This window comes from Allobosea sp. BK604 (assembly GCF_004341515.1).
In the GTDB taxonomy this organism is placed as follows: Bacteria; Pseudomonadota; Alphaproteobacteria; order Rhizobiales; family Beijerinckiaceae; genus Allobosea.
Map to the genome: position 1 here is coordinate 680,536 of NZ_SLZF01000003.1, position 110,232 is coordinate 790,767.

General features: G+C 67.0%; 100 protein-coding genes (1 of these 100 only partly in view). 45 read left to right on the forward strand and 55 right to left on the reverse strand.

Going from position 1 to position 110,232, the window contains the following annotated elements; genetic code table 11:
* Positions 1-1,823: the 5' portion of a transketolase-like TK C-terminal-containing protein gene (locus EV560_RS12665; protein ID WP_131856086.1), read on the reverse strand. The gene continues 571 nt to the left of window position 1, outside the view; 1,823 of the gene's 2,394 nt are visible here — the first part of the coding sequence; it begins with the start codon at positions 1,821-1,823; the stop codon falls past the left edge of the window.
* 177 nt (positions 1,824-2,000) lie between these two features.
* Here EV560_RS12665 and EV560_RS12670 point away from each other — a divergent pair, with 177 nt between their 5' ends.
* Entirely contained in the window at positions 2,001-2,480 is a 480-nt protein-coding gene (locus EV560_RS12670; RefSeq protein ID WP_131856087.1) for an Lrp/AsnC family transcriptional regulator, read from the forward strand.
* Between the two features lie 124 nt (positions 2,481-2,604).
* Here the strand turns inward: EV560_RS12670 and EV560_RS12675 are convergent, their stop codons facing one another.
* Entirely contained in the window at positions 2,605-2,952 is a 348-nt protein-coding gene (locus tag EV560_RS12675) for a hypothetical protein (RefSeq protein ID WP_165923436.1), read from the reverse strand.
* A gap of 9 nt (positions 2,953-2,961) precedes the next feature.
* The gene (locus EV560_RS12680; protein ID WP_131856089.1) at positions 2,962-4,548 is read right to left on the reverse strand and encodes a serine hydrolase; all 1,587 of its coding nucleotides are present in this window, start codon (positions 4,546-4,548) and stop codon (positions 2,962-2,964) included.
* Between the two features lie 308 nt (positions 4,549-4,856).
* Here EV560_RS12680 and EV560_RS12685 point away from each other — a divergent pair, with 308 nt between their 5' ends.
* The 3 genes from EV560_RS12685 to EV560_RS12695 are packed head-to-tail and all read left to right on the forward strand — an operon-like array spanning position 4,857 to position 6,593.
* A complete protein-coding gene (locus EV560_RS12685) occupies positions 4,857-5,465 on the forward strand; it encodes a hypothetical protein (RefSeq protein ID WP_131856090.1) in 609 nt (202 codons plus the stop codon).
* The gene (locus EV560_RS12690; RefSeq protein WP_131856091.1) at positions 5,462-6,028 is read left to right on the forward strand and encodes a hypothetical protein; all 567 of its coding nucleotides are present in this window, start codon (positions 5,462-5,464) and stop codon (positions 6,026-6,028) included. Before EV560_RS12685 ends, EV560_RS12690 begins: the two co-directional genes overlap by 4 nt.
* A complete protein-coding gene (locus tag EV560_RS12695) occupies positions 6,021-6,593 on the forward strand; it encodes a hypothetical protein (RefSeq protein ID WP_131856092.1) in 573 nt (190 codons plus the stop codon). The genes EV560_RS12690 and EV560_RS12695 overlap by 8 nt, the downstream gene beginning before the upstream one ends.
* Here EV560_RS12695 and EV560_RS12700 read toward each other — a convergent pair.
* From EV560_RS12700 to EV560_RS12735, 9 genes are all read right to left on the reverse strand, one after another.
* Positions 6,541-7,854, reverse strand: coding sequence for a hypothetical protein (locus EV560_RS12700; RefSeq protein ID WP_131856093.1), 1,314 nt, complete (start codon positions 7,852-7,854; stop codon positions 6,541-6,543). The two genes, EV560_RS12695 and EV560_RS12700, sit on opposite strands and share 53 nt — an antisense overlap.
* A gap of 61 nt (positions 7,855-7,915) precedes the next feature.
* Complete coding sequence (locus EV560_RS12705; protein WP_131856094.1) at positions 7,916-8,683, reverse strand: ABC transporter ATP-binding protein; 768 nt, start codon at positions 8,681-8,683, stop codon at positions 7,916-7,918.
* Positions 8,680-9,693 (reverse strand): FecCD family ABC transporter permease, encoded by a 1,014-nt coding sequence (locus EV560_RS36030; protein WP_207908006.1) that lies wholly within the window; start codon positions 9,691-9,693, stop codon positions 8,680-8,682. Before EV560_RS36030 ends, EV560_RS12705 begins: the two co-directional genes overlap by 4 nt.
* A gap of 3 nt (positions 9,694-9,696) precedes the next feature.
* Positions 9,697-10,728, reverse strand: coding sequence for an iron ABC transporter substrate-binding protein (locus EV560_RS36035; protein ID WP_207908007.1), 1,032 nt, complete (start codon positions 10,726-10,728; stop codon positions 9,697-9,699).
* Entirely contained in the window at positions 10,715-11,200 is a 486-nt protein-coding gene (locus EV560_RS12715) for an SAM-dependent methyltransferase (protein ID WP_131856095.1), read from the reverse strand. Before EV560_RS12715 ends, EV560_RS36035 begins: the two co-directional genes overlap by 14 nt.
* Before the next feature lie 15 nt (positions 11,201-11,215).
* Positions 11,216-12,016 (reverse strand): molybdate ABC transporter substrate-binding protein, encoded by an 801-nt coding sequence (locus tag EV560_RS12720; RefSeq protein ID WP_207908008.1) that lies wholly within the window; start codon positions 12,014-12,016, stop codon positions 11,216-11,218.
* 4 nt (positions 12,017-12,020) lie between these two features.
* Positions 12,021-12,899 (reverse strand): ABC transporter substrate-binding protein, encoded by an 879-nt coding sequence (locus EV560_RS12725; protein WP_131856096.1) that lies wholly within the window; start codon positions 12,897-12,899, stop codon positions 12,021-12,023.
* Between the two features lie 32 nt (positions 12,900-12,931).
* Complete coding sequence (locus EV560_RS12730; protein WP_131856097.1) at positions 12,932-13,654, reverse strand: ATP-binding cassette domain-containing protein; 723 nt, start codon at positions 13,652-13,654, stop codon at positions 12,932-12,934.
* A gap of 5 nt (positions 13,655-13,659) precedes the next feature.
* The gene (locus EV560_RS12735) at positions 13,660-14,322 is read right to left on the reverse strand and encodes an ABC transporter permease (protein WP_131856236.1); all 663 of its coding nucleotides are present in this window, start codon (positions 14,320-14,322) and stop codon (positions 13,660-13,662) included.
* Between the two features lie 138 nt (positions 14,323-14,460).
* On the opposite strand from EV560_RS12735, the gene EV560_RS12740 reads away from it, so the two are divergent.
* On the forward strand, positions 14,461-15,351 hold the full coding sequence (locus tag EV560_RS12740) for a helix-turn-helix transcriptional regulator (protein WP_248312015.1): 891 nt from the start codon (positions 14,461-14,463) through the stop codon (positions 15,349-15,351).
* A 268-nt stretch (positions 15,352-15,619) separates the two neighbouring features.
* Here EV560_RS12740 and EV560_RS12745 read toward each other — a convergent pair whose 3' ends face one another.
* Entirely contained in the window at positions 15,620-16,753 is a 1,134-nt protein-coding gene (locus EV560_RS12745) for a DSD1 family PLP-dependent enzyme (RefSeq protein WP_131856099.1), read from the reverse strand.
* A gap of 135 nt (positions 16,754-16,888) precedes the next feature.
* Here EV560_RS12745 and EV560_RS12750 point away from each other — a divergent pair, with 135 nt between their 5' ends.
* Positions 16,889-18,730, forward strand: coding sequence for an ABC transporter ATP-binding protein (locus tag EV560_RS12750; RefSeq protein WP_131856100.1), 1,842 nt, complete (start codon positions 16,889-16,891; stop codon positions 18,728-18,730).
* A 27-nt stretch (positions 18,731-18,757) separates the two neighbouring features.
* On the opposite strand, the gene EV560_RS12755 is transcribed toward EV560_RS12750, so the two are convergent.
* Together EV560_RS12755 and obgE are read right to left on the reverse strand one after the other, a co-directional pair.
* Positions 18,758-19,333, reverse strand: coding sequence for an invasion associated locus B family protein (locus EV560_RS12755; protein WP_165923437.1), 576 nt, complete (start codon positions 19,331-19,333; stop codon positions 18,758-18,760).
* A gap of 217 nt (positions 19,334-19,550) precedes the next feature.
* Positions 19,551-20,600 carry a GTPase ObgE gene (gene obgE, locus EV560_RS12760; RefSeq protein ID WP_131856102.1) on the reverse strand — a complete coding sequence of 350 codons (1,050 nt, stop codon included), beginning with the start codon at positions 20,598-20,600 and terminating at the stop codon, positions 19,551-19,553.
* A gap of 175 nt (positions 20,601-20,775) precedes the next feature.
* Between obgE and EV560_RS12765 the strand changes: the two genes are divergently transcribed.
* The 6 genes from EV560_RS12765 (at position 20,776) to EV560_RS12790 (ending at position 26,330) form a co-directional block, all read left to right on the forward strand.
* Positions 20,776-21,837, forward strand: a complete 1,062-nt coding sequence (locus EV560_RS12765; RefSeq protein ID WP_131856103.1) for a MaoC family dehydratase — start codon at positions 20,776-20,778, stop codon at positions 21,835-21,837.
* Positions 21,838-22,042: 205 nt separating this feature from the next.
* Positions 22,043-22,438 (forward strand): succinate dehydrogenase, cytochrome b556 subunit, encoded by a 396-nt coding sequence (gene sdhC / locus EV560_RS12770; protein WP_248312016.1) that lies wholly within the window; start codon positions 22,043-22,045, stop codon positions 22,436-22,438.
* 12 nt (positions 22,439-22,450) lie between these two features.
* Entirely contained in the window at positions 22,451-22,843 is a 393-nt protein-coding gene (gene sdhD, locus EV560_RS12775; protein ID WP_248312017.1) for a succinate dehydrogenase, hydrophobic membrane anchor protein, read from the forward strand.
* A gap of 4 nt (positions 22,844-22,847) precedes the next feature.
* Positions 22,848-24,680 carry a succinate dehydrogenase flavoprotein subunit gene (gene sdhA / locus EV560_RS12780; protein ID WP_131856105.1) on the forward strand — a complete coding sequence of 611 codons (1,833 nt, stop codon included), beginning with the start codon at positions 22,848-22,850 and terminating at the stop codon, positions 24,678-24,680.
* Between the two features lie 259 nt (positions 24,681-24,939).
* Positions 24,940-25,737 carry a succinate dehydrogenase iron-sulfur subunit gene (locus EV560_RS12785; RefSeq protein WP_131856106.1) on the forward strand — a complete coding sequence of 266 codons (798 nt, stop codon included), beginning with the start codon at positions 24,940-24,942 and terminating at the stop codon, positions 25,735-25,737.
* 110 nt (positions 25,738-25,847) lie between these two features.
* Entirely contained in the window at positions 25,848-26,330 is a 483-nt protein-coding gene (locus EV560_RS12790; protein WP_131856107.1) for a macro domain-containing protein, read from the forward strand.
* A 7-nt stretch (positions 26,331-26,337) separates the two neighbouring features.
* Here EV560_RS12790 and EV560_RS12795 read toward each other — a convergent pair whose 3' ends face one another.
* A complete protein-coding gene (locus EV560_RS12795) occupies positions 26,338-27,585 on the reverse strand; it encodes an NAD(P)/FAD-dependent oxidoreductase (RefSeq protein WP_248312018.1) in 1,248 nt (415 codons plus the stop codon).
* On the reverse strand, positions 27,582-28,400 hold the full coding sequence (locus EV560_RS12800) for a glutamine amidotransferase (RefSeq protein ID WP_131856108.1): 819 nt from the start codon (positions 28,398-28,400) through the stop codon (positions 27,582-27,584). The genes EV560_RS12795 and EV560_RS12800 overlap by 4 nt, the downstream gene beginning before the upstream one ends.
* Before the next feature lie 261 nt (positions 28,401-28,661).
* Here EV560_RS12800 and EV560_RS12805 point away from each other — a divergent pair, with 261 nt between their 5' ends.
* Genes EV560_RS12805 through EV560_RS12815 form a run of 3 tightly spaced genes read left to right on the forward strand, consistent with a single transcriptional unit; the run spans position 28,662 to position 33,776 of the window.
* Positions 28,662-29,306: a TetR/AcrR family transcriptional regulator gene (locus tag EV560_RS12805; protein WP_131856109.1), complete on the forward strand. Its 645-nt coding sequence runs from the start codon at positions 28,662-28,664 to the stop codon at positions 29,304-29,306.
* 35 nt (positions 29,307-29,341) lie between these two features.
* A complete protein-coding gene (locus tag EV560_RS12810) occupies positions 29,342-30,538 on the forward strand; it encodes an efflux RND transporter periplasmic adaptor subunit (protein ID WP_131856110.1) in 1,197 nt (398 codons plus the stop codon).
* Between the two features lie 13 nt (positions 30,539-30,551).
* The gene (locus tag EV560_RS12815) at positions 30,552-33,776 is read left to right on the forward strand and encodes an efflux RND transporter permease subunit (RefSeq protein ID WP_131856111.1); all 3,225 of its coding nucleotides are present in this window, start codon (positions 30,552-30,554) and stop codon (positions 33,774-33,776) included.
* Between the two features lie 99 nt (positions 33,777-33,875).
* Here the strand turns inward: EV560_RS12815 and EV560_RS12820 are convergent, their stop codons facing one another.
* Positions 33,876-34,388: a winged helix-turn-helix transcriptional regulator gene (locus tag EV560_RS12820; RefSeq protein WP_131856112.1), complete on the reverse strand. Its 513-nt coding sequence runs from the start codon at positions 34,386-34,388 to the stop codon at positions 33,876-33,878.
* A 112-nt stretch (positions 34,389-34,500) separates the two neighbouring features.
* Between EV560_RS12820 and EV560_RS12825 the strand changes: the two genes are divergently transcribed.
* Both EV560_RS12825 and EV560_RS12830 read left to right on the forward strand, forming a co-directional pair.
* Positions 34,501-35,055 carry a dihydrofolate reductase family protein gene (locus EV560_RS12825; RefSeq protein WP_131856113.1) on the forward strand — a complete coding sequence of 185 codons (555 nt, stop codon included), beginning with the start codon at positions 34,501-34,503 and terminating at the stop codon, positions 35,053-35,055.
* 30 nt (positions 35,056-35,085) lie between these two features.
* Positions 35,086-35,418, forward strand: a complete 333-nt coding sequence (locus EV560_RS12830) for a YciI family protein (protein ID WP_131856114.1) — start codon at positions 35,086-35,088, stop codon at positions 35,416-35,418.
* Between the two features lie 36 nt (positions 35,419-35,454).
* Here EV560_RS12830 and EV560_RS12835 read toward each other — a convergent pair whose 3' ends face one another.
* On the reverse strand, positions 35,455-36,369 hold the full coding sequence (locus EV560_RS12835; RefSeq protein WP_165923438.1) for a DMT family transporter: 915 nt from the start codon (positions 36,367-36,369) through the stop codon (positions 35,455-35,457).
* A gap of 103 nt (positions 36,370-36,472) precedes the next feature.
* On the opposite strand from EV560_RS12835, the gene EV560_RS12840 reads away from it, so the two are divergent.
* The gene (locus EV560_RS12840) at positions 36,473-37,339 is read left to right on the forward strand and encodes a LysR family transcriptional regulator (protein ID WP_131856116.1); all 867 of its coding nucleotides are present in this window, start codon (positions 36,473-36,475) and stop codon (positions 37,337-37,339) included.
* 32 nt (positions 37,340-37,371) lie between these two features.
* Here EV560_RS12840 and EV560_RS12845 read toward each other — a convergent pair whose 3' ends face one another.
* Complete coding sequence (locus EV560_RS12845) at positions 37,372-38,157, reverse strand: phosphate/phosphite/phosphonate ABC transporter substrate-binding protein (RefSeq protein ID WP_131856117.1); 786 nt, start codon at positions 38,155-38,157, stop codon at positions 37,372-37,374.
* 26 nt (positions 38,158-38,183) lie between these two features.
* Positions 38,184-39,191, reverse strand: coding sequence for an ornithine cyclodeaminase family protein (locus EV560_RS12850; protein WP_207908009.1), 1,008 nt, complete (start codon positions 39,189-39,191; stop codon positions 38,184-38,186).
* A gap of 323 nt (positions 39,192-39,514) precedes the next feature.
* On the opposite strand from EV560_RS12850, the gene EV560_RS12855 reads away from it, so the two are divergent.
* Complete coding sequence (locus EV560_RS12855) at positions 39,515-40,840, forward strand: polysaccharide biosynthesis protein (protein ID WP_131856119.1); 1,326 nt, start codon at positions 39,515-39,517, stop codon at positions 40,838-40,840.
* 35 nt (positions 40,841-40,875) lie between these two features.
* On the opposite strand, the gene EV560_RS12860 is transcribed toward EV560_RS12855, so the two are convergent.
* The gene (locus EV560_RS12860) at positions 40,876-41,598 is read right to left on the reverse strand and encodes a fused DSP-PTPase phosphatase/NAD kinase-like protein (RefSeq protein WP_465247002.1); all 723 of its coding nucleotides are present in this window, start codon (positions 41,596-41,598) and stop codon (positions 40,876-40,878) included.
* Positions 41,599-41,768: 170 nt separating this feature from the next.
* Here EV560_RS12860 and ppa point away from each other — a divergent pair, with 170 nt between their 5' ends.
* A complete protein-coding gene (gene ppa, locus EV560_RS12865; protein ID WP_131856120.1) occupies positions 41,769-42,305 on the forward strand; it encodes an inorganic diphosphatase in 537 nt (178 codons plus the stop codon).
* Positions 42,306-42,467: 162 nt separating this feature from the next.
* On the opposite strand, the gene EV560_RS12870 is transcribed toward ppa, so the two are convergent.
* A complete protein-coding gene (locus tag EV560_RS12870) occupies positions 42,468-43,343 on the reverse strand; it encodes an HpcH/HpaI aldolase/citrate lyase family protein (protein ID WP_131856121.1) in 876 nt (291 codons plus the stop codon).
* A 104-nt stretch (positions 43,344-43,447) separates the two neighbouring features.
* Between EV560_RS12870 and EV560_RS36780 the strand changes: the two genes are divergently transcribed.
* A complete protein-coding gene (locus EV560_RS36780) occupies positions 43,448-45,160 on the forward strand; it encodes a serine/threonine dehydratase (RefSeq protein ID WP_131856122.1) in 1,713 nt (570 codons plus the stop codon).
* A gap of 188 nt (positions 45,161-45,348) precedes the next feature.
* Here EV560_RS36780 and EV560_RS12880 read toward each other — a convergent pair whose 3' ends face one another.
* The 8 genes from EV560_RS12880 to hmuQ form a co-directional block, all read right to left on the reverse strand.
* The gene (locus EV560_RS12880; RefSeq protein ID WP_131856123.1) at positions 45,349-46,305 is read right to left on the reverse strand and encodes an ABC transporter ATP-binding protein; all 957 of its coding nucleotides are present in this window, start codon (positions 46,303-46,305) and stop codon (positions 45,349-45,351) included.
* Entirely contained in the window at positions 46,302-46,937 is a 636-nt protein-coding gene (locus EV560_RS12885) for an ABC transporter permease (protein WP_131856124.1), read from the reverse strand. Before EV560_RS12885 ends, EV560_RS12880 begins: the two co-directional genes overlap by 4 nt.
* On the reverse strand, positions 46,937-47,566 hold the full coding sequence (locus tag EV560_RS12890; RefSeq protein WP_131856125.1) for an ABC transporter permease: 630 nt from the start codon (positions 47,564-47,566) through the stop codon (positions 46,937-46,939). The genes EV560_RS12885 and EV560_RS12890 overlap by 1 nt, the downstream gene beginning before the upstream one ends.
* Positions 47,563-49,086: an aromatic amino acid lyase gene (locus EV560_RS12895; RefSeq protein ID WP_207908010.1), complete on the reverse strand. Its 1,524-nt coding sequence runs from the start codon at positions 49,084-49,086 to the stop codon at positions 47,563-47,565. Before EV560_RS12895 ends, EV560_RS12890 begins: the two co-directional genes overlap by 4 nt.
* Before the next feature lie 25 nt (positions 49,087-49,111).
* A complete protein-coding gene (locus tag EV560_RS12900) occupies positions 49,112-50,008 on the reverse strand; it encodes a glycine betaine ABC transporter substrate-binding protein (RefSeq protein WP_131856126.1) in 897 nt (298 codons plus the stop codon).
* Between the two features lie 133 nt (positions 50,009-50,141).
* Positions 50,142-50,813, reverse strand: a complete 672-nt coding sequence (locus EV560_RS12905) for a DUF1684 domain-containing protein (protein ID WP_131856127.1) — start codon at positions 50,811-50,813, stop codon at positions 50,142-50,144.
* A 331-nt stretch (positions 50,814-51,144) separates the two neighbouring features.
* Complete coding sequence (hutX, locus tag EV560_RS12910; RefSeq protein WP_131856128.1) at positions 51,145-51,687, reverse strand: heme utilization cystosolic carrier protein HutX; 543 nt, start codon at positions 51,685-51,687, stop codon at positions 51,145-51,147.
* A gap of 10 nt (positions 51,688-51,697) precedes the next feature.
* A complete protein-coding gene (hmuQ, locus tag EV560_RS12915; RefSeq protein WP_131856129.1) occupies positions 51,698-52,045 on the reverse strand; it encodes a heme-degrading protein HmuQ in 348 nt (115 codons plus the stop codon).
* 337 nt (positions 52,046-52,382) lie between these two features.
* Between hmuQ and EV560_RS12920 the strand changes: the two genes are divergently transcribed.
* The 6 genes from EV560_RS12920 to EV560_RS12945 all read left to right on the forward strand — a co-directional run bounded on the left by EV560_RS12920 (position 52,383) and on the right by EV560_RS12945 (position 58,213).
* A complete protein-coding gene (locus EV560_RS12920) occupies positions 52,383-53,342 on the forward strand; it encodes a heme/hemin ABC transporter substrate-binding protein (protein ID WP_131856130.1) in 960 nt (319 codons plus the stop codon).
* A gap of 26 nt (positions 53,343-53,368) precedes the next feature.
* On the forward strand, positions 53,369-54,448 hold the full coding sequence (locus tag EV560_RS12925) for an iron ABC transporter permease (RefSeq protein WP_131856241.1): 1,080 nt from the start codon (positions 53,369-53,371) through the stop codon (positions 54,446-54,448).
* The gene (locus tag EV560_RS12930) at positions 54,441-55,262 is read left to right on the forward strand and encodes a heme ABC transporter ATP-binding protein (protein WP_131856131.1); all 822 of its coding nucleotides are present in this window, start codon (positions 54,441-54,443) and stop codon (positions 55,260-55,262) included. The genes EV560_RS12925 and EV560_RS12930 overlap by 8 nt, the downstream gene beginning before the upstream one ends.
* A gap of 54 nt (positions 55,263-55,316) precedes the next feature.
* Positions 55,317-56,390, forward strand: a complete 1,074-nt coding sequence (locus tag EV560_RS12935; protein ID WP_131856132.1) for a tryptophan 2,3-dioxygenase family protein — start codon at positions 55,317-55,319, stop codon at positions 56,388-56,390.
* Positions 56,390-57,574 carry an aminotransferase class V-fold PLP-dependent enzyme gene (locus EV560_RS12940; RefSeq protein ID WP_131856133.1) on the forward strand — a complete coding sequence of 395 codons (1,185 nt, stop codon included), beginning with the start codon at positions 56,390-56,392 and terminating at the stop codon, positions 57,572-57,574. Before EV560_RS12935 ends, EV560_RS12940 begins: the two co-directional genes overlap by 1 nt.
* A gap of 111 nt (positions 57,575-57,685) precedes the next feature.
* Complete coding sequence (locus tag EV560_RS12945; protein ID WP_131856134.1) at positions 57,686-58,213, forward strand: L,D-transpeptidase; 528 nt, start codon at positions 57,686-57,688, stop codon at positions 58,211-58,213.
* A 73-nt stretch (positions 58,214-58,286) separates the two neighbouring features.
* On the opposite strand, the gene EV560_RS12950 is transcribed toward EV560_RS12945, so the two are convergent.
* On the reverse strand, positions 58,287-59,234 hold the full coding sequence (locus EV560_RS12950; RefSeq protein ID WP_131856135.1) for a 2-hydroxyacid dehydrogenase: 948 nt from the start codon (positions 59,232-59,234) through the stop codon (positions 58,287-58,289).
* A 242-nt stretch (positions 59,235-59,476) separates the two neighbouring features.
* Between EV560_RS12950 and EV560_RS12955 the strand changes: the two genes are divergently transcribed.
* Positions 59,477-59,794: a DUF2853 family protein gene (locus EV560_RS12955; RefSeq protein ID WP_131856136.1), complete on the forward strand. Its 318-nt coding sequence runs from the start codon at positions 59,477-59,479 to the stop codon at positions 59,792-59,794.
* 151 nt (positions 59,795-59,945) lie between these two features.
* On the opposite strand, the gene EV560_RS12960 is transcribed toward EV560_RS12955, so the two are convergent.
* Complete coding sequence (locus EV560_RS12960) at positions 59,946-61,247, reverse strand: class I SAM-dependent methyltransferase (protein WP_131856137.1); 1,302 nt, start codon at positions 61,245-61,247, stop codon at positions 59,946-59,948.
* A 66-nt stretch (positions 61,248-61,313) separates the two neighbouring features.
* Positions 61,314-61,553, reverse strand: a complete 240-nt coding sequence (locus tag EV560_RS12965) for a DUF1674 domain-containing protein (protein WP_131856138.1) — start codon at positions 61,551-61,553, stop codon at positions 61,314-61,316.
* A 112-nt stretch (positions 61,554-61,665) separates the two neighbouring features.
* Between EV560_RS12965 and htpX the strand changes: the two genes are divergently transcribed.
* The 7 genes from htpX to EV560_RS13000 all read left to right on the forward strand — a co-directional run bounded on the left by htpX (position 61,666) and on the right by EV560_RS13000 (position 69,623).
* A complete protein-coding gene (htpX, locus tag EV560_RS12970) occupies positions 61,666-62,616 on the forward strand; it encodes a zinc metalloprotease HtpX (protein ID WP_131856139.1) in 951 nt (316 codons plus the stop codon).
* Between the two features lies 1 nt (position 62,617).
* Entirely contained in the window at positions 62,618-63,973 is a 1,356-nt protein-coding gene (locus EV560_RS12975) for an RsmB/NOP family class I SAM-dependent RNA methyltransferase (RefSeq protein ID WP_131856140.1), read from the forward strand.
* 56 nt (positions 63,974-64,029) lie between these two features.
* Complete coding sequence (locus EV560_RS12980) at positions 64,030-65,757, forward strand: heparinase II/III family protein (RefSeq protein WP_131856141.1); 1,728 nt, start codon at positions 64,030-64,032, stop codon at positions 65,755-65,757.
* Positions 65,758-65,860: 103 nt separating this feature from the next.
* On the forward strand, positions 65,861-67,453 hold the full coding sequence (purH, locus tag EV560_RS12985; protein ID WP_131856142.1) for a bifunctional phosphoribosylaminoimidazolecarboxamide formyltransferase/IMP cyclohydrolase: 1,593 nt from the start codon (positions 65,861-65,863) through the stop codon (positions 67,451-67,453).
* 189 nt (positions 67,454-67,642) lie between these two features.
* Complete coding sequence (locus EV560_RS12990; RefSeq protein WP_131856143.1) at positions 67,643-68,824, forward strand: low temperature requirement protein A; 1,182 nt, start codon at positions 67,643-67,645, stop codon at positions 68,822-68,824.
* Positions 68,825-68,880: 56 nt separating this feature from the next.
* Positions 68,881-69,159 carry a hypothetical protein gene (locus tag EV560_RS12995; protein WP_131856144.1) on the forward strand — a complete coding sequence of 93 codons (279 nt, stop codon included), beginning with the start codon at positions 68,881-68,883 and terminating at the stop codon, positions 69,157-69,159.
* Complete coding sequence (locus tag EV560_RS13000; protein ID WP_131856145.1) at positions 69,156-69,623, forward strand: YbaK/EbsC family protein; 468 nt, start codon at positions 69,156-69,158, stop codon at positions 69,621-69,623. Before EV560_RS12995 ends, EV560_RS13000 begins: the two co-directional genes overlap by 4 nt.
* A gap of 113 nt (positions 69,624-69,736) precedes the next feature.
* On the opposite strand, the gene EV560_RS13005 is transcribed toward EV560_RS13000, so the two are convergent.
* The 9 genes from EV560_RS13005 to EV560_RS13045 all read right to left on the reverse strand — a co-directional run bounded on the left by EV560_RS13005 (position 69,737) and on the right by EV560_RS13045 (position 79,678).
* Complete coding sequence (locus EV560_RS13005; RefSeq protein WP_131856146.1) at positions 69,737-70,540, reverse strand: DUF72 domain-containing protein; 804 nt, start codon at positions 70,538-70,540, stop codon at positions 69,737-69,739.
* Positions 70,541-70,782: 242 nt separating this feature from the next.
* The gene (locus EV560_RS13010) at positions 70,783-71,724 is read right to left on the reverse strand and encodes a dihydrodipicolinate synthase family protein (protein ID WP_165923439.1); all 942 of its coding nucleotides are present in this window, start codon (positions 71,722-71,724) and stop codon (positions 70,783-70,785) included.
* Between the two features lie 13 nt (positions 71,725-71,737).
* On the reverse strand, positions 71,738-72,913 hold the full coding sequence (locus tag EV560_RS13015; RefSeq protein WP_131856148.1) for a mandelate racemase/muconate lactonizing enzyme family protein: 1,176 nt from the start codon (positions 72,911-72,913) through the stop codon (positions 71,738-71,740).
* Entirely contained in the window at positions 72,900-73,835 is a 936-nt protein-coding gene (locus EV560_RS13020) for a dihydrodipicolinate synthase family protein (protein WP_131856149.1), read from the reverse strand. The genes EV560_RS13015 and EV560_RS13020 overlap by 14 nt, the downstream gene beginning before the upstream one ends.
* Positions 73,836-73,869: 34 nt before the next feature.
* Complete coding sequence (locus EV560_RS13025; RefSeq protein WP_248312020.1) at positions 73,870-75,606, reverse strand: SMP-30/gluconolactonase/LRE family protein; 1,737 nt, start codon at positions 75,604-75,606, stop codon at positions 73,870-73,872.
* A gap of 37 nt (positions 75,607-75,643) precedes the next feature.
* A complete protein-coding gene (locus EV560_RS13030) occupies positions 75,644-76,609 on the reverse strand; it encodes an NAD-dependent epimerase/dehydratase family protein (protein ID WP_131856150.1) in 966 nt (321 codons plus the stop codon).
* 36 nt (positions 76,610-76,645) lie between these two features.
* The gene (locus tag EV560_RS13035) at positions 76,646-77,482 is read right to left on the reverse strand and encodes a carbohydrate ABC transporter permease (RefSeq protein WP_131856151.1); all 837 of its coding nucleotides are present in this window, start codon (positions 77,480-77,482) and stop codon (positions 76,646-76,648) included.
* Complete coding sequence (locus EV560_RS13040; RefSeq protein WP_131856152.1) at positions 77,482-78,360, reverse strand: carbohydrate ABC transporter permease; 879 nt, start codon at positions 78,358-78,360, stop codon at positions 77,482-77,484. Before EV560_RS13040 ends, EV560_RS13035 begins: the two co-directional genes overlap by 1 nt.
* An 85-nt stretch (positions 78,361-78,445) precedes the next feature.
* Entirely contained in the window at positions 78,446-79,678 is a 1,233-nt protein-coding gene (locus tag EV560_RS13045) for an ABC transporter substrate-binding protein (protein ID WP_131856153.1), read from the reverse strand.
* 537 nt (positions 79,679-80,215) lie between these two features.
* On the opposite strand from EV560_RS13045, the gene EV560_RS13050 reads away from it, so the two are divergent.
* From EV560_RS13050 to apnL, 7 genes are read left to right on the forward strand one after another with little or no spacing between them, the layout of a single operon-like run.
* Complete coding sequence (locus EV560_RS13050; RefSeq protein WP_165923440.1) at positions 80,216-81,478, forward strand: ABC transporter substrate-binding protein; 1,263 nt, start codon at positions 80,216-80,218, stop codon at positions 81,476-81,478.
* Positions 81,479-81,531: 53 nt separating this feature from the next.
* On the forward strand, positions 81,532-82,416 hold the full coding sequence (locus EV560_RS13055) for a carbohydrate ABC transporter permease (RefSeq protein WP_131856155.1): 885 nt from the start codon (positions 81,532-81,534) through the stop codon (positions 82,414-82,416).
* A 38-nt stretch (positions 82,417-82,454) separates the two neighbouring features.
* A complete protein-coding gene (locus EV560_RS13060; RefSeq protein WP_248312021.1) occupies positions 82,455-83,285 on the forward strand; it encodes a carbohydrate ABC transporter permease in 831 nt (276 codons plus the stop codon).
* A gap of 31 nt (positions 83,286-83,316) precedes the next feature.
* Positions 83,317-84,219, forward strand: a complete 903-nt coding sequence (locus tag EV560_RS13065; protein ID WP_131856157.1) for a nucleoside hydrolase — start codon at positions 83,317-83,319, stop codon at positions 84,217-84,219.
* Positions 84,220-84,260: 41 nt separating this feature from the next.
* Positions 84,261-85,088, forward strand: a complete 828-nt coding sequence (locus tag EV560_RS13070; RefSeq protein WP_131856158.1) for a phosphogluconate dehydrogenase C-terminal domain-containing protein — start codon at positions 84,261-84,263, stop codon at positions 85,086-85,088.
* 31 nt (positions 85,089-85,119) lie between these two features.
* Complete coding sequence (locus EV560_RS13075) at positions 85,120-86,151, forward strand: Gfo/Idh/MocA family protein (protein WP_131856159.1); 1,032 nt, start codon at positions 85,120-85,122, stop codon at positions 86,149-86,151.
* The gene (apnL, locus tag EV560_RS13080; protein ID WP_131856160.1) at positions 86,148-88,037 is read left to right on the forward strand and encodes a D-apionate lactonase; all 1,890 of its coding nucleotides are present in this window, start codon (positions 86,148-86,150) and stop codon (positions 88,035-88,037) included. Before EV560_RS13075 ends, apnL begins: the two co-directional genes overlap by 4 nt.
* On the opposite strand, the gene EV560_RS13085 is transcribed toward apnL, so the two are convergent.
* The 10 genes from EV560_RS13085 to EV560_RS13130 form a co-directional block, all read right to left on the reverse strand.
* Positions 87,998-88,744, reverse strand: a complete 747-nt coding sequence (locus tag EV560_RS13085) for a transcriptional regulator NanR (RefSeq protein WP_131856161.1) — start codon at positions 88,742-88,744, stop codon at positions 87,998-88,000. The genes apnL and EV560_RS13085 overlap by 40 nt on opposite strands.
* A gap of 89 nt (positions 88,745-88,833) precedes the next feature.
* On the reverse strand, positions 88,834-90,204 hold the full coding sequence (locus EV560_RS13090; protein WP_131856162.1) for a four-carbon acid sugar kinase family protein: 1,371 nt from the start codon (positions 90,202-90,204) through the stop codon (positions 88,834-88,836).
* Complete coding sequence (locus tag EV560_RS13095) at positions 90,201-91,454, reverse strand: ribulose-bisphosphate carboxylase large subunit family protein (protein ID WP_131856163.1); 1,254 nt, start codon at positions 91,452-91,454, stop codon at positions 90,201-90,203. Before EV560_RS13095 ends, EV560_RS13090 begins: the two co-directional genes overlap by 4 nt.
* 391 nt (positions 91,455-91,845) lie before the next feature.
* Positions 91,846-93,684: a GH39 family glycosyl hydrolase gene (locus EV560_RS13100; RefSeq protein WP_131856164.1), complete on the reverse strand. Its 1,839-nt coding sequence runs from the start codon at positions 93,682-93,684 to the stop codon at positions 91,846-91,848.
* 62 nt (positions 93,685-93,746) lie between these two features.
* A complete protein-coding gene (locus EV560_RS13105) occupies positions 93,747-94,577 on the reverse strand; it encodes a 5-deoxy-glucuronate isomerase (RefSeq protein ID WP_131856165.1) in 831 nt (276 codons plus the stop codon).
* Entirely contained in the window at positions 94,570-95,634 is a 1,065-nt protein-coding gene (locus tag EV560_RS13110; RefSeq protein ID WP_207908011.1) for an ABC transporter ATP-binding protein, read from the reverse strand. Before EV560_RS13110 ends, EV560_RS13105 begins: the two co-directional genes overlap by 8 nt.
* Entirely contained in the window at positions 95,627-96,697 is a 1,071-nt protein-coding gene (locus EV560_RS13115; RefSeq protein ID WP_131856167.1) for an ABC transporter ATP-binding protein, read from the reverse strand. The genes EV560_RS13110 and EV560_RS13115 overlap by 8 nt, the downstream gene beginning before the upstream one ends.
* Positions 96,675-97,817, reverse strand: a complete 1,143-nt coding sequence (locus EV560_RS13120; protein WP_131856168.1) for an ABC transporter permease — start codon at positions 97,815-97,817, stop codon at positions 96,675-96,677. Before EV560_RS13120 ends, EV560_RS13115 begins: the two co-directional genes overlap by 23 nt.
* Positions 97,818-97,827: 10 nt before the next feature.
* Positions 97,828-98,814, reverse strand: coding sequence for an ABC transporter permease (locus tag EV560_RS13125; RefSeq protein WP_131856169.1), 987 nt, complete (start codon positions 98,812-98,814; stop codon positions 97,828-97,830).
* Between the two features lie 84 nt (positions 98,815-98,898).
* The gene (locus EV560_RS13130) at positions 98,899-100,812 is read right to left on the reverse strand and encodes an ABC transporter substrate-binding protein (RefSeq protein ID WP_131856170.1); all 1,914 of its coding nucleotides are present in this window, start codon (positions 100,810-100,812) and stop codon (positions 98,899-98,901) included.
* A 228-nt stretch (positions 100,813-101,040) separates the two neighbouring features.
* On the opposite strand from EV560_RS13130, the gene EV560_RS13135 reads away from it, so the two are divergent.
* On the forward strand, positions 101,041-102,105 hold the full coding sequence (locus EV560_RS13135; RefSeq protein WP_131856171.1) for a LacI family DNA-binding transcriptional regulator: 1,065 nt from the start codon (positions 101,041-101,043) through the stop codon (positions 102,103-102,105).
* Between the two features lie 100 nt (positions 102,106-102,205).
* Here the strand turns inward: EV560_RS13135 and EV560_RS13140 are convergent, their stop codons facing one another.
* Positions 102,206-105,862, reverse strand: coding sequence for a beta strand repeat-containing protein (locus EV560_RS13140; protein ID WP_131856172.1), 3,657 nt, complete (start codon positions 105,860-105,862; stop codon positions 102,206-102,208).
* Positions 105,863-106,269: 407 nt separating this feature from the next.
* Between EV560_RS13140 and EV560_RS13145 the strand changes: the two genes are divergently transcribed.
* Both EV560_RS13145 and EV560_RS13150 read left to right on the forward strand, forming a co-directional pair.
* Positions 106,270-108,009: a type I secretion system permease/ATPase gene (locus EV560_RS13145; RefSeq protein ID WP_131856173.1), complete on the forward strand. Its 1,740-nt coding sequence runs from the start codon at positions 106,270-106,272 to the stop codon at positions 108,007-108,009.
* Positions 107,996-109,369 (forward strand): HlyD family type I secretion periplasmic adaptor subunit, encoded by a 1,374-nt coding sequence (locus tag EV560_RS13150; protein WP_131856174.1) that lies wholly within the window; start codon positions 107,996-107,998, stop codon positions 109,367-109,369. Before EV560_RS13145 ends, EV560_RS13150 begins: the two co-directional genes overlap by 14 nt.
* Before the next feature lie 659 nt (positions 109,370-110,028).
* Here EV560_RS13150 and EV560_RS36040 read toward each other — a convergent pair.
* The coding region (locus EV560_RS36040) for a hypothetical protein (RefSeq protein WP_207908012.1) at positions 110,029-110,232 on the reverse strand (204 nt) is incomplete at its 5' end.

The following is a 110,232-nucleotide window of genomic DNA, read 5'->3' on the forward strand; positions in this document are numbered from 1 at the left end:
CGCAGCCAGGTGCGCTCGTCCGGATCGCCCTCGCCGTCCTTCTGCATGTATTCGAAGGACCAGCGCATCATCACGGCGAGCTCGTCGACGAAACCCGGCTCGAAGGCGCACAGGCCATCCTGGCTCATGCCGATCAGCGGCGTCGCGATCGACTGGTGCGCGCCGCCCTCAGGCGCCAGCGTCACGCCCGACGGCGTCGCCACCAGCATGAAGCGGGCATCCTGGTAGCAGGCATAGTTCAGCGCATCGAGACCGCGCGAGATGAATGGGTCGTAGAGCGTGCCGATCGGGATCAGCCGCTCGCCGAAGATCGAATGCGACAGGCCGAGCGCCGAGAGGTTGATGAACAGGTTCATTTCGGCGATGCCGAGCTCGATATGCTGGCCCTTCGGCGAGAACTCCCATTTCTGCATCGAGGGAATGCGCTCGTCCTTGAAGGTATCGGCCATCGAGGCATGCGCGAACAGGCCGCGCCGATTCACCCAGGGCCCGAGATTGGTCGAGACTGTGACGTCGGGCGCCGTGGTGACGATGCGGTCTGCGAGCGGCCCGCCGCTGCGCGCCAGTTCGTCCAGCACCTTGCCGAAGCCCATCTGCGTCGACATCACCGCCTGGATGCCGGCTTCGAGCTTGGCCGGGACCGGCAGGGTCGGGGCGCTCAGCCTGCGACGGCCTTCCGAGAAGAACGGCACCCTGTCGAGGAACGCGCGGATCTCGCTCTCCGGCAGGCCCAGGCCCTCGAACAGATCCCACTCATGACCGGGGCGGACCTTGTTGGCGGTCCTGAACCCGTCCATCTGCTCCTTGGTCATCAGCCCGGCATGATTGTCCTTGTGCCCGGCCAGCGGCAGGCCGAAGCCCTTGACGGTATAGGCGAGGAAGCAGACCGGCCGGTCATGGTCGATCGATTCGAAGGCCTCGAGGATCGAGGGCAGGTCATGGCCGCCGAGATTGCACATCAGCTTCGACAGCTCGGCATCGGACCGGCTCTCGATCAGCTTGCTCACCGGGCCCTGGTCGCCGAGATCGTCCATCAGGCGCTTGCGCCAGGCCGCGCCACCCTGGAAAGTCAGCGCCGAATAGAGCTGGTTCGGGCAGGAATCGATCCATTGCTTAAGCCGCTCGCCGCCCTTCTCCTTGAAGGCGGCCTGCTGCAGCGAGCCGTATTTCAGCGTCACGACATCCCAGCCGAAATTGCGGAACATCGTCTCGAAGCGGTCGTAAAGCCCTTCGCGGATGACGGCGTCGAGCGACTGGCGATTATAGTCGATCACCCACCAGGTGTTGCGGACGCCGTGCTTCCAGCCCTCCATCAGGGCCTCGAAGATATTGCCCTCGTCGAGCTCGGCATCGCCGATCAGCGAGACCATGCGCCCGTCCGGCCGGTTGCCGCCCCAGCCATGCGCCTTCACGTAATCCTGGGTCAGCGAGGAGAACAGCGTCTGCGCCACGCCGAGCCCGACCGAGCCGGTGGAGAAATCGACATCGTCGATATCCTTGGTGCGCGAGGGATAGCTCTGCGCGCCCTTGTAGCCGCGGAAATTCTCGAGCTTCTCGCGCGTCTGCAGGCCCATCAGGTAGTTGATGGCGTGGAAGATCGGCGAGGCATGCGGCTTCACCGCCACCCGGTCCTGCGGCTTCAGCGCCGCCATGTAGAGCGCCGTCATGATCGTCGCCAGCGAGGCTGAGGACGCCTGGTGCCCGCCCACCTTCATCCCGTCCTCGTTCGAACGGATGTGGTTGGCATTGTGGATCGTCCAGGAGGCGAGCCAGAGGATCTTCTTTTCCAGCTCGGCTAGGACCGGCAGGCGCGGATCGGACATGGATTTTCTCCCCGGAGCCTGTTCCGCAAAAGTGAGCGCCCTTTCGCGGGAAGAACATGCTCGACATATCGTTCCGCCGATCATGCATGGTTTTGCCGGCGATACCTGCCAAAGATCGGCGCGAGCGCTTCCACGCTTGGCGATTTTCGCTAATCTCGCGGTAGAAAGCGAGAGAATATGCCAGACCTCAAACTCGACGACATCGATCGCCGCATCGTCCAGGCTCTCCAGGCCGATGGCCGGATGAGCAACCAGGACCTCGCCGAGAAAGTGGGCCTGTCGCCCTCGCCCTGCGCCCGCCGGGTGCGGCTCCTGGAGGATGCCGGCGTGATCGAGGGCTATGTCGCGGTGGTCAACCAGGACAAGCTCGGCCTGCCGGTCTCGGTCTTCGCCTCGATCAAGCTGGAACGCCAGCGCGAGGAGGAGCTCGACCGCTTCGCCACCGCCGTCTCGCGCTGGCCGGAAGTCGCCGATTGCTACCTGATGACCGGGCCGCGCGACTATCTGCTCCGCATCATCGTCGCCGATCTCGCCGCCTATGAGCGCTTCCTCAAGGACAAGCTGACGCGGCTCGACAATATCGCCTCGATCGAGACCAGCTTCGCGCTCGGCAAGGTCAAGCGCTCCTTCGCCGTGCCGGTGACGCTGGCGAAATAGCACCCGCCGTCATGCTCGGACTTGTCCTGAGCATCCGCGCCTTGAACAGCGCGCTTCAAGAATGAAGACGTGGATGGTCGGCACAAGGCCGACCATGACGGAGAGAACCGAAAGAGCTACGCCTTCACCAGCCCCGCTGGCGCTTGATCATGTCCTTCTGGATCTCTTTCTGCTGCTTCCAGTAGGATTTCTGGTCCTGGCGCTGCATCTCTTGATAGTCGCGGATGCGTTCCTTGCGCGAGGTCGAGTTGCGGTAGTCGTTCCAGTCGTAATGGTCGTCATGGACGAAATCGTCCTCGCCATCGTCGCGGAACAGGTCGCGCAGGATCGAGCGGGCCGGCTCGGCCATGGGCTCGGTCCGCAAGGGAAGCACGGGCGAGGCTGCGGTGGCCGAGCCGCGGAAGACGAGTACGGCGAGAAGGGCCAGTGTCAGGACCAGGCTGAGTCGAATCATGCTGTGAACGCTCGTCATCGGACCCTCCTATTGCTCGGCTTGGCGGATGAAGAGATGCGGCAGCTCGGGGTTGATCCAGCGCAGCTGCGTGATCCGCCCGGCAAGGTCGCGCTCGAAGCGCATCTGGACGAAGGGCGTATCGCCGACGATCGCGACGATCTGCTCATAGCCACCGCTCGGCGAGAGCCGCGCCTGGAACAGATTCGGATCGTCCTTGTTCGCTTCGAGCAGCATGATCAGATCGGTTCGATCCAGCTTCGCCTGCAGCTTGCCGTCAACAGCCGAAACGGTCGCATCGCCCAGGACCGGCGAGACATAGGTGCCGGCAAAGGCGGCGGAGTTGGCCGGCATCGGTCCGACGACGAAACCCGCCTGCTCCTGCTTCTCCTGCTCGCGCTGCTTCTTCGACGAAGCGGCGGCCAGCGCGATATTGTCGACCGCCGGATTGCCGAGCACGCGATCGTAGAACCACAGCCCCAGCGCATCGGCCAGGCTCGGTCCGCCGATATTGCTCAGGATCACGATGCCGGTCTTGGCGTCGGGCAGGAACCCGACATGGGCGCCGAAGCCCGATGTGCCGCCATTGTGCCAGATCGCGCGGCCGTGCGGCGTCGCCATCGCCAGCCAGCCGACCGCATAGCTCATCCGCTCGTTGAGCGCGACGCGCGGCGTCCAGGTGACGTCAAGATTCTCCTCGGAGACGAGGACCTTCTCGGCGAACTGGCCGCGGCCGAGCTGCAGGCGCAGCCATTGCGCCATATCAGGCACGTTCGAGTTCAGCGCGCCCGCCGGCCCCAGCGCATAGGGAAAGGCGGCATGGAACGGGATCGGCACCGGCCTGTCGTCGAGCCTGTGCCCCGTGGCGTGGTTCGGCGCCTGCGCGATCGCCTCGGCCGTGCCCGTGGTCGCGCGCATGCCGAGCGGATCGAGCAAGGTCTTCCTGAGCGAATCGAACCAGGACGGCGCGCCATTGACTTTGGCGACGATCTCGCCGCCGGCCAGATGCGGAATATTGAGATAGCGGAAATCCGACCGGAAGATACCGGTCTGCGGCGCGACGCGCATCGAGCGGAACAGCGTCTCCTTGTCGAAGCCGAGAAAGGCGAGCCCGTCATTGACATAGGGCGTCAGGCCGCTGCGCTGGGCCGCGATGTCGAGGATCCGGAAATCGCGCGAGATGAACGGGTCCGAGAGCTGGAAAGCCGGCAAAAGGTCACTGACATGGTCGGTCCAACTCAGCTTGCCGGCATCCACAGCCTGGGCCAGCGTCGTCGCGAAGAAGGCCTTGGTGGTCGAGCCGACCTGGAAGAGCGTCTCGGGCGTGACGGGATCGGGCTTGCCGGCTTCCCTGACGCCAAAGCCCTTGCTGTAGATCAGCTTGTCATCGAAGACGATGCCGATGGCGACGCCGGGCACCGAGAGCGCGCTCATGCCCGCAGCGACCTGCTTTTCGAGATCTGGCAGCAACGCCTCGATCGCGGCCTGTGTCGGCTGCTGCGCCATCACCGGCGGGGCGGCCAGCACGGCGGCCACGGCAAGGCCGGCCGGCGCACAGAGCCGCGACATCTGGCGCAGCAGGTCATGACAATATCCACCGAACGAGATAGACGACATCGGCAACTCCGGAGCGGCAGGAACCGGGACATTATAGCCATGTAAGCTGCTAGGCTTGCTCGAAGCTTATCGCGCGCAGCATAGTCGAGGCCGCACGGGAATGAAGAGGCCCAACCGCCAAGACTTCGCCATCCCTAACGAACTCTTCCGAGATCAACCATCACACTCCAAGATGACGCGCGTATTATGCTGGGTGGGTCCGCGGCCGCATCTATGCGGCGGATCGATTTTGCTGGCTCCGCCACTCCCGCCAGATTCCGGCCATCGAATCGCGTAAAAGATCGGGCTCACGGCTTTGAACGGTCCGGATGCTTGGCTTTTCGCTGACTGCCCTTCGCCAGACGCTCTTCACCCGGCTTTCGGCCGGCATCGGCGGATTGCTGGCGCTCTGCCTGACGACGGTCCAGACGATCATCGCGGCCATGCCGCCGGATGCGTTGCCGAAGCTGCGCCCCGGCGAAACCATCGATGCCGGGCGCTGGCAGGTGGCGGTCCAGTCGGCCGTCGTCTCGACCCAGCCACGAGATGACGGCTATCGTCCGCCGCCGGGCATGAAGGCTCTCGCGGTCGATATCGACATCCTCAACCGCACCGCCGAGAGCAGCAATGTCTTCGGCCGGATCTTCACGATCGATCCGCCGATACCGGGCCTCAAGCCGGATCCCATCCACTATCTCATGCGCGATAGGACGATGCTCGCCGCGCTGCATCCCGGCCTGCCCGAACGCGTCCGCGTGATCTGGACCATGCCCAACCAGGCACCGATCCCGCCGAACCTGCGCCTGACCATCACGGCCGAGAGCTTCAAGCCGCGCGACAACCTGCTCGCCGCGCCGGGCTGGTTCAACCCAAAGGTGATCGCGGCAATCTCCCTGCCCCTGCACGAGGAATGGGGTGGCGGCGGAGGGGCGCCTTGATCCGCCTCCTCACCCGGCTGGCAGGCATCGTGATCGCGGCCGCGCTGCTCTTCGCGATGCAACGGACGACGCCCGGCTATAGCGAGATCACCGGGCCGATCCCCGTCTCGGGTGCGATGGGCCAGAGCATCGCCGCACGCGGCTTCAGCTTTCGGGCCGACAAGCTGATCCTCGCCGACCGCATTCGCTGGCGCGCCTATGGCCGCGACATCGAGCGCGACAGTTCCGGCCTCTGGGCCGTCGTCGTCGCGGAAATGGAGGGGCGCCCGGCCTCGGTGACGGCGAACGGCGCGCTTTGGCGCAGCGCCTCCGGCCGGCGCTACACGCCGAGCCAGCGGCTCGCCACTGCGCCGCGCCAGCTCGGCGCCAACCGGCTGGAGCCGGGCTTGCCGCAGCGCGGCCTCCTGATCTTCGAGATCCCGCGGGAGGAGGCGGATGATGCGACGCTGCTCGTCTCGCTGATCCGCTGGCCGCGGCTCGATTCGGAAATCAGGATGCCGCTCGCGCGCGACCGGACGGAGAGCACCGACGTCCTCGACCTTGACGGGCTGTTCGATGGCTGAGCCGGGCGTGGCGATGCCGAATCCGGAGCAGCGACGCTTCCGGCGACGCTGCCTTTGGGCCCTCGTCCTCGTTCTGCCCGCCGCCTTCGCCCTGCGCGGCTGGGACAACGTGCTGGAATGGTGGCACGGCAAGGACCTGTTCGAGCGCCGCATCGCCATTGACGGGGTCGGCCAGCTCGGCGGGGCCGACTGGCGCCTTATCAGCCTGCAGCGCGTCGCCGAGCGACCTGACGGGGCCGCGATCGTGCTGGCCGAGCTCGAGGCGGTGGTACGTGAGCCCGAGGCGCTGGCGCGCTTGCCGTGCCGCATCGCCGCGACCGACGCTCAGGGCCGGCGCTGGTTGCCGAGCTTTCTGCCGCCCTCGCAGGTGAGCCGCCTGCCAGCCCTGCGAAACAGGCCGGCCTCCTCCTGTGGACCCGCCATTGCCCAAAAAGCCAGGTCCGGCACCGTGCTCGCCATCCGGGAGAGCTTTGTCGTGCCGCGAGACGCCTTCGAATCGCTCGCCATCACGATCAGCCTGCCGGCTGGGCGTCCGCATTACCTTCGCTTTGCGCGGAATCCCTAACTTCTCCGTTTCGCGTCAGCCGCGCGCCGACAGCCTGTTCCATCACCGCGGCAAGCAGGCAGATCCGCAGCGCATCGACGACGATGCCACCGCGGATATCGCTCGGCCCTCCCAGCAGCAGCGCGATCGGGCTGGCGAGCGCCTGCCAGGTCGTCAGGTCATGCGGGCCGATCAGGCGGCTGAGGCCGATCCAGGCCCAGGCGCCGCCCCAGCCGATCGCACGATAGAGCACGATCAGCCCGAGCAGCACGGGCAAGCTCGCCCCGAAGGCCAGCCGCACGCTGTTGACCACCGGCACATAGCGCGAGCGATAGCCGGAGACGAAGTGGTCGATGAAATCACGCAGGAAACGCGGCAGGGCGGAATAGCGCGACAGCGCGCTGCTGATCCGCCGGTGCTTCGTCAGCGGCGCGGCCTCGCTCATGTCGCAGCCGTAGATCACGGCCGCCATCAGCAGCCAGACCAGCGGCAGCAGCGCATAGAGTAGCAGGCTCTGGGCGCTCGCGGCCAGCGGCGGCTCCGCCAACTCGACCGGCACGGGCGTGGCCGCCAAGGCTGTCGAGATCCACGAGGACAGCAGGTCGCGGGTGAAGATCAGGTAGGGTATCGGCCCGCCCGCCGCGAGCCAGGCCCAGGCCGCATCCTTCCAGCGCGACAGCACGTAGAGGCCGACGAAGACCCAGTTGGCGTCGCAGATCACGATCACGAATTGCCCGATCGGTCGCGAGCCGCGCGCCCGCATCGCCTTGGCGAAGCGCCGCACCACCCAGGACAGCGCGATCGAAGCGAAGAGCCATTGCGAATCCGGAATGTCGAGGATCACGGCGCGCTCGCCGAACGGGCGCATGTCGAGCGCCAGCAGCGAATATTCCCGCACCGTATCGCCCAGAAAGCCCCAGGCGGCGTAATAGGCGAAGAAGGGGATGATCGCGATGGCGATCAGTGCATAGACCGCGCGCGATCCGCCTTGCGGCATCGCGCCGGCCGAGGGCGCCGGGCCACCGCCCGGCTGCAGCGTCGCGACGGCCGGCATGTAGGGCCGCAGCGCCAGGAACATCAGCACGACGACGACGAGCTTCGTCAGCACGACGAGCGAGAGCACCGCGAGGCCGGCGAGACCATTGACGAAGCCGGCCTGGACAGCAGCCGGCAGCAGGAGGTCGTTGGCGATCGCGCCGCAGGCCGCGATCAGCAGAAGCTGAGGCCAGCATTGCCGCCAGAGCCGCACGGCCAAGGCCAGGAGATCGTAGAGTTCACGCATCCAGAGCTCGTCGAATCCGCGGCGATTATACCGATCCGGCCCGGATTGGCACCCGGCGCAATCAATGCCCCGGCAGGAAGGCGACGCGCCCCTCTGTATCGCGCACCGTCTCGATCGCGACGCCGTAGAGCTCCGCCAGGCGCTCGGGGATCAGCAGCTCCGCCGCGCTGCCTGCGGCGATGGCCTGCCCGTTGCGGATCATCAGCACATGGTCGGCATAGCGCAGCGCCTGGTTCGGGTCGTGCGTGGTGAAGAGGATGCCGAGCCCCTCGGCCGCGAGCCTGGTGATCTCGACCATGACCTTGCCCTGGTTGCCGAAATCGAGGCTCGCCGTCGGCTCGTCGAGGATGATGTAGCGCGGCTCCTGCGCCAGCGCCCGTGCGATCAGCACAAGCTGGCGCTCGCCGCCCGAGATCTGCGTGTAGGGGCGCTGCGCGAGTCTGGCGACGCCGAGCCGCTCCAGCATCGCCATCGCGATCGCGCGGTCATGGGCGGAGGGCGCGGCGAAAAGGCCGCCATGCGCGGTCCGGCCCATCAGCACGACGGTGAAGACCGAGAAGGCGAAGGTTCCGGCATGGGCCTGCGGCACGTAGCCGAGCGCCCGGGCCCGCTCGGCCACGGAAAGCGCCGCGAGCGGAGCACCGTCGAGTGCAAGCTCCCCGCCTTGCGGCGGCAGCAGGCCGAGCAGGGTCTTGAGCAAGGTCGTCTTGCCGCTGCCGTTCGGCCCGAGCAGAGCGAGCACCTCGCCCGGCTTGAGCTCGAGCCCGATCTCGCGGCCGATCTGGCGCTCGGGATAGCCGTAGGACAGGCCGCATGCGCTCAGGCTCACGACCAGCCTCCGCGCGCCGAGGCCAGGAGCCAGATGAAGAAGGGCGTGCCGATCACCGCCGTCAGGATGCCGAGCGGCGTCTCGACCGGGCCGACGGTGCGCGCCAGCGTATCGATGATCAGCAGGTAGCCGCCGCCCAGGATCGCAGCGGTCGGCACCAGCCGGCCGAAATCCGGCCCGACCAGGAAACGCGCCAGATGCGGCACCACGAGCCCGACCCAGCCGATGATCCCGGCCGCCGCCACGCTCGCCGCCGTCACCAGGGTCGCCGCCGCGACGATCGCAACCCGCAGCGGCCCGGTACTGAGCCCGAGCGCACGCGCTTCCTCCTCCGGCAGCGACATCGCATTCATGCGCCAGCGCAGCGCGACCAGCACCGCCGAGCCGAGCAGAACCGGACCGAGCAGCGGCACGAGATCGGGCTTCGCCGTGCCGGCAAGGCTGCCGAGCAGCCAGAAGGTCATGGCCGGAAGCTGGTTGTAGGGGTCGGCCCAATATTTCACGAGCCCGATCCCGGCGCCGAGCAACGAGCCCACGACGACGCCGGTCAGCACCAGGACCAGCACCGGATCGCCACGGCGAAGGCCGGAGCCGATCGCATAGACGGCCCCGACCGCGACCAGCCCGCCGGCGAAGGCTGCAAACTGGATGCCGATAATGCCAAGCGAGAAATAGATGCCGATCACGGCGCCGAGCGCCGCGCCGGAGGAGGCGCCGAGGATATCGGGCGAGACCAGCGGGTTGCGGAACAGGCCCTGGAAGGCCGTACCCGCCACCGCCAGCGCCGCGCCGCAAAGCAGGGCCGCGATCACGCGCGGCCCGCGAATATTCCAGATCACCGTCTCGACCTGTGGCGGCAGGCCGGATGCCTGCCCGGTGAGGCCTGCCCAGATCAGTCGCCCGAGCTCACCGGGCCCGACCGGAAAGCGCCCGAGCCCGAAGGCGAGCAACACCGCCAGCGCCAGCAATCCGAAAGCGATCAGGTTTCCGCGCAGGGAGGATGGCGGCAAGGCTCAAGCCCGTCCGGAGAGGATGCGGTCGAGCTGCGCCTCGCTCGGCGTCACCTGATAGAACAGCGTGTGGAACTCGCGCGCCAGCGGCCGGATATCCTCCGGGAACTCGGCCGGGTACAGGATCTTGGCCAGCCACCACAGCCCGATCATGCGGTTGACCGAAGGCGGGAAATCGACCCAGCCGAAGGGCAGCTTCGGTGAGAGGTGGATGCGCCCGTCACGCACCGCCCTGACCTCGGCCCAGGCCGGATCGGTCCGCACAGTCTCGGCGAAGCTCTGGTCGATGGTGACGATCACATCCGGATTCCATGCCAGCACCTGCTCCAGCGAGACCTGGGCCAGGCCGTTACCGGGCGTGTCCGCGACATTGCGCGCGCCGACAAAGGTGAGCGTCTCGACATTGATCGAGCCGCCGAGCCCGGTCTCCAGGCCGCGCGGCCCGCGCGCATAATAGACGGATGGCCGCCGCTCGGCCGGTATCCGCGCGATCCGCTGCACGATCGTGCCCATCGTGGTCTCGCACCAGCGCGCCAGCGCCTCGGCCCGCTCGCTGCGGCCGAGCAGCTGGCCGAGGATGCGGTAGCTCGCCGGAATCTGGTCGAAGCGCCCGTCGAGCAAGGCATAGGGAATGCCGGTCTGCTCCTGGACCCGCGTCGCGAGATCGACATAGGTGCGCCCGGTCGAGCCGGCATCGACGATCAGATCGGGCTTCAGGCTCAGCACCGCTTCGAGATTGGCGCTGTTGCCGCGCCCGGTAATGCGGCCGACCTCGGGCTTGTCGCCGACGCCCGGCAGCAGGAATTCGCGCTCCTCCGGCCGATTGGCGCGCGGCCAGCCGAGCAAAAGGTCCGGCGCCAGCGTGTAGAGCACGATCGCCGCCGGCGGCCCGGCCGGAAAGACCCGCTCGACTCTGGCGGGAATCGCGACCTCGCGCCCGGCGCCGTCGCGCACCGTGGCGGCCCGCGCGATTCGCGGCATGACGATGCTCGCGGCCATGCCGCCAAGGACGAGGCGGCGGTCAGGCATGGGCATGGTTGCGCTCCGTCGAGGCCTGCGCGTTTGGGCAACGGTTCGGCTTGATATCGATCAGCGGCGTGCCGTCCAGGCAATCGAGCCCGCGCACGATCAGCACGCCTGGCTCGACGCCGACCAGCCGCACCCGCGACACCGCAATGGGGTTGGGCCTGACCGGCGAGCGCAGCGAAAAGGTCCCGAAGGTCTCGGCCCCCGATTTCGGGTTCTGGGTCAGCAGGTCGCGCCGGGCCTGATGCATCCAGTAGAGCAGGTCGAGATGCCCGAAAGCCTCGATCCCGGCCAGGGCCGGCCAGAATGGCGCGTCGAGTTCGGCGCGGCAGAGCGGACCATTCTCGGGATCGCCCTGCTTCGGGCATTGGTCGCGTGTGGCGAAAGACGTACGCAGCCTGCCGATGAAGACGAGATGCGCATCCTGCCGCTCCGGCAAGGGAGAGGCGGTCTCGCCCGGTCGCAATGCCCACCAATCCATTGCCAGCCTCGTAAATTAGCGCCCGAGCAGCGGCGCGGCGAAACCGTGCTTCGCCAGAATCTCCTGCCCCGTGCGCGAGAGGATGAACATGGCGAGCTTGTAGCCGTTTGGCGAGGCCCCGTTCAGCACGGTCAGGCCATAGTCGGCGCCGACCGAAAGCTCCGGCGGCAGGCGGACCAGCCTGATATCGGGCTGCTCCTGCCCGAGTGGCTGGGCATTGGTGCAATAGGCCAGGAAGAGATCGGCCGCGCCGCTCGCAAGCTTGTGACCATAGACGTTGGCGCCCTCTGGCGCCGGCACGCTGCCCGGCCCTCCCGTGAGCTGCAGCGCCTTGGCTTCGAGCGCCGCCTTCGCGCCGGGTTTCACAGCCTCCGCCCGGGCGAAGACCGCAAAGGCGTAATCGCCGGACGGATCGGCCTTCGGGGTCGAGGTGCCGAGCTTCACCATGGGATCGAGCATGGCCTCCAGCAAAGTCTCGGAGGTGACGGAAAGCCCCGGCCGGGCGAAGACGCAAAGCTCGTTACGGGCGAACAGAACCACCGGCCCGCCGAGCCCCTCGCGCGCCAGGGCCTGTGGATTGCCGAGATCGGCCGAGGTGAAGACCTCCGCCGCCTCGCCCTTCTCGATGCGCTCGCGCAGCAGGCCGGATGCCCCGAAGACCGGCTTCACAACGATCTTCGTCTGCGCCTCGAAAGCCTGCGCCATCTCGGTCAGCGCCGCCTTCAGGCTGCCGGCGGAATGGAGCAGGACGGTCTCCTGCGCAGCGGCCGCCTGCGCCATCAGCCCAACCACCCCGGCAACGAGCAGGCGGCGCACGGCATCACGCGCCGGCCTGCGCCGCGTTGGGGAAGAAGAGCTGCTGCCCGTCGATCTTGTAGTCGGCGATCGCCTTCTGCCCTTCCGGACTCGTCAGCCAGTCGACGAAGAGTTTTCCGTCATTGAACTTCACATGCGGATGCTTGGCGGGATTCACCGACATCACGCCGTACTGGTTGAACAGGCGCTTGTCGCCCTCGACCGAGATCACGAGATCGCCGCGATTCTTGAACGAGAGCCAGGTGCCGCGGTCGGAGAGCACATAGGCGCCCATCGCGCCGGCGGTATTGAGGGCAGCCCCCATGCCCTGGCCGATCTCGCGATACCAGGGCCCCTTCTTCGCATCGAGATCGACGCCGGCCGCCTTCCAGAGCGCGAGCTCGGCAATATGCGTGCCGGACTTGTCGCCGCGCGAGACGAAGGGCGCGCCCTTCTCCTGGATCTTGACCAGGGCGGCCGCGATGTCCTTGCTGCCGGCAATACCCGCCGGATCGGCTTTCGGGCCGATCAGCACGAAATCATTGTACATCACCGGCTTGCGCTCGAGCGAAAAGCCCTCCTCGACGAATTTCAGCTCAGCCGCCCGCGCATGCACGAAGACGACATCGGCATCACCGCGCCGGCCAGTGTCGAGCGCCTGGCCGGTGCCCTGCGAGATGACGCGGACCTCGATCCCGGTCTTCGCCTTGAACAGCGGCAGGATATGGCCGAACAGGCCGGAATCCTGCGTCGAGGTCGTGGACGCGACCGTGATGAACCGCGTCTCGCTCGGCGTGGTCGTCGCAGCCGGAGGCGATGCGGCGGGCGTCTGCGCGAAGGCGAGACCGGCCAACCCGGCCGAGAAGCCGGCGGCGAGCAGAAGGCGGCGGTCGATCAGGGTCATGGACGTCTCCTCGGTTCTTGTTGTGGAACGGGTCACCAGATCAGTTCGCCAGCGAGGAAGGCGCGGGCCTCTTCGGCCTGCGGCCCGGCGAAGAATTCGGCGGCATCGCGATCCTCGACCAGCCGGCCGCGGTGCAGGAACAGCACGCGCCTGGCAAGGCGCCTGGCCTGGCCGAGATCATGGGTCGACATCATCACCGTGATGCCCTCGGCGACGAGCCCGGCGAGCAATTCCTCGATCTGCCGTGTCGCGGCCGGGTCGAGCTGCGAGGTCGGCTCGTCCAGGAAGAGCAGCTCCGGCCGTAGCGCCCAGGCGCGCGCGATCGCGAGCCGCTGCTGCTCGCCGCCGGACAGGAGCCGCGCCGGCTGCGTGGCGCGCTCGCTCAGGCCGAAACGGGCGAGCGCCTCGCCGCAGCGCTGCCGGCGCTCCGCCCCGGCCAGGCCGGCAGCCGCCAGCGCATGCGTGACATTGGCCTCGACTGAGCGCCTGAGCATGATCGGCTTCTGGAAGACCATGGCATGGCGCTTGATCCCACCCGCGCCGCTATAGGCCCAGCGGACACTGCCCGCGCTCGGCTCGAGCAATCCATGGCAGAGCCTGAGCACGAGCGATTTGCCGGCACCGTTCGGGCCGAGTAGCACGGTGAGCCCACCGGCAGGAATAGTGAAGCTCACCGCATCGATCAGCAGGCGGCCTTCGCCCTGGAACGAGGCGTTCTCGACACGCAGCGGCAGGATCGAGGCCGTGTCACGCATGGCGCTCACCCGGCATAGCGCGCGCCGACGCGGCTCGCGCCGAAGGCGACGGCGTTGATCATCAGCGTCAGCACGATCAGCACCAGGCCGAGCCCAAGCGCCAGCGCCAGGTCACCTTTCGAGGTCTCCAGCGTGATCGCCGTGGTCATCGTGCGCGTGTAGCCGGCGATATTGCCGCCGACGACCAGCACTGCCCCGACCTCGGCGCTCGCCCGGCCGAAACCGGCGAGCAGCGCCGTCGCCAGCGCGAAGCGCCCGTCCCAGAGCAGGGTTGGGATGGCGCGAAGGCCCTCCAGCCCGACCGAGCGGAGGTGGTCGCGATATTCCGCCCAGAGATCCTCGACGATCTGCCTGGTGAGCGCGATCACGATCGGCACGACGAGAATGACCTGCGCGACGATCATTGCCGTCGGCGTGAACAGCAGGCCAAGCGGGCCGAGCGGACCGGAGCGCGACAGCAGCAGGAAGACGACCAGCCCCGCGACAACCGGTGGCAGGCCCATCATCGCATTGAGGCAGACGATCACGGCCGGGCGCCCGGGAAAGCGCGAGAGCGCCAGCGCGGCTCCAAGCGGCAGGCCGATCAGCGCCGCGATGAACACGGCGGTCAGCGTCACCCGCAGCGACAGCGAGACGATCGCCAGGAAGGTCGGGTCCAACCCCACCATCAGCGCGAAGGCCGCCTGAAAGATCGCTCCGAAATCCACCCGCGCATCCCCGTGCAGGGCATTGCAAACACTTGTGATTTCTAGAATTCAATGCGACAAAAAGCTAATCTGGGAACGAGCGCAGGAATTCGCAGAACTGTGCAGGAACACATCTACCTCACGACCGAAGAGGCGGCCGCCTATCTCCGGCTGAAGGAGCGCAAGCTCTATGAATTGGTGGCGCATGGCGCCGTGCCCTGCACCAAGGTCAGCGGCAAATGGCTTTTCCCGCGCGCCGCGCTCGACCGCTGGCTCGAGGCCGGGCTCAGCCGCCCCGAGGGCCTGCGGGCGATCGATCCGCCGCCGATCGTCGGTGGCAGCCAGGATTCGCTGCTGGAGATCGCGGTGCGCGAATCCGGCTGCGGCTATGCGCTGCTGGCAGAAGGGTCGCAGGCCGGGCTCGACCGGTTGCTGCGCAACGAGGTCGCCATCGCCGCGGTCCATCTCCATGCCACGCCGGACGATGATGCGGCCAATATCGTCGCGATCCGCAGTTCGGTCGCGCTGCATGATGCGGTGGTGATCGCTTTCGCCAGGCGCGAGCAGGGGCTCCTCGTCCAGCCCGACAACCCGCTCGGTCTCTCCGGCATTGCCTCGGCCATCGAGAAGCGCGCCCGTTTCGCCCGCCGCCAGCAGGGCGCTGGCGCGCAGTTGCTGCTGCTCAGCCTGATCGCCCGCGCCGAGATCCCGCCGAGCGCGATGGTGGTGTCCGACAGCATCTCGGCCACCGGCCAGGATCTGGCGCTCGCCATCCGCACCGGCCGCGCCGATTGCGGCATCGCCTCGCGCGCCATCGCGACCGCCTTCGGCCTCGCCTTCCTGCCGCTGGTCTGGGAGCATGTCGATCTGGTGATGCGGCGGCGGACCTATTTCGAGCCCGGCCCGCAAAAGCTGCTCGCCTGGATGCGCGGCGAAGCAATGGCGGCGCGGGCGCGTGAACTGGGCGGCTATGATCTGGCGATGAGCGGGGCGGTGCGGCTCAATCGTTAGGCCTGCTGCCCTTCTCCCACCGATCTCGGGCTTGCCCGAGATCGGCAATCCCGAGTGTCGAAGTCGGCAGCAGTCGACTTCGATGCGGGAGAAGGTGGCTCGGCGAAGCCGAGACGGATGAGGGGTCGCACTGCCCTCTCAAGGTCTGATTGCGATGACGGATGCCGCGCGAGCAGAGCGTGACGCTTCCCCGGAGCAGGCCGAGGCTACGCGTCGTCCGGTCGAGCGGGGTCGCGAGATAGAGCGCGAGCCCCGCGAAGATCATGCCTCAGGTCAGGGCGCCGCGCCCCGCCACCGGCCAGACCGCCTCGACATGGGCGTCCGGGCCGTGCAGTCCGCGCACGCAGACATACCAGTCGTGCAGGTTCACCGTCGGGTCGCAATGGCCGGGAACCAGCAGCACCTTGTCGCCGCGATGCGGCAGCGCGACCGGGTCGCCCGTCAGCACGCCATGCTCGTCGGAGGGCTTCGTGTAGACGACGCCCTCGCGCTGCCATGGTGTCGGCAGGCCGGAATCGACCGCCGCCGCCTTGTGGCCGGCATCGACCACGGCGCGGTCGGGAACCGTCTTGCTCATCACGCCGGTCACGATGAAGAGCGCGTGCTCGAAGGTCCTGAACGGCGTGCCGTCGGCCTGGCGGTTACGGGCGTAATCGGCGTCCATGAAGATGTAGGAGCCGGCCTGGATCTCGTTCCAGATGCCCGACTGGCTCTCGATCTCATGCGTGCCGGTGCCGGCGCCGCTGATCACCTCGCAGCTCAACCCGGCCTGCGCCAGCCGCTCCGCCGTGTTGCGGGCGAGCAGACCGGCGCGCTCGATCGCCTCGCGACGCTCGTCGATCGAACGCATGTGCTGGGCCGCACCGTGATAGGCCTGCAGGCCGGCGAAACGCAGCGTGTTGCTGCGTGCCACCGTCTCGGCGATCCTGACCGCCTCGCCCGGCGCCACCCCGCAGCGCCGACCGCCGACATCGAGTTCGACCAGGATATCGAGGACGACATCATGGCGGGCCGCGGCCTCGGCCGCCTCGCGCACGCCCTCCGGGTGGTCGACGCAGAGCCCGATCTTGGCGCTGCGCGCGAGCTTGGCCAGCCGGTCGAGCTTGCCCGGGCCGACGATCTCGTTCGTCACCAGCACGTCGCCGACGCCGCCATTCACCAGGACCTCGGCTTCCGAAACCTTCTGGCAGCATTGCCCGACCGCGCCATGGGCGATCTGCAGCAGCGCGATCTGCGGGCTCTTATGCGTTTTGGCATGCGGCCGCAGCCTGACGCCATGGGCCTGGGTGAAGGCCGCCATGGCGACGAGGTTCCGCTCGAAGGCATCGAGATCGAGGATGAGGGCGGGGGTGTCGATCTCGGCGAAGCTTTGTCCCGGCTGCGCCGGCGGCGATAATGACATGGGCGCTCATATTCTGGTGAATCAGTTGCGGCTATCGGACGTCAGCATCGTGTCGCAAGCAAGACCGGGATGCGGCAACCAGCCTCGCGGCCACGCCAGTGGCATAAACCGAGCCGCCATGGTAGGCCGCGCGCCATGAAGCTCGGCCGCGTCACTGACGACACCCTCGCGCTCTTCGCCCGCGTCTGGCGCGAACGCATCAGCGCCTACCTCCCGCAAATGGCGATGATCCTCGGCCTCGTCATCGTCATCGCGGCGACGACGAGCTTCTATCCGATCCTGATCAAGGCGGCCTTCGACGCCTTCGCCGACCCGCTGACGGCGGAATCGACCGGTTTCGTCCGCCGTGCCGAGCGGCTGGTCTCCAAGTCGATCGACATCGAGATCGGCGTGGTCAATGCCGTCGCGATCGTCGTGGTCATCGTCACCGCGATTAAGGGCTTCTCGCTGCTGGCGCAGACGGTGATGACCAACAGCGTCGTCAGCCGGATCGAGGCCGACATGCAGACCGCGCTCTACGCGCATCTGATCGATGCCGATCTCGCCCAGCTCCAGCGCGAGAACCCGGCTTCCCTCACCCAGCGCTTCACCACAGATTTCACCTTCGTCAAGGAAGCGCTGACCCGGATCATCAACATCGCCGTGCGCGATGTGGTGACGGCGATCGCGCTGGTCGGCGCCATGCTCTGGATCGACTGGCAGATGACGCTGGTCGTGCTGCTGATCGCGCCGATCGTCGCCCGGCCGATCGGCCGCATCGGCAAGAAGCTGCGCCGCATGGCGCTGTCGCAGCAGGAGCAGACGGGCATCATGGCCGGGCTCGTCACCGAGAGCCTGCAGGGCGCCCGCGTCGCCAAGACCGATTCGCTCGAGCCCTATCTCAAGTCCCGCGCCGCCCAGGCGTTCGAGACCATCCGCACGCTGAAGATGAAGGCGGCCAATGCCCGCGGCCGGCTCGACCCGCTGCTCGAGGTCGCGGGCGGCATCGCGGTCGCGGGCGTGCTGGCCGCGATCGGGGTGCGCATCACCTCCGGCAGTTCGACGGTCGGCGATTTCACCGGCTATGTCTCGGCGCTGCTGCTGGCGGCGCAGCCGATGCGCTCGCTCGGCAATCTCAACGCCATCGTCCAGGAGGCCGGCGCCTCGCTGAAGCGCTATTACGCGCTGATCGACGAGAAGCCGCTGATCACCGAGCGGCCCGACGCCAGGCCCCTCGAAATCCGCAATGGCGAGGTCGCCTTCCGCCATCTCCGCTTTCGCTATCGCGACGAGGCCCGCGCGCTCGAAGGCATCGATCTCGTCGCACAGGGCGGCAAGATGACGGCGCTGGTCGGCCGCTCCGGCTCCGGCAAGTCGACCCTGCTCGCCCTGGTGCCACGCCTCTACGATCCGACCGATGGGCGCATCGAGATCGATGGCCAGGACCTGCGCGACGTCACGCTGGCGAGCCTGCGCGCCCAGGTCGGCGTCGTCAGCCAGGATGTCGTGCTCTTCGACGACACGGTGCGCGCCAATATCGCCTTCGGCCGGCCCGGCGCGAGCGAGGACGAGATCGTCGCGGCAGCCAAGGGCGCCGCCGCCCATGATTTCATCATGGCGATGCCGGAAGGCTATGATTCACAGGTCGGCGAGCGCGGCTCGAAACTCTCGGGCGGCGAGCGCCAGCGCATCGCGATTGCCCGCGCCATCCTCAAGGACGCGCCGATCCTCCTGCTCGACGAGGCGACGAGCGCGCTCGACACCGAGTCCGAGCGCCTTGTCCAGCAGGCCCTGGCGCGGCTGATGAAGAACCGCACGACGCTGGTGATCGCCCACCGGCTCTCAACCGTGCGCGAGGCCGACCTCATCGTCGTGCTCGAGGAGGGCAGGATCGTCGAGACCGGCAGCCATGACGCGCTGCTCGCGCATGACGGCACCTATGCCCGCCTGCACCGGCTGCAATTCGCCGAAGGCCCGTCCTACTCGGAAGGGCTCTGAAGGCCCCTCCGCCTGAGACCGCCGAGATCAGGGCTCGCGTGCCAGCGCATCCGCCGCGGCGGCAAAACCGCGGAACGAGAAGGGCAGCGCCACCGGGCGGCCGGCCGCATCGAGATAGCGCAGCTGGCCGGCCTCGCTATAGGCGCGCCAGCGCTTCAGCAGATCCTCGGTCAGGTTGACCTCGCCGAAGCAGCCGCCGGGCAGGCAACGCTGGAACGGGGCGAGCGTGCCCTCGTCCTTCTCGCCCAGCGCGGCGCGCACGCCGGCATTGTTGCCGAGTGTCACGTTCGGCGCGACCTGGATCACCAGCTTGTAGGGCTCGTTGCGGCTCGGCCGGCCGATCGCGATCAGTGCGACCGGCGCGCGCTGGCCCTGGTTGGTCACCAGCGTCTGCACCATCTCGCAGACCCGTGTGCCGACGCCCTGCTGGCAGCGATAGGTCCAGTCGCCATAGCTCGCCGTCGTATTATCGGGCTGGGAGACGCTGCCGGGCCCGGCTTGCGACGCCTGAGCGTTTGCGGCGGGCCGCTGCGCCTGTGCGAAAGCCGGCGCGCCGAGGGCCAGGGCGAAAAGGACAGTAAGTGACGTAATCGTAGGCTTCACGAGAGTATCCATCCCTTTGACTGCGGCGCGGCGAGCGCGCTTTCCGTCCGGCTGGAATCAGCCGAGCGATAAGAATTCGCGCAAGATCGATATCTTGAGCATGTTCTTATCGCAAAAGTGCGTGCCACTTTTGCGGAACATGCTCTAAGAGCGTTTCGCGCGAGACCGTGCAAGGCTTTCTATACAGCGCCGAGAACGGCCGTTCACACCCCCTGAATCATGGGCGCCAGCCGCTTTCCACCGTCGGGGCCTCGTCCCTCGCCTCTTCCGCCCGCGCCTCCTCGACAATGGCGAAGAGCGCGCGCAGGGCGGCGTCTACACCCTCGCCCGAAGCCGAGGACAGCACGATCGGCGCGCGCTTGGCGGCCCGCTTCAGCCGCGCGACCTGTTCCTTCAGCAGCTCGGGGCTGAGCGCATCGGCCTTCGACAGCGCCACGATCTCCGGCTTCTCGTCGAGCCCCTCGCCATAGGCGGCGAGTTCCTGGCGCACGGTCTTGTAGGCCTTGCCGGCATGCTCACTGGTGCCCTCGACCAGATGCAGCAGCACGCGGCAGCGCTCGACATGGCCGAGGAAACGGTCGCCGAGGCCATGGCCCTCATGCGCGCCCTCGATCAGCCCGGGAATATCGGCGAGCACCATCTCGCGCCCGTCGACCCGGACCACGCCGAGCCCGGGATGCAGCGTCGTGAACGGATAATCGGCGATCTTCGGCTTGGCCGCGGTCACGGTCGCCAGGAAGGTCGACTTGCCGGCATTGGGCAGGCCGACCAGCCCGGCATCGGCGATCAGCTTCAGACGCAGCCAGACCCAGCGCTCCTCGCCCGGCAGGCCGGGATTGGCATGGCGCGGCGCCTGGTTGGTCGCGGTCTTGAAATAGGCATTGCCGAAGCCGCCATTGCCGCCCTTGCACAGCACGAAGCGCTGGCCCGGTTCGGTGAGATCCGCGATCAGCGTCTCGCCCTCGTCGTCGGCATCGAAGATCTGCGTGCCCGGCGGCACCTTCAGCACCAGCGGCGGGCCATTGGCGCCGTGCCGGTCCTTGCCCATGCCGTGCTCGCCGATCTTGGCCTTGAAGTGCTGCTGGAAGCGGAAATCGATCAGCGTGTTCAGCCCCTGCACGCATTCGACGACGATATCGCCGCCGCGCCCGCCATCGCCGCCATTGGGCCCGCCGAACTCGATGAATTTTTCGCGGCGGAACGAGACGCAGCCGGCGCCGCCGTCACCCGCCTTCACATAGATCTTGGACTGGTCGAGGAATTTCATGCTGTCTCAGTAATCGCAGGCGAACAGCAGGGCAATGCGCCGCGCGGCGACGCCGACATGCAGCCCATGAGCCGCCGCCCCGGCTCCACCCCCTATCGTCGACGCTGAGAAGACTGGACGCCCCGCACTTCGCCAACGCACAATCGCATTCCGACTGGCCCGAATGAGCGTCCCCATGTCCGAGATCGCGTCCAAGACCAGCACCGGCCGTTTCTTCGAAGATTTCAAGCTCGGCGAGACCATCGTGCACGCGACGCCGCGCACCGTCCGCGCCGGCGATGGGCCGCTTTATACGGCGCTCTACGGCACGCGCTTCGCCGTGCAGTCCTCCGATGCCTTTGCGCAGGCGGTGGGCTACCCGGCCGCGCCGGTCGACGATCTCCTGGTCTTCCATATCGTCTTCGGCAAGACCGTGCCGGATGTCTCGCTCAACGCCGTCGCCAATCTCGGCTATGCCGATGGCCGCTTCCTGCGGCCGGTCTATCCGGGCGATACGCTGGTCACGACCTCCGAGGTCATCGGCCTGAAGCAGACCTCGGCCGGCGATGCCGGCATCGTCTATGTCCGTTCGATCGGCCGCAACCAGGATGGCGAGATCGTCCTGAGCTATGCGCGCTGGGTTTTGGTGCGCAAGCGCCGGCCCGGCTCGCCGGCCCATGCAGAGCAGGTGCCGGAGCTGCCGAAGAGCGTGCTGCCGGAGCAACTCGGCGAGAGCTGCCCGCCGCTCGATCTCGCCGCCTATGACGACGGCCTGGCCGGCTCATCCTTCCGCTGGGGCGACTACACGGTCGGCGAACGTATCGACCATGTCGACGGGGTCACGGTCGAGGAGGCCGAGCATCAGCTCGCGACGAGACTCTACCAGAACACCGCCAAAATCCATTTCGATGCCTATGCCGCGCGCGAGACCCGCTTCGGCAAGCGCCTGATCTATGGCGGCCATGTCATCAGCCTGGCGCGGGCGCTCTCCTTCAACGGGCTCGGCAACGCCTTCCATATTGCCGCAATCAATGGCGGCCGGCATGTCGCGCCGCTCTTTGCGGGCGATACGGTTTTTGCCTGGAGCGAAGTGCTGGAGGCGGCCGAGCTTCCGGGCCGGCAGGATGTCGGCGCGCTCAGGCTGAGGCTGGTCGCGACCAAGAACCGGCCCTGCGGCGAGTTCCCGCTGCGCCTGGGTGACGGCTATGCCGATGGCGTGATCCTCGATTTCGATTATTGGGCGCTGTTGCCGCGCTGAGATCGGCACCGCGCACTGGCCTTCCGGCCGGACCATGCCATATCGCCAGAAGTGAGTTACAAATTACAAAATCTGTATCCTGTAACTGCGCCTGGAGCATGCCGCGTTGCAGCACGAGGCCAGTTTCGCTAGAGAGCCAATCACTCTAGAACCGTCCCAAATGGGACAGGGCCCTCTGCCCGGGCCTGCAGATCGGGAGCTCAACTTGGCCGAGGTCAAACCGGCGGCACGCCCGCTTTCGCCGCATCTGCAGATCTACCGCTGGTCCTGGACCATGGCGATGTCGATCGCCCATCGCGCCACCGGCTCGGCGCTCTATGCCGGCACCGTGCTGATCGCCGCCTGGCTGATCGCTGCTGCCTCCGGCCCCGCGGCCTATGAGACCGCGCAGGCGATCGCCGGCTCGATCCTCGGCCGGCTCGTGCTCTTCGGATATTCTTTCGTGCTGCTGCACCACATGGTCGGCGGCCTGCGCCATTTCGTCTGGGATACGGGCCGGGGCTACGATCCCGAAACCCGCATGAAACTGGCGAAATACAGCGTCTTCGTCTCCGGCGGGCTGACGATCCTGCTCTGGATCATCGTGCTGGCGGCCGGCTGAGGAGTTTCTGTCATGCTGTCCAACTCCTCCATGCGCACCCCGCTCGGCCGCGTCCGCGGCCTGGGTTCGGCGAAATCCGGCACCGGCCATTTCTGGCTGCAGCGCGTCACCGCCGTCTCCAACCTCATACTGGCCATCATCTTCCTTGGCCTGGTGATCTCCCTGATCGGCAAGCCCTATGCGGCCGCCGTCGCGACCCTGTCGAATCCGCTGGTCGCGATCCTGATGCTGCTCTTCGTGCTCTCCGGAGCGATCCATATGCGGCTCGGCATGCAGGTGATCATCGAGGACTACGTCCATGACGAGGGTCTCAAGATCGCCGCCGTGATCGGCAATACCTTCTTCGCGATCGCGATCGGCGCGGCCTGCGCCTTCGCGCTCCTGAAACTCTCGTTCGGAGGCTGATCCCATGGCGATCACCCGCTCCCGCCCGGTGCCGGCTTATACCGGCCAGGCCTACCAGATCACCGACCACACCTTCGACGTCGTGGTCGTCGGCGCTGGCGGCGCCGGGCTCCGCGCCACGGTCGGCTGCTCGCAGGCCGGGCTGAAGACCGCCTGTATCTCGAAAGTGTTCCCGACGCGCTCGCACACGGTCGCCGCCCAAGGCGGCGTCGCCGCCTCGCTCGGCAATATGGGCAAGGACACCTGGCAGTGGCACATGTACGACACCGTCAAGGGGTCGGACTGGCTCGGTGACCAGGACGCGATCGAATATCTCGTGCGCAACGCACCGGCGGCCGTCTACGAGCTCGAGCACTGGGGCGTGCCCTTCTCGCGCACCGAGGACGGCAAGATCTACCAGCGCCCATTCGGCGGCATGACCACCGAATTCGGCAACGGCCCGGCGGCTCAGCGCACCTGCGCGGCGGCCGACCGCACCGGCCACGCCATGCTGCACACGCTCTACGGCCAGGCGCTGCGCTACAATACCGAGTTCTTCATCGAGTATTTCGCCATCGACCTGATCATGGACGAGGATGGCAAGTGCCGCGGCGTGATCGCGCTCAAGCTCGATGACGGCACGCTGCACCGTTTCCGCTCGCAAATGACCATCCTGGCGACGGGCGGTTACGGGCGCTCCTATTTCTCGGCGACCTCGGCCCATACCTGCACCGGCGACGGCGGCGGCATGGTGCTGCGCGCCGGCCTGCCGCTGCAGGACATGGAGTTCGTGCAGTTCCACCCGACCGGCATCTACGGCTCCGGCTGCCTGATCACCGAGGGTGCGCGCGGCGAGGGCGGCTACCTGACCAATTCCGAGGGCGAGCGCTTCATGGAGCGCTACGCCCCCTCGGCCAAGGATCTCGCCTCGCGCGACGTCGTCTCACGCTCGATGACGATGGAGATCCGGGCCGGCCGCGGCGTCGGCAAGAACAAGGACCACATCTACCTGCATCTCGACCATCTCGACCCGAAGATCCTGCACGAGCGCCTGCCCGGCATCTCGGAGAGCGCCAAGATCTTCGCCGGCGTCGACGTCACCCGCGAGCCGATCCCGGTGATCCCGACCGTGCATTACAACATGGGCGGCATCCCGACGAACTTCCACGGCGAGGTTCTGACCAAGGTCGACGGCAATCCCGACGCGGTGGTGCCCGGGCTGATGGCGATCGGCGAGGCGGCCTGCGTCTCCGTCCATGGCGCCAACCGCCTCGGCTCCAACTCGCTGATCGACCTCGTCGTCTTCGGCCGGGCCGCGGGCCTGCGCTGCGCCGAGATCGTGACGCCGGGCGAGAAGCAGGCCGAGCTGCCGGCCAATTCCGCCGATCTCTCGCTCACCCGCCTCGAGCGTTACCGCAACGCTTCCGGCGGCACGCCGACGGCGGTGCTGCGCGACAAGATGCAGCGGACGATGCAGGACAACTGCGCCGTCTACCGCACCGGCGAGACGCTGGAAGAAGGCCACAAGCAGATCCACGAGGTCTGGGCCGGCATCCAGGATATCGGGACGACCGACCGCTCGCTGATCTGGAACTCGGACCTGATCGAGACGCTCGAATTCGAGAACCTGATCACCCAGGCGGTGGTGACGATGGATTCGGCGCTGCAGCGCCCGGAGAGCCGCGGCGCGCATGCCCGCGAGGATTATCCGGACCGGGACGACAAGGACTGGATGAAGCACACGCTCGCCTGGATCGACGATTCCAAGCGCACGGTCACGCTCGACGACCGGCCGGTGCACACCTACACGATGTCGAACGACATCGAGTACATCAAGCCGAAGGCGCGGGTGTATTGAGAGCTTCGATGCCCGGTTCGGCGATCATGAAGACGACCTGGAAGCAACCAGCTGGAGCTGCGTTGACCAGTGTTTGATTCCAGGCTTCATGCGACGGTTCCAATCGCCAGGCCGGGAACGATGATGTTCGCGCTGATGCAAGCCCACGGCATCGCCCCGCTCGGGGTCATGGAAGACACCATGACCGGGCATGGTCGCTTGCAATCCCTGACATTCTTGGGCCGAAAGGCCCCGTCCACCGAGCCCTCGGCGAGGTCCCATGGCTGAATTCACGCTCCCGCAGAACTCCCGCCTGACCGAGGGCAAGACCTGGCCGAAGCCGGCCGGCTCGCACAAGCTCACCGAGTTCAAGATTTATCGCTGGGATCCGGATACCGGCGCCAATCCGCGCACCGACACCTATTATGTCAATCGCGACGATTGCGGCCCGATGGTGCTGGACGCGCTGATCTGGATCAAGAACAAGGTCGACCCGACGCTGACCTTCCGGCGCTCCTGCCGCGAGGGCATCTGCGGCTCCTGCGCCATGAACATGGACGGCAAGAACGGGCTCGCCTGCACGACCGGCATCGACGAGTGCGGCGGCAAGGGCAAGAGTTCGGGCAAGGTCGCGATCTACCCGCTGCCGCATATGCCGGTGATCAAGGATCTCGTGCCTGACCTCACCCGCTTCTACGCCCAGCATGCCTCGATCGAGCCCTGGCTGAAGACCACGACGCCGGCGCCGGAGAAGGAATGGCGTCAGGCCAAGGATGATCGCGAGAAGCTCGACGGGCTCTACGAATGCATCCTCTGCGCCTGCTGCTCGACCTCCTGCCCGAGCTATTGGTGGAACGGTGACCGCTATCTCGGTCCGGCCGCGCTGCTGCAGGCCTATCGTTGGCTGATCGATAGCCGCGACGAGGCGACCGGCGAGCGTCTCGACAATCTCGAGGACCCCTTCCGGCTCTATCGCTGCCACACCATCATGAACTGCGCGAATGCCTGCCCGAAGGGCCTGAACCCGGCCAAGGCGATCGCGGAAGTCAAGAAGATGATGGTGGCCCGTCAGGTCTGAGACGCCTGTCATTGCGAGCGTAGCGAAGCAATCCAGCATCGAGCTTGTGGATTCCGGATTGCTTCGTCGCCATGCTTCGCGCGACAAGGTCGGGGCGCTTCGGAGGGGACGTGACGATCCACTTCGTTTCCGGCGACATTCTCCAGGCCCGCGAGCAGTATATCGCGCAAGGTGTCGCTGTGGGAAATCAGGAAGGCCTCGGAACCGGCCTGGCCTTCAAAATCTCGTCCCGATGGCCGGAAGTGCAGGCCGCATTCAAGCGCCATGCCCGGCAAGGGCGGTTCAATGGCGGCGACATCTGGGTCCATCCGCCATTGGAGGGCGGACCAGGCTTTATCTACCTTGCGACCCAACCGGACATGTACCATGCGACACTGCCCTTCCTGCGGCGCTCCGTGAGGAAGTTGGCAAATTGGGCCAAGGCGTCAGCAGTCGAATCCATAGCCTTGCCGAAAATCGGGGCCGGACTTGGAAAACTGTCCTGGTCGGAGGAGGTGAAGCCCCTCCTGAGTGAGAGCCTCCGCGAACACCCGTGCGCCTTCATGGTCTATGAAGACTACACTCACGGGATGGATGCAGCTCCGCCCGCCTGAGGCAGGCCTAGAGATACCGCCTCGGCGAAAACGGCTCCGGGTCCGCCGGCGGCTTCTCCCCGGCCACCAGCGCCGCCAAAATCTCCCCCGTGACCGGCCCGGTCGAGAAGCCGATATGCTGGTTGCCGAAGGCGAGCCAGAGGCCGGGATTGCGCGGCGCCTCGCCGATCATCGGCAGCGAATCCGGCAGGGTCGGACGGGCGCCGCGCCATGTCTCGCCGATAACGCCGTCGAACGGGAAAGCCTCGCTGGCGCTGTGCGTCACGGCGTCGATCTGGCGGAGCTTGTCGGGTGCGTCGCGCAGGCTGAGGTCGACCCCGCTGGTGACGCGATAGCCCTGCTCCATCGGCGCGAGGAAATAGGCCCCGTCGACATCGTAGAGCGGCCGCGACAGGCTGGCGCCCGCTTGCGCCTTCAGGTGGCGGTGATAGCCGCGCTCGACATCGAGAGGCGGATCGATCCCGAGCGGCGCGAGCAGATCGCGGCTCCACGGCCCGAGCGCGACGATTGCGATCTCGGCCTCCAGAATTCGCCCTTTGCCCGTTTGCGCCTGCCAGGGCCGCCCGCTTCCGGCTTTGCTCAGTCCCGCGATTTCGGCCCTCAGGATCGTGCCGCCCCGTGCTGCGAAAAGCGACGCATAGGCGGCCGTGACCGCACCTGGGGAATCGACCGAAGCATTGGCGGAGATGAAGAGCCCGGCCGGGAAGATCGGCCTGAGCGAGGGCTCGAGCCCCGAAATCCCCTGCCGATCGAGCACCCGCGAGCCGATGGCATGTTCGGCGAGCAGGCGATGCTCGGCTTCCGCCGCGGCATGGCCGGCCACGCTGCGCCAGAGCTTGAGCGTGCCGGTCTCGCGCAGGCGATGCGAGATGCCGGCCTCCGCCATCAGCGCCTTGTGGCGCGCGACCGTGTCGATCGTCAGGGAATCGAGCGCCGCGATCCGCTGCGCCGCCTGCGACTGCCTGCCCTCCCAGAGGAAGCGCAGGAGCCAGGCGGGATTCCCCGTGATGCGGCGCCAGTCGAGATTCAGCGCCGGATGCCGGTTGCCGAGATAGGAGGGCAACTTGCCGAACAGGTCGGGATTGTTGAGCGGGACGATCGAGGAGCGGCTGACCACGCCGGCATTGCCGTAGGACGTCTCGCTGCCCGGCTCGCGCCGGTCGACCAGGGTCACAGCGAGCCCACGCTTCTGCAGGGCGAGCGCACAGGAGACGCCGACCATGCCGGCGCCGAGAACGAGGGCCGTGCGGCTCACGCTGGCAGGGCTGCGCTTGGCAGGACTGTGCTGTCCGCCGGCTGCTTCAGCCAGTGGTCGAGGAAGCCGTCGAGCCAGGTGCGGATCGCCGGATCATACTGGTACCAGCCGTCGAGATGCATGTGGCGCAGCTGAGCGCCCGGCATCAGCGTGCGCTCATGGCCGCGCACCGACCAGCGGCACATCATCGCCGGCGTCACCTCGGGATGGAACTGGATGCCATAGGCCTTAGGTCCTGAGCGGATCGCCTGCACCGGAAAATCGCCGCCGGTCGCGAGGCATTCGGCGCCGGGCGCGCAGTCGAACCCCTCGCGGTGCCATTGATAGACCGTGCCCGGCCAGATCGCGCCCGTGCTGGCGGCATCGACGCGCCCGGCTTCGGTCAGGCTCAGGGGGTAATAGCCGACCTCGGCCCGGCCCTCGGGATGGGTATAGACCCGGGCGCCGAGATGGCGCGCCAGCATCTGGGCGCCCAGGCAAATGCCGAGAAAGGCCGCCTCTTCCTTCAGGCACACCCCGATCCAGTCGATCTCCGCCTTGACGAAATCGTCGGGGTCGTTGGCGCTCATCGGCCCGCCGAAAATGACTGCCCCGGCATGCTCGCGCATCGTCTGCGGCAGCGGATCGCCATAGCGCGGCTTGCGGACATCAAGCGCGTGCCCGCGCGCCGCGAGCAGCCGGCCGACGCGGCCCGAGGTCGAGTGCTCCTGGTGCAGGATGATCAGCACCGGCTTCGGAGCGGGTGAGGCTTTCCGGGGGATGGCAGGCCGGCGGGTCCTGCGGGCGGTGGGGAAGCGGAAGGATTGATCGTTCATCGCAGGCTTCAGCAGCAAATCCGCGCGCCTATCAGCCATTGATCTGCGCAAGACCATGCCATCTCTCGAGAATGCGGTTCCATTTGGGCCAGAGCAAGCAATTTATGCGCCAGCGCTGCATAGCGAATTCGCAGGCAGCGCATGACGCGAGGGAGAAAATCAAACTCCCAAGGGCTCGAAATGGGGAAGATTTCCCTCGCTCTTTGACAATCTCGCAGGTGCGAGCTATGAGAATGAACGTTCATTCTCATTCGGGCGACGATGCTGCCACCTCAAACCTTAGCCTTCGACGCCGATCGCGGCCTGTCGGAGCGTCATATCCGCATCCTCGATGCGGCCGAGCGCGTCTTCGCGCGCAACGGCTTCCATGTCGCGACCATGCATGACGTGGCGGCCGAGGCCGGCATGAGCCCAGGCAACCTCTATCGCTACTTCTCCTCCAAGGACGCGATCATCGCCGGCATGGCGGAGCGCGACCGTTCGCTGATCGCGGCCGATTTCGCGGCGCTCGATCCTGCCGGCGGCAGCCTGATGGATCAGCTCGAAGCGCTCGGCCGGCGCCATCTCGTCGACGAGCCGCGCGAGAAGGCGATCATTGCGCTGCAGATCTGGGCCGAGGCCTCGCGCAATCCCGAGATGGCCCGGATGTGCGCGGGCATCGACAGCACGGTCATCGAAGGGCTGGCCGCGGCGGTCGCCGGAGCCAAGGCCAGCGGCGAGTTGCCGGCCAATCTCGACGACGGCCGCTTCCTGCAGGCGATCTTCATGATGGCCGACGGCTTCTTCTGCCGGAAGGCGATCGAGGCCGATTTCGACGCCGCGGCCGCGGCCGACACGCTGTTCGCGGCGATGCGCGCGCTCGCACAGGTGATGCTGCTGCCATCCAATGGCGGGCCGGCGTCATGACGTCTTCTTACGTTCCGACTTCGAAAGCGGTACCCATGTCTCGTCCCTTCCGCCTCCTCGCCGCGCTGTCGCTGCTGGCGCTCGCCGGCGCCGAGCCGGCCCTTGCCCAGGCGCAGGCACAGGCGAACGCGCCGGCCAAGGCCGAGCCGGCCGCCGGCCCCTCGGTCACCGTCACGACGGCCAAGGTCGGCGAGATCGTCCAGAGCGTCGTCGTCTCCGGCTCGATGATCGCGCGCGACGAGGTCCTGGTCACGCCGGAGGTCGACGGCTTCGCCATCACCGAGATCCTCGCGGAGGAAGGCGACCGTGTCGCCACCGGCCAGGTGCTGGCCAGGCTCTCGCGCGTCACGCTCGATGTGCAGAAGGCGCAGAACGACGCCCAGATCGCCCGCGCCGAGGCGGCCGTCGCCCAGGCCAATGCGCAGATCGTCGAGGCGGAAGCCAATCTGGTCCAGGCCAACAACGCCTTCGACCGCACCAAGGCGCTGCGCGACAGTGGCAATGCCAGCCTCGAACTCTTCGACCAGCGCGATGCCGCCGCACGCTCGGCCCGGGCGCGGGTCAATTCCGCGCGCCAGGCGCTGGCGATCACGACCGCGGACCTGGCGCTCGCCAAGGCCCAGGGCCGCGATATCGACGTCAGACTGGCCCGGACCGAGATCAAGGCTCCGGCGGGCGGCATCGTCAGCCAGCGCAACGCCAGGCTCGGCGCGATGGCGCCGATGGCGCAGATGGCGTCGACCGAACCGCTGTTCCGCATCATCGCCGACGGTGCGATCGAGCTGCAGGCCGATGTCGCCGAGGTCGAGCTCGCGGCGCTCAAGCCGGGCATGAAGGTCGCGGTCACCCCGGCCGGCGCCGACAGGCCGCTGGACGGCGAGATCAGGCTGATCTCGCCGGAGGTCGACAAGGCCTCGCGGCTCGGGCGCGTGCGCATTGCGCTCAAGGGCAATCCGCCTGTCGCGATCGGCTCCTTCGCCCGCGGCGTCATCGAGACCGGGCGCAAGACCAATGTCACCTTGCCGCTTTCGGCCATCACCTATTCGCGCGGCGGCGCCACCGTGCAGAGCGTCAGGGATGGCAAGGTGACGACCAAGAAGGTCGAGCTCGGGCTGATGGGCGATGGCCGGGCCGAGATCGTCTCCGGCCTGACGGAAGGCGAGAGCGTCGTCGCCCGCGCCGGAACCTTCGTACGCGACGGCGACGTGATCAACCCGATCGCGACGAACTGACGGGAGCGCCTTCGTGAACGTCAATTTCTCCGCCTGGTCGATCCGAAAGCCGGTTCCTGCGATCCTGCTCTTCGTCGTGCTCTGCGTGCTCGGGCTGCTTTCCTTCTCGAAGCTGCCGGTGACGCGCTTCCCGAATATCGACGTGCCGCTGGTCTCGATCACGGTGACGCAATCCGGCGCCGCGCCGGCCGAGCTGGAAAGCCAGGTCAGCAAGCGCATCGAGGATTCGGTGGCGAATATCGCGGGCGTCAAGCACGTGATGTCGACGCTGACCGATGGCCAGTCGCAGACCATCATCGAGTTCCGGCTCGAGGTGAACACCGACCGCGCCGTCAACGACGTCAAGGACGCGATCGCCAAGGTCCGCGCCGACCTGCCGCGCACGATCGACGAGCCGATCATCCAGCGCATCGATGTCGAGGGCCAGTCGATCCTGACCTATGGCGCCTCCTCGCCGGGCATGACGCTGGAGCAGATCTCCTGGCATGTCGATGATGTCGTCCGGCGCGAATTGCAGGGCCTGAAGGGCGTCGGCCGCGTCGACCGCTTCGGCGGCGTCGATCGCGAGATCAGGGTCTCGCTCGATCCCGACCGGCTGCTCGCGCTCGGCACCACGGCAGGCGAGGTGAACCGCCAGATCCTGGCGACCAATGTCGACCTCGCCGGCGGGCGCGGCGAGGTCGGCGGTCAGGAGCAGGCGATCCGCACGCTCGCCGGCGCGCGTACCGTCGCCGATCTGGCCGAGACCAAGATTTCGCTTACGGGCGGGCGCGAGGTGCGCCTGAAGGAGCTCGGCCGCGTCGAGGATTCGAATTCGGAGCCGCGCTCCTTCGGCCGGCTCGACAAGCGGCCGGTCGTCTCCTTCGCCGTCTTCCGTTCGAAAGGCTCGAGCGAGCTCTCGGTCAAGGAGGTCGTCGCCGCCAAGATCGACGAGCTCAACAAGCGCTATCCCGACATCAAGCTGGCGCCGATCGACGACGCGGTCTCCTATACCCACGGCAACTACAAGGCCGCGATGGAGACGCTGATCGAGGGCGCGGCGCTCGCCGTGCTCGTCGTCTTCGCCTTCCTGCGCAACTGGCGTGCGACCTTGATCACCGCGATCGCGCTGCCGCTCTCGGCGATCCCGACCTTCTGGGCGATGGAGCTGATGGGCTTCTCGCTCAACCTGGTCAGCCTGCTCGGCATCACGCTGGTGACGGGCATCCTGGTCGATGATGCCATCGTCGAGATCGAGAACATTGTCCGCCATATGAAGATGGGCAAATCGCCCTATCGCGCCGCGATGGAGGCGGCGGACGAGATCGGCCTCGCGGTCATCGCCATCACCTTGACCATCGTCGCGATCTTCGCGCCGGTCTCGTTCATGGGCGGCGTCGCCGGGCAGTATTTCCGGCAATTCGGCCTGACCGTCGCCGTCGCCGTGCTGTTCTCGTTGCTGGTGGCGCGGCTGATCACGCCGATGATGGCGGCTTATCTGATGCGGCCGGTGAAGCACCATGACGGCAAGGACGGCTTCATCATGCGCGCCTATGCCGGGTTCCTGCGCGCCACCCTGGCCAAGCGGAAAATTCCGATCCTGCCGCGCTTCGACGGCACGAAGAGCTGGCGCAAGCTGCCGTTCAACACGGCCTATCTGACGCTGATCGTCGGCTTCATGTTCCTCTACGGCTCGATCCAGGCGACGCAACTCCTGCCGACCGGCTTCATTCCGGACGAGGACACTGCCCGTGTCGTCGCCGCCGTCGAGCTGCCGCCCGGCTCGACGCTCGACGATACCCGCGTCACCACCGACAAGATCGTCGATGCGCTGCACACGATCCCGCAGGTGACTCAGGTCTTCGTACTCGGCGGCTCCTCGCCAACCGGCCAGCTCGAGGTCCGCCGCGCCGCGATCACCATCAAGCTCCTGCCGAAGGACCAGCGCGCCGAGCGGCAGAAGGACCTGAAGGTCGTCATTGCCGAGAAGCTGGCCAGCGTGCCGGACGTACGCGCCTGGTATGTCAACGAGCGCGGCGAGCGCGAGATGGCCTTCTCGATCCTCTCGCGAGACGGCGACGCGCTCGACGAGGCGGTGGCGCGGATCGAGGCGCGGATGCGCAAGGTCGACGGCTATATCAACGTCGCCTCCTCCGGCTCGCTGAGCCGGCCGGAGCTGCGTGTCACGCCCAAGCCCGAGCAGGCGGCGACGCTCGGCGTCACGCCCGAGGCGATCTCGACCGCGGTACGCATCGCCACGATCGGCGATATCGGCGCCAATCTCGCCAAGTTCAACGCCGGCGACCGGCTGGTGCCGATCCGCGTCCAGCTCGACGAGGCGGCGCGCGCCGACATGCGCAATATCGCGGCGCTGCGCGTGACCAATACCAATGGCGTCTCGATCCCGCTCACCACCGTCGCCAATATCGGCTTCGGCGAGGGGCCGAGCTCGATCGACCGCTATGATCGCGTCCGCCGCGCCACGATCGGCGCCGACCTGAAGCGCGGCTTCGAGCTCGGCACGGCGCAGGAGCGCTTCCACGAGATCGTCAAGGAGGTCGGCCTGCCCGATGGTGTCTGGATCGCCGCGACGGGCGACGCCGAGATCCAGGGCGAGGTCGTGCAGGGCTTCATCACCGCGATGACCACCGGCCTGATGCTGGTTCTGGCGGTGCTGATCCTGCTCTTCGGCTCGGTCTTCCAGCCGATCACGATCCTGCTTTCGCTGCCGCTCTCCTTCGGCGGCGTGGTCATCGCGCTGTTGGCGACGCATAACCCGGTCTCGATGCCGGTCTATATCGGCCTGCTCATGCTGATGGGCATCGTCACCAAGAACGCGATTATGCTGGTCGATTTCGCGGTCGAGGAGGTCGGGCGCGGCAAGGACCGCCAGACCGCGCTGATCGAGGCCGGCCGCAAGCGGGCGCGGCCGATCGTGATGACCACCATCGCCATGGCGGCAGGCATGCTGCCCTCGGCCTATGGCGTCGGCGATGGCGGCGAGTTCCGCGCGCCGATGGCGATCGCCGTGATCGGCGGCCTGATCGTCTCGACCGTGCTCTCGCTGGTCTTCGTGCCATCCTTCTACACGGTGATGGACGATCTCGGCTGGCTGATCGGCCGGCTCTTCGGCCGCTTCTTCTCCAAGGCCGAGGACGAATCGACCTGGGTGCCGATCCATGACGAGGAGACGCCGGGCGAGGCCAGCGCCAAGGCGATCACGCGGCCGCTGCCGCCGCCGCGGCTGGCGGCGGAGTGAGAGAGCATTTTCGAGCGAAGCCGAGATCGGCTCGCGTGAAAAATGAGCCAGAACAAATAGATAGAGCATTCCCGCGATCCGGAGAAACGCGGAAATGCTCTAGGCGATAGCCGGCTCGGCCGCGCGCTTGCGCTCGACCGCGCAGCGATAGGCCTCGGTCAGCTCGTCGAGCACCGAGACAGCCGGTTTCGGCGCGCCGAGATGGAGGAAGCGCAGCTCCTCCATGAAGCGCTCCCACAGCGCCGGCCCGCCTTCGGCGAGCAATTCAGCGCGGATCGACATTTGCTCGGTCACCGGCAGGAAGCGCCTGCCCCAATCGCCCATCGCCGCGAAGACCGGCACCAGCGCGATCCCCATCTCGGTCAGGCTGTAGATGCCCTTCTGCTTATGGGAGGCGTCGTCGCGCCGCGAGATCAGCCCATTCTCGACGAGGCGCTTCAGCCGGTCAGCGAGGATGTTGGAGGCGATGCCCTCGTCGGATTTCGAGAGCAGCTCGCGAAAGTGCCGGCGATTGCCGAACATCATGTCGCGCAGGACGATCAGGCTCCAGCGATCGCCCAGGATTTCGAGCGTCAGGTTGATCGGGCAGCCCGAACGGCCGGTCTCTTTCATATGCCTCTCCAAAAAACCGCTTGCATTCTACAATCGGTTTGGCTAGAAGCCAACTGCTTGCAATTCGCAACCGGTTTCGGCGCCGCGGGCGCCGCCTGCATGGGAGGGTGACATGGCCAAGGTGATCATGTGGAACATCATGAGCCTCGACGGTTTTTTCGAGGGCACGGAGAAGTGGGATCTGTCGCTGCACGAGTATGGCTGGGGCGAGGAGATGGAGGCGATGAGCAAGGAATTCGGCCAGCGCGCCCAATGCCTCGTCTTCGGCCGCGTCACCTACGAAGGCATGAAGGCCTATTGGACGAAGGCCGAGGATAACGAGATCACGCGTTTCATGAATGCCCTGCCCAAGCTCGTCGCCTCGCGCACGATCATGAGTTCGGACTGGAACAATACGCGGGTGACGGCCGATATCACCGGCGAGATCGCCAGGCTGCGGGCGGCGCCGGGCAAGGACGTCTTCATCTTCGGCAGCGCCGAGCTAGTCGACGCGCTCCTGCAAGCGAACCAGATCGACGAGATGATCGTGGGGGTGGTGCCGGTGCGGCTCGGGGCGGGCACGCCGCTGTTCAAGCAAGGCGGGGAACTGCGGAAATTGAAGCTGCTGGAGAACAGGGCGCTGGGGAACGGGACCCTGGTGTTGCGATACGCGCCGGCGGCAGCGTGAGAGGCATCTTTCGACTGAGGAGACGAGCCCATGCCCAGGTTCATCACGATCGGATATGGCGATGCGGCCGGCTATGCCCGCACGCCTCGTCCCGTCAGGGACGCCGCCCATGACGAGGACGCGAAACTACGGTCCAAAGGCGCGGTGATGGGGATCGCCGGCACGCCGGTGCAGGTCCGCAATCCAGAGGCCCGCGGCATCGAAACCAGCGATGGACCATTCATGTCCTCCGCCTTGCCGGTCGCCGGTTTCGCCATCATCGAGGCCGCCGACCTGGACGAAGCCATCAAAAAGGTTTCGCATGTGCCCTGCGCGGTGGCACATGGCGTCGTCGAGGTTTGGCCATTGCAAGAGACGGCCTGAACTGAGCCGCGGCTTATTCAGGCCGACTGCCGCTACTCACCCTCGCCGCACCAGCAGGACTGCCGCCAGAATCGCCACACCACCAAAAGCCTGCGCGGGCGAGGGCTGCTCGGCGAAGATCGCCCAGGCGGCGAGCACGCTGACCAGCGCCGGGTAGACCATCACCAGCGAGGCGGCGCCGGCGCCGTATTGGCCGAGCGAGAGCGTGATCAGGCCCTGGCCGAGCGCATGCGAGACGAGGCCGAGCGCGGCGACCGCCAGCCAGCCCTGCAGCGACTGCGGCACGATCGTCTCGCCGAGGACGAGCGCCGTCGCCAGGCAGAAGACGGCGCAGAGCGCGCTGGAGACCAGGCCGATGCGGCCGGCATCGGCGAGATCGCGGGCGCGGCGGATGGCGAGAATGTAGCCGGCATAGGCGACGGCCGCGCCGATCGCGAGCGTATCGCCGAACGTGCCCGCGGCACTGGCCGGGGTGGCTGAGCCGGCGGCGAATTTCGGCAGCACGAGCAGCACGGCGCCACCGATGGCGAGCAGGAGCGCACCGAGAATGCGCCGCGTGATGGTCTCGCCGAGCAGCAGCCAGCCGCCGATGACGACGACGACCGGCGAGAGATTGCCGAGCAGCGAGGCATTGGCGATCGAGGTGAAGCCGAGCGAGGCATTGTAGAGGGTGACATCAACAGCGAAGGCGAGGCCGGCCAGCGCGATCGGCCCCCAGGCAGCGGAGCGCACGGTGCCGGCGACGGATCTGCGCCGCTCCAGCGCCATCCAGGCGGCGAGCACGGGCAGCGCAAAGATCATGCGCCAGAACCCGGCAGCGGCCGGGCCGACATCGGCGAAGCGCACGAAGACGCCGGAAAAGCCGATGCAGGTCGCGCCGGTCAACAGGGCGAGGAACATCGCCGGACTGGGGACTGTCGGGCGCGTCAGGGCGAGATCGGACGTGGTCATCGGGGCAAATCCGCGTGTGATTGCCGGGGATATAGTGAGCTTCCGTCGACAAGAAAAACGGATTATTCTCATCGCTCCATTCGAAAATCCGATGGAGCTTCGCATGACCACGCATTTCGATCTGGCGGCGCTCGACATGCTGGTCGCGGTGGCTGAAGCGGGCGGATTCACCGCCGCCAGCGCCAGGCTCGGCCGGACGCAATCGGCGATCTCGGCCCGCATCCAGGACCTGGAAAACCAGCTCGGCCAGAAGCTGCTGGAGCGCTCCCGCCGCGGCGTGACGCCGACCGATGCCGGCGAGCGGCTGATCGCGCATGCGCGCCGGCTGCTGGCGGTCGAGCGCGAGGCCTTGGCCGAACTCGGCGGGGCGGCGACGGCGGGGCGGCTGCGCATCGGCATCCCCGACGACTATGTCGACGCCTACCTGCGGCCGCTGATCGCGCGTTTCGCCGCCGAGCATCCGCGCGTCGAACTGGAACTGCGCTGCGACCTCTCGCGCAATATCGAGCCGGCGCTGGCTTCGGGCGAGTTCGATCTCGCGGTGGTGACGCAGGATCCGTCGCGGCCGAAGGGCGAGGTGCTCCGGCGCGAGCCGCTGGTCTGGGTCGCGGCGCGCGGGCACCGGCCGGAATTGCAGGAGGCGCTGCCGCTCGCCCTGTTCTCCGACGGCTGCCGGGCGCGGCCGCGCATCCTCGCGGCGCTCGATGCGGCCGGGAAGGCGCACCGGCTGGTCTTTTCCTCCTCGCATACCTCGGGCGTGCTCTCGGCGGTGGAGGCGGGATTTTGCGTCACGGCGATCACCGAAAGCGCGATCCCGCCGAGCCTGCGCCGGCTCGGGGCTGCGGAAGGGCTGCCGCCGCTCTTCGAGCTCTCGGTCGGGCTGATCATCGGGCCGCAGCCCAGCGCCGCGGCGCTGCGCTTTGCCGAGGCGCTGCGCGAGGAAATGGCGGCGCCGCGGCTGGCAGCGTGAGCTTCCCCTTCCTGGATGCCTCTGCGGAACGCTCAGCCCGGCATGAGGTAACCGGCGGCCTGTGCCTCCCACGCCTCGTCCAGCAAGATTCCGTAAGCCTCGCGTTCGACCGGCGCGAAACCACGCAGGCACAAGCGCGCTAGCAAGGGAGCTGCGGCGGCGTCCTCCGCCATGGCCAGCAGCGCGTCACGAAGCCTTTCGACGACGGCCGGCTCGGCACTATCCGCGGCGACCAGGAGCGGCATCGGCCGCGCTTCCGTCGTCTCGACGATCCGCAATCGGGCGGCGGTCGCAGGTTCATGCGCGAGCAGCAGATCATGGAAATAGGAATCGAGCGGGCCGATATCGATCTCGTCGGCAAGCACGGCCTCGATCACCCGGCGGGGAGTGACGAGGGGGCCGAGGCTCTCGGAATACAGCCGCTCGCCCTCCCGCCGATGACGCAGGAGGTGGCTTCGCAGCGCGTTGAAGCCCGATTGCGAATGCTCGACCGTCCAGCCGAGGCGCTTGCCAAAACTTCCGGCCAGCGAGTCAATCGGGCTCTCCGCGCGCACGACAAGATGCGAGGCATAGAAAGGCCGTCCGGCCGCGAGGCTGGAGGCAGGCACGGGCGCCGCCACCGGCTGCACAGGAAAGCCGCCGCTCGCGAATGGATAGCCGCAGATGAAGGCGAGTCCGAGATCACCACGCCGCCAGAGCTCTTCGAGCGGCGCCGGCGCGGCATGGTCGATCACCGTGAGCGGGACGCCGGAAGCATGGGAAACCCATCCGAACAGCTCGGCCCAGGCCGCGCGCACGGCCGGGTCGACCGCGTACATGCGCGCATTCGCGACATGGTCGGCACTCACGCGTAGCGCAGCCGCTGGCCGAGCCCGAGCCGAGCCGCCTTTTCCAGCATGAAATGGCCGAGCGCGATATCCGACAGCGACAACCCGCGATGCCAGAACAGGATGGTCTCGTCCTCGCACTCGCGACCGGGTTTCAGCCCGGCGACGATCTCGCCCATCTCGGCATGGAGTGTCGCCTCCGAGAGCTTGCCGGCCTCGACATGGGCACGCAACGAGCCGAACTGGCCGGATTTGCACTGGCCCCAATCATCGACCACGAGCTTGCTCATGATATCGGTCAGCGAGAGCTCGACCGCGCTCATCGTGCCATAGGGCACGACGAAGGCCCCCGGCTTGATCCACTCCGTCCTGAGCATCGGCTCGGGCGCGTTCAGCCGCGAGGCCTCGACGACGATATCGGCGCCCTCGACGCAGGAGCGCCAATCCTCGGTCACCGTGATCGTCTTGCCGCGATCGGCGGCGAGCTTCGCGCCGAAGGCGTCGCGGCTTTCCTTGCGGCGCGAATGCACGCGGATCTCGTCGAAATCGAAGAGGGAATCGAGCAGGCGCACGTTCCAATAGGCCGTGCCGCGCGCCCCGACATGGGCCAGCACCTTTGAACCCTTGCGCGCCAGATATTTCGCGCCGATGGCCGTGACCGCACCTGTGCGCATATCGGTGAGGTGGCTACCGTCGATGATCGCCTTCGGCACGCCGTTGCCAGGGTCCATCAGCAGCAGGAGCCCGAGCTCGGATGGCAGGCCTTCTTTGTAATTGTCGACGAAATCGCCGATCACCTTGACGCCGGCAAGGTTGATCGGCGCCCGGAACGCCCCTCGCAGAACGTTGAAATGACCATTCGCAGCGCCCGGCTGCAAATGCATGCGCGGCTCGATCACCGTTTCCTTGCGACCCTGCGCCGCAAGCCCGGTTTCGACTGCGGCGATGATCTCCTGATCCGTCAACGCCAGGGCCTCGACATCGAGCGCGTTGAGGAAGTCAATATGGATCGGGGCGTGCGGCACGGTGATTGTCTCTGATGGAAGCGAAACTGGAGAGTGGACGCTGGCGCCGCCCGACGCAATAACGTCTGGATCCGCCCCCTGGCGGGGTTAAGCAAGGCCTCCTTTTGGCCACAACTCCGGACAATCAGAGGTCGTTCGTTCCAAGGACCTCGGCAGGGCATGCGGCGCATCAAGGATTTGTTAACCATGTTTGCGCACTGTGACGGGCACGAAGTCCTGCTGTGATCGCAGCCTCCGATCCTGCCCAGGCCTCGTCGAGCCGTCGCGACGACCGGGATCTCAGCGACACCAGCTTGTCCGGCATCCCGACAGGTGATGTGGATATGGCCGCTGAACTTGCGCTCGACCGCACGTCCCTCCGATTGCCATCGCTCTCCGAGGCCGGCGCCAGGCTCGCGACCCGCCCCGGGTTACGCTCCGGCCTGATGCTCGGGCTGCGCTTCCTCCAGGCGCGCTTCCTCTCGGTCTGGGGCCTGCTGCTGGCTGCTGCCTTGTGCCCGGCCCAGGTCTTCGCCGATTTCGCGATCTTCTCGACCCTGGCCAATTTTGTCTCCATCGCAGCCCTGCTGCGCTTCGAGGCGGTGTTTTTCCAGAACAGCGACCGCAAGCACCTCGGCCAGGCCTTCCGGCTGGCGCTTGCCGCCGGCACCCTCTTCCTGTGCGGCATGACGATCGCCGTGCTCTTTGCGGCCACCGAAGGCTGGATCCTGCGCGGCTTCGGCGCATTGTTCATGATCTCGCTCGCGAGCCGCGCGATGATCCGGCTGATCATCGCCGAGGCGACCGCCGAGGGCGATTTCGCTACCGTCGGCAGCATCGGCATCGTCCAGGCGCTGGTGCAGCCGGGTATGATGATCCTGCTGATCTGGCCGCTCGGCCCGACCTCGGTCGCGCTGTTCGCGGCCGATGCGTTCGGCCACGCCTTCGCCGCGCTCTATCTCGCCTGGCGCCGGCGCCGCGCACTCTTCCAGCTCGTCGAGCCCTCGCAATGGTCGAAGCCGGAACTGCGTAAATCGATGCTGCGCTGGCGCACAGCGCCCCGCATCCTGCTGCCCTCGGCGCTGCTCTCCTTCAGCTTCATGGCCGCGCCATTGCTGGCGATGCCGCTCGCCAGCAATCCCATCCTCGCCGCCCATGTCGCGCTGGCCATGCGGCTGCTGGAAATGCCGACGCAGATGTTCGCCACCGTCTCCGTCCCGCTCGCCATGAACAATCTGCGCAAGCAGGACGAGCAGGATCGCCAACGGACGGCGCGCTTCATTACGCTGTGCTTGGTCGCGGTCGCCGCTGCGCTCTTCGCCGGGATCGCGCTCTTCTCCGTCGTCGCGGATTTCGTGCTCGACGGCACGCAATGGGAGGGTATCGGCCATGTCGTCGCCGCCCTGGCGCTGTTCTATGGCGGCTCCGCCCTGGTGATGCCGCTGCACGAGATCGCGACGCTGTCGCGCTATCCGCATCGCCAGCTGGCGACCAATGCCGTCGCGCTCGTCGTCGCCGGACTGGTCATGCTCTGGTTCGGCACGCTCTCGATGGCCTTGCTTTGCGCCATCGGCCTGGTCTCGATGGCGCGCATGTTCGCCCATGTCCAGTTCGCCTGGACGCGGCTCGGCAGCGGTGACTTCGCCGCCGCGCCTGCTGCGACGCGCTAGAGCCGGATCCGATCAGATCGCCGCGTGATCCAAGGCTATTCGCGCCGGATCAGCCGGTCGGCCAGCAGCGACGACAGGAAGCCCGTCTTGAAGTCCCGCTCCAGCCGGGCCGGATCATAATGGTGCTCGACCCAGTCGAGGAAGGCGATGCCCTTGGCCGCGCCCTCGTCGCGATAGGCCTCGAAGAAAGCGTCGAGAATCCCGGTCTTGGCGAAGCGGAAATGGCCGTAGCGCAGCGAGAGTTGGCCCATCGCCTCGTCGAGTGGCCGGTTCTCGTGGATAAGCAGGTAGAGCGCCGAGAAGAAGCCGGCGCGGTCGGCGCCCGATTTGCAATGCACCAGCGCCGGTTCGGCCAGGGTCTGGAAAAAGGCCTTGGCATCCAGAATGGTCTCGCGCTCCGGCGCACCGCGCGAGCGCAGCACGAATTCGACCAGCGCAATGCCGTGGCGCTCGCAGGCCTCGCGCTGCAGCGGCCAGGCGCCGTGCTCACGCCCGCCGCGCAGGTTGACGATCGTCTTCACGCCCTGTCGTGCGAACCAGGCGATATCGGTCGGCGCCGGCTGCGCCGCCCGCCAGAGCCGCGGCGTCACGCGATGTGCGTTGAGATAGGCGAGCCTGAAGATGCCGTGGTCGACCAGCAGCATATTGGTCCAGGCGCGCACCCGGTCGAACCTGCCGGACAAGGGCCTGTCCCAGCGGGCGATGCGCGCCATGCGCCGCTGATAGCGCTCGGCATCGGGGCGCAACCGGTTCAGCACCTGATCATCTCTTCCATTGTCATGAATTGCCGATACCAGCGCGGGCGATGCCGCGCAAATCCGCCATGGCCCGCTACGGCAATGGCAGAAGTCCGCAGCAGCAAGGGCTTGGCCTTTTCTTCGCCAGCGCGCATAAGGCGCGCCAGCTAAACGCAGCACAAGGATTATCCATGCGTCTGGACGCCATTCCGATCGGCAAGAACCCGCCCGAAGAAGTCAATGTGGTCATCGAGGTGGCGATTGGCGGCGAACCGATCAAGTACGAGATGGACAAGGCAGCCGGCACGCTCTTCGTCGACCGCTTCCTTTACACCCCGATGCGCTATCCCGGGAATTACGGCTTCATCCCCCACACCCTCTCGGAAGACGGCGACCCTTGCGACGTGCTCGTCGCCAATACCCGCCCGTTGATCCCCGGCTCCTACATCGCAGTCCGCCCGATCGGCGTGATGATGATGCAGGACGAGGCCGGCGGCGACGAGAAGATCCTCGCCGTGCCCGTGCCGAAGCTGACCAAGCGCTACCAGAACGTCCATAACTACACCGACCTGCCGCAGATCACGCTCGACCAGATCCAGCACTTCTTCGAGCACTACAAGGATCTCGAGCCCGGCAAATGGGTGAAGCTTTTGGGCTGGGGCGACGCCGACAAGGCCAAGCAGCTCATCGTCGAAGGCATCGAGCGGGCGAAGAAGGCCAAGGACTGAGCCCGGTTCACCCACCGCCCCCTGAGATCGCTTGAGACGTCGCTGGCGTGAGTCGACTGGCGTGGCTGTCGAGAACCGGAGCGGAGCGGACATCGGTCCGTGAGCACCGGAGGCGCAGACAGCCGCGTCAGACGGCCTCGCCAGTAGACGTATCGAGCGGTCTCAGGCCGCGATCGCGTCCGCCAGCGCCACCACCCGCCTCGCCATTTCCGCATGCAGCCGCTCGACCATGCGGCCATCGAGCTGGATCGCGCCCTTGTCGGCATTCTCCGGCTGCTGGAAGGCGGCGATGATCGCCTTGGCCCGCGTCAGCTCGCTTTCATCTGGTGCAAAGGCCGCATTGGCCGGCGAGACCTGTGCGGGGTGGATCAGCGTCTTGCCGTCGAAGCCGAGATCGCGGCCCTGCTCGCATTCGGCGATGAAGCCTGCCTCGTCCTTGATGTCGTTATAGACGCCGTCGATCACGTCGATGCCATGGGCACGGGCGGCAAGGATCGCCGTGGTCAGCCAGGGCAGCATCGGCGCCCGGCCCGGCACGAAGCGGGCCCGGGTCTCCTTGGCGAGATCATTGGTGCCGAGCACGAAGCAGGCGAGCCGCGTCGCCGGCACATGCGCGGCGCGCGCGATGCGCTCAGCGTCGAGAATGGCGAGCGGCGTCTCGATCATCGCCCAGATCTTGATCTCCGGATCGGCCCAGAGCCCGATCAATTGGTTGCCGATACGCTGCAGGGCTTCCGCCGAGGAGATTTTTGGGACCAGGATCGCATCCGGCTTGGCCTCGGTCGCCGCCGCGAGATCAGCCTCGAACCAGGGCGTGTCGGCGCCGTTGACGCGGATCACCAGCTCGCGCCTGCCATAGCCGCCGGCCTTGACGGCGGCGCAGACCTGATCGCGCGCCAGTTCCTTGGTATCGGGCGCGACCGCGTCCTCGAGATCGAGGATCAGCGCGTCGGCCGCGATCTCGCGCGCCTTTTCCAGCGCACGCGCATTCGAACCGGGCATATAAAGAACACTGCGACGCGGGCGGATCTCGGTCATGCGATCACTCCTGAAACGATCGTGCAGCCCCAGCTGGTGCAATGCACACCAGATGGCTTCGCAATGCAACATCGACTCGCCGAACGATGAAGAGGGTATGACGGATGGCCTGGATCGCCGGAGTCGATGGCTGCAAGGCGGGCTGGATCGCGGCACTGATGAACGATGGTCAACCGGCGAGGCCGGTCCTGCGCGTCGTTCCACACCTCGCCGATCTCCTCGCCGGTCCGGACGCGCCCACGTTGATCGCGGTGGACATGCCGATCGGCCTGCCCGACCGCACCGTCGGCTCGGGCCGCGGGCCGGAACAGGCGGTGCGGTCCCTGCTCGGCGAGCGCCAATCCTCGGTCTTCGCCATTCCCTCGCGCACGGCCGTGCATGCGGAGGATTATTGGGAGGCCTGCCGGCTTGCGCTGGAAACCTCGGAGCCCCCACGCAAGGTCTCGAAGCAGGGTTTCTTCCTCTTCCCGAAAATCCGCGAGATCGACGCCATGCTGCGGGCCGAGCCAGAGCTGCAAAGCCGCATCTACGAGGTCCATCCCGAACTCGCCTTCCGCACCATGCGCGGGGCGCCGCTCGCCCACCCCAAGAAGATCAAGGGCATGATCAATCAAGCCGGCATGGCCGAGCGCCAGGCGCTGCTGATCGCCGCCGGCCTGCCGTCCGAGAGCGTCACGACCCGCCCGCCGCGCGGGGCCGCGGCCGACGATGCGCTCGACTCATTCGCGGCCCTGATCGTCGCCAGGCACATCCGGGCCGGGCGCGGAAAGCCCTTCCCCGATCCGCCGGGACGCGATAGCCACGGGCTCCCCATCGCGATCTGGACCTTTGACCCGGATCGGCCACCCGCCCAGGAACCCGCCATGTCCGACCGTCCCGTCACCCGCCCGATGATCGAGGAAGCCGCCAAGCGCATCGCCGGCCATGCCCGCGTGACGCCCGTGATGCGGCTCGGCCAGGGCGCGCTCGGTTCGGTCGCCGATCTCTCGCTCAAGCTCGAATGCGTGCAGCATGCCGGTTCGTTCAAGACGCGCGGCGCCTTCAACAACCTGCTTTCGCTCAACGTGCCGGCAGCCGGCGTCGCCGCGGCCTCAGGTGGCAACCATGGCGCGGCCGTCGCCTATGCCGCCGGCAAGCGCGGCGTGAAGGCGACGATCTTCGTCCCCGAGATCTCGCCCGCCGCCAAGATCGAGGCGATCAAGCGCTTCGGTGCCGATGTCATCGTCGGCGGCGCGCAATATGACGACGCTCAGGCCGCCTGCGACCGCTTCGTCGCCGAGACCGGCGCGCTCAAGATCCATCCCTTCGCCGCCAGGGAAACGATCACCGGCCAGGGCACGCTCGGCTATGAGTGGGACGGGCAGGAGCCCGATCTCGACACCGTTCTCGTCGCGGTCGGCGGCGGCGGCCTGATCTCGGGGATCGCCGCCTGGTTCGCCGGCAGCAAGGTCAAGGTCGTCGGCGTCGAGCCGGAGAATTCGCGCGCGCTCCAGGCGGCGCTGGAGGCCAAGGGTCCGACCGATGTCAGTGTCGTCTCGGTGGCCGCGGATTCGCTCGGCGCCCGCAATGTCGGCCAGCTCGTCTACGATGTCTGCAAGGATGCGGTCGACCATGTCGCGCTGGTCGCGGATGCCGCGATCACCGCGGCGCAGGTCCAGCTCTGGCGCGATTTTCGCCTGGCGGTCGAGCCCGGCGGCGCGGCGGCCTTCGGCGCCCTGATCTCCGGCGCCTACAAGCCGAAGCAGGGCGAGCGCTTGGGCGTGCTGGTCTGCGGGGCGAATGTCGATCTGACGAAGCTGGCGGCGTTGGGGGCGTAGACCTCGACTGGGTGAGTCGTCCTTACCCTTCTCCCTCTTGCGGGAGAAGGTGCCGCGGCAGCGGCGCATGAGGGGTCGCGCCGACCTCTATCCTTGAGCTCGGCTGAAGGGTTGCGCGGCAATCGTCGCGCGACCCTTTCGAGCCACCTTCCCCCGCAAGGCGGGAAGGAAAGGAGCGCTGTTCCTCCTCAGGTGGAGGCCGTCCCCGCGCTGCGCGCCCTGATCGCCGCGAGCGAGACCTGGCCGATCGGCTGGCCCTCGCCATCGACGATCACCGCCACCTCCTGCCCCGCAGCGAACAACGCCGAGAGCACACCGCGCAGGTTCGCCGTCGCCGGCTGCGTCACAGCGCCGGACGTCGCACCGAGCGGCTCCAGCGCCTCCGCCGCGCTCACCAGCGACAGCCGCCGCAGCGCCGCATCGGCCCCGACGAAATCGGCGACGAACGCGTCCGCCGGCGCCGCCAGCAGCCGGTCCGGCGTATCGTATTGCACGAGCTTGCCGTCGCGCATGATCGCGACGACGTCGCCCATGCGGATGGCTTCGTCGATATCGTGGGTGACGAAGATCACCGTCTTGCCGAGGCGGCGCAGGATCGAGACGAACTCGTCCTGCAGCCGGCTGCGCACCACCGGATCGACCGCGCCGAAGGGCTCGTCCATCAGCATCACCCGCGGCTCGGCCGCGAGCGCGCGCGCCACGCCGACACGCTGGCGCTGGCCGCCGGAGAGATGGCGCGGAAAACGCGTCAGGAACTGCGAGGGCTCGAGCCCGACCAGCGCCAGCATCTCCTCGACGCGCGCCTTGATCTTCGCCGCCGGCCAGCCCAGCAGCTTCGGCACGGTCGCGACGTTCTCCGCGATGGTCATATGCGGGAAGAGGCCGATCTGCTGGATAACGTAGCCGATATGCCGGCGCAGCTGGACCGGATCGGCCTTGGTGACATCCTCGTCCCCGACCATGATCCGCCCGGATGTCGGCTCGATCAGCCGGTTGACCATGCGCATCGTCGTAGTCTTGCCGCAGCCGGAGGGGCCGATTAGCACGCAGGTCTTGCCCGTCTCGATCACGAGGTCGAGATTGTCGACCGCGGGGCGCGCGACTCCCGGAAAGCTCTTGCTGACGCCTTCGAGGCGAATGGTCATGCGGCCCCCATCCGGGCCGAGCTGGTCATCAGCCGCTCAAGCCCTGCGAAGATGATCTCGACCAGCAGCGCCAGCAAGGCGACGCCGACGGCGCCTGCGATGAGCTGCGGGAAGTTGAAATTGGCCATGCCGGAAGTGATCAGCTCGCCGAGCCCGCCTCCGCCGATGAAGGCAGCCAGCGTCGCGGCCGAGACGATCTGCACCGCCGCCGTGCGCACGCCCGCGAAGATCACCGGCAGCGCCAGCGGAATCTCGATCCGCGTCATCACCTGAGCGTCGGAGAACCCCTGTCCGCGCGCGGCCTCGACGATGTCGCGATCGACCTCGGTGAGGCCGGTATAGGTGTTGAGCAGCAGGGCCGGCAGGCCATAGAGCACCAGCGCCACCGCCGAGGGCAGGAAGCCGGTGCCGAGTAGCGGCAGCATGATCACGAGCAGCGCCAGGCTCGGCACCGTCCGCAGGATGTTGACAATGGCGATCGCGAGATTGGCGAGGCCGCGATGGCGGGTCAGCGCCAGGCCGAGTGGCAGCGCGATCAGCACGACGGCCAGAAGAGCCACGGTCGAAAGCCAGAGATGGTTCTGCACCGCGGTCCAGAAGATTTTTGGATTGGCGTTGATCCAGGTCAGCATCAGGCCACCTCCGCCTGGACGCTGCGCATATGAAGCTCCAGCCGGCGCAACAGCTCGTCGCAGACGATCGCCAGCAAGGAGGTGACGACCGCGCCGACCACGACCTTCTCGCCGAAATCCTGGGTGATGCCCTGGAAGATGATGTCGCCGAGCCCGCCGGCATTGATGAAGGCGGCGACGGTCGCGACCGAGACCATGGTGACCACGGTGATGCGGATGCCGGCGATGATGACCGGCAGTGCCAGCGGCAGCTCGATGGCGAAGAGCCGGCGCCAGCGGCCATAGCCCATGCCGTCGGCGGCATCGAGAATATCGGGCGAGACCTCCTGCAGCCCGGTCGCGGTATTCCGGATGATGATCAGCAGCGCGTACATCACCAGCGCGACGATGGCCGGGCCGAAGCCCAGCCCGAGCCATGGGATCAGCAGCGCGAAGATCGCCAGCGCCGGCACCGTATAGAGCGCGCCCGAGATCAGCAGCACGACGAGATAGAATTTGGGCCGCCGCGCCGAGAGGATGCCGAGGGGCAGGCCGACCACCAGCGAGATCGCCAGGCCGATGCCGACGAGCTGGATATGCTCCCAGAGCGCGACGAGGACGCGATCGTAGTTTTCGAGGAGCCAGGTCATGCCGGCAGGCTCCCGAGCACCGCGGCGAGTTCACCGGCTCCCAGCCGCGCGGCCAGCGCCTCGTATTCGCGCCCCATCGGGCGGTCATCGTCGAGCCGGGCGACATGGCGGCGGACGAAGCCATGGGCGAGTCCGGTGCCGGCGCCGAGCCTGATGCCCTCGCGCAGGTCGACCGCCTCGGCCGCGACGGCGAGCTCGATCGCCGCCAGCCTGAGCAGGTGCCGGGCGATGTCGGCCGTCTTCTCGACGATGCGCGGCGTCATCGGCGCATAATCCTCGACGCCGTCGGCGACCGGCATGGTCATCGGGCCGAAAGGTTGGGCGAGCCGGCGAATCTCGGCCTCGAGCGCCGAGGCCGTCTTCTGCGTCGTGGCGAAGCCGGCATGCGTGCCGCCGTGGCGGGTCAGGAAGCGCGGCAGGTCGCTGGACGCAGGCGACATCAGCTTCACCGTGCGGAAGGCGGAGACGGTCGCGGCATGCGCCGCCGCGAGGCCGAGCCCCTCCAGGGCGAGGGCCAGCGCCGTCGTGTCGAAATTTACGGTAGAAGCCATGCCGCCGCCACACACCGCCGGGCTGTCGGCAGCGCCGTTCAGCTCGATTTCGACGAGGTCGCGCGCCGCCTCCCAGGCCGCGAGCGCCGCGCCGTTGACGGGCGCGAGACAGCGGAAGGAGAGCGGGTCCTGCACGCGCCGCGCCGCGCCCGGTTCGAACAGGTCGCTGCCGGCGAGCAGAATGCGCAGTCTGTTGCTGCCGGAGACCTGGCTCGGAACCGGCCGCAAGCTCACGAGATCGGCCGCGATCGGCGAGAGATTGGCGCGATAAGCTTCGAGCGAAAGCGCGCCCGCGGCCGTCAGCGCCTCCAGCGCCAGCCTCATCTCGTGCAGCGCGAGAGCCGCGAGGCCGACGCTTTCGGCATTGGCATTGAGCAGCGCCAGCCCGTCCTTCGGCCCGAATTCGGGCAACGCGATCCCGGCCGCCCGCATCGCCTCGGGGCCGGGCAGGACACGCCCGCCGAATTCCGCCTCACCCTCGCCGGCAAGCGGCAGGAAGAGCTGCGCGAGCGAGGACAGATCGGCCTCGCCGAGCGAGCCGATGCGCCTGACCTGCGGATGCAAACCGGCATTGAGCATGTCGCTGATCGTCCCAGCGAAATGCGGCGAGATGCCCGAAGCGCCCCGCGCCAGCCCGGCCAGCCGCGCCAGCAGCAGGGCGCGCACCTCCGCTCGCGTCAGACAGGGGCCGACGCCGACGGCCCTGGCGCGCACCGCACGCTGCTGGAAGGCGGCGATCTGATCGGCCGCCAGCCTGGTATCGACGGCGGCGCCGAGCCCGGTCGTCAGGCCATAGACCGCCTCGCCGCGCTCCAGGCTGCGCTCGACCACGCCACGCGCGGCACGCAGCCGCTCGCCTACGCTCGGCGCGAGCACGACCTTCGCCCCGCCATAAGCGACCGCATGGACCGCCTCGAGCGAGAGCGGCCCGGTTCCGATGGTCACGACGAGCGGCGCGAGATCCTGCATCCGCTCCATTAGCAAGGGAGATGCCTCAGCGGACAAGGCCCTTGGCTTTCAGGAAGTTGGCCGCGACCGTACGCGGCTCCTTCTTGTCGACTTCGACCTGCCGGTTCAGCTCCTGCATGGTCTGGTTGTCGAGCAGGGCGCCAACCTTCTCCAGCGCCTCGACGATCTTGGCATTGCCGGCGATTTCCGGACGCACCACCGGCGCCAGGAAATAGGGCGGGAACAGGCCCTTGTCGTCATCGAGCGCGATGAATTTCTCGGCCGCGATCTGCCAGTCGGTCGAGAAACCGTTGGCGATATCGACCTGCTTCTGCGCCAGCGCCTCGTAGCGCAGGCGCAGCGCCGCGAACTGCTTGAATTCCTTGAACTCGGCGCCGTAGACCTCCTTTAGCCCGGCAATGCCGTCGCGGCGGTCGACGAATTCGGTGCCCGCGCCGAGGCTGAGCTTGTTCGCGACCTTGCCGAGATCGGTGAGGGTCTTGAGGTTGTATTCCTTGGCCGTGTCGGGCCGGACGACGATGGCATAGCCGTTATTGATGTTGGACGGCTTCAGCCAGGTCAGCTTGAACTCCTTCTCGTAGAAGTCCTTGACCAGCTGGCGCACCTTCTCCGGGTCGGTCTCGGTCGTGGTCGCCTTCATCACAGCGTTGAAGCCGGTGCCGGTATATTCCGGATAGAGGTCGATCGCGCCGCTCTTCAGCGCCTCATGCGCCACCAAGGTGCCGCCGAGATTGATCTTGCGCTCGACCTTGAAGCCGGCGTTCTCCAGCGCCGCCGCGTAGAGCTCGGCGACGATGAATTGCTCGGTGAAGTTCTTCGAGCCGATCTTGATCGTCTGGGCATAGGCGCCCGAGACGCCGGCCACGAGCAGGGCGGCGGCAGCGAACAGCGTCCTGGCGAAGCGTGTATTGACGAAGGTCATGTTCGCCTCCTTTCGATGGCGTGGTGAAGGCAGCTAACGAGGGTTCCGCAACGGACGCAAGTCGAGGCCGGAATCGAGACGGTTCTTCCAGGCAAGGCTCGTGCCGTAGCAGGACGGCATCGCGGCTTGCGGCTCAGGCGGAAGGATTGCGCTCGCCGCCGCGGACGGCACGGGGCAGGCGATTCTCGGGCGGCGAAAGCGGGCAGACCCAGGCTTCCGAATAGGCGCAGGACGGATAATAGGCGAAGTTGAAGTCGAGGATCGTCCTGCCATCGGCCCCAATGCCGAGATCGGCGCTCTTGATCGTGTCGAGCAGGTAGCGGCCGCCCGCAAAAGTCTCCTCGCGATTGGTCGCGTCGCCGAAGGGCAGGAAGGTGCCGCCGCCATAGCCTTCGATCCAGTAGAGAGTCAGCTCCTTGCCGAGCGGGGCTTCGAGCCCGTTGGTCAGCGCATAGGGCCGCAGCACCATGGCGCCATCCTTGCCGGCCTCGACCGTGATGATCTCGCGCTCGGCGGCCGGTTTCAGCCCGACCTCGAAGCGCAACGCGGGATCATAGGCGAAATAGTTGATGCCGCCGAACTGGGCCCTGCGCGTCGCCGCCAGCGGCGATTGCGCGTGCTCGCGGAAGAGCCGGTCGCGCACGCCGCGCCAATGCTGCCAGCCGGCCTGCGCCGGCATGGCCCGAACGGCGGCATAGAGATCGGCAACCTGCCGGCGCCAGTCCTGCAATGAGGCGGTGTTCTCGAATTTCGCCTGGGCCGATGCCTTGGCTCGGCCGGCCGCGATCGTGGAATGGTTGGTCATACAACGCAGCCTTCGGTTCGATACGGAGGGAACGCCTCGGCTTGGGGATTGGCCCAATGCCGCAACGCGCCGTTGGCGTTCGCGTTCCCGCGGCGCGCATTCTGCCGGTCGTACTGTCAGACTGAGTCAGCGGCCCGCTCGGCGCAGGCGAATTCGCGCCGGAGGGCTAGGAGGTTACAGGGCGCCGTCATCCCGTGCGCGCCGCGGCGCGCAATGCTGCCGCGCAGACACGGGTCCGCGCGCAGAACGAGGCGCCCTCTCCGCAGACGGTCCCGCACCTGCGCAGCAGCATTGCATGCTGCAGCGAGCGCGGGATGGCACCCTCTTATGTTCAGTTGAACGTCGTCTTCAGCGCCTCGAAGCGCGTGACCTGGTCGGCGAGCAGCTCGCGCTGCGCGTCGCGCTTGACGAAGACCTTGAACATCGCCTCGCCGGCGCCGTTGAAGAACTGCACCGAGCAGGAGCGGCGGCCATGGAACTTGCGATCGACCAGATAGATCGCCTTGCAGTTCTCGGCCTTGATATGCCCGCCGATCGGGCTGTCGCCATGGATATTGTAATAGCCATGGCCGAACGAGCCGACCGGCAAGGTGCCGTCGACCTCGAGCACGACGTCGACGGTGTGGACCAGGAACAGGATGACGCCCCAGGTCGACATCTCCTGCCAAAGCGCTTCGAAGCGCTCGGCCGGAATGAAATGGCGCTCATCGGCCGGGATCTGCTCCAGCACCGTGAGCGTCGGCACGCCGACCTCGCGGGCGATGGCCTCGATCACGCCATCGGGCTTGGCCGCCAGCGCCTGCCTGACGCGTTCCACCGGGTCGCTCGGCGGCAATTCCTGGACTGCCGCGGCGCTCGCCTGCGAGATCGACATGCCCGCCCCCTTACTCTGCCGCCTGGCGAGGCCGATGCGGATTGCTTTCGCTCAGCACCGTCTCGAAACCCTCGAACTCGGGATGGCCGAGATAGAGCGGCTTCGGCCGCGGCTGGCCAGCATTGCGATGTGACTCGCGGAACTGCTCCGACTTGGTCCAGGCGGTGAAATCGTCCTTGGAGGCCCAGGTCGTGTGCGAGGAGTAGAGGGTGTGATCCTCCTTCTCCGGCCCCTTGAGCAGGTGGAAGGTGATGAAGCCCTTCATCTCGTCGAGGCGGGTCTTGCGGCTCGCCCAGATCTCCTCGAAGGCGGCCTCCTCTCCCTTGACGACCTTGAAGCGGTTCATGGCGATGAACATTGGCGGCTTTCCTCAGATTGCGATTGCGCTGGGCATCCGGTGCCCGAGGTCGCGCGGTCGCGTTCAAGGCGGGGATGCACGATGTCAGCCTTCGGCACGTCCGGATCGGCGGCCGCAGGCTGGCGCAGGCGGCGATGGCCGCTCTTGACCCCTTGTAGTAAAGCTGAATATCAACGTCAACAACGCTGACTTTCTTATTTAGTTTTGAAGAGTTCAAAACTGACCAATACTTTATCTTGACTATAACGCACGCCATACCCAGCTCTTGCCCTGGGGCGGGCAGGTTCCAATGGCGGTTGTCCGGCGCGGGCGCCGAAGACGAGAAGAGGTGACGATCATGCCGCGCTTTCGCTCTCCTTTCGCGAGTTTGCGCTCGCGCCCGCAACGCCGCGAGCTCGGCGCCGCGATCGGCCTGACGCTGCTCGCCGCGGCCGGGATCATCGCGCCCCCGGCCATCACCAGCGCTCTCGCCCAGTCGCCCGCCCGCATCGTCGTCGCCGGCGGCGTCATCACCGAGGTGCTCTATGCGCTCGGCCTCGAAGGCAGGATCGTCGGCGTCGACACCACCAGCCAGTTCCCTCCGGAGGCGCTGCGCGACAAGCCCAGCATCGGCTATGTCCGGGCGCTCTCGGCCGAGGGCGTGCTCTCGCTGAAGCCTTCGCTCGTCATCGCCATCGAGGGCGCTGGCCCGCCCGACGCGGTCTCGCTGCTGAACGAGGCGGGTCTCAAGCTCGCGCGCATCTCGGAGGACAATTCGCCCGAAGGCGTCGTCACCAAGATCGAGGCGATCGGTGCGGTGGCCGGCGCGGCCGAGCCTGCCCGCCGCCTGGCCGAGCAGACCAAGGCCCGTTTCGACGAGCTTGCGACGTTGCGCTCGACCTTGGCGGCGAAGAAGAAGGTGCTGTTCGTGCTCTCGCTGCAGAACGGCCGCGTCCTGGTCGGCGGCCGCAACAGTTCGGCCGATTCGATCATCGCCATGGCCGGCGGCATCAATGTCGCCAGCGGCGTCGACGGCTACAAGCCGATGACGGACGAGGCCATCCTGGCCGCCGCACCCGATGTCGTGCTGATGATGCGCAATAGCGGCGGCCACAACGCCACGCCGGAGGAGCTTTTCGCCATGCCGGCCTTCGCCCAGACGCCTGCCGCCGCGAAGAAGTCCCTGGTGCGGATGGACGCGCTCTACCTGCTCGGCTTCGGCCCGCGTACCCCGGCCGCCGCCCGCGACCTGATGGCCGAACTCTATCCCGACGCGAAGATCCCGCCGCTCAAGACCGCCGCGGCCCCCGCCCAATGACGCTCGCCGCCCGTCCGGCCGGCACGATGGCCGCGTCCTCGCTCGCAAGCTTCGCCGCTAGCCGGCGCAGGCAAGCCGTTCTGGCGGTTGCCAGCGTTACCCTGCTCTGCCTGCTGCTGACCATCGTCGCGATCGGCCAGGGCGCCTTCACCATCGCGCCAGGTCGCGTCGCCGAGATCCTTGGCACGCGCCTGTTCGGTGATGCCGCCGAGCTTCAGGGCCGCGACGCGCTCGTCGTGCTCAATATCCGCCTGCCGCGCGTGCTGCTCGGCCTGCTTGTCGGCGCGGCGCTCGCCGTCTCCGGCGCGCTGATGCAGGGCCTTTTCCGCAATCCGCTCGCCGATCCCGGCCTGGTCGGCGTCTCGGCCGGCGCCGGCCTCGCCGCGGCCACGACCATCGTCCTTGGCGATCGTTTCCTCGCCAGTGCCGCGATGAAGCTGCCCTTCGCCGTACTGCCCTTGGGCGCCTTTTGCGGCGGCCTGGTCTCGACGCTGACGCTCTACCTGATCGCGACGCGTCAGGGCCGCACCTCCGTTGCGACCATGCTGCTCGCCGGCGTCGCACTCGGGGCGCTCGCCGCCTCGCTCACCGGTCTCCTCGCCTTCCTCTCCGATGATCGCCAGCTGCGTGACCTGACCTTCTGGTCGATGGGCAGCCTCGGCGGCGCGAGCTGGACCAAGCTTGTCGTCATCGCACCGATCGTTCTGCCGCTGCTCGTCGCCGTGCCACTGCTGGCACGCGGGTTGAACGGGCTGATGCTCGGCGAGGCCGAGGCCTACCATCTCGGCATCCCCGTACAGCGCATCAAGGCGCTCGCGATCCTGCTCGTCGCGGTCTCGGTCGGCGCCAGCGTGGCGGCGGCGGGCGTCATCGGCTTCGTCGGTATCGTCGTCCCGCATCTGATCCGTCTCGCCATCGGCCCCGATCACCGGTTGCTGCTGCCGCTCTCGGCGCTGGGCGGCGCCACCTTGCTCGTCGGCGCCGACATCGTCGCGCGCCTGATCGTGGCTCCGGCCGAATTGCCGATCGGCATCGTCACGGCCGCCATCGGCGCGCCCTTCTTCCTCTGGCTGCTGCTGCGGCGGGCGAGCACGCTCGATGGCTGATCTCGCCCCCATTGCTTCCGGCCATGGCCTGCGCTTCGTCGCCGGCGGCCGCACACTCGTCGCCGGTGCCTCGCTCGCGCTGAGGCCGGGCTCGACCACGATCCTGATCGGCCCCAATGGCGCCGGCAAATCGACCTTGCTCAAGCTGATGACCGGCGAGTTGAAGCCGGCCGGCGGTGAGATCCTGCTCGATGGCGCGGCCCTGCACACGATCCCGGCATGGCGGCTCGCCTGCCAGCGGGCGGTGATGGCGCAGCATGCCAAGCTCGCCTTTCCCTTCACCGTCTATGAGGTGGTGCGGCTCGGCGTCGACGGTGTCGGCCGCGCGCTCCCGCGCCAGCGCCGCGAAACCCTGGTCGGCGAATGCCTCGCGGCCGCGGGCGTGGTCGAACTCGTCGGCCGCAACTACCAGACCCTGTCCGGTGGCGAGCAGCAGCGCGTGCAATTCGCCCGCGTGCTCTGCCAATTGGAGGCTGGACGCAGCGTTGCCGAGAGCCAGGCGCTCTTCCTGGACGAGCCGATCGCCAGCCTCGACCTCTGCCACCAGCTCGCGCTGCTCGACATGGCCCGCGGCATCGCGGCGCGCGGCGTCGCGGTGCTGGTCGTGCTGCATGATATCAATCTTGCCCTGACCTATGCCGACCGGCTGGTCGTGATGGACCGCGGCGAGATCGTCGCCCAGGGCGAGCCTTCCGCGACGCTCGACGACGCGCTGCTGCGCAATGTCTTCAAGGTCGATCTCAGCCTCAGCCGTGCACCGGCCGCCGGCCTGCCCTTCCTGCTGCCGCAGCAGCACCGCCCCTCGGCCGCTTGATCGCCCAGCCCCATCTTTTTAGGCTTGAACGATCGAGCTTGGGGAGATGGGTTCATGGCCGAGCCGCGACGGCTGTCCTATGGCAGATATCTCAAGGTCGACGCGCTGCTCGCCTGCCAGCAGCCGGAAAGCACCAAGGCGGGCACGCCAGCCCATGACGAGATGCTCTTCATCATCGTCCACCAGGCCTACGAGCTCTGGTTCAAGCAGATCCTGCACGAGCTCGATCGGATCCAGTCCGATTTCGCCGCGACGCCGGTCGCCGACGAGCATCTCGGCCGCATCGTCGCCGGCCTTGCCCGCATTCACGAGATCCTGAAGCTGCTCATTGGCCAGCTCGACGTGCTGGAGACGATGACGCCGGCCGGCTTCCTCGAATTCCGCGACCTGCTGACACCGGCCTCCGGCTTCCAGTCGGTGCAGTTCCGGCTGATCGAGAGCAGGCTCGGCCTCGGCGATTCCAGGCGCATCACCATCGACGACCAGAGCATGCGCGAGCGGCTGGCGCCGGAGGACCGGGCGAAGCTCGATGCCGACCGCAAGCCGTCGCTGCTTGTCCAGCTCGATGCCTGGCTGGCGCGCACGCCCTTCGTCGCGCTCGGAGACTATAATTTTCGCGAAAGCTACCGCGCCGCCGTGATCGCCGCGTTGACGCGCGATGCCACGAGCGTCGGCTCCGATCCCTCCCTGCCCGAGGCGCAGCGACAGGCCGATGCGGCCGCGATCTGCAAGGCGCTCGCCCAGTTCCGCGCCCTGTTCGAGCCGGAAGCCAGCGACACGACCTGGCGCATGTCCGCCCCGGCGATCGAGGCTGCGCTCTTCATCGCGCTCTATCGCGACATGCCGGTGCTGCAGCTGCCCTTCCGCCTGCTGCAGAGCCTGATGGACATTGACGAGAGCCTGACGCTCTGGCGCCTGCGCCATGCGCTGATGGTCGAGCGCATGATCGGTGTCAGGCCCGGCACCGGCGGCTCCTCCGGCTCCGGCTATCTGCGCGCCACGGCGGAGCGGCATCGCATCTTCTTCGATCTCTTCCAGCTCTCGACCTATCTGCTCGCCGCCCGTGACCTGCCGCCCTTGCCCGAGAGCCTGCGCAAGCGCATGGGCTTCAGCTACGGAGAGGCGTGATGACCGGCGCCGGCGATTGGACCAGCCATTTCCAGCGCTTCCGCAAGGCGGCGCCGGAGCGCATCAACCTCGCCGCCCATAGCCATCACGACTGGCCGGATGTCAGCTTCGCCGCGCAGGAAGCCGCCTGGGCCGATGCCGCGCGGCTCGCCGGCAACAAATGGGATATCGTCTTCGGCGAGATCATCCCGGCGGTCCAGGCCGGCATCGCCCGCCATCTCAACCTGCCCGATCCCTCGACCATCGCCTTTGCGCCGAACACCCATGATTTCCTGCGCCGCCTGCTCTCCTGCCTGCCGACGGAGCACCCGCCGCGCGTGCTCACCACCGGCGCCGAATTCCACACTGCCCGGCGCCAGTTCGCCCGCCTCGCCGAGGACGGGCTGATCCTGCTCGACGAGATCGCGCCCGAGCCCTTCGCCACCTTGTCGCAGCGCCTGCTCGCCGCCGTCGCGACCGGCGGGCATGATCTGATCTATGTCAGCCAGGTCCTGTTCAATTCGGGCGCGACCCTCAGTGATCTGTCGGCCCTCGCCCATGCCGTGCCCTCGCCGCAGACCTTGCTCGCGATCGACGGCTACCATGGCTATCTCGCCCTGCCGACCGACCTCTCGGCCATTGCCGAGCGTGCCTTCTATATTGCCGGCGGCTATAAATACGCGATGGCCGGCGAAGGCTGCTGCTTCATGCATTGCCCGCCAGGCTACGGCCGGCGCCCGCGCGATACCGGCTGGTTCGCCGCCTTCGGAGCGCTGACCGCCCCGCCCGGCAGCAGCGTCGGCTATTCCGGCGATGGCGGCCGCTTCCTCGGCGCGACCTTCGATCCGACCGGGCTCTACCGGATGCGCGCCGTGCTCTACTGGCTCGCCAAGCAACGGCTCGACGCGACCATCATCCATGGCCATGCCATCGCGCTGATGCGGGGATTCCTGAGCGGGCTCGACGGGCTCGGCCTCGCCGATCTCGGCCGTGCCAACGTGATCACGCCGCTGCACGATGGCACCGCTCACGGCAACTTCCTCGCCTTCCGCACGCGGCATGCCGGCACTCTGGAGGCCGCACTCGCGAAGCTCGGCATCGCCACCGACCATCGCGGCGACGTGCTGCGCTTCGGCTTCGGCCTGGCGCTCGCCGAGGCGGATATCGCGGAGGCGCTGGACAGGATGCAGGGCCTGCAGGGCTGAGCGCAGGATTCACCGGCGATTCAGGATGAATCGCCACTTCACCATATTGCTCAACCCGTGATTCACGCGGCCGGCGCGACATCTCCCGCCAGAATTTCGTGGGAGGTCACCATGACCAAGCGCCTCAGTCCAGTCGAGTTCCTGCTTGTCGCCTCGCTCTCGTTGCTGGCGCTGGCATTCTCCACGCGGCATTCCCTTGCGCGCGAGCTGGTGCAATTCCAGGACCGCTATTATCCCGGCACGATCGTGATCCGGACCAGCCAGCGCAGCCTCTATTTCGTGACGGCACCGGGCGAGGCGATCCGCTACCAGATCGCGGTCGGCAAGGCCGGCCGGCAATGGCGCGGCGTCAAATATGTCGAGGAGCTCGCGGTCGAGCCGGCCTGGAGCCCGCCGGCCGAGGTCAAGCGCGCCCAGCCCTACCTGCCGGACGTCATTCCGAGCGGCTCGCCCCGCAACCCGATGGGGGCGCGCGTCATCGGCCTGGGACCGGGCGGCGAATATGCCATCCACGGCACCAACATGCCGAACTCGGTCGGCACCGCCGCCTCCTTCGGCTGCTTCCGCATGCATAATCCGGACGTGATCGACCTCTACGCCCGCGTCCGCATGGGCACCCCGGTCGTCGTGCTACCCTGAGCCAGCGCATCGGCCCGAAAACTGGATTGCGGATTTCGGAAAAGCCGATGCGAAAACCTCGCTCGAAACTGCCTTAGAGCACGACCGGCGAGAGCAGCGGTTTGCCGGCGAAGAACGCCTTGAGATTGGCGATCATCAGGTCTTGCTGCGCATGCTGGGCCGTCTCGGCATTGGCCGCGATATGCGGCGTCAGCACGACATTCTCCAGTGCCTTGAGCCGATCCGGCACGTTCGGCTCGTGCTCGTAGACATCGAGCGCCGCGCCCGCGATCACCTTGTTTTCCAGCGCCTCGCAGAGAGCCGCCTCGTCGATGGCGATGCCTCGCGAGATGTTGACGAGATAGCCCTGCGGCCCGAGCGCCCGCATCACCTCGGCATTGACGGCATGGCGGTTCTCGACGCTCGCGCGCACCGCGACGATCAACGCATCCGACCAGCGCGCCAGCTCGAGCAGGCTGTCATGGTAGAGATAAGGCACGTCCGAGCGCGGATTGCGGTTGTGATAGCCGATCTGCATCTCGAACGCCGCCGCGCGCGTCGCGATGCGCTGGCCGATCGCGCCCAGCCCGTAGATGCCGAGCTTGCGGCCGGCCAGTCCCGGCACGAAAGCCATCCGCTGGACGGCGTTGCCCTGCCAGTGGCCGCCCCGCACGAAACGCTCGCCGGCGCCGATCTGGCGCGCGCTGGCGAGCAGGAGCCCCATCGCGAACTCCGCCACGCTCGCGGCATTCGCATCGGCGGCATTGGAGAGTGCGATGCCGCGCGCCTTGGCCCGGGCCCGATCGACGCCCTCGAAGCCCGTGCCGTAGCAGCAGATCAGACGCAGCTTCGGCAGAGCGTCGATCAGCGCCGCATCCGTCTTCTGTGTGCCCATGGTGATCAGCGCCTGCGCCTCCTCGGCGCCATCAGGCAAGGCATCGGGGGCGGAACGCGCCATCGGACCGAGCAAGCGGTAGCTTTCGCTCAGGCGCTCCACCAGCCGCTGCGGCAGGCGCGGGGCCATCAGGATCGTCGGCTTCATACTCGGGGAAACTCCGGTTGGGGCATGCTGCATCGCAGCATCTTGCCGCGCCCGGCTCAACCCGTCCTGCACGCGGGCCGCCATCGCACAAATGCAATGCAACCTAGCTCTTTAGACCTATCAAAAAGGGCGAATCCATCGGCCTTCGCCCCTCGCCTGCGGCAAAAAAGCGCGTTAACGTTTCGGGGTGCGAATACCACTCACGCCCGGCATCCATAAGCCGGACCCAACAGGGGCTATCGATGGATCATCTCGCCGACATCAAGAAATTCGCCAAGAAGCCCGTCAATGAAGCTGCTGCCGCCGGCATGACCAAGGCCTACGCGCTCGTCATGGGCAAGCCCGACACCCGCTATGTCGCCTGCTCGGATTCCGCCGAACTGGAGCGTGTCCGCGAGAATTTCCTGAAGAAGAAGCTCGGCCTGAAGAGCGCCGATCTCGATGCCACCATCAAGGCGACCTGCGATCACATGAAGGCCGACAACACCAAGTCCCGCCTGACCTTCTACTACCTGCTCGCCGAACATTACGGCAAACTTGATCTCTTCGTGAAGAAGTGACGCGCCCGGCGCGTGATGCCCGGACCTGACCCCGGCATCGCTTCACCGCGCCCAGGAAACCGTGCCCAAGAAACCGCGCCCAAGGAAAGAAACTGCGCCCAAGAAATGGTCGGCTCCAAGCCGGCCATGACGGCGCAAATCCCTCCCCGGTTCAGCGATACAGATCCGCCCGCGTGAGCGGCAGGCCGGACGGGCCCTTGCGCCGCTTCGAGACCAGGGTCTGGTTGATCAGCGCGCCGCCGCGCTCGAAGGCGAGCGAGCAGCCCGCCAGGTAGAGCAGCCACATCCGCGTCCGTTCCGGGCCGACCTCGGCCTCGGCCTCGGCCTTGTGCGCGTTCAGCCGTTCCCACCACAGCCGCGTCGTGCGCTGGTAATGCTCGCGCCAGCCTTCGACGTCATGCACCTCGAAGCCGTGGCGCTCGAGATTGGTGATCGACATGCCGAGATGGTCGAGCTCGCCGCCCGGGAAGATATAGCGCACCAGGGCCCGGTATTCGGCCGGCATCTTGTTGAAGGCGCGCTCCGTCTTCTTGGCGCGGCGCGAGATCGAATGATGGAGATAGAGCCCGCGCGGCTTGAGCAGCCGGTTCACCGCCTGGAAATAGGCCGGATGATTGCGGATGCCGACATGCTCGAACATGCCGATCGAGGAGATCTTGTCGAAGACCCCCTCCATCTGGGTGAAGTCCTTCAGGTGCAGCGTGACCTTGTCGGTGAGGCCAAGCCGCTCGACCTTCTCCTGCGCCAGCTTGAGCTGCTCCTCGGCCAGCGTCACGCCATGAGCCTCGACGCCGTAATGCTGCGCGGCATGGCAGATCAGCGCGCCCCAGCCACAGCCGATATCAAGCAGCTTGTCGCCTGGCTTCAGCCTGAGCTTGCGGCAGATCATATCGAGCTTGTCGCGCTGCGCCCGCTCGAGATCGCCATGGTCCTCGGTGAAGTAGGCGCAGGTGTAGACCATCTCCTCATCGAGGAAGAGCCGGTAGAACGCGTTCGAGACATCGTAGTGATAGGCGATATTGGCCTTGTTCGTGGCCGGCGCCCCGTCGCGGGTGATTTCGTCACCCTTGACGTGCTGCACGCTGCTCGGCGCCGCGCCCGGCGCGAAGATGAAGCGCCTGACCACCTCGATCACCGCAGCTTTCGGGATGCCGCGCGCCAGGCGTCCGAGCTTGCCATCCGGTCGCGCCGCGGCGAGATCGAAGATCGAGCCGTTCGCGATCGCGATCCGGTCGGTGACGTAGAGGTTGAGCAGGGTGTCGAGCTTCGGCTTGCGCATCAGCGCCGCGACCGCGCCGGAATCGCGGACCGCAATGGCGAGTCCGTCAGCGGGCCAATCCGCCGGCACGCGGCTGCCGTCCCAGAGCTGGAAGCCGAGCTTGAGGCCGAGCTTGTCATGCGCTTCGGTCAGGAGCCGCCGCAACGCGGCGAGGCGTTTATCGTCGCTGTCCATGCTGAGCCGGTCCAATCATTGTCGCGCTGTGTTTGGCGGCAGGATCGGCATTTTGCAACCGCGGCGCTAGAAATCGCTCGCGATCCCCTTCACTTCCCAGTCGTCATAGCGCACCGGCTCCAGCCCGCCGCGGCCGTTGATCTCCGTCTGGCGCTGGATCTCCTGCGCATGCGCGTCGATCGCGGCGCGGCGCGCCTCGGCCTCGGCGAGTGCGCGCTGGGCTGCGGGCGTCAGCACCTTCGCCGGTGCGGGAGTTTCGCCCTGCTGCGGCGCTGATTGTTGATGGTTGTCGATCTCATCAGGCATTGGCCTCTACATCCCTTGGGGATCGGCTCGGTCTTCACCACATAAGGCCGAAATCCGCGTCTGGGGAGGGGTCACGCCCTGTACAGGCGCGCAACCGACAAGGGGAAGCTCGATGAACTATGTGCGCACCGGCATCCTGATGGCCGGCCTCACCGCGCTCTTCGGCGCGGTTGGCTACCTGCTTGCCGGCACCGGCGGCATGCTGATCGCGCTCGGCATCGCGGTCGCGACCAATCTCTACAGCTATTGGAATTCCGACCGGCTGGCGCTCCAGGCCCATAACGCCCACGAGGTCGACGAGCGCACTGCGCCCGAGCTCTACGGCATGGTCCGCGACCTCGCGCAGCGCGCCAACCTGCCGATGCCGCGCGTCTATATCATCGACGAGGACCAGCCCAACGCCTTCGCCACGGGCCGCAACCCGCAGAACGCCGCCGTCGCAGCGACCACGGGCATCATGCGCACGCTGAGCTATGACGAGCTTGCCGGCGTGATGGCGCACGAGCTCGCCCATATCAAGAACCACGACACGCTGACCATGACGATCACCGCCACCATGGCCGGCGCGATCTCGACCATCGCCAGCTTCGGCATGTTCTTCGGCGGGCACAGCAATGAGAACCGCCCGAATTTCATCGTCCAGATCCTGGTCGCGGTGCTGGCCCCGCTCGCCGCCACCATCATCCAGATGGCGATCTCGCGCTCGCGCGAATACGAGGCCGACCGTCTCGGCGGCGAGATCTGCGGTAATCCGGTCGCGCTCGCCGATGCGCTCGCCAAGATCGCCAATGGCGTCGCCCATATTCCGAACGAGACGGCGGAGCATAAGCCTGCTACGGCGCATATGTTCATCATCAACCCGCTCACCGGCCAAGGCATGGATTCACTGTTCTCGACGCACCCGGATACCGGCAACCGCATCGCCGCCCTGATGGAACAGGCGCGCGCCATGGGCGTCGGCCAGCGCGGCTTTGGCGGCAGCCAGGCCGGCGGCTTCACGGGCGGTGCGGCCCAGAATCCCTGGGACAATGGCGGCGGCCGCCAGCCCGGCCCCTGGGGCTGAGATGGCCGGTCAACGACAGAAGCGGCCCGAGCCGGCTGCAGCGCCCCCGGCCGAGGATGTCCCTGGCCTGCCGGCGCGGCGGCTCGCGGCGACGCTGATCGATGAGGTGCTGCGCGCCGGCACGGCGCTCGACGAGACCTATGAGCGCATGGCGCCGGGCTTCGGCCTCGAAGCTGCCGACGCAGCCCTGGCGCGCGCGATCGCCATCACGACCTTCCGCCGGCTCGGAACGATCCAGAACGCGATCAACGACCGGCTCGAACGCGGCAGCCCGCGTAATTCCGGCCCTTTCGAGCCGATCCTGGCGGCCGCCGCCGCGCAAATCCTCTTCCTCGACGTGCCCGATCACGCCGCCGTCGACCTCGCGATCCGGCATCTCCATGAGGATGGACGCTCGTCGCGCTATGCCTCCCTCGGCAACGCCATCCTGCGCCGCCTCGCCCGCGAGCGCGAGGCGATCCTGGCCGAGGCGGTCGATCCGTTCGAGGACACGCCGCCCTGGCTCGCGGAAAGCTGGCAGGTCGCCTATGGCGAAACGGCCGCGGCCGCCATCGCAAAGGCCCATGCCGAGGAGCCACCGCTCGACATCTCCGTGAAATCGGACGCTGCCGGCTGGGCCGAGAAGCTCGGCGGCATCGTCCTGCCGACCGGCTCGGTACGGCTGCGCGAGCGCGCGCCCGTCACCAGCCTGCCCGGCTTCGACGAGGGCGAGTGGTGGGTGCAGGACGCCGCCGCCGCACTGCCCGCGCTGCTGCTCCAGCCCAAGCCGGGCGAGCGCATCGCCGATCTCTGCGCCGCCCCCGGCGGCAAGACCGCCCAGCTCGCCGCGATCGGCGCGAACGTCACGGCGGTCGACCGCTCCGGCCCGCGCCTGCGCCGCCTGCGCGCTAATCTGGAGCGGCTGAAGCTCTCCGCCGAGATCGTCACGGCCGATGCCGCCACTTGGCAGGCCGAGCCCTTCGACGCGATCCTGCTCGATGCGCCCTGCAGCGCCACCGGCACGATCCGCCGCCATCCCGATGTCGCCTGGAGCAAGTCCGAGGAGGATCGCGACCGCCTCGCCGCGCTGCAGACGCGCCTTCTCGAGGCAGCGGCGAAACTGGTGAAGCCCGGCGGCCGGCTGGTCTATTGCACCTGCTCGCTCGAGCCGCAGGAGGGCGAGCGCCAGGCCGAGGCATTTCTCGCCGGCCATCCCGAATTCGCCCGCTCGCCGATCAGGCCTGAGGAGATCGGCGGGCTCGGCGAGGCGATCACCGCCCAAGGCGATCTGCGCACCTTGCCCCACCAGCTCGGCGACGAAATTCCGCGACTTTCGGGATGGGCGGGATTTTACGCAACCCGGCTGATCAGGCTATGACGGAGGCGGGATTCGCGGCCGCACCGCGATAGCGCGAGACGGGGTGAGCTGGGGCATTGAGCGGCTGGTCGGAGCGACGGGGACTTGCCCAAGCCGCAATCGGGCGGGCCGCGCGGCGCACGCGCGGCAACCTCGTTGGCGCGACCCGCAGGCTCTGGCCGTTCGGCCGGCTGAAGGCGACGCGCCTGCTCTTCGCGCCGCATGACCTGCGCACCGCGGACCCGACCACAGCCGGCGATATCTACGCCGGCTATTTCGCCTTTGCGGGGCGCACCCTGCGCACCCATGGCGACTCGCCCTTCGAGGTCGAGGCGCCGAGCGAAGCCTGGTCTGAAGCATTCTACGGCTTCGGCTGGCTGCGTCATATGCGCGCCGCCGATACCGCGATTGCCCGTGCCAATGCTCGCGCACTGGTCGAGGAGTTCATGAGCAAGCGCCGCTGGCGCCACGAGATCGCCCGGCGTCCGGCGGTCGCGGCGCGGCGGCTGATGTCCTTCCTGTCGCATTCGCCGCTGCTGCTCGAAGGCGCCGACCATGTCTTTTACGAGCGCTTCATCCGTCATGTCTCCAGGCTGACCGAGCAATTATCGCTCGATCTCGCCGGCGCGGTCGAAGGCTTCGCCCGGCTGCAATGCCTCGCCGCCGTCACCTTCGCCGCGATCTGCCTCGACGGCCAGGAGCGGCGCTTGCGACGCTACGAGGCGGCGCTCTCCGACGAGCTCGACCACCAGATCCTGCCCGATGGCGGCCATCTCAGCCGCAACCCGCGCCTGATGATCGAGCTTTTGCTCGACCTGCTGCCGCTGCGCGAGACCCTTTCGGCGCGCGGGCTCGAGCCGCCGCGCAGCGTGATCATGGCGATCGAGCGGATGATGCCGCATTTGCGCCTGTTCCGTCACGGCGACGGCGCGCTGGCGCTGTTCAACGGCATGGGCGTGACCCCGCCCGATCTGATGGCGACTCTCGCGGCTTACGACGACGCCCGCGGCAAGCCGATCGAGCACGCCGCCTATTCCGGCTATGACCGGCTGAATGCCGGCCGCAGCGTCGTTGTCGTCGATGCCGGCCCGCCGCCGCGCGGCGCGAATTCGATCGAGGCCCATGCCGGCTGCCTCGCCTTCGAACTCTCCAGCGCTGCCCAGCGCATCATCGTCAATTGCGGCGCCAGCCGCTTCGGCCCGACCGAGCTGAAGCTCGCCACCCGCAGCACCGCCGCGCATTCGACCGTGGTTCTGGCCGCGCGTTCGAGCGCCGTCTTCGGCCTCGTTCTCGGCGATTATCGCATCGTCTCCGGCGCCAGGGATGTCCGCGTCGCGCGCCAGGATACCGAAGCCGGGCAGGAATGGATCGCGAGCCATGATGGCTATCGCCGCGCCTTCGGTGCCGTGCATACGCGCCGTCTGGTGCTGAGCAAGGACGGCGCCTCGCTCACCGGCGAGGATGAGATTGCCCTCAGTGCCGTGCATGGCAGCCTGCCTGCCACGGCGCGCTTCCACCTGCACCCGTCGATCAGGCCGAGCCTGATCCGCGAGGGCGAGGGCGCGCTGCTGGCGCTGCCCTCCGGCGAGGTCTGGGCCTTCGAGGCCTCCGGCCTCAAGGTCGCTATCGAGGAGAGCATCTTCCTCGCCGCGGCCGACGGCAAGCGGCGCACCGAGCAGCTCGTCGTCAGCTATGACGCCGTGAGCAAACCGCAGATCGCCTGGCGCTTCGCCCGCATCGGCACGGCCCAGCACGGCGGCCGTGCGGCCGGAAGCGCCGGCCAGGCGGCGCCCCTTCCGCTCTGAGCCCGGCACAGGGCCGCTGTCCGGGTGCTGCGCTTTGCAGAAGCGGCCGAGCGTGATAGGCCGCGCCCGAGCTGCCTTCCCTCGACCTTTTGGACCAGATCTGATGCCGACAGAGCTCCGCCGCGTCGAACGCGCCCTCCTTTCCGTTTCCGACAAGAGCGGCCTGATCGACTTCGCGCGTGCGCTGCACAAGCTCGGTGTCGCGCTGATCTCGACCGGCGGCACCGCCAAGGCGATCGCCGAGGCCGGCCTGCCCGTCACCGACGTCTCCGATCTCACCGGCTTCCCCGAGATGATGGATGGCCGCGTCAAGACGCTCCATCCCAAGGTCCATGGCGGCCTGCTTGCCATCCGCTCGCATCCCGAGCACCAGGCCTCGATGATCGGCCACGGCATCGCGCCGATCGACCTGCTCGTCGTCAACCTATACCCGTTCGAGGCGACGGTCGCCGCAGGCAAGGGCTATGACGACTGCATCGAGAACATCGATATCGGCGGCCCTGCGATGATCCGCGCCGCCGCCAAGAATCACCAGGACGTCACTGTGGTGGTCGACGCCTCCGATTATGCCGCCGTGCTCAGCGAACTCGAGGCGCAGAAGGGCGCGACCACGCTGACGCTGCGCCGCAGGCTGGCCCAGAAGGCCTATGCCCGCACGGCCGCCTATGATTCCGCGATTTCGAACTGGTTCGCCGGCGAACTCGCCGAGACTTCGCCGGCCTATCGCGGCCTCGGCGGCAGCCTGGCCGAGACGCTGCGCTACGGCGAGAACCCGCATCAATGGGCCGCCTTCTACCGCACGCCCGAGCAGCGCCCCGGTGTCGCGACCGCGCGGCAGGTCCAGGGCAAGCAGCTCTCCTACAACAACATCAACGATACCGACGCCGCCTTCGAATGCGTCGCCGAGTTCGATCCGAAGGCGTCCTCCGCCTGCGTCATCGTCAAGCACGCCAATCCCTGCGGCGTCGCCACCGGCGACTCGCTGCTCGAGGCCTATGAGCGCGCATTACGCTGTGACCCGGTCTCGGCCTTCGGCGGCATCGTCGCGCTTAACCAGAAGCTCGACGCTCAGGCGGCGAAGAAGATCGTCGAGATCTTCACCGAGGTGATCATCGCCCCCGAGGCCGACGAGGAAGCGGTCGCCATGATCGCCGCCAAGAAGAACCTGCGCCTGCTGCTCACCGGCGGCCTGCCCGATCCGCGCGCCGTCGGCCTCTCGCTGCGCACTGTCGCGGGCGGCTTCCTGACCCAGGCCCGTGACAATGCCGTGGTCGACGACATGGAGCTTCAGGTCGTGACCAAACGCGCGCCGAGCGAGGCTGAGCTCGCGGATCTGCGCTTCGCCTTCCGCGTCGCCAAGCACGTCAAGTCGAACGCCATCGTCTATGCCAAGGACCTCGCCACGGTCGGCATCGGCGCCGGCCAGATGAGCCGCGTCGATTCCTCGCGCATCGCCGCCTGGAAGGCGAGCGAGGCCGCCAAGGCGGCCGGTTTGAGCGAGACACTCGCCAAGGGCGCGGTCGTCGCCTCCGACGCCTTCTTCCCCTTCGCCGACGGCCTGCTGGCCGCCGCTGAGGCCGGCGCCACCGCCGTGATCCAGCCCGGCGGCTCGATGCGCGACGACGAGGTGATCAAGGCCGCCGACGAGGCCGGCCTCGCCATGGTCTTCACCGGCCATCGCCATTTCCGGCACTGAGCCAGGCCACACACTCTCCCGTTCCCCGGGCCGGAGTGCAGCGTAGCGCCGGGAGCCATCTCGGAGCGCCGGAGGCTTGCGCTGGATCCAGGGTCTGAGCGGCGGAAGCCGCTGGCCCGGGATGACGCTGACCGCTTCCCGCCCGGCCGCATCTTGTTTTAGGGTGGCGTCGCTGAGGATGGGGCTGGGATGACGGAGAGCAAAACCAGGCGCGGTCTGCTGCGCCAGCGTGTCGAGCACCAGCACAACAAGGTCAGCTTCGTCGAGCTGTTCTTCGATCTGGTCTTCGTCTTCGCGATCACCCAGATCTCGCATACCCTGCTAGAGCATTTCTCACCGCTCGGGCTGGCGCAGGCAGCGCTTCTGCTCGGCGCCGTCTGGTGGGTCTGGATCTATACGAGCTGGGTGACCAACTGGCTCGATCCGGATCATATCGGCGTGCGGCTGATGCTGTTCGCGCTGATGTTTCTCGGCCTGCTGCTCTCGACCTCGCTGCCCGAGGCCTTTGCCGAGAAGGGTCTTCTCTTCTCCGGCGCCTATGCGGCGATGCAGATCGGCCGCTCCGCCTTCACCATGTGGTGCCTGAAGCGGCGTAGCCCCGAGAATTACCGCAACTTCCGGCGCATCACCGTCTGGCTCCTGTTCTCCGGCTGTTTCTGGATCGCCGGCGGGCTTGCCGAGGGCAACCTGCGCTTCGCGCTCTGGGCCGTGGCGCTCGGGCTCGAATATGTCTCGCCCTCGCTCGGCTTCTACGTGCCGGGCCTCGGCCGCTCGAGCACGGCCGACTGGGATGTCGAAGGCGGGCATTTCGCCGAGCGCTGCGCGCTCTTCATCATCATCGCGCTCGGCGAATCCGTGCTCGTCACCGGGGCGACCTTCGCCAAGCTCCCCGCCACGCCGGAGGTCACGCTCGCCTTCGCCAATTCCTTCCTGAGCTCGGTCGCGATGTGGTGGATCTATTTCAACATCGGCGCCGAACGCGCCAGCGAGCGCATCGCCCATTCCGACGACCCCGGCCGGATCGCCCGCCTCGCCTATACCTATATCCACCTGCTGCTTGTCGCCGGCATCATCCTGGTCGCGGTCGGCGACGAATATGTCCTCGCCCATCCCGCCGGGCATACCGACGCGAAGACGGCGATCGCGGTCATCGCGGGCCCGGGCTTCTATCTGCTCGGCAACCTGCTCTTCAAGAAAGTCACCGCTGGCTGGTACCCGCTCTCGCATGTGGTCGGGCTCGCGCTTCTCGCCCTGCTCACGCCGCTTGCCGCGCTGCTGCCGCCGCTCGGCTTCAGCATCGGCGCTACCATCGTGCTGATCGTCGTCGCAGCCTGGGAGACGATCTCGCTACGATCAGTGCGGACAGCGTGATGGTGCCCAAAAGCCAACGTCCACTCTTCGGCATCACGCAGAAGGAGGCCATCTGAATGCACACGGTCAAGGTCATGGCCGGAGGCTTCGCGCTGCTCGGCGTGCTGCTCCTGCTGGCGCCCCGACTGAGCGCCGCCGGCAATAATCCGATCGCCTTCGCGGTCAGGATCTTTCTGCCGCTATGGCTGGTGCTCTCGCTGGTCAACATGGCCGTGGGCATCAACCGCGCCGGCTATACGCTCGCGCAGGAATCGCCGATCCTGCTCCTCGTCTTCGGCGTGCCGGCGCTCGCCGCCTGGCTGATCCGCTGGCGTTTTGGAAAGCCTTCCGCATGAGCCTCGATTCCGTCAAAGCCTTCTTCGCCGAACAGGCACCCGACATCGCCATCATCGAAACGCAGGAGAGCAGCGCCACCGTCACGCTCGCCGCAGCGGCGCATGGCGTCGAGCCTGCGCGGATCGCCAAGACGCTCTCGCTCAGGATCGGCGACAAGGTCGTGCTGGTGGTGACGAGCGGCATCGGCCGCCTCGACAACCGCAAGGCCAAGGCCACTTTCGGCGGCAAGCCACGCATGCTGGATGCGCAGGAGGTCGTCGCCATCACCGGGCATCCGGTCGGCGGCGTCTGCCCCTTCGGGCTGCCGAGCCCGCTCCCGGTCTATTGCGACATCTCGCTGAAAGCCTTCGACGAGGTCGTCCCCGCCGCCGGCTCGACCCAGAGCGCGCTCCGGATCAGCCCCGAGCGCATGGTCGCGCTGACCGGGGCGGAATGGGTCGATGTCTGCCAGGAGCCGGAGTGAAAGACTGATGGAGGCATCGCACGTCAGGGGCGGCAGCGCGCTACGTCCCCCTGGATTGCGTCGTCGCTACGCTCCTCGCAATGACCCGCAGGAAATGACGTGTCGGAATCGCCTCAGGCCTTGCCGCCGACGCGCTCGATCAGCGCCATGGCCGCCGCCGGATTGCGGACCTTGTCGCCGCTGATCACGTAGAGGAAGACGTCGCGCCCGGTCTTCGCCTCGGCAGGCGCCGCGACCGCCTCCAGGTCCTTGGGCATTCCGCCCTCGGCCCAGCTCTTCGCCCGTTTCGCCCAGGCGTCGAGTTCCTTGGCCGAATAGCCCTGCGGCTCGGCCTCCTTCGTGCCCATGATCCGGGCATAGACGAAGGGCGCCGTCGCATCGGCGATCTGGGTGAACTTTGAATCCGCCGCGGTGATCACGGCGACACCATGCTCCTTGAGCAGCGCGATGAAATCCGGCGAGCGGAAGCTGTCATGCCGGACCTCGACCGCGTGACGGATCTCGCGGCCATCGACCGATTTCGGCAGGAGCTTGAGAAAAGCCTCGAAATCCTTCGGGTCGAACTGCTTGGTCGGCATGAATTGCCAGTTGATCGGCCCGAGCTTCTCCTTCAGCTCGAGCAGGCCGCCCATGATGAATTTCTCGATCGAGGGCCCGGCCTCGGCCAGCACCCGGCGATTGGTGATGTAGCGCGAGCCCTTCAGGGCGAAGACGAAACCCTCCGGCGTCTCCTCGCGCCATTTTGCAAAGCTTTCGGGCTTCTGCGAGCCGTAATAGGTGCCGTTGATCTCGATCGACGTGAGCTTGCCGGAGGCATATTCCAGCTCGCGCTTCTGCGGCAGGTCGCCGGGATAGAATTCGCCGCGCCAGGGCTCGAAGACCCAACCGCCGATGCCGACCCTGATCTTGCCAGACATGGCCTTCCCTCCCGAGCGTCATAGCCTGCGGCGCGCGCCCGCCGGACGCCAACACCGCGGCGTCACGATGGTTCCCGCTTCGCGTCCTGTCTACTGACACCGTGATGCGACGGCGATTGTCAGGAGCGGGCCGGTCCCACCTGGAGCATTTTCGAGCGAAGTGGATCCCGGTTCGCCTAAAGAAAATGTGTTAGAACAAAGGGATAGAGAATTTTCGCGATTCGGAGAATCGCGGAAATGCTCTAGCGCAATGCCGAGATCAGCTGCGGCAGCAGCTCCGCCTCGGCTTTCAGCACATCGGCGAAGACGCGCTCCATCTCGGCGAGTCCGAACGGCGTCGGGGTCAGGTCGGCGCCACGATCATGCACGGCGTCGAAGCCCAGCCGACGCGCCATGACCCGCTTGCCGTAGACGAGGATGTTCGGGATCGAGCGCGTCATGAACACGACAAGCGGCAGGATCTCCTTGTGCAGCCGCTCGGCCAGCGCGAGCGCGGCCGCATCACCCGAGCTGAGCGCCTCAAAGAGCGCGACCTGGATCGCCAGGCAATCCGGCGCCGGGATCAGCCCCGCCCCGCCGCTGCGCATCAGCGCGATGAACTCGACCCCGCCATGGCCGCCGAAGGCATCGACCTCTCCGCCGAGCGCCTCCAGCACGCGGGCGATATCGACCGACGTGCCCTCGGCCTTCAGCAGGGTGATGTTGGCATGGCGCCGGACCAGCTCGGTCAGCCCCTCCGGCGAGAGGTAGCTGTCGAGATTGACCGGGTTGTTCTGGATCGCCACCGGCAGCGAGAGCCCGTCGGCGATCACGCCGAAATGGCGCTGGAGATCGGCCTCCGAATGGCCCTTGCCGGGCGGCGGCTGCAGGATCACCCAATCCGCGCCGTTCGCCGCGGCCATTCTGGCGAAGGCGATCTGCGCCGCCGGATCCTGTTCGGCGATCGTCACCGCATAGGGCACGCGGCCGGCAATGGCGGCGCCGACGAGCTCGACCACCTCCTGCCGCTCTGCCGTGCTGATCCGATTGACCTCGGTGACGAGGCCGAGCACCGCGATGCCATGCGCGCCTGCATCGATGCAATGCTCGACCTGCGCCCGCATCGCGGCATGGTCCAGCCGCCTGCCGCGGTCGAAGAAGGCGTAGAGGATTGGGTAGACGCCCCGGAAACGGCGCTGGCTCATGCGTGCCCCCGCCTCACGCTGTCCGGATGTAGTTGAACACGTCCGGATGCGGCTCGACGCCGAGGCCCGGCCCGCTCGGCAGGCGATAGAAGCCGTCCGAGCAGCCCATGTCGCCGACGACATAGCGCAGGTTCTTGTCGAAGATCGAGTGCTGGTACTCGTGATACGGCACGCGCTTCAGCGCCGCCGTCGCCTGCAGGCTCGCGGCCATGAAGATGCCGATGCCGATCGAGGCATGCGGGATCGTATCGACATGGAAAGCATGCGCCATCCGGCCGATATGCAGGAACTCGGTCACGCCGGTATGGCCCATCTCCGGCTGGATGATGCTCATGCAGCGCCGCTCGAAGCGTGGCCGGTACTCGTAGGTGGTGCGCCATTCCTCGCCGAGCGCCAGCGGCGTGCCGATGCCGCGCGCGACCAGCTCCTGCCCCTCGATATCCTCGGGCTCGCAAGGCGCCTCGGCGAAATAGAGGTTATGGGCCTCGAGCCGCCGGATCAGCCGGATCGCCTCGCCGGAGGTGAACTTCCAGTGCAGGTCGACCATCAGGTCGATTTCGGGCCCGACCGCTTCGCGCAGCGCCGCCATCTCCTTGACGATGCCGTCATCCGACATCGCGGCGGCGAATTTGATGCCCTTGTAGCCCTTGCCGACCCATTCGACAGCGAGGTCGCAGCGCTCCCTGAGCGTCGCCTTGGGCAGGCCTGAGACATAGGCCGGAATCGCGGCGTGCCGGGTACCGCCGAGCAGGCTCGATAGCGGCCGGCCGAGACATTTGCCGTAGAGGTCCCAGATCGCGATATCGATGCCGGCGAGGCTATCGACATAAAAGCCGCCGAAGAAGCCGCGCACCCGCATCAGATCGTAGAGATCCTCGTGCAGCACGACCGGATCGCCCGGATCGCGGCCGATCAGGACCGGGCCGAGCACCTCGTCGATGATCGAGATCACCGCCTGCGGCGCGACGATGCCATAGGTCTCGCCCCAGCCGACCTTGCCGCTCTCCGAGGTCACCTTGACCAGCACCGACATATCGCTCGTCGGGTAGATCGAGCGGTTCCCCCGGCGGATCACATAGCCCTTCTCGTTGATGCGCTCGCCCTCGCGCAGCGGCCCGAGATAGGGCACGTCGCGCGGGATCGAGATGATGAAACTTTCGACCTTGGCGATCGCATCAAGCGGCGGCATGGCTGATCCTGTCTGAGCGGACGGGATGGAGAGTGAAGAGGTCGGCGGCCTCGTCGATCAGCGCGGCAAGCTCGGCCACGTCGTCGGCATCGAAGACCGGGCCTGCTGCGCGCGCGACGGTCGAGTCGAGCAGGCCCCGCGCCGCGAGCACCGCCTTGGTCAGCCTGACCCGGAAGATCGCCTGGAACAGCAGCAGCGGCAGGCTGCGCGAATAGAGCCGGCGCGCCTCGATCGGATCGCCGCCGCGGAAGGCGCGGACCAGCGCGACATGGAGATCGGTCATTTCCGTCGCCGGCATGGTACCGGCCGCACCGCGCGCCAGCTCGTCCATGACGTAGCGCGCCCCGGCGCCGCCGAAGACGCCGTCGAGCTGCCCGCCGACCGCGTCGAGAATGGCGCTGACATGCTGGCCGCAGGGCAAGGTCTCCTCCTTGACGAAGCGGATCTGCGGCACGGCGCGGACGATCTCCGCCACGGCCTCGGGTTTCAACCCCGCCCCCATCGGCTGCGGCGCGTTCTGGAGCATGATCGGCAGCGCCGTCGCCGCCGCCACGGCCTGGTAGAAGGCGACATGCTTCGCGACATCCGCGCCGTTGCCGGCAGGCGCCATGATCATCGCCGCCTTCGCCCCGACCGCACGACCTTCCTCGGCACGGGCAGCGGCGCGGGCCGGATCGGCATCGCTGGCGCCGACGATGAAGGGCAGTCGCCCGCCAAGAGCGGCGCCAAGAGCCTGTACCATCGTGAGCCGCTCCTCCGGCGAGAGCGTCTCGACCTCGCTCGCCATGCCCGGATAGACGACGCCATCGGCGCCGGCCTCGACCGCGAAACCGACCAGCCCGGCGAGCGTCTCGGGATCGACCGCGCCCTCCTTGCTGAATGGCGTGGGCAGCACCGGGAAGACGCCGGAGAGCTTGGTCATGTCAGGTCTCCTTGAAGAGGCCAGGCCGGTCATCTCAGCCTGCGAACGGGGTTTCGGGCAGGCCGCGCGCCCCGGTCTGCAGCGCGAAGACGCTGCCGGAGAGCGGCGCCTCGGCGAGCTGATGCGCGGAGAGGCGGATGCGGGCGCTGGTGACGTAGAGCGTCGCGAGATCGGGCCCGCCGAAGGCGCAGCTCGTCGGCCGCGGCACGGGCAAATTGATCACCCGGTCGACCTTTCCGTCGGGATCGTAGCGGGTGATGCACCAGCCATCCCAATGCGCCGACCAGACGAAGCCTTCCGTGTCGACGACGAGCCCGTCGGGAATGCCGACGCCCTCGGCCAGCTCGACGAAGATGCGCCGGTTGGCGATCTCGCCGCGCTCGATGTCGAAATCATAGAGATAGATCCGCCTGGAGCCGGAATCGGTGAAGTAGAAGCGCCGGTCGTCCGGGCTCCAGCCGAGGCCGTTCGAGACGTCGAAGCCCTGGTCCATCAGCGCGCAGCGCCCGTCCGGATCGAGCCGGTAGAGGCCGCCATGGCCGCGCGTCGTGTCGATGGCGAGCGTGCCGGCCCAGAAGCGGCCGCGCCGGTCGCATTTGCCGTCATTGAAGCGGTTGCCCGGCTTGCCGGCCTCGGGCGCGGCGATCGAAGTGACCTTGCCGCTGTCGAGGTCGACCGCCTTCAGGCCCGTCTGCATCGCGGCAAGGAAGCCGCCGCGCCGGCGCGGCACCACGGCGCTGACCAGCTCCGGCATCGGATGGACCTGGAAGGAACCGTCGGCCGGATCGGACATCACGATCGCGGGCGCCAGGATGTCGACGAAGGCGAGCTTGCGTTCGGCCGGCAGCCAGGTCGGCCCCTCGCCGAGGAAGGAGGTGGTCGGCACCACAGAGACGACATCCTCCCGGTCCGGCCCGAGCGGGCGAGGGTTGATGCTGATCGACATCGCGACCTGGCCGGCATTGCCGGAGATGCGGCGCGCCGCCTCCATCACGTCGCGGCCGAGCGCATGCAGCCGGTCGAGCCCGAGCCGGTAGGACGGGCCGATTACGGCAATGGCGCCGATCGCATGGGCGCGATGGTCGAGGATCGCGGCAGCGACCGAGCTGACGCCGGCCTGCTGCTCCTCGAGCGAGACCGAATAGCCACGCGCCTTGGTCAGGTCGAGATGCTGGGCGAGCGCTGCCCGATCGGTGATCGTATTCGGCGTGAAGCGCTGCAGTTTCAGCCGGTTGAGGATCTGCTCGCGGATCAGCGGGTCGAGATGGGCGAGGATCGCCTTGCCGGCGCCGCTGGCATAGCTCGAGGCGCGAGCGCCGACGCCATTGCCGAGCCGGATGGCCTGCACCGCCTCGCGCTGGTCGACATAGAGGATCTCGTCGCTGTCGAGCACGGCGAGCCGCACCGTCTCGCCGGCAAGGTCACGCAGACGCTCCAGCTCCGGCTCGGCCGCGCTCCTCAGGTCGAACTGATCCCAGACGCGATGCGCCATCTCGAACAGGCGGAAGCCGAGATGGTAGCTCTGGTCGCGCTCGTCGACGCGCAGCAAGCCGGCCTCGGCCAGCGTCGAGAGCATGCGGTGCGCGGTGGCGCGGGTCAGGCCGGATCGGTCGGCGAGCTCGGTGAAGCGCAGGCCGGGCTTCTCGGCGACGATGTCGAGCAGCGAGAGCCCGCGCCGCAGCGCCTGCGCGCCCGGGATCTCGCGGATGCCGTCCTCGCCTCGCTCGTTGACCTCGACCATGTCCAGCCGCCTCACGCGTGCCTCGCTCACCTAGCCATCTATCCAGGATGTGGATCGGCGTTCCAACCTATTTGCCGCCCACCGCGACCGCGTCCGCGACCATGCGCTCGAAGGTCCATTGTGGCCGGATGCCGAGAATCTCGATCGCACGGGCCCGCGAGGTCTGGTAGTTCACCGCCGGGATCGGCAAGGTGACCTCGACCGCGGGCAGCTTGGTATGCCGCTGCAGGATCGCGATCGCATCGTCGATCCGGATCGCTTCCTCCGTTCCCAGATTCATCACCTGGCCGATGGCGCGCGGGCTATCCAGCGCCGCGATCACGCCGGCGGCGATGTCGCGTGTATCGGTGATCGGCATGCGGAAGAACGCGCCGTCCTGGCCGCGGCTGATCAGGTGCTTCTCGGTGCCGTCGTCGAAGGGCCTGAGCGCCTCGACAACGGCCGTGTTGCCGAAGGATTCCTGCTGGCGGATGCGCGGGCGCAGGTAGAAGCGCGGGCCTGAGAAGAAGCTCGCGGGGTCGAGCAGCTCGCTCGCATCCTGCGTATGGCTGAAGCGCAGGATCACCGTCGCCATTCCATAGGCGCGGGCGAAGAACTGCACCATCTCCTCGCCCAGCAGCTTGGTCAGCCCATAGGGCGAGGTCGGCCTGGTCGGATGGCTCTCGTCGAGCGGCATATAGGCCGGCCTGGTCTCGGGATAGACCTCGCCGCTCGAGGCGAAGACGAACTTGCGGGCGCCCCTCTCCCTGGCGGCAAGCAGCAGGAGATGCGTGCCGGTGACATTGGCCGCGAACATCTTCGGCGTATCGGCCGCGACCCAGGACATCAGCGCGCCCAGATGCAGGACGGAATCGACGCCGTCCATCGCGCGCCCGACCGCGTCTGCGTCGTCGAAGGCGCCGACGACATTGGTCACGCCGGCCTGCGCATTCTCGCGCAGATCGAGATTGACGACCTGATCGCCGCGCGCGAGCAACGAGGCGATGACGCGGCTGCCGACGCGGCCGGCGCCGCCGGTGACGAGAACCTTCACGATCGGACTCCCAAGGCCAGCATTGACGAGCGCTCGCTACTTCACCGCGCCGGCGGCCATGCCGCTGACGAGATAGGGTTCGAGCAGGACGAAGAGGATGAAGATCGGCACCATCGACAGGGTCCCGGCGGCCATCAGCCCGGGCCAATCGACGCCATGCTCGCCGACGAAGGAGGCGAGCCCGGTGGTCAGCGTCCACAGATCCGGCGAATTGATCAGCGTGCGGGCGAAGACGAAATCGGCCCAGGCGACGATGAAGAGATAGATCGCCGCCGCGGTCAGGCCAGGCCGCGCGATCGGCAGCACGACATGCCAGAGCGCCTGCAGCCGCGTGCAGCCATCGATCGTCGCGGCCGCGTCGATCTCTCGCGGGATCGCGTCGAAATAGCTCTTCATCATCCAGGTCGCGAAGGGCACGCCGACCGAAGTATTGGCCAGGATCAGGGCGAAGCGGCTGTCGATCATCCCGGCCCGGCTCGCCATGATGAAGAACGGGATGACGATCAGGCTGCCCGGAAGCATCTTGCTGACCAGGAGCGCTAGGCCCGAGTATTCCTGCATCCGCGAGCGGTAGCGCGACAGGCTGTAGCCGGCGAGCGTGGCGATCACCAGGCTGAGCAGGGTCGAGCCGACGGCGACGATCATCGTATTGCCCATCCAGACCAGGAAGGGCCGGCGCAGCAGGGCGCGGCCGAAAGCGTCGAACGACATCTCGGCCAGAGGCGGCAGCAAGGGCGGCACCCGCGACAGCACGATCGTCGTCGGCAAATGCGCGGTCACCACCATCCAGTAGATCGGGAACAGGATGAGGGCGACCACCACGATCGTGGCCAGAAGCACGCGCAGCTCGCGCCCGGTGATCAGCGCGGACATCAGAAGAACTCCTTCTGCAGCGGCCGCCTGGCGATCAGCACGAAGAGCAAGGCGAAGGCGATGGTGAGCACGCCGAGCGTCGAAGCGCGGCCGAGCTCGAAATAGGAGAAGGCCTCGGTATAGGCGCGGATGCCGAGCGTCTCGGTGACGCGGAACGGTCCGCCGCCGGTGGTGGCGAAGATGATGTCGAATTCGCGCAGCGCCCAGAGCGCGTTGAGGATGATCGCCAGGATCGCAGGGCCGCGAATGCCGGGCCAGGTGACGTTGACGAAGGCCTGCAGCTTGTTGGCGCCGTCGATATCGGCGGCCTCGTAGAGATCCTCGGGAATGGTCTGCAGGGCACCGAGAATGGTCAGCGCGAAGAAGGGGAAGCTCTTCCAGATCGACGGGATCAGCACCGCGTAGAGGGCGGTGTCCTCATTGGTGAACCAGCCGATATCCTCGTTGCTGATCCCGGTGATGCGCAGCAGGTAATTGACCACCCCATAGGACGGGTCGAACAGCCAGAGGAAGATGATGCTGACCAGCACGCCGGGCGCCGCCCAGGGCAGCAGGGCCAGGCAGCGCAGGGCCCGGCGCAGCGGGAAATTCTGGTTGAGCAGCAGCGCCACGCCGAGCCCGATCAGGAAGGCCGGGCCGACCGAGCCGACGACATAGTACAACGTCGTCAGCGCGCTCTCCCAGGTCTCGCCGTCGCTGAGCACCGAGACATAATTGCCGATGCCCCAGCTCCGGCCGGCGGTGTCGAGCACGTTGAGGCCCTTGCCCTCGACGAAGCTGAACGTGACGATCTGCGCCATCGGCCAGCCGACGAGGCCGATCACGCAGATCAGCGCCGGCGCAAGCAACATGAGGGCGAAGCCGCGATCATTGTTCATGGCGGGCGGACCGGTATCAGGCTCTGGCGGCAGGGAAGGCGAAGGGAGCGCGCCCGGAGCGGAGCCGGGCGCGGGAGAACCGCTGCTATTTCAGCGGCACGCGCTTGTTCAGCTGGTCCTGAAGATCCTTCAGGACCGTCTCGGTCGGCCGGTCGGAATTGACCAGGCGGATGCCGCTCTCTCCGACCATCTTGGCGATCTGGTTGTAGTTCAGCCGCACTGCGTCATTTGACGGGAAGATATTGACCGCGACCTCGGACGCCTTCGCCGAGAGTGCCAGCAGCGGATCGGCCGCGGCCATCTCCGGCGTGAAGGCGCCCTTGCGCGGGGCCGGCACCTTGACGTCCTTGGTGTATTTCGCCTGCCACTCCGGCTGCGAGATCATCTGGATGAACTCCCAGACGAGCTGCGTGCGCTGGGGATCGAGCTTGGCCGGGATATGGATCGAATTGCTGGTGCCGCCGGGAACGACCGGGAACGGCATCATCGCCGCCTTGAGGTTCGGCCGGATCTCGGCCGGGGCCCCCTTGAGCTGGCTGGCGAAGAAGGAGCCCTCGCGGAACATCGCGATCTTGCCGTCGAGGAAGAGCTGGCGCATCGCCTCCGACGAGGAGCCCTTCGGCGCCTGCTTCGCCGCGGTGCGGAACTGCTCGATCGCCTTCACCACCTCGGGTGCGGTGAAATTATAGGCGCCGTCCTTGAACAGCGAGGCGCCTGAGCCCGTCACCCAGCTCGACCAGTCGACGAAAATATTCGGATGCTCGGCCGTGACCGCGCCCCAGCCGAAAATGCCCTTGTCCGGCTTGGTCGTCGCCTTGATCGCGGCGAGCAATTCCTCCGGTGTCTTCGGTACGGCGAGACCGGCCTCCTTCAGCAGCGCCTCATTGTAGAAGAGCAGCATGCCATAGCCCATCAGCATCACGCCCTGGGTCTTGCCGTTCCAGTCGAGCTCGGAAGCCATCGGGCTGTAGGTCTGCTTGATGTCGGTCTTGGCGAGCAGATCGTCGATCGGCCTCAGCCAGCCCTGCGCGGCGAAGGACGGGAAATTGCGCAGCGGCAGATGCACGATGTCGGGCGGCGTACCGCCGGAGAAGCGCACCGTGAGCTTGTCGACATATTCGCGGAACGGCACCTGGTATTTCTTGATGGTGACGCCCGGATGGGCCGCTTCGAAGGCCTTCACGGCCTCGGTCCAGAATTCGGCCGGGCCGGGCTCCTCGGCCTGCCAGGTCGGAAAATCCAGCTCGATCTTCGTCTGCGCCTGAGCGGTGCTGACGAAGAGGCCGAGCAGCGCGGTCGCCAAAGCCTTCAATCGCATCTCGTTCCTCCCCTGTCTTTATTGGCCGGCCGCTTTGCGGCTCGGTGCGGACAGAGCGCGGAACATCAGATCACGTTCGCGCCATATCCAGCCTGTGAACAAGAGTTTCACAATATGGTTGCCATGTCCATTCTTAATGCGCATAGAAGATATTGCCATGCGGCGACCGCTATTCGCAGGTCGCCTGGAAGCTGGCCTGGCAATGGCTCTATGCCGGCCTCGCGAAGGCGGCCTTCCAGTGATCTGCAGTGAGACCCGCCAGGCCCAGGCGGTGTTGGGCGCCCGGCGAACGAGACCGATCACAACGATGCGCGCGGCATCGCCCAGATGATGCTGGCGCCGGCGCGCGTCGACGTCGCGGGCGGGCGCCAGGCACCCATATGGCAACTCAAACTCTTATACTCATTGACTCATCATACCACTTTGGCTACACCAGCGGCAAAGGACACTGGTTGCGCCGCGATTGTGATCGCGCGCCATGCGGCGCCAAGAGGGCAAAAAAGCCCCGGTCCGTCTGGACAATCACGGGAGGAAATCATGGCTGTAGAGCTGACGCGCCGCGCCGCCGCGGGAGCACTCGTCGGTGGATTGCTGTCGAGCCGCTCCTTTGCCCAGCAGGTCCCGAAACAGGAGGTGCTGATCGATTTCTTCGGGCTCGCCGCGCATAACTGGCAGCCTGTCATCGACAAGTTTCAGCAGGACTACCCGACGGTCAAAATCAAGTTCACCAAATTCTCGACGGACGAGCTGAAGCAGGCGCTGCGGGTCGGGGCCTCATCCGGCAAGATGCCCGATCTCTGGTGGAACTGGGGCGGCTCGCTGGCCTCGCCCTATAACCAGGCAGGGCTCAGCGTCGAGATCACGCCGGCGATGATCTCCTCGCTGAAGCTCGACGAGTTCCTGATTCCGGCCGGCATCGAGTTGCACAAGGACCAGGGCAAGCTCTACGGCATCCCGCACCGGATCGGGCCGTTCAGCTTCTTCTACAAGAAGGAGCTCTTCGAGAAGTTCGGGCTGAAGCCGCCGCAGAGCCTCGCCGAGCTTGAGACGATCGCCGACACCTTCAAGAAGAACAACATCGTCCCGTTCTCGAACGGCGGCAAGTTCAGCTGGATGACGATGCGCTATTTCGATTTCTTCCTGGAGAGCTTCGCCGGCCCGGCCGGACATGACGCGCTGCTCGACGGAAAGGCGTCATGGAAGTCGGAGCCGGTGACGAAGGCCTTCCAGAAGCTGAAGGACTGGGCCGACAAGGGCTATTTCAACGCCGGCTTCCTCAATGTCGACCCCTCCGTCAGCGTGACCATGCTCTACAACAACTCGGCGGCGATGGTGTTCGAATCCATCACCACCGAAACCAACCGCATGGCGCGGGAAGGGCAGGATCCGAGCAATTTCGGCACGTTCCCGCTGCCGACCGGACAAACCCCGCGGCGTGTCCCCGGCTCACCCTCCCAGATCCAGATCTCGGCGAAGACGTCGAAGGACAAGCAGGATGCTGGGCTGCTCTTCGCGGTCTATGTCGCCAAGCCGGAGATCGCGCCCTTCACCAACGCCAATGTCGGTTTTCCCAGCGCGACCAAGAACGTCTTCCCGACGGGCAATGCCCCATCGTCGCGGCAATGGGCCGAATGGATCCAGGCCGATATCGGCCTCTACCGTCTCACTGATCAGGGCCTGCCACAGAACGTCGTGGCCGCGTTCTTCGAGGCGCAGGATTCCATGCTGCTGGACATGATCAGCCCGGCCGAGGCCGGCGCCGATGTCCAGAAGGCGATCGAAAAGAACGCGCGCCGGTGACGGAAAAAGACGCACGCGCCTGACCGACCAGCCGCGCCCCACCGGAGCAACGCATGCGATCGTCCCCGCAGATCAGCGAAGAGATCAAGCCATGGCTGTTCGCGGCGCCCGCAGCGCTGATCTTCCTGGTCGTATTGGTCTACCCGATGGTCTATTCGATTTATCTCAGCCTGTTCCAGTGGAACGGCGTCTCGTCCACGAAGGTCTTCGTCGGCTTCGGAAACTATATCGAGCTCTTCACCGACAACCGTGTCTTCTGGATCGCGTTCAAGAATAACGTGATCTGGGTTCTGCTGTCGGTGACGGTGCCCACCGGGATCGGCCTTGCGCTGGCGCTCGTGCTCAATACCGGCTTCGCTGGAACCGCCTTATTCCGCAGCGTCTTCTATTTCCCGGCGATCCTGTCGATGAGCATCGTCGGGCTGATCTGGAGCTGGATCTACCATCCGACGCTCGGCCTGCTGAACCAGACGTTGCACGCGCTGGGCTGGACCTGGCTCGAGCTTCATTGGCTCTCCAACCCCAGGATCGCACTCTATTCCGTGTTCGTCTCGGCCGCCTGGCACAATGCCGGCCTGCCGATGCTGCTCTTCCTGGCCGGCCTGCAGACCATTCCGAAGGAATGCATCGAGGCGGCGCGGATCGACGGCGCGACGCGCGCACAGATCATGCGCTTCGTCACCATCCCGCTTCTGCGGGAGACGACGCTCATCGTGATCGCCATCACCGCGATCAATTCGCTGAAGGTCTACGACATCATCTACGTGATGACCTATGGCGGCCCGGCCAACCAGACGCAGGTTCTGGGCACCTGGATGTACTTCCTCACCTATAACCAGAACGAGGTCGGGCTAGGCACGGCCATCGCCGTCATCCTCTTCGTCATGACGATGCTCTTCGCGGTGCCCTATGCCCGCTATATGGCGCGCGACCAGTGACTGTCGCCGACGCATCGCTTTCGGCAGGGGAGGTCGTGGTGCCCCGCGCCTCGCGCTTCCGGGTGGGTTCGGCCGGCTTCTATACGCTCATCGGTGTCGGCGCCCTGCTCTGGTCGACGCCGCTGATCGTGCTGCTCTTCACAGCGGTGAAGACGCCGGGGGATTTCGCGCAGAACGGAGCCCTTTCCTGGCCACGGTCGCTGGAACTGTCCAATTTCAGCGAGGCTTGGCGGCTCGGCATCAAGACCTACTTCATGAACTCGCTGGTGATGACCGTCGTGAAGGTCCCGACGGGGATCTTCATTTGCTCGCTCGCCGCCTTCGCGATCACGCAGATGCGCATGCGCGGCGCCAACGCGCTCTTCACCATCTCGCTGCTCGGAATGATCGTGCCAATGCAGATGACGCTGGTTCCGCTGACGATCCTCTATCAGCAGATCGGTGCGATCGACAGCCTTGTCGGCCTGTTCTTCCTCTATCTCGGCTTCGGGCTGCCGATCGGCATCCTCGTGCTGCGCGGCTTCTTCCGCAGCATTCCGCGCGAGCTGACCGAGGCCGCCTTCATCGACGGCTGCTCCTGGTGGGGCGTCTACTGGCGCGTGGTCATGCCGCTGGCCAAGCCCGCCCTGGTCTCGCTCCTGATCCTGGATGCGATCAGCACCTGGAACGAGTTCATCCTGGCGCAGATCTTCCTGCGCACGGAGAGCCAGCGCACCTTGCCGCTCGGCGTCGTCATGTTCAGCGGCGAGTTCTCGACGCAATACAACCTGCTCGCAGCCGGCCAGCTGATCACCATCGTGCCCGTGCTGGCGCTCTACCTCTTCTTCCAACGCTACTTCGTTCACGGCCTGGCGGGAGCCGTCAAATAGGGCGCCCGCCCGTCAATTGCTGGAGAAAGATATGCTTCCGAACAACAAGCTGGCACGCTTGATCCTCAATACCGACGCCAAGAACGAGGCGGACGACCAATATTGCATCGTGCAGGCGCTGCTGACGCCAAGCTTCCATTTCCACGGCATCATCCCGGCCCATTTCGGCACGGTGAAATCCAAGCGCAGCATGGAGGACAGCTACGACGAGACGCTCAAGCTGCTCGACCTGATGCAGCTCGGCGGCAAGGTCCGCGTCGCGAAGGGCGCCGCCGAGGCGCTGCCGGACGAGGAAACGCCGCGCCCGTCGCCGGGCGCCGAGCTCATCATCGAGCAGGCGCTGAAGGATGACCCGCGCCCCCTCTACGTCGCATTCCTCGGGCCGCTGACCGACATGGCCTCGGCTTTGCTGATGGAGCCGAGGATCGCCGAGCGGAACGTCATCGTCGTCTGGATCGGCGGCGGCTACTGGCCGGTGGGTAATCGCGAGTTCAACCTGCTGAACGACATCCACGCCGCCAATGTGGTGATGAAGTCCAAGGTGCAGGTCTGGCAGATCCCGATGACGGTCTACCGCATGATGGCCGTCGGCTATGCCGAACTCTACGAGCGCGTTCACGACAAGGGCGCGATCGGCAAATATCTCGTCGATCAGCTCGTCGAATGGAACTTCAAGCACACGGACGGTCCCTTCGAGCATCGCTCGCTGGGCGACACCCCGGCGCTGAGCGTGATCCTCAATCCCAATGGCGGCGTCAGCGAGTGGATCGCGGCGCCGGAGTTCAATTCGTACATGAACTATGTCCATACCGGCAAGAACAGGCCGATCAAGGTCTATCAGACCATAGATATTCGCTACATCCAGGAAGATTTCTTCGCGAAGATCGCTCGCTTCGCCCGTGGTGTGCAGCCGCTGGCGAAATTCGACGACTGACGGCGCCGTCACATCGATCTGGAAATGATGGAAACAATGACATGACGACCATCGCGTTATTTGGTGCCGGCGGCAAGATGGGGATGCGCCTCTCCGCCAATCTTGTCGGCTCGCGCTTCGCCGTCCGCCATATCGAAGTCAGCGCTGCCGGGCAGGAGCGGTTGCGCAAGGAGTTCGGCGTTGCGACCGTGGCCCCGGACGAGGCGCTAGACGGCGCCGACGCTGTCATTTTGGCCGTGCCCGACACGCTGATCGGCAAGGTTGCCACGCAGATAGCGCCTCGCCTCAAGCCCGGCACGATGGTCGTGATCCTCGACGCTGCCGCGCCCTTCGCCGGCCATCTGCCGGAGCGCGACGACCTCACCTATTTCGTCACCCATCCCTGCCATCCGCCGATCTTCAACGACGAGACCGATCCGACGGCGAAGAAGGACTATTTCGGCGGCATCGCGGCCAAGCAGCACATCGTTTCGGCGCTGATGCAGGGGCCGGAGGGCGACTACGCGCTGGGCGAGGAGATCGCCAGGACGATCTGGGCGCCGGTGATGCGCTCGCATCGCGTCACCGTCGAGCAACTGGCGATGCTCGAGCCCGGTCTGTCGGAGACCGTCTGCGCCACGCTGCTCGTCGTGATGCGCGAGGCGCTCGACGAGACCGTGCGGCGCGGCGTGCCCTACGAGGCGGCGCGCGACTTCCTGCTCGGCCACATGAACGTGCTTGCCTCGGTGATCTTCGACGAGCGGGAGGGCGTGTTCTCCGATGCCTGCAATAAGGCGATCGAGTTCGGCAAGCCCGTCCTGATGCAGCCCGACTGGAGGCGCGTGTTCGAGCCGGAGGAGATCGCCGCCAGCATTCGCAGGATCACCTAGCCATGCCCTTCGCTTGTCTGGTGCTCAGGCCATGACGCGTTTCCGCGGCGGCCTCGTCGGGTGCGGTTTCTTCGCCATCAACCACCTGCACGCGTGGCGCGATATCGAGGGTGCCGAGATCGTCGCCCTGTGCGACACCGACCGCGAGCGGCTGGAGGCTGTCGGCAGGCAGTTCGGTGTGGCGCGCCTCTACGGCGACGTTGAGGCGATGCTCGCGGCCGAGCGCCTCGATTTCGTCGACGTGGCGACGACCGTCGCGAGCCATCGCGCGCTGGTCGAGCGGGCGGCGGCGGCGGGGCTTCCGGTCATTTGCCAGAAGCCATTCGCCGCCTCGCTCGAAGATGCCGGCGCCATGGTCGATTGCTGCGCGCACGCCGGTGTGCCGCTGATGGTGCACGAGAATTTCCGCTGGCAGACGCCAATCCGCGCAGTGCGCGATGCAATCGAGAGTGGCGCCATCGGCGAGCCCTTCTGGGGCCGCGTCTCCTTCAGGTCGGCCTATGACGTATTCTCGGCCCAGCCCTATCTTGCACAGGGCGAGCGGTTCATCATCGAGGATCTCGGCATTCACAGCCTCGACATCGCCCGCTTCCTGTTCGGCGAGGCGGCGCGCCTGACGGCCCGCACGCGCCGCGTCAACCCGGCGATTCGCGGCGAGGACGTCGCGACGATGCTGCTCGACCACGGGACGGGCGCGACCTCGGTCGTCGATTGCTCCTATGCCACGCATACGAAGAGCGATCCCTTCCCCGAAACCTTGGTCGAGGTCGACGGAACGCAAGGCAGCATCCGCCTCGCCCAAGGCTATCGGATGACGGTCACGAGCCGTCAAGGCAGTGTCACGAGCGATGTCTCGCCACGTCTCCTGCCCTGGGCTGAGCGTCCCTGGTTCAACATTCAGGAAAGCGTACACGCGATCCAGAAGCATTGGGTCGATTGCCTGCGGAGCGGCGCCGAGCCCGCAACCTCCGGGCGCGACAACCTGAAGACGCTGGCGCTCGTCGAGGCAGCTTATCGCAGCGCGACCGACGGCTCCAGTGTAGAGCTGGACTCCGCCGCATGACGAGCCGGCAGGTGCTGATCGATCTCTACGGGACGGACGAGCCGGTGCCGCAGGCGCGCCTGCTGATGGCCGGGCCGCTGAGCGCCGAGTTCGGCGGCGGCGGCCTGCGTGCCATCAGGATCGACGGCGTGGAGACGCTACGCGCGATCTCCTATGTGGTGCGCGATCGCGACTGGGGAACTTATTCGCCCGAACTCGACGACCTGCGCATCGCGCAGGAGGAGGGCTCGTTCTCGGTTTCCTACCGCGCTACTTGCCGCAGCGAGACCGGCACGGTGCTGCGCTACGACGCAACGATTCGTGGAACGGCGGAGGGCCACCTGCGCTTCGACGTCACCGCCTGTCCCGATGGCGATTTCGAGACAAACCGGTGCGGCTTCTCGGTCCTCCACCCGATCGTCGACCTGGCGGGGCGCGCGGTCGAGGTCGAGCATTCCGACGGCGCGATCGAACGCTCGATGTTCCCGGACCTGATCGACCCCTATCAGCCCTTCAAGGACATCCGCGCCATCGCGCATGAGGTCGCCCCTGGGCTGAAGGCGGTCTGCCGCCTCGATGGCGACGTCTTCGAGATGGAGGATCAGCGAAACTGGTCCGATGCCTCTTACAAGACCTATGTGCGCCCGCTCGCCTTGCCCTGGCCCTATTTGCTGCCGGCGGGCGAGGCATTCCGGCAAAGCGTCACGCTGTCTCTCGTCGGAAGTGGCGGCGCTCCGCGCGTCGCGAGCCGGGCGGCACCGGTTGAGATTTCCATCGGCGGGCCGATCGGCCTGCTGCCACGCTTCGGCCTCGCGGTCACGCCCGAGGACAGCGCCGATGTCGCTGCGCAGATCGAGCACCTCGCGGAGATCGCGCCGCAGACGCTGCTCTACCATCTCGATCCCGGGGCCGGGCATGGCCGGGAGGCGCTGGCAGCCTATGCGCAGCTCGCTGCGCTCTGGCCTGCGGAAGCCGTGCTCGAATATGTCGCCTCCTGCGGCGGCGATCTCGACGAGGAATTCGCGGCGCTGGCCCGCTCGGTGCGAGAGGCCGGCCTTGCGTATGACGCGATCGTCGTCAGCCCTGCGGTCGACCGCCAATCGACGCCGCCCGGCAGCAAATGGCCGGATTGTCCGCCGCTGGAGGCGGTTTACGCCGCGGCGCGGCGCGCGTTTCCATCGACGCGGCTCGGCGGCGGCACGCTCGCTTATTTCACCGAGCTGAACCGCAAGCACCCGCCGGTCGAGCTGCTCGATTTCGTCAGCCATTGCACCTGCCCGATCGTTCACGCCGCCGACGATCTCAGCGTCATGCAGACGCTGGAGGCGCTGCCGTTCATCACACGCTCGGCGCGGGCGATCATCGGCGCAGGCAAGCCCTATCGCATCGGCCCTTCGACCATCGGCATGCGGCACAATCCCTATGGCGCCCGCACCATGCCGAACCCGGAGCAGCGCCGCATCCCGATGGCGCTAGACGATCCGCGCCGGCGCGGCCGCTTCGCCGCGAGCTGGATGGTCGGCTATGCCACCTGTCTCGCAGACGCCGATGTCGAGACCTTTACGGGCGGGGCGCTGACGGGACCGCTCGGCCTGCTCGATCATGGCGCTTCGACGCCGGCGTTCCGCGCCGCGTGCCTGCTGGCGGCGCTTGGAGGGCGGCCGCGCCTGCGCTGCCTATCGGAGCGCAGCGGCGAGGTGGCCTGCCTCGCCGGTCGCCTGCGCGACGGGTGGGCTGTCGCGCTCGCTGCGAACCTCACGGACCGAGCGCAGACGGTGCGCGTCGCCGGCGATGTCGAATGGGTCGCGCACGGGCTGAACGGAGGCATCGTCCCCAGTGGCAAGGACGGCGGCGTCGAACTGGAGCCTTACGCGGTGCTGCGCTTCGATGCTCCCGAGGGATTTTGATCGGGATGGGCGTAGAGTGAGCTCGACCGGTCGAGATGCCTGATCATTGCCGCTTCGGCGGCGTCGACATCGTGGTTGCGGATATGGTCGAGGATCTCCGCGTGCTCGGCAAGGGTCAGGTTCTCCTTGCCCGACCAGATCAGCGCCTCGGTGTGGTAGTCGCGCAGCCAGCTCAGGATCGCCTCGCTCACAGCCTCGTAGATCGGGTTGCCGGAGATCGCTGCGATCTGCGTGTGGAACCGCATGTCGGCCATGATGAAAGCCGCGGGATCGCCGAGCCGCTCGCGCTGCTGGCGCTGGGTTTCCTCCAGTCGCTCGACATCGGCGGCGCTCGCCTTTTCCGCCGCTTCGCGCACCATGCCGCGCTCGAAGAAGCGGCGCGCCTGCTTGAGGTGCTCGAGGCTCGCGGGCGATCCCGACAAAAGGATATGCGCCGGAAGGTCAACCTGCTGGAAGATCGATTTCGCCGTCGGCTGTCGCACACGGGCGCGCTCGCCATGCGCGATGTTGATCAGGCCCATATTGGCCAGCGCCTGCATGGCCTCGCGGATCGCGGGCCGTCCGACGCCGAACCTGTCCATGAGATCGCGCTCGGACGGCATGGCATCGCCCGGCGCGAGTTCGCCCTCGGTGATCATCCGCTTCAGGCGGTCGAACACCTCGTGCGACAGCTTTCGCCGGACGATTGCTTCAGTCGAGTCAGCCATTCACGGACTCCGGAACCCCTATCGCAGCGCGACAGCCTTGTGGACCTTCGATCGATTCCCGGCGTTACCACGTTGTGCGCGCCGCGACATCACGCGCGGCCCTGCGCGGCGCGGAAGAAATCAGTCTCGCCCATCTGGCCGCCCTTGAACGCAATCTCCACGCCATCCATCACCGGGTCGTCGGCGAGCGCGCGGCACAGCGGCGCGCCGGCCGCCAGCGGCGCCAGCGCCGTCACCGCATGCAACCCGAGCGCCATGGCGGCATGGCCTGAGGTGTCGCCGCCGGCGATGACGACGCGGCGCAGCGCGGCCTCCCGCACCAGCCTGTCGAGGGCGCGGCCGAGGCCATCGCCGATGCGCGCATTGACTTCGCCCGCGTCAGCCCCGGAGGTCGCGATGGCCGCCGCCAACGCCGCCACGGCGGGATCGTCGGGGCCTTCCGCGGTGTGGATTAGCGGGTTGCGTCCGCGTCGCAGCGCCGCGAGCGCGAGCGCCGCGCCGCGCTGGACCTCCTTCTCCCAGCTGGAGGCGTCGACGGCCTGAACCGCGTCGAGCCTCACGCTCTCGAAGCCGTTGTCGCGGGCAAAAGCGATCTGCCGCGCCGTGATCGGCGAGCACGAGCCCGACACCGCGGCGATCTGGCTGCGCGCCGGAGCCCTTTCCTGCAGCGGCGCGTCCTGCAGATATCCGGCCATGCGCCAATGCGCCGTCAGCGCGTACTCGACGCCCTGCGAGCCGATTGCCAGCAAGCGTTCGCCGCGATGCTCCCAGATCATCCGGCCCGTCTCGGCGAGCGTCTCCTCGTCGAGGACGTCGAGCGCGAGGATGCGCGCGCCGCTCTGCCGCGCCTCGGCGAGGCGATCGTCACTGCGGCCCTGCTTCATGGCGGCGAAGTCGACCAGGGCGGACGGCATGCTCGTCTGCTCCGCAAGATGCCGCAGCACGTCCGCCTCCGCCATGGGCGTCACGGGATGGCGGGCCATCACCGGGTGGCGATCGAGCCGGTGGGCGACGCCACCGACCGCGGCAAAGAGCTGGCCGAATGCCTGATAGCGCGAGATCGCAGGCGCGCCGATCACGAGCGGATGCCAGGCACCGCCGAGAAGCGGCGCGGCGAGGTCGATCGCCTTGCCGATCGACCCGACATGCGGAGCGGAATCGAAGGTCGAGCAGACCTTGTAATGGAAGATCGGCGCCTCGAGTGCCGCCAACATGGCGAACACAGGGGGAAGGTGGCTCTCCATCCAGGCCGGCGATTGCGAACGTGCAGTCCCCGCGACGCCGATCGCGCGAAACCCCGTCAAGCGCGCGAGCCGCTCTTGTGTTGGCGGGCCGAGAAACAGGATGGTCGGCACGCCGGCGAAGGCGAGCACCTCCATCACGGCGGAGGAGCCCGTGTAGTCGTCCCCATAGAATGCCAGCAGCAGCCCTTCTGGCAGGCCGGCGGTCGGACGGGTCATGCCGGAAAGGCCTGCATCGCACGCGCGAGCGCCGGATGATCCTTCGCGTGATCGCCCAGGGCGATTCCCGCCATCGCCGCGCGCCACGCCTCGCGGAGGCTCTTGACGCCCGCGCCGGGCCCGTCGGGATGCGCCATCACGCCGCCACCGGCCGCGAAGATCAGGTCGGTCGAGCCCAGCGCGGCGAAGGTGCCGGCCGCCTGCCGAATGGTCTGGCCGGACGAGAAGACCGGCATCGCCAGGCAAGGTCGCTCTTGCGACAACGGCGTCAGGCAGGAGCGGGCGGAAGCGATGACGCTGTCATCCGGCTCCGAGAACTTGTTCGAGAGGCCGTTGACATGGATGTGGTCGGCCCCCGCGAGGCGCCAGATCTTGTGCCAGGCGATATAGGACCAGCCAAGCATCGGCGCGCGGCTCAGATAGCCCCAGCCATTGCGATGAGCGTGAATAGGCAACGCAGAGAAGCGCGTGAGCTCGATCATGCCGACAAGTCCGACCGAATTAATGCTCGCCATGACGCAGGTCCCGCCGCACTCGAGGACCCGATCGTGCCGGCGGCGCATCTGATCGAGATCGCCGGTGATGTTGAAGGCAACCATCGCCTTCTTGCCTGTCTTCTCGGCACTGGCATTGACGACTCGCATCACGGCGCGGACGCGGTCGTCGAAGGGGCAGTGCGCGCCGTCCGACTGAAGCTCGTCATCCTTGATGAAATCGATCTCGGCCTCGCACAGAGCGCGGACGAGATCGGCTGTTTCGGCCGCGTCGAGGCCAATGCTCGGCTTGACGATGGTGCCGATCAGTGGCCCCCGCTCCACGCCCGCCAGGCGGCGCGTGCCGGAAATGCCGAATTTCGGACCACCATAGCTCTCCATGAAGCAGGCGGGCAGGCGGATATCGACCAGGCGGAGGCCGGAGAGTTGCTGCAGCTCGAACAGGTTTCCCGCGACCGTCGCCATGAGGTTGGGAAGCGAGGGGCCGATATTGTCGAGCGGCCAAGAGAGCGTCAGGTGGGCGCGGCGGATGCGCGCGCCGGTCGGTCGCGCGGCGCCTGGCAATGACGGTTCTGCTGCCTCGCCGATCTCGTCCAGCGCCTCGATGCGTGCGGCCGATCTCGCCTTCAGCTCCGGCGTCTCGCCGGGAAGCGAGACGAATGTGCCGCTGGATTGCTCACCCGCGATGGTCTCGGCGGCGAAGCGGGGATCAAACGCCGTCTCGATGAGGTAGTCGGCCTCGATCCGGCTCGTCATCTGTCGCTGCTCTGTCGCTGGTCGTCTGCCCCATCAAGGGAACGCCTAGGTTAACTGATATAGTCATTATACCTCTTTTCGGAACTCCGCAATGATCCACACGGAGGCCGGCGGCCAATAGCGTGCGTGGCTTGGCGGCTTTCGTGTCGGAAATCGCAGCCCATCCATTGCGCATCGCAGCCGAGATGATGTGCCTGTCACCCCACCCCGCAGGAGCAACACGAACGGCTGGTGCGTTGCCCGGCTTGCGGGCGGCGGATCGGCGCAATTCCGAAGTTCTCTTCAAGCAGAAGGTGAGCGCGGCTTGACACTCATGGCCAATTGAGAAGCCCGCTGCGCGACGGCGCAGCGGGCGTGACGACAAGCTTTCGAAATGGCGGCACTGGAAGCCTCAGACCTCGAGCGCGGCGCTCTCTGTGCTGATCCGGCCGAACAGGTCGCGAGCCCTCACCTTGTAGAAGCCTTTGGCCTCGGCCGGATGCAGATAGACGCTCGACAGCAGCCCGACCGGGTTAATCACCTGCCAGGGCCCGTTCTCGCTCCCACTCCAGAGCACATCGAAAAGCTGGACGCTGCGATGCTCCGCCGGCTCCCAGAACAGCACGAGATTGCTGCGCCCGTTGAGCCCGCCGAAATGTCGGGCCTTCAGCTTGGAGGGCGCCCCGGGCGCCTCACCCTCGCGCCGCACCAGCGCGACCAGCGCGACCGAGGGCAGCGGCATGTCGAGCGGGAGCGTATAGCCCGCCGTCGCGCCGCCGATCTGGACATGTTCGACGCTCAGCGCCGGCTCCTGCGCCAGCCGCATCGCTTCCAGCTCGGCCGGGTTCGGCAGGTCGGGCGCGCCGAGATCCTCCCAGATGGTGAAGGGGTCGCCCTTGCCATGCGCGATCCTGAAGCTCGCCAGCGCGTAGGCGCCCGGCTGCAATCCGGCGAAGTCGAGCTCGACCTTGGCCTCGCCCGACCGCCAGATGCGATCGACGCTGTTATAGAGCAGCACGCTCGCGCCGGACCTCTCCTCCTCGCTGCCGAAGGCGGTGGCGATGGCGCCGAGACCGGCGCGGTCGGGGTCGAGCCCCTGGTCGTCGAGCCTGAAGCGCCGCTCGCTCAGCAGGCCGAACAGTTCCATCACGCTCAGCGCGGGCTTCTTGACCAGCTCGAACGGCTCGGGATTCGCCCGCCGCGCCTCCAACGCCGCGATATCGGTCTTGTGTTCCGCCTGTGCCGGCTTGACCGGCCGATTGCCGAAATAGGTCAGGTGAGTGCGGTGGCCCCAATGGCCGACGAAGCCGTTATCGTTGCTGAGGATGTCGTAATCGACTCCCTCGGCATCGACCATCAGGCGCTGGTGCTGGTCGATGATCTTCGCGGCGAGCCCGGCGAAATACGGCATGGCGTGCCAGGTATGGTAGAGGTGCCAGCCTATCTGCGGGTCGCACTCGTTGTTGATGAAGGGCAGGCTGGCGAAGCGCGGGTGATGCTCCCGGACATAATCGACCGCCATCATCTCGTGCCTGACGATCGAGAGGCTGTTCGGTGTCAGATCCTCGGCATGCTTCCTGGCGCCCTTTTCGTGCACCGAGATGAAATCGAGCCTGACGCCGGTTTCGCCGGTGAACAGGTTGGTGCCGGTGTCGCAATGCGCGAGGAAGGACTTGAAGATCGGCGGGATGCGCCGGGCGACGCCCGGGCCGCCGAGCTTGAGCTCGGGATCGACCGCCTTCAGCGCCTCCGAACAGGCGTCATAGTAGTTGTTGAAGCCGGTCTCGCCGCCAAGCTTCCACCAGATATCCGGCTCGTTCCAGGTCTCGAAATACCATTGCCGGAGTTCTTCCGCGCCGTAGCGAGCCCGATAGCGCTGGGCCAGCTCGGTGATGAAGTCGCGCCAGTGATGCGCCTGCTTCACGTCGTTGAAGTCGGTATAGATGTAGGAGGGATTGCCCATCAGCTCGAGGAACGGGCGGATGCGGTGCCCCAGCATGATGTCGAGCGCAGCGTCCAGCCGCGAGAAGTCGTAGCTGCCGAACCCGGTCGCGGTGACCAGGTCGAGCATGTAATGCACGCGCATATATTCGATGCCGCGGTTGGGCACGCCGCCGACATAGGCCAGCGTCTGCTGCATCTCGGGCTCGAGCAGCAGCTCGCCGGGCGAGAAGCCGGTGCTGCGCCAGAAGCGTCGGAAGGCTTGGGTCGGAGCGGAAAGATCGACGCGGATGCGGCTCGTATCGGGCATGACATGTCCTTCGCAGAGATGCGCTACAAGGCAAATTGCCGGCTAAATTGATCAGGCGAGCGCTATTTGAACTTGTCGCGCATCGACTGGATTCCGGGGATGGCGCTCATCAGGTGCGCATGGCGATCGTCAAAATGCTGGACGAGCCCGCGTCGCGTCTTTCCGACCAGGATCGTGAAGATGTAGCAGCGGTGCCCGGGCGAGGTGACGGTCGGGTGATAGCCGCGATCGACGAGGATCGTGTCGCGATCCTGCACCATGAAGCACTCGGCCTTGCCGTCGGCATAGATGATCTGGGCGCCGAAGCCGGTGCCGGGGTCGTAGCGATAATGGTAGAGCTCGTCATGGGCCGTCTCGCCCTCGCGATCGGCATCGTGCTTGTGCGGCGGATAGCCCGACCAGCAGCCGGGATCGGCATAGAGCTCGCTGACCAGCAGGTTGCCGGCCCGGCCCTCGCCGTTCTGGCCGAGGATATGGAAGATTCGTCGCCGGCTATGCGTCTCCGGCGAGCCGACATCGACCATCGAGACGTCTTCGGGCGTGATCCGAAACGGCTTCAGTTTCGTGTCGCAAAGCCCGCCCGCCACGGCGATCTCGACAGTGCCCCTCGCGTTCTCGATCCGCACCGCGCTGCCGACCGGCGCGTAGACCGAATCCGCCTCGCCAGACCAGATGTCGCGCCGCCGGCCGACGCCGGCGAAGCGCTCGCCGTCGACGATGATATCGGCCGTGCCGGAGAGCACGACATAGACGCACTCGTGCTTCGGCAGCACCTGCTCCAGGGTCTCGCCCGGCCGGCATTTCAGCAGGTTGAAATAGACATGCGGCAGGGCGGGGTCGTCGGCGACGATCGGCCTGTTGGCGTTGTCGCTGTCGCGAACGTGCTTAGGCATTGGCAATCTGTCCGGTCTGGATGGTTTCGACGCCCCTGAGCTCGAGCGTCTCGGCGTGGTGACAGGCGACGCTGCGGTCACCGAGATCGCGCAGCGGCGGCGGCGTGGTGCGGCAGGCATCGGTGGCGAAGCGGCAGCGCGGATGAAAGGCGCAGCCGGCTGGGCGATTGGCGGGATCGGCCACTTCGCCCGGCAGGCGGATGCGACGCCCCTGCCGGCGCTGCGACGGATCGGGGATCGGCAGGGCCGAGAGCAGCGCCTCGGTATAGGGATGGAGCGGCCTCGCGAAGAGCGCGTCCGAGCTCGCGACCTCGACGACCTGACCGACATACATCACGACGACGCGGTCGCAGATGTACTCGATCACGCTGAGATCATGGCTGACGAAGAGATAGGTCAGCCCGAACTCCTCCTGCAGGTCGCGCAGCAGGTTGAGCGTCTGCGCCCTGACGCTGACATCGAGTGCTGAGACCGCCTCGTCGAGCACGACGAGCCGCGGATGCGTCGCCAGCGCCCGGGCGATGCCGACGCGCTGGCGCTCCCCGCCGGAAAAGGCGTGCGGATAGCGCCGGGCATATTCGGGCCTGAGGCCAACCTTGGCGAGCAGGTCGCGCACCTTGGCCTCGATCTCGCCGGGTGGCACCAGCTTGTTGACCTTGAGCACCTCGCCGACGATGTCGCGCACCTGCAGGCGGGGGTTGAGTGAGGATTGCGGGTCCTGGAAGACGATGCGCAAGTCGGTGCAATAGGCCAGCCGCTCATCCTCCGAGAGCGTCTCGAGATCGACGCTGCCGCCATCCTTCCGGCGATAGCGCATCGTGCCGGCGCTCGGCTGGTGGATGCCGAGCAGGAGACGCGTCACGGTCGACTTGCCGCAGCCGGATTCGCCGACGAGGCCGAGCGTCTCGCCCTGCCTGATCTCGAAGGAGACACCATCGACGGCGCGGATCGGATTGGACGCCTTGCGCTGGAACAGCGTCTTCCGCGGCTGGAAGACCTTGGTCAGCCCGCGCACTTCCATCAGGACGTCCGGGGAAAGCTGCGCGCGGTCATGCATGGCGGGCGTCCCCATTGCGCTGGAGCACGCAGCGCACGTCGCGGCGTGGGCCGAGCGTGATCGTGCCGGGATCCTCGACCTCGCAGAGCCCCTTGATCGCCAGGTCGCAGCGCGGATGGAAATCGCAGCCGCTCGGCCGGTCGAAGGGCGAGGGCACCATGCCGCGAATGGCCGCGAGCCGCGTCTCGCGCCCGGCCCCGAGCCGCGGCACCGATTTCAATAGCGCCTGCGTATAGGGATGGCGCGGATCAGCGAAGATCTCGTCGACCGTGCCGCGCTCGACGATCTTGCCGAGATACATAACGGCGACATCGTCGGCGATCTCGGCGACGACGCCGAGATCATGGGTGATGAACAGGATCGAGAGGCCGGATTCGCGCTGCAGTTCCTGCAGCAGGTCGATGATATTGGCCTGGGTGGTGACGTCGAGGGCCGTGGTCGGTTCGTCGGCGATCAGCAGGCGCGGCTGGCAGGAGAGCGCGAGCGCAATGCAGACGCGCTGGCGCATGCCGCCGGAGAACTCGAACGGGTAATTGTTCAGCCGCTCCGCCGGCCGGGGGATGCCGACGCGGCCGAGCATCTCGACTGCGCGCGCCTCCGCCGCCTTCTTCGAAAGCCCGAGATGGCGCCGGACCACCGGCACGATCTGCTGGCCGATCGTATGAACGGGCGAGAGCGCCGCCATCGGCTCCTGCGAGATCAGCGAGATGTCCTTGCCGCGCAGGCTGCGGATCTGCCTGCCGCGCGGAGCGAGCGCGCCGATATCGATCGTCTCGCCGGCCCGGCCGGCATAGGAGATGCGGCCACCGGCGATGCGCCCGCTCGGTGGCAGCAGGTTCATCAGCGCCCGGCCGGTGACGCTCTTGCCCGAGCCGGATTCGCCGACGAGGCAGAGCGTGCGCCCGCGCGGCACGTCGAAGGTGACGCCGTCCACGGCGCGCACGAGCCCGTCATCCGTGCCGATATGGACCTTGAGGTCCTGCACCGTGACCAGCGTCTCGGGCTGCGCGGCCGCGGCCCGCGAGAAGTCCGGCATGCGCTCAAGCATAGGGATCGGCCGCATCGCGAATTCCATCGCCGAGGAAGTTGAGGGCGAGCACGGCGACGACCACTGCAAGGCCGGGCGCGAGCAGCCAGGGCGCGGTCGTCAGTGCCAGGATGCTCTGCGCGTCCTTGAGCAGCACACCCCAGCTCACCACCGGGTCCTTCAGGCCGATGCCGAGGAAGGAAAGCGCCGTCTCCGCGAGGATCATGCTCGGGATCGCCAGCGTCACCGAGGCGACGATATGGCTGGTGAAGGAGGGCACCATGTGCCGCCAGATCACGCGCTGGCGCGAGCAGCCGTCGAGCCGCGCCGCCAGCACGAAATCCTCGGTCCTGAGCGAGAGGAAGCGCCCACGGACGACGCGCGCCAGGTCGGTCCAGCCGATCAGCGAGAGGATGATGGTGATCCAGAGATAGACCAGGAGCGGGTCCATATTGGCGGGGACCGCGGCCGCGAGCCCCATCCAGAGCGGGATGGTCGGGATCGACTTGAGGAAATCGATGCTGCGCTGGACGACCTCGTCGATCCAGCCGCCATAATAGCCGGACATGCCGCCAAGCAGCAGGCCGAGGAACAGGCTGATCGCGACACCGACGAGACCGATCGACATCGAGATACGCGCGCCATGGATGGTGCGCGAGAGCACGTCGCGGCCGAGCCGGTCGGCGCCCCAGAGGTACATGGGTTGCGCCGGATCAGCGGGCCCGATCAGGTGCCGGTCCCAGGGGATCAGGCCGAACAGCTTGTATGGCTCGCCTTTGGCGAAGAAGACGACCGGATTGACCGATTTCTCGTCGACCACGAAGGTCCGCTTCAGCGCGACCGGGTCGAAGCTCATCTTGTAGCCGTTCACATACATGAAATGCGTCTGGCCGCCGGAATCCTGGCCGAAGAATCTCAGCGTCTGCGGCGGGCCATAGGTGAAGCGGGCATTGTAGGTATCGGCCGAGAAGGGCGCGACGAACTCGGCGAGGAGCGCGACGAGATAGATCCCGAGCACCACGAAGGCGCTGACGTAAGCGAGGCGGTGGCGGCGGAAGCGCCGGAAGATCAGCGCCCATTGCCCGGTCTCGGCGAGCTTGCGGCCGGCCGCCGGCACGGCGCTCTCCGGAGTGATCGGGGCTGCGATATCGCTCATCCCGGCCTCCTCAGGAATAGCGCACGCGCGGATCGAGCCACGCGAGCAGGAGGTCGGAGATCAGCGTGCCGATCACGGTGAGCGCGCTCAGCATCAGGATGAAGCTGCCGGCGAGGTACATGTCCTGCGCCAGCAGGGCCGAGAGCAGCAGCGGCCCGGCGGTCGGCAGGCTCATCACCACCGAGGTCACGATCGCGCCCGAGACGAGATTGGGCAGCACCCAGCCGATCGTCGAGATGAACGGATTGAGCGCGACCCTGACCGGGTATTTGAACAGAAGCTCCATCTCCCCGAGCCCATTGGCGCGGGCCGTCTGGACATAGGGCTTGTAGAGCTCGTCGATCAGATTGGCGCGCATCACGCGGATCAACGCCGCCGTCCCATGCGTCGCCAGCACGAAGACCGGCAGCCACAGATGCATGGCGAGGTCGCCGACCTTGGCCCAGCTCCATGGCTCGTTGACATAGGCGGGCGAGAACAGGCCGCTCACACTCATGCCGAAATAGCGCGAGAACACGTACATCAGCGCCAGCGCGAGCAGGAAGCTCGGCACGGCCAGGCCGAGAAAGCCGAGGAAGGTCACGACATAGTCGAGCCAGGAATAGCGCCGGACCGCGCTGTAGATTCCGATCGGCAGCGCGACGATCCAGGTCACGATCAGCGTGATGCCGGAGAGCAGCACGGTCAGCCCGAACCGGTCCCACATCAGCTCGGAGACCGGCTTGTTCCACTCGAAGGACTCGCCGAAATCGCCGCGGAAGAGGATGCCGGAGATCCAGAGCCAGTATTGCACATACCAGGGCTGGTCGAGCCCGTAGCGGAGCTTCAGCGCGCTCAGCGCGTCGTTGTCGAGCGATCCGCCCTGCTCGGCGAATTTCGCGCTGAACGAGGTCAGGAAATCGCCGGGCGGCAGCTGGATGACCAGGAAGGCGACGACCGACACCGCCGCCAGCGTGGCGAGCGTGTAGACAAGTCGGCGCAGCACGTAGCGAAGCATCGCTGCCTCCAGTGCAGGCGGATCGGGAGGGCGGTCCGCAGGCCGGCGAACCGGCCTGCGGGGATCAGCGGCGGGCGGCCGGGCTCACTCGTAGAAATACTGCTCCGGGCTGGTCGGGCCGGGCGTCATGTAGAACAGCGTATCCGGCATGATTTCCGGGACGTTGCGCATGTTGCTCTTCACGACCCCATAATTGTCGGCCTCCATATTGGTGCCGATCACGTAGAACTGGTCGCGGGTGATCGCGAGGATCTTCTTCATCACCTCGAATTGCGCGGCGGTACCCGGCGTCTTTTGCATCTGCACATAGAGCGCCTGCTGCTGCTTCGCCGGCTCCGGCGGCTCCTCCGCATTCGGGTCGTTGGGGTTCTGGAAATAGATGCCCCAGGCCGAGCCGAAGGCAGCCTGATTCTCATAGGGGAAGTACCATTTCGGATCGAGCAGGCCGAGGAAGTCGTAGCCGCCGCCGCCGATCCAGACCAGGCCGTCCTGCTCATTGGCGAGCATGCGGGCGAAGGCGAAGGATTCCTCCACCGCGCGCACCTGCATCTCGATGCCGACCGCGGCCCAGTATTTCCTGATCAGCTCGAGCGCATCGATCTGGTAGCGCCGCGAGGTCGCGGCATCGATGGCGAAGGAGATGCGCTTGCCGTCCGGCCCGAGCCGGAAATTCTGCCCGTCGCGCTTGGTGTAGCCGGTCTTGTCGAGCATCTCGTTGGCGGCCTTGGGATCGTACTTGGTGTACTGGGTCGCCATCTGCTCGTCATAGAGCGCGGTGCCGGGCCGCGGCGCCGCCTGATAGGGCTGCGACTGGCCGGCATAGATCAGGTCGTTCAGTTCCTCGCGGTTGATCGCCAGCGAGAGGCCGACGCGGAACTCCTTCTTGCGGAAGACCTCGCGCAGCACCGGGTTCTTGCTGGTCTGGTTCAGCGCGATGCACATCGCGTTCGACCAGGCCGGCTGCGCCTTGAACAGGCGGTAGCCGCTGCGCTCGCGGTTCTGGGCCAGCACGATCCGCGTCTCCAGCCCGTTCAGGCGCTGGTTCTGCATGTCGAGCTCGCCATTGATCGCCTTCAGCACGATCGCCTGCGTGTCGCCCATGATGTCGAAGGTGACGCGGTCCATATAGGGCAGCTGCTGCCCGTTCGGGTCGACCTTGAAATAATAGGGATTGCGCTCGAGCACGACCTGCGTGGTGCCGCCATAGGGCACGGTCAGCCGCCAGGGATCGAGCACCGGCCGGCCGGTATCGCGCCAGCGGCCGGGGAAGCTGGTCTTGTTCAGGAACAGCGCCGACCAGTTTGCCGCCTTGGCGTCCGCGACGAGCTTGTCGATGCCCTCGGGATTGTACTTCTTATGGAATTGCTTGAGGTAATGCGCCGGCGCGGCCGCCAGAATGTCGGAGCCGAAGGTCGTCGCCATGTTCTCGAGCAGCATGCCGTTCGGCCCGGTGAATCGGAACTTCACCGTGTTGTCGTCGATCTTCTCGACGATGACCGGGTCGTTGCCGCTGCGCAGCCAGCGCGGCACCGACGGTGTCAGCTCCTTGTTCATCAGCACGTCCTGGTACCAGAACATGATGTCGTCGGCGTTGAACGGCGCGCCGTCCGACCAGCGCGTGCCCTTGCGCAGATGGAAGACGTATTCGGTGCCGTCAGGCTTGATATCGACCTTCTCGGCGACATCCGGCACGACCTCGGTCCAGGCCGCGTTCCAGCGCACAAGCCGGGTATAGCCGATGGAGCGCTCGATCAGGGAATCCGTGCCGCCCATCAGGGCCTGGCGCCAGGTGCCGCCATATTTTCCGGCTTTCTCGACCGGCTTCAGCACCAGCGGCTTCTCGGGCAGGCGCTGTTCGACCGGCGGCAGCTTGCCGGCCTTGACCTGCTCGGCCAGCGCCGGGGCCTCCTTGTACTCGGCGGCGACCGCCGCGCCCGCCCAGGCCATGATCAGAGATATGGCGGCGCCACGCAGCGCGCGCTCGCAGAAACGTCCCATCGCTTCCTCCAATGCGCCTTCTGGTCGGGCCGGGCGCTATGGTGGATACGTTATCGTTATCGTTATTTCGCCGTCAAGCCTGCAGGGAACATATATCGCCCCCTCATGCCAGCGCGGCATAATCCGCCCGAGCGAGCGCCATTTCTCGCATCTGCGAGATATCATTGCCTGACGTGACTGGAATAATTCCTCTGGCAAAGGATATCGTTATCGTGAAATAATGCCTCTATGGATGTGAAACCACCCTTGCGTGCGCCGACCGTCACCGATGTCGCCGCTGCCGCCGGCGTCTCGCCGATGACGGTGTCGCGCGTGCTGAATGGCCGCGGCGGGGCGGGAGAGGAGACACGCCGGCGCGTGCTCGAGGCGGCGCAGGCGCTGAACTATCGCCCGAACGCCTTCGCCCAGAGCCTGAAGAACGACCGCTCGAACACAGTCGGCATCATCGTGCCCGACATCGTCAACCCGTTCTTCCCCGAGATCATCCGCGGCGCCGAGCTCGTCGCCCGGCCGGCCGGCTATACCTTGCTCTCCTGCAACGTGGTCGAGGATCCCGAGCGCGAGGAGGAGGTGCTCGGCACCTTGCTCGACAAGCGCGTCGACGGCGTCATCATCTGCAGCGCCCGCCTCGACGAGGAGCGGCTGCTGCGGGCGATCCAGCCGCATCGCGCCGTCGTCCTGATCAACCGTTCGGCGGCCAAGCGCTTCGCCGGCACCATCGAGGTCGATTACCGCGCCGGAGTCGAGGCCGTCGTCTCGCGGTTGATCGCGCAAGGCCGGCGCCGCTTCGTCTTCGCCGCCGGCCCGGCCTATTCCCATGGCGGCCGTAAGCGGCGGGAGGGCGTCGAGGCGGTCCTGTCCCGCCACGGGCTGTCGCTCGTCCATGATGTCCCGTGCACGCCCGACCTCCAGGGCGGCATCGATGTTGCCGCCAGGCTGAAGCCGAGCGCGGCCGAGATCGATGCCGTGATCTGCTACAATGACCTGATCGCGCTCGGCCTGATGAAGCAGTTCGAAATGGCCGGCATCGCCGTGCCGGACCAGGTCGCGATCGTCGGCTGCGACGATATTCCGGCGGCCTCGCTGGTCTCGCCGCCGCTGACGACCTTGCGGATCGCCAAGCAGGATCTTGGCGAGATGGCGATGCGCATGCTGCTCGACCGGATCGCCGGCCGCAACGCCCAGCAGGGCATCGTCATCGAGCCCGACCTGATCCTGCGCGCGACCACGCCGGCCGATGCCGCCCAGTCCCATGCCGATGCCACGCGGGAACGCGCTGCTGCACCGATCTGAAGGGTGACGAGCGGCCACCGGAACGGTCGCCACTCATGCTCATCCATAAAGAAAAGGGGCGCCTTTCGGCGCCCCTTCGTCCTGTGTTGCTGCGCCCGGATCAGGCGAAGCGGAAATCGTCGGCGGCAAGAGAGCCGAGCTGGGTGTGCTCCAGCGTGAGCGAGGTGTTGCCGTCGATGGAGAGCACGACGTCGTCGCCGACCTGAGCGGCCGTCGCCATCAGCGCGGTGAAGTCGTGAACCAGCGCGGCCGCGAACTCGATCACGTCGCCATTCCCTGCGAAATCGGTGATCGTGTCGTTGCCGAAGCCGGCCGCGAAGACGAAGTTGTCGTCGCCCGAACCGCCCGTGAGCACGTCGTTGCCGGCGCCGCCCTCGATATGGTCATCGCCCGAGCCGCCGCTGACGCTGTCATTGCCGAGGCCGCCGAGCAGGTGGTCGTCGCCCGAGCCGCCGGAGAGGACGTCGTCATCGGCGCCGCCGTCCAGGCTGTCATCGCCCGAGCCGCCATTCAGCGTGTCGAACCCGGCGCTGCCGGCGAGCGTGTCGTCGCCCGCGCCGCCGGTCAGCGTGTCGTTGCCGCCAGCGCCGTCGAGGCTGTCATCACCATTGCCGCCGGTCACCGTGTCGTTGCCGTCGCCGAACATCAGGTTCTCGATGTTGGTGAAGGTGTCGAAACCGATGCCGGCGCCGGAGACGTGGCCGGCAGCGAAGTCGACATAGATCGGGCCGGTAGCACGCGCCAGGAAGAGCGTGTCGAAGCCGTCGCCGCCATCGATCGTATCATTGCCCTCGTCGGCGAGGATCGTGTCGTCGCCGGCGCCGGCGTCGATCGTGTCGTTGCCGGACGAGGCGAAGATGTGGTCATTGCCTGCGCCGGCATGGATCACGTCGTCACCGAAGCTGGTGGTGATATCGTCATTGCCGTTGCCGGCGTCGACGGTGACCGCGCCGAGATAGTCGTTCATCGTGATACGGTCGTTGCCGTCGCCGAGCAGGATCGTGCCCTCGACATTCGAGCCGATATAGAGATTCACGACGTCGTCGCCGGCGCCCATGTCGATCGCCGAGCCGCCCATGGCCTTGATCGTGCCGGAGTTGCTCAGGACGTCGTTGCCGCCGCCCATCGCCAGGCCGCCGAGGATCCGGCCGGCGCTGCCGTTGATGATCTCGTCGTCATAGGTGCCGACAAGGTTGATCGCCTCGTTGCCGCGCAGATCGAAATGCGCCGCATCCGCCGGGAGGACGCCCTCGGGGCCGTGCCCGTCGCCGCGGATGGTGCCGTCGTTGACGATCAGGGTCTTGCCGAGCGCGTTGGCGTTGCCTGAATTGTCGACCTGGATGCCGCGGCCGTAGCCGTAGATCTCGGCGCCGGCATTGTTGACGATGGTGCCGCCGCCGATGGCGATGCCTTCGGAGATGTTCGGCTCGCCATCGTGGTAGCCTTGGTGGCCGAGGCCGCGGATGGCGCCGTAGTTGGTGATCGTGGCGAGACCGTCGACGTCGATCGCGTCGCCGTCGCTATCGGCGAGCTCCGCCGAGCGGCCTTCCATCGTGCCCTTGTTGGTGACAGTAACGCGGTCCGCCTCCAAGCCCGAGTTGTCGATGTTAACGGCCGAGCCATTGCGGCCGATCATCGTGCCTTCGTTGTAGACGGTGACGGCCTTCTCACCGGTCACCGCATGCTTGGCACCTTCGAGCGTGCCGCCGGCATAGTTGTTGACCTTGCCGCCCGCGTCGCCCTGGAAGTCGATCAGGTCGCCGCCTCCGACGAGACCCGTCGCAGCGGTGATCAGTCCCCAGTTGTTCACGACGCCGTTCTCGCCGGGCCGGATCACGTCGGCGCTGTCGGTGCTGGTGCCGGCGTTGCGGATGATGCCGCCCGCCAGGTTGTTGATGACGCCATGGGCGCCATTGCCGTCGAAGCTGCGGAAATCGATCACGCGGCCGCTATCGCCGGCCTCGATCGTGCCGGAATTGTTGAGGGTGATGACCGCGCCCGCCGCCGCGTTGGCGTTCGGGGTGATCGGGCCGCGGATGACGCCGCCGGCCAGGTTGTTGAACGCCAGCGAGCCGGTGGCGCCAGCGGTGTTGGCGAGCACGCGGGTGGTGCCTTCGATCGTGCCGGCATTGTCGATGATGGCGTCGCCGCCGCCCTGCCAGGTGACCGCGGTGGCGGCAGTCAGCTTGCCGCCGGCCTCGATCGAGACATGGTCGTCATTGTCGACGATGATGCCGCTGGTGATCGCAGCGCCGTTCTTGACGGTGATGGTCTCGTAATCGCCGGTCGCGGCGACCGTCCAGTTGCCGCTGGCGACGAGCAGGTTCTCGACATGGGCGACCGCGCCAAGGCTGCCGGTACCGGTGCCGAGGAGCTTGATCGTGTCGTCGCCTTCTCCGCCATCGGCATTGACGGCCGTGGTGCCACCGGTGCTGACCTCGATCGTGTCGTCGCCCTCGCCGCCATTGGCGGTGTCGCCGGCGCCGACGACGATGCGGTCATTGCCCTCGCCGCCGGTGAGCGTGTTCACCTGAGCGTCGCCAATCAGCACGTCGTCGCCCATGCCGCCGATGACGTTCTCGATGCCGTTGAGCGTGTCGCGGCCGGCCTCGTCGCCCGTCGCGATGCCGCTCTGCAGGTCGACGGTGACGCCCGCGGTGTCGTCGGAATAATCGGCCGTGTCGGTGCCGGCGCCGCCGATGAGCGTGTCATTGTCTTCGCCGCCGACGAGAACGTCGTTGCCGGCATCGCCGATCAGGATGTCGTCGCCGGCGCGGCCGATCAGGCGGTCATTGTCGTCGCCGCCCTGCAGGGCATCGTCGCCTTCGCCGCCGTCGATCACGTCGTCGCCCGCGCCGCCCTTGACGAGGTCATCGCCGCTGCCGGTGGTCACGGTGTCGTTGCCCGCGCCCGCGTCGATGTCCAGATCGCCGTCGACCGCGGTCAGCACGTCATCGCCGGTGCCGAGCAGGATCTTGCCGTAGACGTTCGAACCTTCTTCGAGCGTGACGGTGTCATTGCCGGCGCCCATGTCGATCGCAGCGCCGTCGGTGGCGACAATCGCGCCGGAATTGATGAGCGTGTCGTTGCCGCCGAGCATCGCGACGCCGCCGACCAGGATCTCGCTGTTGTTCAGGTAGTCATCGGCATCGCTGAAGGCGGGAGCGGCGTTGTCGCCGATGTCGTCAGCCGGAACCTGCGCGGCGAGATCGTCGCCGGCAGGAGCCGAGCCGTCCTGCGCATGCTCGTCGCTGCCGGTGGGCGCGACGACATTGGCGTGGACGCGCGAGCGGAGGGTATCCGCGGCGGTCTCGCTGTCCATATTGACGGAGGGCGGCTCATAGGCCGCGAAGGTCGAACCGGCATCGTGGATGCCGATCGACGGGTTGATGAAATCGTTGCTGAGTTCCGCCAGGAAGACCGGGGAGGTCGAGCTGCCGGTATAGGCCCGCAGCCCCTTGATGCTGCCGGTGATGTCGCTGACCGACTCGTCCTGCTGCTCGATCGTGCCGAGATTGCTGGTCGCCTCGCCCGAGGGGAGGCTGCTCATGGTGACGCGCGTGCCGGCTGCGATGTCGGCATTGGCCGTCCACGCCCAGCTCGCGGTCGCACCGCCGAACTCCAGGCCGTCCCAGCTGCCATTGGTGAAGTTGATCACGCTACCGGCGAGCACAGGCTCCAGGACGACGAAGGCGACGCCATCATCGGAATCAGCGCTGTAACCGACGAAAGTAATGGAACCGGGGGCAAGAGCCATCTGGGGAATCCTTCAAACCAGGCGCAACGAAATGACCAACCGGGCGCACGGACGCGTCAGGTCGGACAGCTCACCGTCAGGGAGCCGTTGGCGCGCAATTGGACTCGACTCGATGACGGTTTGTTTACTCTTTCTTAACGAATGCAGAAATTTCAGCAGAGTATTGTGTCGGCAAATCAAATAACGGGGCGAACAGCCCAAAAATCCAGCTGTAGATCGCGTCTGGGCGCTCGATCCGGAATACAGAATAGTTAGCCGGATATAGCCTCTCACCCTGAATATGCAGCCGCGCTAGACATGGGATCGGGTCGGGCCGTGTCATTAAACCGACGCACAGGCCCGATACCGGCATCGCATTCGGGTGCCGTATCCACGGTCGCTGTCGCGTTTGGTCTACGAGTTCACCGTTGCTACCCAAATCTCCCCAAAATGCCGCGAGCGAGGCGCTGGCCTCGTGTCGTTCGGGCTTTCTCGCGGTGGCGCTGTTCTCAGCGCTGGTCAACATCCTGATGTTGACCGGGTCGCTCTACATGCTGCAGGTCTATGACCGGGTTCTGCCCTCGCGCAGCGTGCCGACCCTCATCGCACTCTCGATCATCGTCGCCGCGCTCTATATCCTGCTTGGCGTCTTCGACTGGCTGCGCCAGCGTATCCTGAGCCGGATCGGTGTCGCGCTCGACCGCAAGCTCGCCGAGCCGGTGGTCGGTGCCATCCTCGGCGCCCAGGTGCGCGGCGCTCCCAATGGCACGCAGCTTTCGCGCGATCTGGACAGCGTGCGCAGCTTCCTCTCGGGGCTCGGGCCGACGACCCTGTTCGACCTGCCCTGGATCCCGCTCTATGGCGGCCTCTGCTTCCTTCTCCATCCCTATCTCGGCTGGACTCTGGTCGCCGGCGCGATACTGCTGATCCTGGTCGCGTTGCTGACCGAGGTGCTGACCCGCCGTCCGAGCGCCGAATCCTCGCGCATCGGCGCCGAACGCTCGGCGCTGCTCGAGGCGTCGCGGCGCAATGCCGAGGCCGTTGCCGCGCTCGGCATGGAGCGGCGCGTGAGCAAGCTGTTCGATCGCGTCAATGACCGCTATGTCGCGACTAATCTCGGCGCCTCCGATCTCTCGAGCGGCCTCGGCACCTTGTCGAAGACCGTTCGCTTCATGCTGCAATCGGCGATGCTCGGCATGGGCGCCTGGCTGGTGATGAACGACCAGGCCTCGTCGGGCGTGATGATCGCCTCCTCAATCCTCAGCAGCCGGGCGCTTGCCCCGATCGAGCTTGCCATCGGCAGCTGGCGGCCCTTCGTCGGCGCCCGCCAGGCCTGGCAGCGCCTGAAGACGGCCCTGGGCGAGACGCGCTCCCATCCGATGATCGCGCCGGACCGGCCGACGCAGCGGCTGACGCTCGAACATGTCTTCGTCGGACCGCCGGGCGGCCAGAGCCCTATCGTGAAGGATGCCGGCTTCGCGCTGAAGGCCGGCCAGGGACTCGCGGTCATCGGCCCCTCGGCCTCCGGAAAATCCAGCCTTGCCCGGGCGCTGGTCGGTGTCTGGCCGATCATGCGCGGCAGCCTGCGCCTCGACGGCGCCACACTCGAGCAATGGTCTCCCGAGCAGCGCGGCGCGATGATCGGCTATATGCCGCAGGACGTGCAGCTCTTCGCCGGCACCGTTGCCGAGAACATCTCCCGCTTCGATCCTCACATCAGCGAGGAGGCCGTGCTCGGCGCAGCGAAGGCGGCGGGCGCCTATGACATGATCCTCGGCTTGCCCAGGGGCTTTGAGACGCCGGTCGGCGAGGCCGGCGGTATCCTCTCGGGCGGCCAGCGCCAGCGTATCGCGCTTGCGCGCGCGCTCTACCGCGACCCGTTCCTGGTCGTACTCGACGAGCCGAATGCCAATCTCGACGCAGAGGGCGACGCAGCGCTGACGGCCGCCATCGGCAGCGTGCGCGAACGCGGCGGCATCGTCGTCGTCATCGCTCACCGGCCCTCGGCATTGGCCGGGATCGACCTGGTGCTGATCCTCGCCGAGGGTCAGGTTCAGGCCTTCGGGCCAAAGGAAGAGGTTCTGCGCAAGAGCCTCGCGGCGACGCCGGGACCATCCGGCGTCAGCTTCGCAACCCCCAAGATCGTGGTGGCCGATGCGCGCGGTTGATGAACGCAATCCGGTCGGTGGCGCCTTGGTCAACCCGGGCGCGCAAGGTCCGGCGCCGGCGCGCAAGCTCGATCCTTGGCGCGAGATGCGCGGCGCGACCATCTTCGGCGTTGCGACCATCGCCGTACTCTTCGGCACGGTCGGTCTCTGGGCAGCGACAGCTCCGCTCGCCGGCGCAGTCATCGCGTCGGGCCGCGTCGTCGTCGAGAGCAATGTTCGGCGGATCCAGCACCCGTCCGGCGGTGTCGTGGCGGAAATCCGCGTCAAGGATGGCGACCACGTGAAGGGCGGCGATGTCCTGGTGCGGCTGGACGAGACGCATGCACGGGCGAGCCTGGCGCTGATCGAGATCGAGCTGCGTCGCTTCCAGGCCCGCAAGGCCCGTCTCGAGGCGGAGCGCGATGGCAAACCCGATTTTGTGTTGCCCAGCGACCTGATCGAACGGGCTTCCGATCCTGCGATCGTCCAGGCGATCGAGGGCGAACGCTCGCTGTTCCGCTCGCGGCGCGAGGCGGCCGAGGGCCAGACCTCGCAGTTCCGCGAACGCATCGCCCAATCGCGCGAGGAGATCCGGGGGCTCGCGGCGCAAGTCGAGGCGAAACGGATCCAGTCCAACCTGATCCGGCAGGAACTGGAGGGCGTCCAGAAGCTCTACGATCAAAGCCTCGTCGCGATCTCGCGGTTGACCGCGCTGCAGCGTGAGGCGTCGCGCCTGGTCGGCGAGGAGGGCAGCCTCGTCGCCGATACCGCACGGGTGAAGGGCCGCATCGCCGAGACCGAGCTGCAGATCCTCCAGATCGCTCAGGACCTGCGCCGTGAGGTCACGACCGAATTGCGCGACGTCGACGGCAAGATTGCCGACCTGTCCGAGCGGCGCATCGCCGCGGTTGACCAGCTGGCGCGCACCGAGATGCGTGCGCCTCAGGACGGCATCGTCCATCAGGCTACCGTGCATACGATCGGCGGCGTCATCGCCCCTGCCGAGCAGATCATGCTGATTGTGCCGCAAACCGACGGCCTGGTCGTCGAGGCCCGCATCGAGCCGCAGATGATCGATCGCCTGCGTGTCGGCCAGGCAGTGGTGCTGCGCTTTCCGGCCTTCGATAGCGCTACCACGCCGGACCTGCACGGCAAGCTGAGCCAGGTCGCGGCCGACGCCTCGACCGACGAGAAGACCGGAGTGTCCTATTACACGGCTCGGGTCTCGCTGGAGCAGGTCGAGCTCGACAGGCTTGGCGGCAAGTCCCTCATGCCGGGCATGCCGGTCGAGACCTTCATCCAGACCGGGATGCGGACCGCGCTGGCCTATCTGGTCAAGCCGCTCCAGGATCAGGTCACCCGCACCTTCCGCTACGACTGAGTTCTACGGCGGCATCTCGACAAGGCCGGTGGCAGTGCTGCTTCTACTCGGCACACGGGTCCCGGTTGACACTCCCTGCAGTGGCAGACGGGCTCCGCCTCTTCCCCCTCTCCAGTATCGTCGGGGTCGCAGCTTCGGCACCGGCACGATCACCGGCTCCGCTCCGCTGACGGCGAGGCTTGCGCCAGCGGCTTCCCTTTCCTTCGGCAAGCCGAGGCCGATCAGCCTGAATCCTGTCGAGCTGCTGGCGGCAGGTCGAACGTGATGCGTTCGGACTGAGGCGGGGGTGATCGTCAGGCGTTGTGTCGATCTCGCCAGGGGCAGCCTAAGGAGGCAGCCCGCATCGCCAACCGCTTTCACGGTTCAGAGGTGATCGTTATCGGCGCCGTTTGGCTATTGTTTGCTCCAGGGCGCGCAACTCATGGCCTGGATCGAGACAGTACTGCTTCCCCGGCCATCACGCGAAGCGCCGGGTCAAGCCGGGGCAGTACCTCGAGCCTCTGGCCGCACTAGGATCGATCGGGGCAGCGTACGCGCTGTTCCTCGTGCGCCTTTCATGGCCTTGGTTGGCAGAGATCGACGATTGCTAGGAGGCACATTCGTCGTCGCGGGGCGTGTTGTTCCCGCGGGGCGCAGCAGCATGATTGCGATGGCGCGTTTCAGGCTTTGGATCTGAACTGGCTTTGGCTGGCGTTCAGGGGCGCTTCATCGCCCGGCGCGCTCGCATGGCGGCCGCCTGAGCGGGCGCACTCATGTCGGCCAGGTGCGGTGAAGCCCAGGAACGCAAAAAGGGCCCGGCGTATTGCCGGGCCCTTTTGAGATTTGGTTGCGGGGGCAGGATTTGAACCTACGACCTTCAGGTT

Bases quoted from the DNA above. Each gene is read 5' to 3' on its own strand.
- EV560_RS12840 (WP_131856116.1), top strand. From the start codon at position 36,473: ATGACCACGCATTTCGATCTGGCGGCGCTCGACATGCTGGTCGCGGTG.
- EV560_RS12735 (WP_131856236.1), bottom strand. From the start codon at position 14,322: ATGGTGGGGTTGGACCCGACCTTCCTGGCGATCGTCTCGCTGTCGCTG.
- EV560_RS12955 (WP_131856136.1), top strand. From the start codon at position 59,477: ATGGATCATCTCGCCGACATCAAGAAATTCGCCAAGAAGCCCGTCAAT.
- EV560_RS13090 (WP_131856162.1), bottom strand. From the start codon at position 90,204: ATGACCCGTCCGACCGCCGGCCTGCCAGAAGGGCTGCTGCTGGCATTC.
- EV560_RS13100 (WP_131856164.1), bottom strand. From the start codon at position 93,684: ATGCCCGATACGAGCCGCATCCGCGTCGATCTTTCCGCTCCGACCCAA.
- EV560_RS13110 (WP_207908011.1), bottom strand. From the start codon at position 95,634: ATGCATGACCGCGCGCAGCTTTCCCCGGACGTCCTGATGGAAGTGCGC.
- EV560_RS13085 (WP_131856161.1), bottom strand. From the start codon at position 88,744: ATGGCTGACTCGACTGAAGCAATCGTCCGGCGAAAGCTGTCGCACGAG.
- EV560_RS13010 (WP_165923439.1), bottom strand. From the start codon at position 71,724: ATGAGCCAGCGCCGTTTCCGGGGCGTCTACCCAATCCTCTACGCCTTC.
- EV560_RS12800 (WP_131856108.1), bottom strand. From the start codon at position 28,400: ATGAACGATCAATCCTTCCGCTTCCCCACCGCCCGCAGGACCCGCCGG.
- EV560_RS12990 (WP_131856143.1), top strand. From the start codon at position 67,643: ATGACGGAGAGCAAAACCAGGCGCGGTCTGCTGCGCCAGCGTGTCGAG.
- EV560_RS12945 (WP_131856134.1), top strand. From the start codon at position 57,686: ATGACCAAGCGCCTCAGTCCAGTCGAGTTCCTGCTTGTCGCCTCGCTC.
- ppa (WP_131856120.1), top strand. From the start codon at position 41,769: ATGCGTCTGGACGCCATTCCGATCGGCAAGAACCCGCCCGAAGAAGTC.
- EV560_RS12845 (WP_131856117.1), bottom strand. From the start codon at position 38,157: ATGTACGCGGTCGACCCGGCCGTGCGCGCGGCCTGGGCCGAGCTGTTC.
- purH (WP_131856142.1), top strand. From the start codon at position 65,861: ATGCCGACAGAGCTCCGCCGCGTCGAACGCGCCCTCCTTTCCGTTTCC.
- EV560_RS12975 (WP_131856140.1), top strand. From the start codon at position 62,618: ATGGCCGGTCAACGACAGAAGCGGCCCGAGCCGGCTGCAGCGCCCCCG.
- EV560_RS12930 (WP_131856131.1), top strand. From the start codon at position 54,441: ATGGCTGATCTCGCCCCCATTGCTTCCGGCCATGGCCTGCGCTTCGTC.
- EV560_RS13105 (WP_131856165.1), bottom strand. From the start codon at position 94,577: ATGCCTAAGCACGTTCGCGACAGCGACAACGCCAACAGGCCGATCGTC.
- EV560_RS12950 (WP_131856135.1), bottom strand. From the start codon at position 59,234: ATGAAGCCGACGATCCTGATGGCCCCGCGCCTGCCGCAGCGGCTGGTG.
- EV560_RS12935 (WP_131856132.1), top strand. From the start codon at position 55,317: ATGGCCGAGCCGCGACGGCTGTCCTATGGCAGATATCTCAAGGTCGAC.
- EV560_RS12925 (WP_131856241.1), top strand. From the start codon at position 53,369: ATGGCCGCGTCCTCGCTCGCAAGCTTCGCCGCTAGCCGGCGCAGGCAA.
- EV560_RS13000 (WP_131856145.1), top strand. From the start codon at position 69,156: ATGAGCCTCGATTCCGTCAAAGCCTTCTTCGCCGAACAGGCACCCGAC.
- EV560_RS12905 (WP_131856127.1), bottom strand. From the start codon at position 50,813: ATGACCAACCATTCCACGATCGCGGCCGGCCGAGCCAAGGCATCGGCC.
- obgE (WP_131856102.1), bottom strand. From the start codon at position 20,600: ATGAAATTCCTCGACCAGTCCAAGATCTATGTGAAGGCGGGTGACGGC.
- EV560_RS12715 (WP_131856095.1), bottom strand. From the start codon at position 11,200: ATGGATTGGTGGGCATTGCGACCGGGCGAGACCGCCTCTCCCTTGCCG.
- hmuQ (WP_131856129.1), bottom strand. From the start codon at position 52,045: ATGTTCATCGCCATGAACCGCTTCAAGGTCGTCAAGGGAGAGGAGGCC.
- EV560_RS12675 (WP_165923436.1), bottom strand. From the start codon at position 2,952: ATGACGAGCGTTCACAGCATGATTCGACTCAGCCTGGTCCTGACACTG.
- EV560_RS13050 (WP_165923440.1), top strand. From the start codon at position 80,216: ATGGCTGTAGAGCTGACGCGCCGCGCCGCCGCGGGAGCACTCGTCGGT.
- EV560_RS12695 (WP_131856092.1), top strand. From the start codon at position 6,021: ATGGCTGAGCCGGGCGTGGCGATGCCGAATCCGGAGCAGCGACGCTTC.
- EV560_RS13120 (WP_131856168.1), bottom strand. From the start codon at position 97,817: ATGAGCGATATCGCAGCCCCGATCACTCCGGAGAGCGCCGTGCCGGCG.
- sdhD (WP_248312017.1), top strand. From the start codon at position 22,451: ATGCTGTCCAACTCCTCCATGCGCACCCCGCTCGGCCGCGTCCGCGGC.
- EV560_RS12890 (WP_131856125.1), bottom strand. From the start codon at position 47,566: ATGACCTGGCTCCTCGAAAACTACGATCGCGTCCTCGTCGCGCTCTGG.
- EV560_RS12920 (WP_131856130.1), top strand. From the start codon at position 52,383: ATGCCGCGCTTTCGCTCTCCTTTCGCGAGTTTGCGCTCGCGCCCGCAA.
- apnL (WP_131856160.1), top strand. From the start codon at position 86,148: ATGACGAGCCGGCAGGTGCTGATCGATCTCTACGGGACGGACGAGCCG.
- EV560_RS36780 (WP_131856122.1), top strand. From the start codon at position 43,448: ATGGCCTGGATCGCCGGAGTCGATGGCTGCAAGGCGGGCTGGATCGCG.
- EV560_RS13040 (WP_131856152.1), bottom strand. From the start codon at position 78,360: ATGAACAATGATCGCGGCTTCGCCCTCATGTTGCTTGCGCCGGCGCTG.
- EV560_RS13055 (WP_131856155.1), top strand. From the start codon at position 81,532: ATGCGATCGTCCCCGCAGATCAGCGAAGAGATCAAGCCATGGCTGTTC.
- EV560_RS12785 (WP_131856106.1), top strand. From the start codon at position 24,940: ATGGCTGAATTCACGCTCCCGCAGAACTCCCGCCTGACCGAGGGCAAG.
- htpX (WP_131856139.1), top strand. From the start codon at position 61,666: ATGAACTATGTGCGCACCGGCATCCTGATGGCCGGCCTCACCGCGCTC.
- EV560_RS12830 (WP_131856114.1), top strand. From the start codon at position 35,086: ATGCCCAGGTTCATCACGATCGGATATGGCGATGCGGCCGGCTATGCC.
- EV560_RS12835 (WP_165923438.1), bottom strand. From the start codon at position 36,369: ATGACCACGTCCGATCTCGCCCTGACGCGCCCGACAGTCCCCAGTCCG.
- EV560_RS12995 (WP_131856144.1), top strand. From the start codon at position 68,881: ATGCACACGGTCAAGGTCATGGCCGGAGGCTTCGCGCTGCTCGGCGTG.
- EV560_RS12725 (WP_131856096.1), bottom strand. From the start codon at position 12,899: ATGACCCTGATCGACCGCCGCCTTCTGCTCGCCGCCGGCTTCTCGGCC.
- EV560_RS12670 (WP_131856087.1), top strand. From the start codon at position 2,001: ATGCCAGACCTCAAACTCGACGACATCGATCGCCGCATCGTCCAGGCT.
- EV560_RS13095 (WP_131856163.1), bottom strand. From the start codon at position 91,454: ATGACGAGCCGGATCGAGGCCGACTACCTCATCGAGACGGCGTTTGAT.
- sdhA (WP_131856105.1), top strand. From the start codon at position 22,848: ATGGCGATCACCCGCTCCCGCCCGGTGCCGGCTTATACCGGCCAGGCC.
- hutX (WP_131856128.1), bottom strand. From the start codon at position 51,687: ATGTCGATCTCGCAGGCGAGCGCCGCGGCAGTCCAGGAATTGCCGCCG.
- EV560_RS12965 (WP_131856138.1), bottom strand. From the start codon at position 61,553: ATGCCTGATGAGATCGACAACCATCAACAATCAGCGCCGCAGCAGGGC.
- EV560_RS36035 (WP_207908007.1), bottom strand. From the start codon at position 10,728: ATGCCCATGCCTGACCGCCGCCTCGTCCTTGGCGGCATGGCCGCGAGC.
- EV560_RS12960 (WP_131856137.1), bottom strand. From the start codon at position 61,247: ATGGACAGCGACGATAAACGCCTCGCCGCGTTGCGGCGGCTCCTGACC.
- EV560_RS12730 (WP_131856097.1), bottom strand. From the start codon at position 13,654: ATGCGTGACACGGCCTCGATCCTGCCGCTGCGTGTCGAGAACGCCTCG.
- EV560_RS13045 (WP_131856153.1), bottom strand. From the start codon at position 79,678: ATGCGATTGAAGGCTTTGGCGACCGCGCTGCTCGGCCTCTTCGTCAGC.
- EV560_RS13125 (WP_131856169.1), bottom strand. From the start codon at position 98,814: ATGCTTCGCTACGTGCTGCGCCGACTTGTCTACACGCTCGCCACGCTG.
- EV560_RS13140 (WP_131856172.1), bottom strand. From the start codon at position 105,862: ATGGCTCTTGCCCCCGGTTCCATTACTTTCGTCGGTTACAGCGCTGAT.
- EV560_RS13035 (WP_131856151.1), bottom strand. From the start codon at position 77,482: ATGTCCGCGCTGATCACCGGGCGCGAGCTGCGCGTGCTTCTGGCCACG.
- EV560_RS12900 (WP_131856126.1), bottom strand. From the start codon at position 50,008: ATGACCTTCGTCAATACACGCTTCGCCAGGACGCTGTTCGCTGCCGCC.
- EV560_RS12810 (WP_131856110.1), top strand. From the start codon at position 29,342: ATGTCTCGTCCCTTCCGCCTCCTCGCCGCGCTGTCGCTGCTGGCGCTC.
- EV560_RS12895 (WP_207908010.1), bottom strand. From the start codon at position 49,086: ATGCAGGATCTCGCGCCGCTCGTCGTGACCATCGGAACCGGGCCGCTC.
- EV560_RS12745 (WP_131856099.1), bottom strand. From the start codon at position 16,753: ATGTCATTATCGCCGCCGGCGCAGCCGGGACAAAGCTTCGCCGAGATC.
- EV560_RS13020 (WP_131856149.1), bottom strand. From the start codon at position 73,835: ATGACCAAGCTCTCCGGCGTCTTCCCGGTGCTGCCCACGCCATTCAGC.
- EV560_RS13005 (WP_131856146.1), bottom strand. From the start codon at position 70,540: ATGTCTGGCAAGATCAGGGTCGGCATCGGCGGTTGGGTCTTCGAGCCC.
- EV560_RS13075 (WP_131856159.1), top strand. From the start codon at position 85,120: ATGACGCGTTTCCGCGGCGGCCTCGTCGGGTGCGGTTTCTTCGCCATC.
- EV560_RS12700 (WP_131856093.1), bottom strand. From the start codon at position 7,854: ATGCGTGAACTCTACGATCTCCTGGCCTTGGCCGTGCGGCTCTGGCGG.
- EV560_RS12820 (WP_131856112.1), bottom strand. From the start codon at position 34,388: ATGAAAGAGACCGGCCGTTCGGGCTGCCCGATCAACCTGACGCTCGAA.
- EV560_RS12765 (WP_131856103.1), top strand. From the start codon at position 20,776: ATGTCCGAGATCGCGTCCAAGACCAGCACCGGCCGTTTCTTCGAAGAT.
- EV560_RS12870 (WP_131856121.1), bottom strand. From the start codon at position 43,343: ATGACCGAGATCCGCCCGCGTCGCAGTGTTCTTTATATGCCCGGTTCG.
- EV560_RS13135 (WP_131856171.1), top strand. From the start codon at position 101,041: ATGGATGTGAAACCACCCTTGCGTGCGCCGACCGTCACCGATGTCGCC.
- EV560_RS12680 (WP_131856089.1), bottom strand. From the start codon at position 4,548: ATGTCGTCTATCTCGTTCGGTGGATATTGTCATGACCTGCTGCGCCAG.
- EV560_RS12750 (WP_131856100.1), top strand. From the start codon at position 16,889: ATGAAGCTCGGCCGCGTCACTGACGACACCCTCGCGCTCTTCGCCCGC.
- EV560_RS12825 (WP_131856113.1), top strand. From the start codon at position 34,501: ATGGCCAAGGTGATCATGTGGAACATCATGAGCCTCGACGGTTTTTTC.
- EV560_RS13070 (WP_131856158.1), top strand. From the start codon at position 84,261: ATGACGACCATCGCGTTATTTGGTGCCGGCGGCAAGATGGGGATGCGC.
- EV560_RS12940 (WP_131856133.1), top strand. From the start codon at position 56,390: ATGACCGGCGCCGGCGATTGGACCAGCCATTTCCAGCGCTTCCGCAAG.
- EV560_RS13015 (WP_131856148.1), bottom strand. From the start codon at position 72,913: ATGCCGCCGCTTGATGCGATCGCCAAGGTCGAAAGTTTCATCATCTCG.
- EV560_RS12880 (WP_131856123.1), bottom strand. From the start codon at position 46,305: ATGACCATTCGCCTCGAAGGCGTCAGCAAGAGCTTTCCGGGAGTCGCG.
- EV560_RS12885 (WP_131856124.1), bottom strand. From the start codon at position 46,937: ATGCTGACCTGGATCAACGCCAATCCAAAAATCTTCTGGACCGCGGTG.
- EV560_RS12855 (WP_131856119.1), top strand. From the start codon at position 39,515: ATGGCCGCTGAACTTGCGCTCGACCGCACGTCCCTCCGATTGCCATCG.
- EV560_RS12685 (WP_131856090.1), top strand. From the start codon at position 4,857: ATGCTTGGCTTTTCGCTGACTGCCCTTCGCCAGACGCTCTTCACCCGG.
- EV560_RS13065 (WP_131856157.1), top strand. From the start codon at position 83,317: ATGCTTCCGAACAACAAGCTGGCACGCTTGATCCTCAATACCGACGCC.
- EV560_RS13130 (WP_131856170.1), bottom strand. From the start codon at position 100,812: ATGGGACGTTTCTGCGAGCGCGCGCTGCGTGGCGCCGCCATATCTCTG.
- EV560_RS13150 (WP_131856174.1), top strand. From the start codon at position 107,996: ATGCGCGCGGTTGATGAACGCAATCCGGTCGGTGGCGCCTTGGTCAAC.
- EV560_RS12805 (WP_131856109.1), top strand. From the start codon at position 28,662: ATGCTGCCACCTCAAACCTTAGCCTTCGACGCCGATCGCGGCCTGTCG.
- EV560_RS13115 (WP_131856167.1), bottom strand. From the start codon at position 96,697: ATGCGGCCGATCCCTATGCTTGAGCGCATGCCGGACTTCTCGCGGGCC.